The sequence below is a fragment of the Kitasatospora sp. NPDC089913 genome, assembly GCF_044748625.1.
GTDB lineage: Bacteria > Actinomycetota > Actinomycetes > Streptomycetales > Streptomycetaceae > Kitasatospora.
In genome coordinates this window covers 1-113,569 of sequence record NZ_JBIVGI010000014.1, presented here as the reverse complement: position 1 = coordinate 113,569, position 113,569 = coordinate 1, and the positions used below count along the sequence as shown (strand labels likewise).

General features: G+C 74.3%; 97 protein-coding genes and 1 pseudogene (1 of these 98 cut by a window edge). 58 read left to right on the top strand and 40 right to left on the bottom strand.

Going from position 1 to position 113,569, the window contains the following annotated elements:
• From ACIPYS_RS22135 to ACIPYS_RS22120, 4 genes are all read left to right on the top strand, one after another.
• Window positions 1–377 carry the 3' portion of a sensor histidine kinase gene (locus ACIPYS_RS22135; protein ID WP_400748507.1) on the top strand. Its footprint begins 1,114 nt before the window's first position, so 377 of the gene's 1,491 nt are visible here — the last part of the coding sequence; the start codon falls outside the window, past its left edge; the stop codon is at window positions 375–377.
• A gap of 91 nt (window positions 378–468) precedes the next feature.
• Window positions 469–948, top strand: a complete 480-nt coding sequence (locus ACIPYS_RS22130) for a GerMN domain-containing protein (protein ID WP_093858574.1) — start codon at window positions 469–471, stop codon at window positions 946–948.
• A 100-nt stretch (window positions 949–1,048) separates the two neighbouring features.
• Window positions 1,049–1,759: a TetR/AcrR family transcriptional regulator gene (locus tag ACIPYS_RS22125; protein ID WP_400748504.1), complete on the top strand. Its 711-nt coding sequence runs from the start codon at window positions 1,049–1,051 to the stop codon at window positions 1,757–1,759.
• A 241-nt stretch (window positions 1,760–2,000) separates the two neighbouring features.
• Window positions 2,001–3,101 (top strand): hypothetical protein, encoded by a 1,101-nt coding sequence (locus ACIPYS_RS22120; protein WP_400748501.1) that lies wholly within the window; start codon window positions 2,001–2,003, stop codon window positions 3,099–3,101.
• An 80-nt stretch (window positions 3,102–3,181) separates the two neighbouring features.
• Here ACIPYS_RS22120 and ACIPYS_RS22115 read toward each other — a convergent pair whose 3' ends face one another.
• Window positions 3,182–3,547 (bottom strand): iron chaperone, encoded by a 366-nt coding sequence (locus ACIPYS_RS22115; RefSeq protein ID WP_400748498.1) that lies wholly within the window; start codon window positions 3,545–3,547, stop codon window positions 3,182–3,184.
• Window positions 3,548–3,754: 207 nt separating this feature from the next.
• Between ACIPYS_RS22115 and ACIPYS_RS22110 the strand changes: the two genes are divergently transcribed.
• Window positions 3,755–4,537 (top strand): VOC family protein, encoded by a 783-nt coding sequence (locus ACIPYS_RS22110; protein WP_400748495.1) that lies wholly within the window; start codon window positions 3,755–3,757, stop codon window positions 4,535–4,537.
• A gap of 36 nt (window positions 4,538–4,573) precedes the next feature.
• On the opposite strand, the gene ACIPYS_RS22105 is transcribed toward ACIPYS_RS22110, so the two are convergent.
• On the bottom strand, window positions 4,574–7,450 hold the full coding sequence (locus ACIPYS_RS22105) for a hypothetical protein (RefSeq protein ID WP_400748492.1): 2,877 nt from the start codon (window positions 7,448–7,450) through the stop codon (window positions 4,574–4,576).
• A 237-nt stretch (window positions 7,451–7,687) separates the two neighbouring features.
• Here ACIPYS_RS22105 and ACIPYS_RS22100 point away from each other — a divergent pair, with 237 nt between their 5' ends.
• The 4 genes from ACIPYS_RS22100 to ACIPYS_RS22085 all read left to right on the top strand — a co-directional run bounded on the left by ACIPYS_RS22100 (window position 7,688) and on the right by ACIPYS_RS22085 (window position 9,988).
• Window positions 7,688–8,101: a VOC family protein gene (locus ACIPYS_RS22100; protein ID WP_093858580.1), complete on the top strand. Its 414-nt coding sequence runs from the start codon at window positions 7,688–7,690 to the stop codon at window positions 8,099–8,101.
• Window positions 8,102–8,171: 70 nt separating this feature from the next.
• Complete coding sequence (locus tag ACIPYS_RS22095; RefSeq protein WP_400748489.1) at window positions 8,172–8,834, top strand: hypothetical protein; 663 nt, start codon at window positions 8,172–8,174, stop codon at window positions 8,832–8,834.
• Between the two features lie 118 nt (window positions 8,835–8,952).
• Complete coding sequence (locus tag ACIPYS_RS22090) at window positions 8,953–9,420, top strand: MarR family winged helix-turn-helix transcriptional regulator (RefSeq protein WP_093858582.1); 468 nt, start codon at window positions 8,953–8,955, stop codon at window positions 9,418–9,420.
• A 55-nt stretch (window positions 9,421–9,475) separates the two neighbouring features.
• Complete coding sequence (locus ACIPYS_RS22085) at window positions 9,476–9,988, top strand: cupin domain-containing protein (RefSeq protein WP_400748486.1); 513 nt, start codon at window positions 9,476–9,478, stop codon at window positions 9,986–9,988.
• 35 nt (window positions 9,989–10,023) lie between these two features.
• Here ACIPYS_RS22085 and ACIPYS_RS22080 read toward each other — a convergent pair whose 3' ends face one another.
• A complete protein-coding gene (locus ACIPYS_RS22080; protein WP_400748483.1) occupies window positions 10,024–11,526 on the bottom strand; it encodes an FAD-dependent monooxygenase in 1,503 nt (500 codons plus the stop codon).
• A 111-nt stretch (window positions 11,527–11,637) separates the two neighbouring features.
• Here ACIPYS_RS22080 and ACIPYS_RS22075 point away from each other — a divergent pair, with 111 nt between their 5' ends.
• The 5 genes from ACIPYS_RS22075 to ACIPYS_RS22055 all read left to right on the top strand — a co-directional run bounded on the left by ACIPYS_RS22075 (window position 11,638) and on the right by ACIPYS_RS22055 (window position 17,431).
• The gene (locus tag ACIPYS_RS22075) at window positions 11,638–12,273 is read left to right on the top strand and encodes a TetR family transcriptional regulator (RefSeq protein WP_400748480.1); all 636 of its coding nucleotides are present in this window, start codon (window positions 11,638–11,640) and stop codon (window positions 12,271–12,273) included.
• Window positions 12,274–12,467: 194 nt separating this feature from the next.
• Complete coding sequence (locus ACIPYS_RS22070) at window positions 12,468–14,039, top strand: Re/Si-specific NAD(P)(+) transhydrogenase subunit alpha (protein WP_400748700.1); 1,572 nt, start codon at window positions 12,468–12,470, stop codon at window positions 14,037–14,039.
• A gap of 5 nt (window positions 14,040–14,044) precedes the next feature.
• Window positions 14,045–15,520, top strand: a complete 1,476-nt coding sequence (pntB, locus tag ACIPYS_RS22065; RefSeq protein WP_093858585.1) for a Re/Si-specific NAD(P)(+) transhydrogenase subunit beta — start codon at window positions 14,045–14,047, stop codon at window positions 15,518–15,520.
• Window positions 15,521–15,680: 160 nt separating this feature from the next.
• Complete coding sequence (locus tag ACIPYS_RS22060) at window positions 15,681–16,100, top strand: YciI family protein (RefSeq protein ID WP_093858586.1); 420 nt, start codon at window positions 15,681–15,683, stop codon at window positions 16,098–16,100.
• Window positions 16,073–17,431, top strand: a complete 1,359-nt coding sequence (locus ACIPYS_RS22055; protein ID WP_400748475.1) for an RNA polymerase sigma factor — start codon at window positions 16,073–16,075, stop codon at window positions 17,429–17,431. Before ACIPYS_RS22060 ends, ACIPYS_RS22055 begins: the two co-directional genes overlap by 28 nt.
• A gap of 36 nt (window positions 17,432–17,467) precedes the next feature.
• Here ACIPYS_RS22055 and ACIPYS_RS22050 read toward each other — a convergent pair whose 3' ends face one another.
• From ACIPYS_RS22050 to ACIPYS_RS22040, 3 genes are all read right to left on the bottom strand, one after another.
• Entirely contained in the window at window positions 17,468–18,166 is a 699-nt protein-coding gene (locus ACIPYS_RS22050; protein WP_159424747.1) for a DUF3152 domain-containing protein, read from the bottom strand.
• Window positions 18,167–18,497: 331 nt separating this feature from the next.
• The gene (locus tag ACIPYS_RS22045) at window positions 18,498–19,343 is read right to left on the bottom strand and encodes a DUF4097 family beta strand repeat-containing protein (RefSeq protein WP_093858589.1); all 846 of its coding nucleotides are present in this window, start codon (window positions 19,341–19,343) and stop codon (window positions 18,498–18,500) included.
• A gap of 353 nt (window positions 19,344–19,696) precedes the next feature.
• Window positions 19,697–20,440, bottom strand: coding sequence for a class I SAM-dependent methyltransferase (locus tag ACIPYS_RS22040; protein ID WP_400748470.1), 744 nt, complete (start codon window positions 20,438–20,440; stop codon window positions 19,697–19,699).
• 239 nt (window positions 20,441–20,679) lie between these two features.
• Between ACIPYS_RS22040 and ACIPYS_RS22035 the strand changes: the two genes are divergently transcribed.
• Complete coding sequence (locus ACIPYS_RS22035; RefSeq protein ID WP_400748467.1) at window positions 20,680–22,038, top strand: (5-formylfuran-3-yl)methyl phosphate synthase; 1,359 nt, start codon at window positions 20,680–20,682, stop codon at window positions 22,036–22,038.
• A gap of 129 nt (window positions 22,039–22,167) precedes the next feature.
• On the opposite strand, the gene ACIPYS_RS22030 is transcribed toward ACIPYS_RS22035, so the two are convergent.
• Window positions 22,168–23,085: a substrate-binding domain-containing protein gene (locus ACIPYS_RS22030; protein WP_400748464.1), complete on the bottom strand. Its 918-nt coding sequence runs from the start codon at window positions 23,083–23,085 to the stop codon at window positions 22,168–22,170.
• A 110-nt stretch (window positions 23,086–23,195) separates the two neighbouring features.
• Window positions 23,196–25,232, bottom strand: coding sequence for a hypothetical protein (locus tag ACIPYS_RS22025; protein WP_400748461.1), 2,037 nt, complete (start codon window positions 25,230–25,232; stop codon window positions 23,196–23,198).
• 679 nt (window positions 25,233–25,911) lie between these two features.
• On the opposite strand from ACIPYS_RS22025, the gene ACIPYS_RS22020 reads away from it, so the two are divergent.
• The 11 genes from ACIPYS_RS22020 (at window position 25,912) to ACIPYS_RS21970 (ending at window position 38,744) form a co-directional block, all read left to right on the top strand.
• Entirely contained in the window at window positions 25,912–27,087 is a 1,176-nt protein-coding gene (locus ACIPYS_RS22020) for a hydroxymethylcytosylglucuronate/cytosylglucuronate synthase (RefSeq protein ID WP_400748458.1), read from the top strand.
• 62 nt (window positions 27,088–27,149) lie between these two features.
• Window positions 27,150–28,151 carry a cytosylglucuronate decarboxylase gene (blsE, locus tag ACIPYS_RS22015; RefSeq protein WP_093858594.1) on the top strand — a complete coding sequence of 334 codons (1,002 nt, stop codon included), beginning with the start codon at window positions 27,150–27,152 and terminating at the stop codon, window positions 28,149–28,151.
• Window positions 28,139–29,050, top strand: a complete 912-nt coding sequence (gene blsF, locus ACIPYS_RS22010) for a CGA synthase-related protein (protein WP_231978250.1) — start codon at window positions 28,139–28,141, stop codon at window positions 29,048–29,050. Before blsE ends, blsF begins: the two co-directional genes overlap by 13 nt.
• A gap of 69 nt (window positions 29,051–29,119) precedes the next feature.
• Window positions 29,120–30,292, top strand: a complete 1,173-nt coding sequence (gene blsG, locus ACIPYS_RS22005; RefSeq protein WP_093858595.1) for an arginine 2,3-aminomutase — start codon at window positions 29,120–29,122, stop codon at window positions 30,290–30,292.
• Entirely contained in the window at window positions 30,289–31,467 is a 1,179-nt protein-coding gene (locus ACIPYS_RS22000) for a DegT/DnrJ/EryC1/StrS family aminotransferase (protein ID WP_093858596.1), read from the top strand. Before blsG ends, ACIPYS_RS22000 begins: the two co-directional genes overlap by 4 nt.
• On the top strand, window positions 31,464–32,738 hold the full coding sequence (locus tag ACIPYS_RS21995; protein ID WP_400748452.1) for an ATP-dependent carboxylate-amine ligase: 1,275 nt from the start codon (window positions 31,464–31,466) through the stop codon (window positions 32,736–32,738). The genes ACIPYS_RS22000 and ACIPYS_RS21995 overlap by 4 nt, the downstream gene beginning before the upstream one ends.
• Window positions 32,739–32,743: 5 nt before the next feature.
• A complete protein-coding gene (locus ACIPYS_RS21990; protein ID WP_400748449.1) occupies window positions 32,744–33,988 on the top strand; it encodes an MFS transporter in 1,245 nt (414 codons plus the stop codon).
• Between the two features lie 148 nt (window positions 33,989–34,136).
• The gene (locus tag ACIPYS_RS21985; RefSeq protein WP_400748446.1) at window positions 34,137–36,053 is read left to right on the top strand and encodes a hypothetical protein; all 1,917 of its coding nucleotides are present in this window, start codon (window positions 34,137–34,139) and stop codon (window positions 36,051–36,053) included.
• A gap of 39 nt (window positions 36,054–36,092) precedes the next feature.
• Window positions 36,093–36,731, top strand: coding sequence for a class I SAM-dependent methyltransferase (locus ACIPYS_RS21980; protein WP_400748443.1), 639 nt, complete (start codon window positions 36,093–36,095; stop codon window positions 36,729–36,731).
• A gap of 5 nt (window positions 36,732–36,736) precedes the next feature.
• The gene (locus tag ACIPYS_RS21975) at window positions 36,737–37,249 is read left to right on the top strand and encodes a nucleoside 2-deoxyribosyltransferase (protein WP_093858598.1); all 513 of its coding nucleotides are present in this window, start codon (window positions 36,737–36,739) and stop codon (window positions 37,247–37,249) included.
• A gap of 118 nt (window positions 37,250–37,367) precedes the next feature.
• Window positions 37,368–38,744: a M1 family metallopeptidase gene (locus tag ACIPYS_RS21970; RefSeq protein ID WP_400748438.1), complete on the top strand. Its 1,377-nt coding sequence runs from the start codon at window positions 37,368–37,370 to the stop codon at window positions 38,742–38,744.
• 101 nt (window positions 38,745–38,845) lie between these two features.
• Here ACIPYS_RS21970 and ACIPYS_RS21965 read toward each other — a convergent pair whose 3' ends face one another.
• Together ACIPYS_RS21965 and ACIPYS_RS21960 are read right to left on the bottom strand one after the other, a co-directional pair.
• Window positions 38,846–41,137, bottom strand: a complete 2,292-nt coding sequence (locus ACIPYS_RS21965) for a collagenase (protein ID WP_400748436.1) — start codon at window positions 41,135–41,137, stop codon at window positions 38,846–38,848.
• Between the two features lie 438 nt (window positions 41,138–41,575).
• On the bottom strand, window positions 41,576–42,427 hold the full coding sequence (locus ACIPYS_RS21960; protein WP_400748433.1) for a LysR substrate-binding domain-containing protein: 852 nt from the start codon (window positions 42,425–42,427) through the stop codon (window positions 41,576–41,578).
• 82 nt (window positions 42,428–42,509) lie between these two features.
• Here ACIPYS_RS21960 and ACIPYS_RS21955 point away from each other — a divergent pair, with 82 nt between their 5' ends.
• Together ACIPYS_RS21955 and ACIPYS_RS21950 are read left to right on the top strand one after the other, a co-directional pair.
• Complete coding sequence (locus tag ACIPYS_RS21955; RefSeq protein ID WP_400748430.1) at window positions 42,510–43,088, top strand: cupin domain-containing protein; 579 nt, start codon at window positions 42,510–42,512, stop codon at window positions 43,086–43,088.
• A gap of 78 nt (window positions 43,089–43,166) precedes the next feature.
• Window positions 43,167–43,634, top strand: coding sequence for a GNAT family N-acetyltransferase (locus tag ACIPYS_RS21950; protein ID WP_400748427.1), 468 nt, complete (start codon window positions 43,167–43,169; stop codon window positions 43,632–43,634).
• A 54-nt stretch (window positions 43,635–43,688) separates the two neighbouring features.
• Here the strand turns inward: ACIPYS_RS21950 and ACIPYS_RS21945 are convergent, their stop codons facing one another.
• The 7 genes from ACIPYS_RS21945 to ACIPYS_RS21915 all read right to left on the bottom strand — a co-directional run bounded on the left by ACIPYS_RS21945 (window position 43,689) and on the right by ACIPYS_RS21915 (window position 51,787).
• The gene (locus ACIPYS_RS21945; RefSeq protein ID WP_400748424.1) at window positions 43,689–44,681 is read right to left on the bottom strand and encodes an ROK family protein; all 993 of its coding nucleotides are present in this window, start codon (window positions 44,679–44,681) and stop codon (window positions 43,689–43,691) included.
• A gap of 95 nt (window positions 44,682–44,776) precedes the next feature.
• A complete protein-coding gene (locus ACIPYS_RS21940) occupies window positions 44,777–46,249 on the bottom strand; it encodes an APC family permease (protein ID WP_093858605.1) in 1,473 nt (490 codons plus the stop codon).
• Between the two features lie 333 nt (window positions 46,250–46,582).
• A complete protein-coding gene (locus ACIPYS_RS21935) occupies window positions 46,583–47,458 on the bottom strand; it encodes an NAD(P)H-binding protein (protein ID WP_093858606.1) in 876 nt (291 codons plus the stop codon).
• Complete coding sequence (locus ACIPYS_RS21930) at window positions 47,455–47,898, bottom strand: nuclear transport factor 2 family protein (RefSeq protein ID WP_400748419.1); 444 nt, start codon at window positions 47,896–47,898, stop codon at window positions 47,455–47,457. The genes ACIPYS_RS21935 and ACIPYS_RS21930 overlap by 4 nt, the downstream gene beginning before the upstream one ends.
• A gap of 277 nt (window positions 47,899–48,175) precedes the next feature.
• Window positions 48,176–48,511, bottom strand: a complete 336-nt coding sequence (locus ACIPYS_RS21925; protein WP_400748416.1) for a hypothetical protein — start codon at window positions 48,509–48,511, stop codon at window positions 48,176–48,178.
• A 259-nt stretch (window positions 48,512–48,770) separates the two neighbouring features.
• On the bottom strand, window positions 48,771–50,483 hold the full coding sequence (locus tag ACIPYS_RS21920) for a glycosyl hydrolase family 8 (protein WP_400748413.1): 1,713 nt from the start codon (window positions 50,481–50,483) through the stop codon (window positions 48,771–48,773).
• A gap of 320 nt (window positions 50,484–50,803) precedes the next feature.
• Window positions 50,804–51,787 carry an aldo/keto reductase gene (locus ACIPYS_RS21915; RefSeq protein WP_400748410.1) on the bottom strand — a complete coding sequence of 328 codons (984 nt, stop codon included), beginning with the start codon at window positions 51,785–51,787 and terminating at the stop codon, window positions 50,804–50,806.
• Between the two features lie 223 nt (window positions 51,788–52,010).
• On the opposite strand from ACIPYS_RS21915, the gene ACIPYS_RS21910 reads away from it, so the two are divergent.
• The 6 genes and pseudogenes from ACIPYS_RS21910 (at window position 52,011) to ACIPYS_RS21885 (ending at window position 57,724) form a co-directional block, all read left to right on the top strand.
• Complete coding sequence (locus ACIPYS_RS21910) at window positions 52,011–54,071, top strand: phosphocholine-specific phospholipase C (protein WP_400748407.1); 2,061 nt, start codon at window positions 52,011–52,013, stop codon at window positions 54,069–54,071.
• Between the two features lie 165 nt (window positions 54,072–54,236).
• On the top strand, window positions 54,237–55,010 hold the full coding sequence (locus ACIPYS_RS21905; protein ID WP_400748404.1) for a DUF2278 family protein: 774 nt from the start codon (window positions 54,237–54,239) through the stop codon (window positions 55,008–55,010).
• Window positions 55,011–55,027: 17 nt separating this feature from the next.
• Window positions 55,028–55,470 (top strand): annotated as a pseudogene (locus ACIPYS_RS21900) (peptidylprolyl isomerase).
• A 99-nt stretch (window positions 55,471–55,569) separates the two neighbouring features.
• Window positions 55,570–56,523, top strand: coding sequence for a hypothetical protein (locus tag ACIPYS_RS21895; protein ID WP_400748401.1), 954 nt, complete (start codon window positions 55,570–55,572; stop codon window positions 56,521–56,523).
• A 154-nt stretch (window positions 56,524–56,677) separates the two neighbouring features.
• The gene (locus ACIPYS_RS21890) at window positions 56,678–57,154 is read left to right on the top strand and encodes a molybdopterin-dependent oxidoreductase (protein WP_093858614.1); all 477 of its coding nucleotides are present in this window, start codon (window positions 56,678–56,680) and stop codon (window positions 57,152–57,154) included.
• 147 nt (window positions 57,155–57,301) lie between these two features.
• Entirely contained in the window at window positions 57,302–57,724 is a 423-nt protein-coding gene (locus ACIPYS_RS21885; RefSeq protein ID WP_093858615.1) for a molybdopterin-binding protein, read from the top strand.
• Window positions 57,725–57,829: 105 nt separating this feature from the next.
• On the opposite strand, the gene ACIPYS_RS21880 is transcribed toward ACIPYS_RS21885, so the two are convergent.
• Complete coding sequence (locus tag ACIPYS_RS21880; protein WP_093858617.1) at window positions 57,830–59,530, bottom strand: carbohydrate binding domain-containing protein; 1,701 nt, start codon at window positions 59,528–59,530, stop codon at window positions 57,830–57,832.
• 818 nt (window positions 59,531–60,348) lie between these two features.
• Between ACIPYS_RS21880 and ACIPYS_RS21875 the strand changes: the two genes are divergently transcribed.
• Window positions 60,349–62,373, top strand: coding sequence for an ABC transporter ATP-binding protein (locus ACIPYS_RS21875; RefSeq protein WP_400748396.1), 2,025 nt, complete (start codon window positions 60,349–60,351; stop codon window positions 62,371–62,373).
• 98 nt (window positions 62,374–62,471) lie between these two features.
• Here ACIPYS_RS21875 and ACIPYS_RS21870 read toward each other — a convergent pair whose 3' ends face one another.
• Window positions 62,472–63,071 carry a phosphoribosylanthranilate isomerase gene (locus ACIPYS_RS21870; RefSeq protein ID WP_400748393.1) on the bottom strand — a complete coding sequence of 200 codons (600 nt, stop codon included), beginning with the start codon at window positions 63,069–63,071 and terminating at the stop codon, window positions 62,472–62,474.
• 162 nt (window positions 63,072–63,233) lie between these two features.
• On the opposite strand from ACIPYS_RS21870, the gene ACIPYS_RS21865 reads away from it, so the two are divergent.
• The gene (locus ACIPYS_RS21865) at window positions 63,234–63,527 is read left to right on the top strand and encodes a hypothetical protein (protein WP_093858620.1); all 294 of its coding nucleotides are present in this window, start codon (window positions 63,234–63,236) and stop codon (window positions 63,525–63,527) included.
• Window positions 63,528–63,574: 47 nt separating this feature from the next.
• Here ACIPYS_RS21865 and ACIPYS_RS21860 read toward each other — a convergent pair whose 3' ends face one another.
• Window positions 63,575–64,282, bottom strand: coding sequence for a GNAT family N-acetyltransferase (locus tag ACIPYS_RS21860; protein WP_400748389.1), 708 nt, complete (start codon window positions 64,280–64,282; stop codon window positions 63,575–63,577).
• 142 nt (window positions 64,283–64,424) lie between these two features.
• Between ACIPYS_RS21860 and ACIPYS_RS21855 the strand changes: the two genes are divergently transcribed.
• On the top strand, window positions 64,425–64,928 hold the full coding sequence (locus tag ACIPYS_RS21855; RefSeq protein WP_093858622.1) for a metallophosphoesterase: 504 nt from the start codon (window positions 64,425–64,427) through the stop codon (window positions 64,926–64,928).
• A 58-nt stretch (window positions 64,929–64,986) separates the two neighbouring features.
• Here ACIPYS_RS21855 and ACIPYS_RS21850 read toward each other — a convergent pair whose 3' ends face one another.
• Complete coding sequence (locus ACIPYS_RS21850; protein WP_400748386.1) at window positions 64,987–65,934, bottom strand: helix-turn-helix transcriptional regulator; 948 nt, start codon at window positions 65,932–65,934, stop codon at window positions 64,987–64,989.
• A gap of 271 nt (window positions 65,935–66,205) precedes the next feature.
• Here ACIPYS_RS21850 and ACIPYS_RS21845 point away from each other — a divergent pair, with 271 nt between their 5' ends.
• Window positions 66,206–66,841 carry a hypothetical protein gene (locus ACIPYS_RS21845; RefSeq protein WP_400748383.1) on the top strand — a complete coding sequence of 212 codons (636 nt, stop codon included), beginning with the start codon at window positions 66,206–66,208 and terminating at the stop codon, window positions 66,839–66,841.
• Between the two features lie 139 nt (window positions 66,842–66,980).
• Here ACIPYS_RS21845 and ACIPYS_RS21840 read toward each other — a convergent pair whose 3' ends face one another.
• The 5 genes from ACIPYS_RS21840 to ACIPYS_RS21820 form a co-directional block, all read right to left on the bottom strand.
• The gene (locus ACIPYS_RS21840) at window positions 66,981–67,649 is read right to left on the bottom strand and encodes a hypothetical protein (RefSeq protein ID WP_400748380.1); all 669 of its coding nucleotides are present in this window, start codon (window positions 67,647–67,649) and stop codon (window positions 66,981–66,983) included.
• A 234-nt stretch (window positions 67,650–67,883) separates the two neighbouring features.
• Window positions 67,884–69,122, bottom strand: coding sequence for a Dyp-type peroxidase (locus ACIPYS_RS21835; RefSeq protein WP_400748377.1), 1,239 nt, complete (start codon window positions 69,120–69,122; stop codon window positions 67,884–67,886).
• Window positions 69,112–69,816, bottom strand: coding sequence for a molybdopterin-dependent oxidoreductase (locus tag ACIPYS_RS21830; RefSeq protein WP_400748374.1), 705 nt, complete (start codon window positions 69,814–69,816; stop codon window positions 69,112–69,114). Before ACIPYS_RS21830 ends, ACIPYS_RS21835 begins: the two co-directional genes overlap by 11 nt.
• 230 nt (window positions 69,817–70,046) lie before the next feature.
• Window positions 70,047–70,550: a hypothetical protein gene (locus ACIPYS_RS21825; RefSeq protein WP_093858626.1), complete on the bottom strand. Its 504-nt coding sequence runs from the start codon at window positions 70,548–70,550 to the stop codon at window positions 70,047–70,049.
• A 273-nt stretch (window positions 70,551–70,823) separates the two neighbouring features.
• Window positions 70,824–71,771: a GlxA family transcriptional regulator gene (locus tag ACIPYS_RS21820; RefSeq protein ID WP_400748370.1), complete on the bottom strand. Its 948-nt coding sequence runs from the start codon at window positions 71,769–71,771 to the stop codon at window positions 70,824–70,826.
• 70 nt (window positions 71,772–71,841) lie between these two features.
• Here ACIPYS_RS21820 and ACIPYS_RS21815 point away from each other — a divergent pair, with 70 nt between their 5' ends.
• The 6 genes from ACIPYS_RS21815 to ACIPYS_RS21790 all read left to right on the top strand — a co-directional run bounded on the left by ACIPYS_RS21815 (window position 71,842) and on the right by ACIPYS_RS21790 (window position 79,306).
• Window positions 71,842–72,477 (top strand): HD domain-containing protein, encoded by a 636-nt coding sequence (locus ACIPYS_RS21815; RefSeq protein ID WP_400748367.1) that lies wholly within the window; start codon window positions 71,842–71,844, stop codon window positions 72,475–72,477.
• Between the two features lie 154 nt (window positions 72,478–72,631).
• Window positions 72,632–73,582, top strand: a complete 951-nt coding sequence (locus ACIPYS_RS21810; protein ID WP_400748364.1) for a hypothetical protein — start codon at window positions 72,632–72,634, stop codon at window positions 73,580–73,582.
• A gap of 129 nt (window positions 73,583–73,711) precedes the next feature.
• Window positions 73,712–74,233, top strand: a complete 522-nt coding sequence (locus tag ACIPYS_RS21805; RefSeq protein ID WP_400748361.1) for a hypothetical protein — start codon at window positions 73,712–73,714, stop codon at window positions 74,231–74,233.
• Window positions 74,234–74,318: 85 nt separating this feature from the next.
• Entirely contained in the window at window positions 74,319–75,629 is a 1,311-nt protein-coding gene (locus ACIPYS_RS21800; protein ID WP_400748358.1) for an NAD(P)/FAD-dependent oxidoreductase, read from the top strand.
• A 178-nt stretch (window positions 75,630–75,807) separates the two neighbouring features.
• Window positions 75,808–77,832: a sigma-70 family RNA polymerase sigma factor gene (locus ACIPYS_RS21795; RefSeq protein ID WP_400748356.1), complete on the top strand. Its 2,025-nt coding sequence runs from the start codon at window positions 75,808–75,810 to the stop codon at window positions 77,830–77,832.
• Between the two features lie 160 nt (window positions 77,833–77,992).
• Window positions 77,993–79,306, top strand: coding sequence for a cryptochrome/photolyase family protein (locus tag ACIPYS_RS21790; protein WP_400748353.1), 1,314 nt, complete (start codon window positions 77,993–77,995; stop codon window positions 79,304–79,306).
• Window positions 79,307–79,451: 145 nt separating this feature from the next.
• Here ACIPYS_RS21790 and ACIPYS_RS21785 read toward each other — a convergent pair whose 3' ends face one another.
• Window positions 79,452–82,175, bottom strand: coding sequence for a helix-turn-helix transcriptional regulator (locus ACIPYS_RS21785; RefSeq protein ID WP_400748351.1), 2,724 nt, complete (start codon window positions 82,173–82,175; stop codon window positions 79,452–79,454).
• 143 nt (window positions 82,176–82,318) lie between these two features.
• On the opposite strand from ACIPYS_RS21785, the gene ACIPYS_RS21780 reads away from it, so the two are divergent.
• Both ACIPYS_RS21780 and ACIPYS_RS21775 read left to right on the top strand, forming a co-directional pair.
• Window positions 82,319–82,801, top strand: a complete 483-nt coding sequence (locus tag ACIPYS_RS21780; protein WP_093858634.1) for a GNAT family N-acetyltransferase — start codon at window positions 82,319–82,321, stop codon at window positions 82,799–82,801.
• Window positions 82,802–82,806: 5 nt separating this feature from the next.
• Complete coding sequence (locus ACIPYS_RS21775) at window positions 82,807–83,403, top strand: dihydrofolate reductase family protein (protein WP_400748696.1); 597 nt, start codon at window positions 82,807–82,809, stop codon at window positions 83,401–83,403.
• A 122-nt stretch (window positions 83,404–83,525) separates the two neighbouring features.
• Here the strand turns inward: ACIPYS_RS21775 and ACIPYS_RS21770 are convergent, their stop codons facing one another.
• Window positions 83,526–84,761 carry an RCC1 domain-containing protein gene (locus ACIPYS_RS21770; RefSeq protein ID WP_400748347.1) on the bottom strand — a complete coding sequence of 412 codons (1,236 nt, stop codon included), beginning with the start codon at window positions 84,759–84,761 and terminating at the stop codon, window positions 83,526–83,528.
• Between the two features lie 73 nt (window positions 84,762–84,834).
• A complete protein-coding gene (locus tag ACIPYS_RS21765; protein ID WP_400748344.1) occupies window positions 84,835–86,091 on the bottom strand; it encodes an RCC1 domain-containing protein in 1,257 nt (418 codons plus the stop codon).
• A gap of 360 nt (window positions 86,092–86,451) precedes the next feature.
• On the opposite strand from ACIPYS_RS21765, the gene ACIPYS_RS21760 reads away from it, so the two are divergent.
• Both ACIPYS_RS21760 and ACIPYS_RS21755 read left to right on the top strand, forming a co-directional pair.
• A complete protein-coding gene (locus tag ACIPYS_RS21760) occupies window positions 86,452–87,330 on the top strand; it encodes a hypothetical protein (protein ID WP_400748341.1) in 879 nt (292 codons plus the stop codon).
• On the top strand, window positions 87,330–88,685 hold the full coding sequence (locus ACIPYS_RS21755) for a hypothetical protein (RefSeq protein WP_400748339.1): 1,356 nt from the start codon (window positions 87,330–87,332) through the stop codon (window positions 88,683–88,685). Before ACIPYS_RS21760 ends, ACIPYS_RS21755 begins: the two co-directional genes overlap by 1 nt.
• Window positions 88,686–88,750: 65 nt before the next feature.
• On the opposite strand, the gene ACIPYS_RS21750 is transcribed toward ACIPYS_RS21755, so the two are convergent.
• The 3 genes from ACIPYS_RS21750 to ACIPYS_RS21740 form a co-directional block, all read right to left on the bottom strand.
• Window positions 88,751–89,659 carry a hypothetical protein gene (locus ACIPYS_RS21750; protein WP_400748336.1) on the bottom strand — a complete coding sequence of 303 codons (909 nt, stop codon included), beginning with the start codon at window positions 89,657–89,659 and terminating at the stop codon, window positions 88,751–88,753.
• 20 nt (window positions 89,660–89,679) lie between these two features.
• The gene (locus ACIPYS_RS21745; RefSeq protein ID WP_400748334.1) at window positions 89,680–90,684 is read right to left on the bottom strand and encodes a hypothetical protein; all 1,005 of its coding nucleotides are present in this window, start codon (window positions 90,682–90,684) and stop codon (window positions 89,680–89,682) included.
• A 241-nt stretch (window positions 90,685–90,925) separates the two neighbouring features.
• On the bottom strand, window positions 90,926–91,879 hold the full coding sequence (locus tag ACIPYS_RS21740) for an alpha/beta fold hydrolase (RefSeq protein WP_400748331.1): 954 nt from the start codon (window positions 91,877–91,879) through the stop codon (window positions 90,926–90,928).
• Window positions 91,880–92,080: 201 nt separating this feature from the next.
• Here ACIPYS_RS21740 and ACIPYS_RS21735 point away from each other — a divergent pair, with 201 nt between their 5' ends.
• Window positions 92,081–93,025 carry a DUF5996 family protein gene (locus tag ACIPYS_RS21735; protein ID WP_400748328.1) on the top strand — a complete coding sequence of 315 codons (945 nt, stop codon included), beginning with the start codon at window positions 92,081–92,083 and terminating at the stop codon, window positions 93,023–93,025.
• A gap of 76 nt (window positions 93,026–93,101) precedes the next feature.
• On the opposite strand, the gene ACIPYS_RS21730 is transcribed toward ACIPYS_RS21735, so the two are convergent.
• Complete coding sequence (locus ACIPYS_RS21730; RefSeq protein ID WP_400748325.1) at window positions 93,102–93,464, bottom strand: UBP-type zinc finger domain-containing protein; 363 nt, start codon at window positions 93,462–93,464, stop codon at window positions 93,102–93,104.
• A 171-nt stretch (window positions 93,465–93,635) separates the two neighbouring features.
• Between ACIPYS_RS21730 and ACIPYS_RS21725 the strand changes: the two genes are divergently transcribed.
• Window positions 93,636–94,496 carry an NAD(+)/NADH kinase gene (locus tag ACIPYS_RS21725; RefSeq protein WP_093858644.1) on the top strand — a complete coding sequence of 287 codons (861 nt, stop codon included), beginning with the start codon at window positions 93,636–93,638 and terminating at the stop codon, window positions 94,494–94,496.
• A gap of 80 nt (window positions 94,497–94,576) precedes the next feature.
• Window positions 94,577–95,158: an adenylate kinase gene (locus tag ACIPYS_RS21720; RefSeq protein ID WP_197698705.1), complete on the top strand. Its 582-nt coding sequence runs from the start codon at window positions 94,577–94,579 to the stop codon at window positions 95,156–95,158.
• Here the strand turns inward: ACIPYS_RS21720 and ACIPYS_RS21715 are convergent.
• On the bottom strand, window positions 95,131–96,108 hold the full coding sequence (locus ACIPYS_RS21715; protein ID WP_400748320.1) for a polysaccharide deacetylase family protein: 978 nt from the start codon (window positions 96,106–96,108) through the stop codon (window positions 95,131–95,133). The two genes, ACIPYS_RS21720 and ACIPYS_RS21715, sit on opposite strands and share 28 nt — an antisense overlap.
• A gap of 339 nt (window positions 96,109–96,447) precedes the next feature.
• Here ACIPYS_RS21715 and ACIPYS_RS21710 point away from each other — a divergent pair, with 339 nt between their 5' ends.
• Window positions 96,448–98,070: an alpha/beta hydrolase gene (locus ACIPYS_RS21710; protein ID WP_400748317.1), complete on the top strand. Its 1,623-nt coding sequence runs from the start codon at window positions 96,448–96,450 to the stop codon at window positions 98,068–98,070.
• Between the two features lie 55 nt (window positions 98,071–98,125).
• On the opposite strand, the gene ACIPYS_RS21705 is transcribed toward ACIPYS_RS21710, so the two are convergent.
• The 4 genes from ACIPYS_RS21705 to ACIPYS_RS21690 form a co-directional block, all read right to left on the bottom strand.
• Window positions 98,126–98,395: a hypothetical protein gene (locus tag ACIPYS_RS21705; protein WP_400748314.1), complete on the bottom strand. Its 270-nt coding sequence runs from the start codon at window positions 98,393–98,395 to the stop codon at window positions 98,126–98,128.
• Window positions 98,396–98,534: 139 nt separating this feature from the next.
• The gene (locus ACIPYS_RS21700) at window positions 98,535–100,541 is read right to left on the bottom strand and encodes a carbohydrate binding domain-containing protein (protein ID WP_400748311.1); all 2,007 of its coding nucleotides are present in this window, start codon (window positions 100,539–100,541) and stop codon (window positions 98,535–98,537) included.
• Between the two features lie 248 nt (window positions 100,542–100,789).
• A complete protein-coding gene (locus ACIPYS_RS21695) occupies window positions 100,790–101,857 on the bottom strand; it encodes a substrate-binding domain-containing protein (RefSeq protein ID WP_093858650.1) in 1,068 nt (355 codons plus the stop codon).
• Between the two features lie 157 nt (window positions 101,858–102,014).
• Window positions 102,015–103,829 carry a beta-galactosidase family protein gene (locus tag ACIPYS_RS21690; RefSeq protein ID WP_400748306.1) on the bottom strand — a complete coding sequence of 605 codons (1,815 nt, stop codon included), beginning with the start codon at window positions 103,827–103,829 and terminating at the stop codon, window positions 102,015–102,017.
• 222 nt (window positions 103,830–104,051) lie between these two features.
• Between ACIPYS_RS21690 and ACIPYS_RS21685 the strand changes: the two genes are divergently transcribed.
• Together ACIPYS_RS21685 and ACIPYS_RS21680 are read left to right on the top strand one after the other, a co-directional pair.
• Entirely contained in the window at window positions 104,052–105,140 is a 1,089-nt protein-coding gene (locus ACIPYS_RS21685) for a substrate-binding domain-containing protein (protein ID WP_400748303.1), read from the top strand.
• A 73-nt stretch (window positions 105,141–105,213) separates the two neighbouring features.
• The gene (locus ACIPYS_RS21680; protein WP_197698782.1) at window positions 105,214–105,846 is read left to right on the top strand and encodes a hypothetical protein; all 633 of its coding nucleotides are present in this window, start codon (window positions 105,214–105,216) and stop codon (window positions 105,844–105,846) included.
• A 141-nt stretch (window positions 105,847–105,987) separates the two neighbouring features.
• Here the strand turns inward: ACIPYS_RS21680 and ACIPYS_RS21675 are convergent, their stop codons facing one another.
• Window positions 105,988–106,776, bottom strand: a complete 789-nt coding sequence (locus ACIPYS_RS21675) for a sugar phosphate isomerase/epimerase family protein (protein WP_400748300.1) — start codon at window positions 106,774–106,776, stop codon at window positions 105,988–105,990.
• A 7-nt stretch (window positions 106,777–106,783) separates the two neighbouring features.
• Window positions 106,784–108,847: a DUF2264 domain-containing protein gene (locus ACIPYS_RS21670; protein WP_400748297.1), complete on the bottom strand. Its 2,064-nt coding sequence runs from the start codon at window positions 108,845–108,847 to the stop codon at window positions 106,784–106,786.
• 343 nt (window positions 108,848–109,190) lie between these two features.
• Between ACIPYS_RS21670 and ACIPYS_RS21665 the strand changes: the two genes are divergently transcribed.
• Genes ACIPYS_RS21665 through ACIPYS_RS21650 form a run of 4 tightly spaced genes read left to right on the top strand, consistent with a single transcriptional unit; the run spans window position 109,191 to window position 113,435 of the window.
• On the top strand, window positions 109,191–110,546 hold the full coding sequence (locus ACIPYS_RS21665; RefSeq protein ID WP_400748293.1) for an ABC transporter substrate-binding protein: 1,356 nt from the start codon (window positions 109,191–109,193) through the stop codon (window positions 110,544–110,546).
• Window positions 110,543–111,508, top strand: a complete 966-nt coding sequence (locus ACIPYS_RS21660) for a carbohydrate ABC transporter permease (protein WP_400748289.1) — start codon at window positions 110,543–110,545, stop codon at window positions 111,506–111,508. The genes ACIPYS_RS21665 and ACIPYS_RS21660 overlap by 4 nt, the downstream gene beginning before the upstream one ends.
• Complete coding sequence (locus ACIPYS_RS21655; protein WP_400748286.1) at window positions 111,505–112,353, top strand: carbohydrate ABC transporter permease; 849 nt, start codon at window positions 111,505–111,507, stop codon at window positions 112,351–112,353. Before ACIPYS_RS21660 ends, ACIPYS_RS21655 begins: the two co-directional genes overlap by 4 nt.
• A 35-nt stretch (window positions 112,354–112,388) precedes the next feature.
• Entirely contained in the window at window positions 112,389–113,435 is a 1,047-nt protein-coding gene (locus tag ACIPYS_RS21650; RefSeq protein ID WP_400748283.1) for a hydroxyacid dehydrogenase, read from the top strand.
• Window positions 113,436–113,569: the final 134 nt, after the last annotated feature.

Below are 113,569 nucleotides of genomic sequence, written 5' to 3'. Positions count from 1 at the left end.
ACCTGCCGTCCGCCCTGCCGGTGCGCCTCGACCCGCGCCGCTTCGACGTCGTCGTCGCCAACCTGGTCGGCAACGCCCTGCGGCACGGCCGGCCGCCGGTCCGGCTGGCCCTGCGGGAGGCCGACGGCGACCTCGTGCTGACCGTGACCGACCACGGGCCCGGCGTCCCGGCCGCCGAACTGCCGCACCTGTTCGACCGCTTCTACAAGGCCGACCGGGCCCGCCGGCGCTCGGAGGGGAGCGGGCTCGGCCTGGCCATCGCGCAGGAGAACGCCCGGCTGCACGGCGGACTGATCGAGGCCGCCGACGCGCCCGGCGGGGGCGCGGTGTTCACCCTCGTCCTGCCGCTCGGCAACGACCGGGAGGAGCAGCGATGAGCGTCGCCGAGGAACGGCGGGGAGGGACCGGGAGGAGCAGCGGTGAGCGTCATGGAAGAGCAACGACGAGCGTCACGGAGGAACAGCAGTGGTGAACGTCCCCCTTCGCACCGCCGCGGCGGCCGCCCTGCTGCTGGCGGTCGCGGGCTGCTCCGTCACCGGCACCGGGGCCGTCCGCAGCGGGCTGCCGGCGACCGGTGTCCAGCCCGGCACCCGCCTGTACTTCCCGGGACCGGAGGGGCTGCGGCCGGTCGTCCGCGCCGACAGCCCGCGCGAGGACCTGCAACAGACCCTCGACACCCTGCTCGCCGGGCCGGACCCGGCGGAGCAGCGCGCCGGCCTCTACACCGCCCTCCCCGCCGGCGGCCGGGTCGAGGCCGTCGGCAGCCCCGGCACCGTCACCCTGCGGCTGTCCTGGTCGACCGCCGCTCTGACCACCACCGCCGTCCAGCAGCTGGTCTGCACGGCCGAGGACGCGCCCACCGCCGGGCCTCCGCCCCAGGTCGCCGTCCTCAGCAGCGACGCCCCCGGGCCGGTCCGCCAGCAGTGCGACCTGCACCGCACGGACTGACCCGCGGAGGAGTCCCGGGGGCCGCCGACCACGGGGCCCGCCGGCCGAGAGGCTGCCCGGATCCCTCCCTATGTCAATGAAGTTGTCATATCCTGCCGCCATGACCGAACGCGTGGTTCCCGAGCCCGAGCGGAAGCGCCGCCGGCCCACCAAACAGGGCGTCGTCCTGTCCGCCGAGCTGATCGTCGACACCGCGCTGCGGCTGATCGGTCTGCACGGCGCCGAGGCACTCACCGTCCGGCGGCTCGGGGCCGCGCTCGGCGCCGACCCCAGCGCGGTGTACCGCTACTTCCACAGCACCGACGACCTGCTGATCGCCATCGCGGACGAACTCATCGGCCGCGCCCAGCACGGCTGGCGGCCCACCGGCGACTGGCGGGCCGACCTGCGCGCCATCGGCCTGCGCATCCACGCCGCCTACCAGGCCCACCCCCAGGCCGCCCTGCTCGCCGCCCACCGCACCACCGGCCGGGCCAACGAGATCACCGCCGTCGAGAACATCCTCGGCATACTGCGCGACGCCGGTTTCCCGGACCCGGAGGCCGTCCGCGTCTACCACGCCTTCGTCGACCAGAGCCTCGGCTTCGCCGCCCTCGACGCCGCCGCCCTCGCCCTGCCCTCGAGCGCTCTGAGCGCCGACTACCAGGTCTGGCAGAGCTCCTACGCGCGCCTCGACGCCACCACCCACCCCCACATCGCGGCCACCGCGCACCTGCTGGCGGCCGACATGAACCGCAGCGCGTACCCGCAGGCGCTCGACCTGCTGCTGGAGGCCGCCGAGGCCCGGCTGCGGGCACCGCGCGAGGCGTGAGCGTGAGGCGTGAGCGCGAGGCGTGAGCGTGAGCAGCGCGCCGGGTCCGGGGCGAGGTGGCCGCTGGAAGGCCGGTGGAAGAACATTCGCCGTCACCGCGGGCGGGCCCGCCCCGGCTGACCTGCGGCGCGGTGGGGCGGCGGGCCCGCGGGCCGGCGGGGCGGAGGCTTCCGGCGGCCGGGCGGGCGTCCGAGGATACGGCGGGATCCCGACGGACCACGCCTGAAGGGCAGTTCACGCCATGCTTCGCCACGTCCCCCGCCTCGGTGCCCGGCTCGCCCCGGCCCTCGCCCTCGCCTCCGCGCTCGTCCTCTCCGCCGGCGGCCCCGCCCTCGCCGACCCGGCGACCCTGCCCAACGCCCAGGACCTCGTCGGCGTCGGCGCGCAGGCGACCGAGAGCCTGCTGAGCCGGTTCGCCACCGACTACAACGCCGCCCTGACCGCCGGCGGCGACACCACCTCGCCCCGGCTGTCCGGCTGGGACTCCACCCCGGCGGCCCCGATCGTCCCCAAGTACGGGTCGGTGACGATCTGGCGCCCGTTCAGCACGGACGCCGGCCTGATGGCCATCGACATGTACACCTCGTCCAGCATCGACTACGCCCGCGCGGCCCGGCCGCCCCGGCCCACGGACCCGGCCTACCTGAACTTCGTCGCGATGGCCAAGGACGCCGTCAGCTGGGCCTCCCCCGCCGGCGGGAACGCCCCGGCCACCCTGACGCCCGCCCAGCTCGTCGGCATCTACGCCTGCCAGATCACCAACTGGCGCCAGATCAGCCCCGCCCTGCCGGACGCCGTCATCCGCCCCTATGTGAGCGGCAACGTCACGGTGGACCGCTACGGCGTGCACGGGTCCGGGCTGGACTCCACCTCGTACTTCCTGGAGAAGATCGACTACGCCCGGGCGATCGGCCAGGACCAGGTGACCGACCACTCCTGCGTCGGCGTCGTCGCCCGGGAGAACCAGGGCACCGACACCGTCCTCCAGGACCCGAACGCCCTCGTGCCGTACTCGGTCGGCCGCTACGTCGGCCAGGCGTACGGCGGCCACACCTCCCCCGGCGACGAGCCGGGGCCGCTCACGCCGCGCGCGATCAACGGCGTCGCCTCCGTCAACACCACGGCGCATTCCATCAACGCGGCGTTCGCGGTGCTCCCGTTCGGCCGGATCCTCTCCAATGTCGTCCGGCAGAGCGAGTGGACCGCGCAGAACGCCCGGGGCGCCGCGCTGCGGAACGTCTTCGGCCCGGCCGGATGGATCTGCGCGCACACCACGACCACCGTCCGTGACCAGGGCTTCCAGCCGCTGCCGGGTTCCGTGTGCGGGACCGTCATCCACTGACCGTTCGCGGGGCGTCCGACGCCCGGTGCCCGGCCCACCGTCCGTCAGCGGCCCGGGCACCGGGCGACAGGCACCGGGCGTCAGGCGACCGTGCCCGGACGTGCCGCCGTGGCACGCAGCAGGTCCCCCAGCAGGACGAGGTCCACCGCCTGCGGCTTCCGGAAGCGCAGGCAGCCCTTGCCCATGTCCTGGGCGGCCAGACGTCCGGCGAAGGCGTCCCGCACGTCGGGGCGCATCAGGTAGAAGGAGATGTACTGCTTCTGGCTGGCGAACGCGACCTCGGCGACCCCGTCCCGCTCGTACGCGGGCATGCCGTAGGCCATCACCTCGGTGAAGTCCGCCAGCTCGCGGCGGCACAGCCTGCGGAGCTCGGTCAGCACCTCGCGACGGTCCTCGGGCACCTCGGCCAGGTAGCTTTCGACGTCCTTCGCGGTACTTCGCACCATTCCAGGAGGCTATGCCGGTGCGCCGGCTCCGGGCAAGGCCGGGGGCCCGGGCCCCCGGGCGGCCCGCGCCCCGGCGGACCGGAGCGAACGATCGGGGCGGACCGTGGCCACCGGCCGGGGCGACCGATCGGGGCGGCGTGTCGAACGCCCGATCGCCGCTCCCGGCGAGAGGGTGACCGGCGGGGGATCCCACGAGGAGGAGCGAGAATGCCCGAAGTCACCACGCCGTACGCGACCGGCACCCCGTGCTGGGTCGACCTGATGGCCAAGGACCAGCAGGCCGCCCTGGACTTCTACCGTGACCTGCTCGGCTGGCAGGGCAAGCCCGGCCCGGCGGAGTTCGGCGGCTACGCGGTCTGCGAGCTCAACGGCAGGGCGGTGGCCGGCATCGGCCCGACGATGAGCCCCGAGGGCATGCCGGAGCCGCCGACCGTCTGGACCAGCTACCTGGCCAGCACCGACGCCCAGGCCACCCAGGACGCGATCGTCGCGGCCGGCGGCACCCTGCTCGCCCCGGTGATGGACGTCGGCAACCTCGGCCGGATGCTGGTGGCGGCGGACCCGCAGGGCGCGGTGTTCGGCGTCTGGCAGCCGGGCGAGTTCTTCGGCGCCAAGGTCGTCAACGAGGCCGGCGCGCTGACCTGGAACGAGCTGCACACCAGCGACGTGCCGGCCGCCACCGCCTTCTACGGCGCGGCGTTCGGCATCGAGATCGAACCGCTGGACGGGGCCGACTCCTACTGGGAGCTGCGGGTCGGCGGCCGCGCCGTCGGCGGCGTGACCCTGCTCGCCAACGACCCGCCCGGCACCCCGGCGCACTGGCTGACCTACTTCGCGGTGGACGACGTGGACTCCACGGTGGACGCCCTGGTCAGGAGCGGCGGTACGGTGCTGGCCCCGCCGTTCGACATGATGGCCGGGCGGATGACGGTGGTGGCCGACCCGCAGGGGGCCCCGTTCGCGATGATCACGCCGCAGCCGCTGGCGTAGGCCGGGTCACCGGCGGTGGCCCCGGAGCTGCCGGGGTCACCGCCGGTCGCCCGCCCGGAGTTCGGTGGCGATCTGCCGTCGGCCGGAGACGGCCGCCTCCAGCACCACCGCGGTGCAGACGAGCAGCGCCACGGCGGCCGTCGGCAGCAGCACCGGCAGGACGCGGGGCACCGGCCGTTCCGCCACCGGCGCGCCCACCAGCAGCGACAGGTCGAAAGCAGGTCCGAGCAGGGCGACGGCCCCCGCCGCGACCACCGCGCCGCCGGCCACCGCGGCCAGTGTCTGCGGCACGGTCTCCGCGACGATCAGCGCCAGCCCCTCCCGGGGGCGGAGCCCCATGGTGCGCAGCCGGGCGAGGACCGCCGCGCGGTCGGGCGAAGCCCGCAGGACGGTCAGCAGGACGGCGAGCAGGGCGAAGGCGACGGCGGCGACGGCCGCGGACCGGAAGAGCCGGGCGGTGGAGTGCTGGAGCGGGTCCGCGGCCAGGTCGGCGGCCGTCTCGCGGGCGGTGCGCACGAGGTAACCGTCGGGGATGCCGCCGGGTTCCCTGCTCACCTCCCGGGCCTCCTCGCGCAGGAGCCCGGCCAGGCCCGACGTGTCGGCCAGGCCCCGGGTCGCGAAGAGCGGGCGCAGCCGGGCGCCGTCGATGTCGCCGACGGCGAACCAGTTGTCGGGCCGGGCGAGTTCGGGCAGGCGGGCGGCGGCGGCGCCGACCGGCACGACGACGAACTCCCGGACGGCCTCGGGGAGGGCCGGGGTGGCGTTCACGGTGCCGACGACGGTGGCGAGCAGTTCGCCACCGGGTGTCCGCAGCCGCTGCGGGCCGGGACCGAGTTGTGCGGCGAGGCCGGCGCTGACCAGGGCGGGCACCGGCGGGTCCGGCCGAGCGGCGGTGGACGACGCGGCGCCGGACCGGACGGCGGGGTCGGCCGGGACCGCGGCGCCGGCCGGGACCGCGGCATCGGACAGGACGGCCGGGTCGAACGGGCCGGCCCCGACGGTGCGGGAGATCTCCGCGTAGGCCCGGGGCTCGGCGGCGACGAGGGTGACCTGTACCGCGAGCCGGCCGACCCCGAGCAGGTAGGTCTGCCGCTCGATCCGGACACCGGTCGCGGCGCGGACCCCGGGGAGCGCGTCGGCGGCCGCGACGAACGCCTCGGGAAGCGGCGCGTCCTGCGGGACCAGCACCGCGGCATCGCCGCCGACCGCCGTACGGGCCGCGCGCAGCCGGGCACCGTCGACGGTGTCGAGGAGGGTGGCGCCGAAGCCCGCGGTGGTGACGGCGAGCAGCAGAGCGAGCGCCGGCAGCACGGCCGGGCGGTGGCGACCATCCGGGTCGCGGGCGCTGCGGGCGAGGCCGAGGAAGGCGATCGGGCCTCGGCCGCGCCGGGCGAGGGCGGCGAGCCGGCCGACGACGGGCGGCTGGATCCTCGCGAGCAGCAGACCACCGCTGAGCGCGACCAGCAGCGGTGCGGTGACCAGCAGGGGGTCCGGCCCGTCGGCCGGCGGGGCCGCGCCCCGGCGGCGGACCTCGGCGACGGCCGCACCGGTGACGGCGAGGACGAGGAGTTCGCCGACCGCCCGGCGGCGCCCGGGCCCCCGGGCACCGTCGGTCGGGCCGCCGGTGCCACGGGGGCGGGCGAGCAGGACGGCGGCACGGACCGGGAGGGCGAGGACGGCGAGCAGCGTCCCGGCCACCGCGGCGAGGACGGCGGCGGTCCAACGGGGAGTGGGCAGCAGGACGAGGGCGAGGGCGGTGGCGGCCCCGCCGGCCGGCAGGACGGTCACCGCGCTCTCGCCCAGCAGGCGCAGCAGGATCGCCGCGCGCGAGCCGCCGCGGTCCCGGAGCAGCCGGAGTTCGGCGGTCCGCCGGTCGGCGGCGAGGGCCGCGGCCAGGCAGAGCACCACGCAGGCGACGCCCGCGACTCCGGCGGGGCCGATCGCGGCGAGCGGGGCGGTGGCCCGGTGGCGGGCGGTGGCCTCGGCGAGGACCTCGGGCAGCAGGGTGGTCGCGGTGAGGTCGGGCCGTCCGGTCACCTCGGCGGCCAGGACGGCACCGGGACCGGCCAGGTAGGAGCCGACGCCGGAGCGCAGGGCGGCGAGCCGGTCGGCACGCAGGGCGCGCGGGTCGACCGGCAGCCGCCAGAAGTCCTCGCCGCCCCCGCCCCAGGCGAGCAGGGCCGGGCGGCTGTCGGCGGCGGCGAATCCGGCCGTCTCCCAGCGGACACCGCCGCCGTCGAGGGTCTTCAGGCAGGCGCGTTCGGGGCAGGGCAGCTCCTGCCAGTAGCGGTCGTGGGGCTCGTCGGCGCGGTAGAGGCCGACGATCCTGGCCCGGGCGGCGGGTCCGCTGTCGACGGTGTCGCCGACCCGGAGGCCGATGGTGTCGGCGGCCCGCCGGCTGACGGCGATCGGCAGCGGTTCGCCGGGGGCGGCGGGTCCGGGCCAGGCGCCGTCGGTCAGGGTCGCGTGCGCGGCGAGGCCTTGGAGGTGGAGCAGGTGGAGTTGCGGGGCCGTGCCGCCGGGGCGGTCGTAGCCGTCGTTGAGCATGGGCCGGTCTGTGAGGGCGCGGGTGCCGTGGTGCTCGCCGTCGCGGGTGAGCGGGAGGTCCCGGGCGATCTGCCCGACCAGCCGGTCGCGGGCCGCGTCGAGCTCTGCGGCGGGGGTGTCGGGGCGCGATCGGGCGGTGAGGTGGAGGCTGGTGGCCCGGACACCGCGGTCCTGGACGAAGGTGGCCAGCGCGCTGTTCGCGCCCCGGTCGGCGGCCCGGGGCAGCGCGGCCAGGGTGAGGACGGTGACGAAGGCGAGGACGGCGGTGAGCAGGGCTGCCGTACGCGCCGAGCGCAGCCGGGTGCGCACCCAGGGCGCGGGCCGGTGCTCGTTCCGGCGGCGACCGCGCTCGCGGTGCGTCAGCATGCTGCCCCTCCCCCGGCGGGCACCCCGGAGCGCCCGGCCCACCGGTCACCGGCCCTTGATCACCGAATAGCGGACGATGCTGCCAGACCCGTCCGCGGAAGGGAAGGTCCGTTCGGGCAGAGCGGCGGCCCGGGCGACGGACGACGGGGGCGCGTTCCGCCGGGCGGCGGCGCGGCCCGGCGTTCCCTAGGCTGAGAAACGGTCTTCCACTCCGATGTCAGCAGGAAGGGATCAGCCATGCCGACCATCCTCAACCCCTACATCACCTACAACGGCGACGCCCGGCAGGCCCTGGAGTTCTACCAGCAGGTCTTCGGCGGCGAGCTGGACCTCAACACCTACGGCGACTTCGGCGCCGGGGAGGGCGACGCCGCCGACCGGATCATGCACGGCATGCTGAGGACCGGCGGCGGCCTCGTCCTGATGGCCGCCGACAACCCGCCCGGCACGGACCACACACCGGGCGGCGACATCTCGGTGAGCCTCAGCGGCGAGGACGACGCGGAGCTGCGCGGCTACTGGCAGAAGCTGTCGGACGGCGGCACGGTGACCGTCCCCATGGAGAAGCAGATGTGGGGCGACGTCTTCGGGATGTGCACGGACCGCTTCGGCATCACCTGGCTGGTCAACATCAACCAGCCGCGTTCCTGAGCCGCCCGCGCCCCGGCGGCAGCCCACCCCGTGAGGGCCGCCGTCAGTGCCCCGTGGCACAGTTCCGCCCATGAACATCACCACCACCTCCCACAGTTGGGACGAGGCCGTGGCGCTCTTCGAGCGGCGCGGCCTGCCCGTCGGCTCCTACGAGAACCTCTACGAGGAGGAGTACGACGTCCACGCCGGCGACCTCGCGGTCGAGGGCAACCTCGACCTCGACGCCACCGAGCCGGACGGCACCGGCTACATCATCGACGGCGACCTGACGGTCGACGGCGCGGTGATCAACACCGACGACGGCTGCCCGGCGCTGGTCGTCCTCGGCGACCTTCGGGCCGCCGCCGTCTACCTGGAGGGCGACGCCAAGCTGATCGTCCGCGGGGACGTCCACGTCGGGGCCTTCGTCGGCCACATGACCGACAAGCTCGTGATGATCCACGGGGACCTCAGGACCCGGGTCACCGTACTGTCCTCCGAGTTCGAGCCGGACCTCGTCGGCGGTGAACTGTTCGGCCCGGTGCTCCGCCCGTCCTACTTCGCGCCCTTCCCCGAGGCCGTGCCCGTCGCCCCGGAGACGGTGCTGGTCCCCGAACTGCTGCTGACCGGGGCCGACACCGACCCGGACGAGTGGCGGGGCTTCGACACCCCGGGTGTCCACGGCGGCCGGCTGCTGGAGCGCATCGAGGCCGGTCTGCCGGTGACCCTGGCCGAGCAGACCACCAGGGGCTGACGGCCGACCCGCCGGGGGCCTCCCCTCCTTGCCTTCAACCGCACTTGAAGTCCTACGGTTCCCGTACGACCCGCACCGTGTGCGGGCCGCACGCCCGAGACATCAGGAGGGGACCCCCGTGTCGACCCAGCAGATCTCCGACGCCGAACTCGCCGGCCAGCCCGCCGCCTACTGGACCGGTGTCGCCTACGAGGCACTGATCGCGTTCACCCGGGCCCGGCAGGCCGAGAAGGGCCACACCCAGCCGCAGTTCTGGCTGCTGCGCAACCTGTCGAGGAACGACATCTCGCCCGACGGGGCGGGCATGACCGTGCCCGAGCTCCGGGCCGCCATGGCCTCCTACCTCCGACCCGAGGACGACCTGACGGCGGAGGCCGCGGTACTGGTGGAGCGCGGTTGGCTGACCCGGGACGCCGACCACCGGCTGTGGCTCACCGAGGCGGGCGAGCGGGCCCGGGTCGACCTCGCCCGCAACGCCCCGGCGATCCGCGCCGCCCTCCACGCGGGCATCGACGACGCGGACTACGTCACGGCACTGAAGGTGCTCCGGCAGCTGATCCGCAACGCGGGCGGGACCGTCGACTGACGGGCCCGGAGGGCGGGACGGGTCGGGGCGGCCGTGCGGTGGGAGGATGTCCGGCATGACGGACTCGGACACACCGGACACACCGAACACATCGGCCGCCCCGGATTCGCCGACCGCGTCGGACACAGCGAACGCGTCGGGCACAGCGAACGCGTCCGGTGCTTCGGACCCGGCCAACAGCTCGCCCGGCCAGGACGGCACGCCCGGACCGGACGCGTCCGGCGACGGCGCGACGGTGGAGGCACTGCTGCGGGAGGCCGGCACCGACGCCGCCGGGGCGCTCTGGCGGCTCACCGGCACCGAGCGCCAACTGGACGCCAACGTGGTGCGGTTGCGCCCCGGGGCCGCCGTCGCCGCCCACGTCGAACCCGACCTGGACGTGCTGGTGCTCGGCCTCGCCGGGCGGGGCACTCTGCGCTGCGCGGGCGTCGAGCACACGCTGGAGCCGGGCGCGCTGCGGCTGCTGCCGCGCGGCGCCGAGCGGGCGGTGGCGGCGGGAGTGGAGGGCGTCGCCTACCTGACGGTGCACCGCCGCCGCCCGGGCCTCACCGTCCGCCCCCGCGCCTGACCGCGCCGTCGGCGCCGACGGCGCGGCGGCCATGATCACCCGGCGGCGCCGAGCCTCGCCAGGAAGGCGTGCACCGGGCCGGCGTCGGCGGCCGGGGTGACCAGCGCGACGTGGTTGTCCGGCCGGACCAGGACGAGGGCCTCGCCGGTCACCCCGTAGGCCCGGCGGACCTCGCCGTCCCGGTCCTCGACCCGCACCGGCCGGACGTGGCCGGGCAGTCCGGCGAGCTCGGGACGGGCTCCCGCACCGAGACCGAGCAGGGTGAAGTCGTCGCCGGCGAACCGCTCGAAGAGCCGGCCCGGAGCGCCGTCCGGGCCCGCGCAGGGGCCGTCGGGCGCCCGGTCACCGGCCCGGAGCAGCGCTTCCGGACCGCCGTCGACCGGGGCGCCTGCGGCGAGGCCGCTCCACCGGTAGCCGAGGGACAGTCCGGTGAGGTCGCCGACCCCGCCGGCCTCGACCCCGATGCCGGGCGTGCCGATCCCCTCCACCACGGCCGCCATCCCGGCACTGGTGACGTCAAGGGTCCACGCCGCGATCGGCAGCCGCTCCTCCTGGTAGGTGTCCAGCAGGGCGGGCCCGGCGATTCCGCGCACCACGTACCCGAGCTTCCAGGCGAGGTTCCAGGCGTCCTGGATGCCGGTGTTCATGCCGAGTCCGCCCGCCGTGGGGTGGACGTGGGCACAGTCGCCGGCCAGCAGGACCCGGCCCTCGCGGTAGCGCTCGGCCATCCGGACGTTGACCCGCCAGGTGGACAGCCAGGTGGCGTTGCCGAGCCGGAGGTCGTCGCGGCCGGTGTGCTCGGCCGCGAGCCGCCGGAAGCTCTCCAGTGACGGCGGCACCGTCGTGCCGTCGGCGGCGGTCTCCGGGCTGGCCTGGAGCTGCCAGCGGGAGCTGCCCTCGAAGGGACAGAGCATGAAGACGCCCTTCGGCCCGAACCACTGGTGCCAGGCATCCGGCTCCAGGCCCTCGACCTCGACGTCGCCGCAGACCATCAACGGCTCCGGGTCGCCGTCGCCCACGAAGGGGATGCCCAGCAGTTTGCGCACCGTCGAGCGGCCGCCGTCGCAGGCGACCAGGTAGTCGGCGGCGATCCGGCGGCCGTCCGCGAGCACGGCCTCCGCCCCGTCGGCGTCCTGCCGGACGTCCACCAGTTCGGCGCCGAGTTCGACCTCCGCCCCGAGCGCGGCGAGCCGCTCGCGCAACAGCGCCTCCAGCTGCGGCTGCCGCAGCCAGCGGCCGGCCGGGTAGGGGGTGGTGGCGCTGGGCCGGGCGCCGGCGAACGGCTCGGTCTCGTTGACGAAGTCGCCCTCGAAGTACTTGCGGAACGGCAGGTGGGTGCGGCCCACCGCGGCCAGTTCCCCGGCGAGGCCCAGGTCCGCGAGGATCTCCAGGCTGCGGGGGTTGAGCGTCTTGCCGCGGGAGCCGGTGGCATGGGCGGCGGCCCGCTCCAGGACCCGTACCGCCACGCCCTGCCGGGCCAGCCCGCAGGCCAGCGTCAGTCCGGTCGGCCCCGCTCCCACGATCACCACGTTCGTCATGTGTGTGTCCGTCCCTTCCGGTCGTCGGTGACTCGTTGACAGCTCCATGGAACAGCAACTCGGTAACAAATACAACCGGGTAACGAATTTATCCGGGTTATGATCCTTGCCATGAACCCGAGCGAACCAGAACCGGGTCTGCGGACCCTCAAGAAGCAGCGCACCCGGCAGACCCTCGCCGATGTCGCCATCGCCCTCTTCCTCGAGCGGGGCTTCGCCCAGGTCTCGGTCGCCGAGATCGCCGCAGCCGCCGAGGTCTCCAAGCCCACCCTGTTCCGGTACTTCGCCACCAAGGAGGAACTGGTCCTGCACCGCTTCGCCGACCACCTCGGCGAAGCCGGCCGGGTGGTGCGCGACCGCGCCGCCGGCCTCACCCCGCTGGACGCCCTGGAACGCCACCACCTCGCCGGACTGGCCGCGCACGACCCCCAGACCGGACTGACCGACGACCCCGAGGTGCTCGCCTTCCTCCGGCTCGTCCACGAGACCCCGGAGCTCTCCGCCCAGCTCCTGGACTACGTCGACGCCGACGCGGACGCGCTCGCGGAGGCGCTGGACCCGGCGGGCGGCATCACCGCCCGGCTGTTCGCCGCCCAGTACGTGGCCGTCCGCCAGGTGCTCGCCCGCACCGCCTGGGCCCGGCTGGCCGACGGGCAGGACATCACCGAGGCGGCCCCGCAGGCCGCCGCCGAGACCGCCGCCGCCTTCGCCCTGCTGCGCGACGGCGCCCGCGCCCAGGGGTTCTGACCCCGGCCCGCCACTCCCTGGAGTCCCGTGCGGCGCAGCGCACCCGCCGCCCGGTGAATCGGTGAAGCACGTCACGGCCTCGCCCCGGTGCCCCGGCGGGTCCGGGCGGGTAGGTTCCTGCCTCCAAGGGGAGCGACGCTCCCCGGACGCGGATCCCGCCGTCATTGGCTCCTCCCAGGAGAGAGGCACGAATGATGTCTGCACAGGACGCCACGCACCACCCCCCGCGGCGCATCGGTGTGGTCGCCGAGTCGGCCGCCGGGGAGACCCGGGTCGCCGCGACACCGTCCACGGTGCGGGGGATCCTCGCCCTCGGCTACGAGGTCGTGGTCGAGTCCGGGGCCGGTACCGCCTCCGGGTTCACCGACGAGGCCTACACCGCCGCCGGCGCGGGCGTCGGGGACGCCTGGGCGGCCGACGTCGTACTGAAGGTCAACGCGCCGTCGACCGCCGAGGTCGCCCGGCTGCGCGACGGCGCGACCCTGATCGGCCTGCTCGCCCCGGCGCAGCGGCCCGATCTGCTGGAGACGCTGTCCGCGCGCCCGGTCACCGCGCTCGCCCTGGACGCGGTGCCCCGGATCTCCCGGGCGCAGTCGATGGACGTGCTCAGCTCGATGGCCAACATCGCCGGCTACCGGGCGGTGATCGAGGCGGCGCACGTGTTCGGCCGCTTCTTCACCGGCCAGGTGACGGCCGCGGGCAAGGTCCCGCCGGCGAAGGTCCTGGTGGCCGGGGCCGGTGTGGCCGGGCTCGCCGCGATCGGCGCCGCCTCCAGCCTGGGCGCGATCGTCCGGGCGACCGACCCCCGGCCGGAGGTCGCCGACCAGGTGAAGTCCCTCGGCGGGGAGTACCTGCCGGTGCAGGCCGCGCAGGAGGCGAGCACCGACGGCTACGCGAAGGCCACCTCGGCCGACTACGACCGGGCGGCGGCCGCGCTGTACCACGAGCAGGCCCGGGACGTGGACATCGTCATCACCACGGCGCTGATCCCCGGCCGGGCGGCCCCCCGGCTGCTCACCGCCGAGGACGTGGCGGCGATGCGGCCGGGCAGCGTCGTCGTCGACATGGCCGCCGCGCAGGGCGGCAACGTCGAGGGCACGGTCGCGGGCCGGACGGTGGTCACCGACAACGGCGTCACGCTGATCGGCTACACCGACCTCGCGGCCAGGCTGCCCGCCCAGGCCTCGCAGCTGTTCGGCACCAACCTGGTCAACCTGTTGAAGCTGCTGACCCCGGGCAAGGACGGGCAGTTGGCGCTGGACTTCGAGGACGTGGTCCAGCGGGCGGTGACCGTGGTCCGGGCGGGCGAGGTCACCTGGCCGCCACCGCCGGTCGCGGTGTCGGCCGCACCCGCGCCGGCCGCGGCGCCCGCGGCACCCGCGGTCGTGGAACCGGCGCGGCCGCGGCTCGCCCCGGCGGCCCGGTTCGGACTGATCGGCGCCGGGATGCTCGCACTGTTCCTGCTGATCGCTTTCGCCCCGACCCAACTGGCCCAGAACTTCACGGTGTTCGCACTCGCCGTGGTGATCGGTTACTACGTGATCGGCAAGGTCCACCACGCCCTGCACACCCCGTTGATGTCGGTCACCAACGCGATCTCCGGGATCGTGGTGATCGGCGCCCTGCTCCAGATCGGGCACGGGAGCACGACGGTCACCGTGCTCTCCTTCGTGGCGATCCTGCTGACGAGCGTGAACATCTTCGGCGGCTTCGCCGTCACCCGCCGCATGCTGAGCATGTTCTCCTCGTCCCCGGAAAGGCGCTGAGCCCGATGACGTCCACGACGGCGGCCCACGCCGCGGATCTCGTCGCCGCCCTGTTGTTCATCCTCAGCCTGGCCGGGCTGTCCCAGCACCGAACCTCCCGCGCCGGGGTCGTCTACGGCATCGCCGGGATGGCGCTCGCCCTGGTGGCCACCGTGGTGGTGGCGTCCAGGAGCATCGGTGCCGGGGCGGTCGCCCTGATCGTCCTGGCGATGGTGCTGGGCGGAGCCGCCGGGCTGTGGCGGGCCCGGCAGGTCGAGATGACACAGATGCCGGAGCTCATCGCCGTGCTGCACAGCTTCGTCGGCCTCGCCGCGGTGCTGGTCGGCTGGAACAGCTACCTCGAGGTGGAAGCGCACGGCGCGGCGCAGACCGCCGTCTCCGGGGACCTGCTGGGCATCCACCACGCCGAGGTGTTCATCGGCATCTTCATCGGGGCGGTCACCTTCACCGGGTCGATCGTGGCGTTCCTCAAGCTGTCCGCCCGGATCGCCTCCCGGCCGCTGGTGCTGCCCGGCAAGAACGCGCTCAACATCGGCGCGCTCGGGGCCTTCGTCGGCCTGACGGTCTGGTTCACCGTCAGCCCGGGCCTGGGCGCGGTGATCGCGGTCACCGTGCTCGCGCTCGCGCTGGGCTGGCACCTGGTCGCCTCGATCGGCGGCGGCGACATGCCCGTCGTCGTCTCCATGCTCAACAGCTACTCCGGCTGGGCCGCGGCGGCGGCCGGCTTCCTGCTCGACAACAACCTGCTGATCGTCACCGGCGCGCTGGTGGGCTCCTCCGGCGCCTACCTCTCCTACATCATGTGCCGGGCGATGAACCGTTCCTTCCTCTCGGTGATCGCGGGCGGCTTCGGCATCGAGGCCGCCGCGGGCGGGGCCGAGGAGCAGGGCGAGCACCGGGAGGTCAGGGCCGAGGAGGCTGCGCGGCAGCTCGCGCAGGCCAAGTCGGTGGTCATCACGCCCGGCTACGGCATGGCGGTGGCGCAGGCGCAGCACCCGGTGGCGGAGCTCACCCGGCGGCTGCGCGAGCGGGGGGTCGAGGTCCGCTTCGGCGTCCATCCGGTCGCCGGACGGCTGCCCGGGCACATGAACGTGCTGCTGGCGGAGGCGAAGGTGCCGTACGACATCGTGCTGGAGATGGACGAGATCAACGACGACCTCGCCGCGACCACCGTCGTCCTGGTCATCGGCGCCAACGACACCGTCAACCCGGCGGCCATGGACGATCCGGCCAGTCCGATCGCGGGCATGCCGGTGCTGCGGGTGTGGGAGGCGGAGCAGGTGATCGTGTTCAAGCGGTCGATGGCGTCCGGCTACGCCGGGGTGCAGAACCCGCTGTTCTTCCGCGAGAACAGCGCGATGCTGTTCGGCGACGCCAAGCAGAGCGTGGAGGACATCCTCCGGGCGCTGGACGCCGAGGACTCCGGCGGTGCGGCCCCGGCCGTCCGGCCGGTGCCGCCGGTGGACCGGGCGGGCGTGTAGCGGGGGCATCGCGACGCACGCGGGCCCCGGGAGGCACGCCGGGGGGCGTCCGGAGAGAATTTCGCTCCGGACGCCCCCGTCGTGTCGATCCCGCGCCCTCCCGTTCGACCTGGGGTAGAGAGGGTCGGACAGCGACTCCCCCGTACCGAGGAGAAGAGCAATGGCGAAGTACATGTTGATCATGCGTGGCAGCGACGAGACGCGCGAGAAGATGATGGACACGCCCTTCGAGGAGATCCTCGACATCATGGGCCGCTACAACGACGAGCTGATCCGGGCCGGGGTGCTGGTCGCCGCCGAGGGGCTCGACGACGCGTCGACGGGCGTGGTGGTCGACTTCACCGGGGAGGCACCGATTGTCACCGACGGGCCCTACGGTGAGACCAAGGAACTGTTCGGCGGCTTCTACATCCTCGACGTGGCTTCGCAGGACGAGGCGGTCGCCTGGGCGAAGCGGCTGCCGTCCCTCCCGGGGATGAAGATCGAGATCCGGCGGGTGCCGGGCATCGACGAGTTCCCGCAGGACAACAAGTGGATCATCCAGGAGCGGGAATGGCGCGAGCGGACCGGCCAGCTCTGAGCACCGGACCGACCGACGGCGGCGGGTCCGCCGGGCACCTCGACGGCCCGCCGGGCGCCGCGGCCGCCCGGCGGGCCGTCGAGGCCGTGTGGCGGATCGAGTCGGCGCGGATCGTCGGCGCCCTCACCCGCTTCACCGGCGATTTCGACCTCGCCGAGGACGTCGCCCAGGAGGCCGTCGCCGAGGCGCTCGTGGCCTGGGCGCGCGACGGCGAGCCGGCCAACCCGGTCGGCTGGCTGCTCGCCACCGGCCGGCGCCGCGCCATCGACCGGTTCCGCCGCCGCTCCGCCCTCGACGAGCGCTACGCCGCCCTCGGCGGCCGGCTCACCGAGGGCGGAGCGAGCTCCGGCGCCGAGCCCGTCCCCGGCAACCCGGACGACCTGCTGTGGGACCCGGACCTGATCGAGGACGACGTCCTCGCACTGATGTTCGTCGCCTGCCACCCCGTGTTGTCGCCCGAGGCCCGCGCGGCGCTGACCCTGCGGGTGGTCGCCGGGCTCTCCAGCGAGGAGATCGCCCGCGCCCTGCTGGTGCCGGTGCCCACCGTGCAGGCCCGGATCACCCGGGCCAAGAAGACCGTCGCCGCCGCCGGCGTCCCCTTCGCGGTACCCCCGCCGGAGCAGCGGCGCGAGCGCCTCGGCGGGGTGCTGAGCGTGCTCTACGTGCTCTTCACCGAGGGCTCGACGGCGACCAGCGGCGACCGGCTGCTGCGCACCGACCTCGCCTACGAGGCGATCCGGCTGGCCCGCACCCTGGCCGCGCTGCTGCCCGGGGAACCGGAGGTGTCCGGTCTGCTCGCCCTGTTCGAGCTGACCGCCGCCCGCTTCCCGGCGCGCACCGGGCCCGACGGCGAGCCGGTCCTCCTGGAGGACCAGGACCGCCGCCGGTGGGACCGCTCCGCCGTCCGCCGCGGGCTGGCCGCGCTCGACCGGGCGACCGCCACCGGCCACGGCCTGGGCCCCTACGGCCTCCAGGCGGCGATCGCCTCCTGCCACGCCGGGGCCCCGTCGGTCGCGGAGACGGACTGGCCGCGGATCGTGCTGCTCTACGAGGCGCTCGGCCGGATCGCGCCCTCCCCCGTGGTCGACCTCAACCGGGCGGTCGCCGTCGCCATGGCAGCCGGACCGGCGGAAGCCCTGGAGATCGTCGACGGACTGGCCGCGTCCGGGCGGCTGTCCGGCTCCCACCTGCTGCCGGGCGTGCGCGGCGAGCTGCTCACCCGGCTCGGCCGCACCGCCGAGGCCCGGTCGGAGCTGGAGCTCGCCGCCCGGATGTGCCGCAACACCCGCGAGCGGTCGGTGCTGCTGCGCAAGGCGGCGGCCCTGGGCTGACCGGGCCGGGGCGGTGGCCGGTGGCCTTCCCCGTCCTCAGGGAACGGGCGTCGCGGTGGAGGCCACCACCGGCGGGCCGGTGATCAGGGTGCCGTCCTCGGCGTACGGCGTGCCGTTCGGCACACAGCCGTGAAGTCCCTTGATCTGCTGCATCATCACCGGCGCCGGCGCGCCCTGGCCCGGGCAGTCGACATGCCCCTGGCCGAGGATGTGGCCGACCTCGTGGTTGACGGCGAGGGCGTGGTACAGCTCGGGCTTGCCGGTGTAGAACTCCGACAGCTCCTGCCAGCGCTTGAGGTTGATGACGACCTGCTTGCCCGCGGCGCAGTTCACCCAGCCGCCCGTGTCCAGGCCGTACTGTCCGCAGATCCGGTCGGTCGACTTGGGGGTCGCCAGGTACACGGTGAAGTCCACCGGGTCGGCGTCCACCCGCTGGAAGGAGCGCTCGCCGCCGGCGACCCAGCCGCGCCGGGTGTCCCCGAGCACGGCGTCCACCTCGGCGGCGAACTGGGCGGGGGTGACCTTCAGTCCGTTCTCGGCCCGCACCTTGTACCGGTACAGGTGCTCCCCGGTGCCGACCCGCTCGGTGCCGCCGGGCGCCGTGGTGAAGGCCAGCGGTTTCGGCGCGGCCTCCGCCCACGGACGCCACCACCAGGTGCCGGCCGCCACGGCGGCGACGACCACCAGGGCGATCGCCCCGTACTTCGCCCGCCCTGCGGGCAGCCGGGCCGTCACCCGTGCTCCCGGGTGACGGCCCCGCGTATGGAGCCCCGGAGGGCCGGGGCCGGGGCCGTGCGTGCGGCCGTCGGCGCGGCCGAACGGCGGTGTGCCGGTCGGCGGGCAATCAACAAATCGGTCATACCGAGAGAGACGATCAGAAACCCGTTCACGGTTCACCTTATCGTGAGCATGATCTCTTCCATTCGCCTCGGTGTTCGCCAGGGTGCGCGTCCGGGCGTGCGCCGTCGTGCTTGCCACCGGCGTCCGCCACCGGGCCGACGCCGGGCAGGCGGCGGACGGGCGGCGCGCAGGCCGCGGGCAGGCCGCGGGCAGGCGGCAGACGGGATCAGGGCTTGGCGCGCAGGACGTCGATGTTGCCGTACCGGGTGCGGGCGCGGACCTCGACGGTGTCCTCGGACTTCCCCGGGGCGTCGGCGGCGGAGAGCATGTTGCGGACCTGACCCGAGGTCGATCCGAGGTCCAGCCAGGCCGCCGTGCCCTCCCGGATGCCGACCTCGATGGCGCCGTAGGAGGTCTCCAGCTGCACACTGCCCCGGGCCACCTCACCGATGCGCAGGGTGCCGTGGGCGGTGGTGGCGGCGACCGAGCCGCCGGCCCGCCGGACCTCGATGTCGCCGTTGGCCCCGCTCACCCGCAGATCGCCGTTGGCGAGGTCGACGGTCGTGCTGCCGTGCGTGTTCTTCAGTACGGCGGGGCCGTCGATCCGGCCGATCCGCACACTGCCGGAGCTGGTGGTGACCTCCGCCCCGCCCTCGATCCGGTCGACGGTGACCGAGCCGTGCGCGGCGGCCAGCCGCAGCGGGCCGGTGGTGTCGAAGCGGACGTCCCCGGAGGAGGTCTTCACCTCGGTCTCCCCCAGCCGCCCCTCCCCCAGCACCTGGGCCCAGGCACCGCCCACCTCGATCCGCGAGTCCGCGGGCAGCTCGACCGTGACGTCCACGGTGCCGACGCGGCCGACGAGGTAACGCGGCCTGGGCGTCCGGACGGTGAGCACCCCGGCGGCGTAGCCGACCTCGGTCTGCCCGGCGGACCGCACGTCCAGGTCCTTCCCCGGATCGCGCGGGCGCACCTCGACGACGGTGTCCGGGCGGTCGACGGCGATGAAGTGGATGGATCCGGCCTCGATGTGCGCGGTGACGGCGATCGGGTCGGGAGTGTCGAACGAAGGCATGGTGATCCCGTCCTCGGAAGGGTCTGGTGGAGGTACGGCAGCCGGTGCCACCGGTCGACGGTGCTACCGGTCGACCGGCCCGACCTCGCGGCCCGGGCGCCCGGCATGCGCACCGAGCTCCATGACGCCATGATGGCACCATAATGACGCCAATCGCAAGCCCTTGATGCGCCCGCATGACACCCACATGGCACAGCCCCGGTGACAGCGACCCCCGACCCGGGCGCGTACGGCGACCTCGGAGCCGGGGGCACTCCGACACGAGCGGGAGCGGACGTCACGGCACCACCCTCCGAACAGCACCGCAGCGCTGGCGCCAGTCCGGCACCGGATGGCACCAGACTCGGCACAGCTCAGGCGCCGCCAGCCGCCCCCTCGTCCGCACCCACCAGCAGCCACCGCGCCGGCAGCTCGATCCGGGCACCGGCCGCCGTGAACTCCGTGGTGGCCAGCGGCAGGTCGCCGGAGCCCAGGACCGTCAGCCCGGCCGCACCGAACAGGTCCACGAAGGCCCCGTCGGCCACCTCGGCGGGGGCCAGCCCGTGGTCGAACACCGGGCGCAGTTTCGGCGGCGGCCCCGCCGGCCCAGCGGCCAGGTCCGCCAGGACCCGCTTGGCCGCTTCGGCCAGCTCGACCACGAACGCCCGGCCGCGCCGCCCGGCCAGCACCGCGACGGCCTCGGCGACCGGCCCCCGGTCGGCCGGATCGCTCTGGTGGATCACCCCGCGCAGATAGAGGTTGACGTCGCCGAGACGCTCGTGGAGCGCCCGGACCGCCTCCGCGTCGGTCGCGTCCAGCCGGGCGTACTCGGCCGCGCCGGCGGGGTCGTTCCGCCGGGCCAGCTCCACGGCGGCCTGCGACAGGTCGACCCCGAGGACCCTGCCGAACCGTCCGGCCAGGAAGCGCGTCTGCGTCCCGCTGCCGCAGCCCAGGTCGACCAGCGGCAGGTCCGGGTCGACCAGCTCCGGCCGGAACAGCGCGAGGTGGCGCTCAGCCACCAGGGCCGCCTCCGCATCCCAGATCACCGCCCCGGGCTCGGCCGGCGCATCCCGCCAGAACCCCTCCCAGGCACCCAGGTACCGACTCGTCACAGTCACGACGGAGACCTCCAAGCGTCACTCGCAGTGGCCGCAATGTATCCGCCGACCGTCGCCCCCGGTGGCCGCACCGGCACGGGAAGGCCGAGGGGCCCGGCAACACTCACCCGCTGGAGTGAGGCCGCATCATACGAGGTTGACCGGTCCGACGGACGGACTTCACCGCAGCACGATGGCGTGGGCACGCCAGCGCGGTAGCGTCGCCGCCGACCGTGATCGACTCGGAGGGGTGGACCGACGTGCACAGCACAGTGAAGGCGGACCGGCGGCTGCTGGTCAGCGTGTTCGGACCGCAGGAGGCCCGGGAGGCCGTGCTCGGGGGAGCCCGGATCATCGACAGCGAGGACCCGCGCAGCGCCCTCGGCACCATCAAGCCGCGCCGGATCATGGACATCGCGGACGCCGTGCTCGCGGCCCGCCGCGACCTGCCGGTGCAGTTGAGCACCAACATCGGCGAGGACCAGTTGCTCCACCGGCGGGCGGCCAACGGCCTCGCCGTCGCCAAGTCCCGCTACGAGACGGTCGGCAAGGCAGCCCAGGCGGCCCTCGGCGTCGCCGTGTCGATGGGCACGCTGGTCCACCCCTCCCCGATCGTGAAGGTCGGCCTCGACGGCATGGACTTCGACCGGCTCGGCGAGGTGCTGGGCGAGATCACCGCGACCCTGCGCCGGACCGACGGGCTGCGGCGGACCAGGGTGATGTCCGTACTCTTCGCCCAGGACCTCGACCTGTGGGACACGCGCAAGACCCTGCCGCAGGTCCGCCGCGCCCTGGTCGGCCTGCGCGAGTACGACCCGGCCGCACCGGACACCCCCGACGCCTTCGACCTGGCCGGCCTCGCCGACGCCCTGCTCGGCGACGACGGGCTCCCGCTCTTCCCGGACGCCCCCGGTCACCGCCCCACCGAGGCCGTGCTCAAGGCCGCCGGAGCCCTCCCGACCGCCGCGCGCGGCACCCACGTCACGGTCAACGAGCCCTTCGCGCACACCGAGCACGGCCTGACCCGGCAGCGCCGCACCGACCGCGAGGCGATCCGCGCCATGGTCGAGGCGACCGCGGCGGCCGGTGCGGACGCGATCATGATCGACACCAGCATTCTGCTCAAGGTCGCCCGGATCGGCCTGATCTCCACGGCCGGCAGCGAGGAGGTCGTCGACCTCGACGCCCACGACACCGACGCCCACGGCCTGCCCCGGACCGGCATCCTCACCCTCGACGAGATCCGCTTCTTCGTCGACCTGTGCCACGCCCGCGGCCTGGAGGCCAACCTGGCCGGCTCGGTGCAGAGCCACCAGGCGCAGCAGATCTGGCGGCTGGTCCCCGAGCTGGACCAGTTGTCGGCGCGCGGCGGGGTGGTCGCCCCGTCCCGCGACCCGCTGCGCGGCACCGGAGCGGACACCCGGCACGAGCGGGTCGTGCGGGGCGCGCTGGTGGCCGGCCTCGTCCCGCCGGAGCAAGGCGGGTACCTGGTGGTTCCCGAACACATGGCGCGCTCGCCGAAGTTCCGGCCGGACCTGGACGCCCTGCTGGCCAGGCACCCCGACCTCGTGGTCCGGTTCGCCGGGCCCGACGGCTTGCCGGACGGCACCGCGGACTGAGCCGGACGGCACCGCGGACCGAGCCGGGCGGTCCTGCGGACCGGTCTGCGGGACCGGTTCCGCCGGTGTTCCGGCCGGACCGCGTGACCGGAGGGGCAGCGCGCCGTCGACCCTCCGGTCACCGCGGGGTCAGGTGTTGGTGATGCTGCCGCAGTTGGCGATCGGGACGAAGCCGTAGGCGACGATCACGGCGGGGTGGGCGCAGATCCAGCCCTGCGGTCCGAAGACACTCCGCAGCGCGACGCCGTGGGCGTCGGCGCCCGTGTACTCGGCGGAGCGGAAGATGTGCCACAGCAGCCGGCCGTACGGCGTGGCGAGGAACGGCGCGTTGATGTTCTGCGCGGCGTCGACGGGCGCGATCGTGTTGATGCTGCGCAGGGTCAGCGGGCCGGGAGACTCCACCGCCGTACCGTGCCCCCGGTGGACCTGGTCGATGCAGACGCCGACCGAGTACGGGAACACCGCGTCGATGTCGTCGAGCACCGGGTCGGTGCCCCGGTCGTTGCGCGGCCCGGAGGTCACGCAGGCGCCGGGGGCGATCGCCGTACCGCCGCCGAGGGCCTTCAGGAAGGCGACCCGGGTGTCCGAGGTGGACTGCGGCAGGTACGGCTTGACGGTGGCGTTGGCGAGAGAGGGGTCGATCTGCAGCCAGTTGGTGACGGTGCATTCGTAGACGGCCTTGAGCTGGGCGGTGGTGAGGTTGGCCGGTGCGTGGCCGCCCGCCTCGGCCGACCAGGTGACGGCGTCCTTGGCGAACGGTACGAAGGAGTACGGCTTGGGGTCGCCGGGCGCCACGGTGCGCGAGGAGCGGGCGAAGTCCAGCGTGCTGACCGTGGTGCTGATCAGCGCGGTGAAGCCCGGCCCGGAGCCGTCGGGCCGGTTGATCGGCACGGCACCGGCCTTGGGGGTGATCGGATTGGTGCCGGTCGCGTCCCAGCTGTAGAGGCGCGGCAGGCCGGGCGCGACGGCCCGTCCTCGCTCGCGGGCCCGGCCGCGAACAACACCCTGGTCACGAAAACTCGTTCTGGCCGCAGCGGAGTTGAGCACCGTTGACCTGCCCGCCCCGCCCGAGCGGGCCGCCGCGGGCGCGCCGGGAATTCTTCCCCCGGTCACCCGGCGGCGACCGGTCGGCCGACCGCCGCCGGGTGACCGACGAGTCAGGCGAGCTTCTGGCAGAGCAGCGCGTACGGCCGCGCCGCCCAGAGCTGCCACCAGGGCTGGCCGTAGGCCACACCGGCGACGAACTCGTCGTCCGCGCACTGGCCCTTGGTGAAGCCGTACGCGAAGTCGCCGCCGCCCGCGACCGCCGGGCGGTTGTCGCCGGCGTCGAACCACAGGGTGCGGCTCGCCGTACCGAGCGGGGCCGCGGACCGGGCGCAGAGCACGCCGAGCGTCCGCCCGTTGCGGCTGTAGCCGTTGACGAAGGAGCCGGCCGGGCACTGCGCCTTGGCGTAGCCCGGCGCCCAGTCGGTGGTCACGTACGTGCCGCCGTGGTCGACGAGGTAGCCGTGGTCCGCGCTCCAGAGGTTCGCGCGGGTGACGTCGGCGCACAGGCCGTTGTCACTGCCGTGGGCGAGGCCCAGCAGCCGGGTGCCGTCGGGGCAGGAGGCCTTGAGGGCCGACGGGTCCCAGTCCGGCCGGGTGCGCAGGAAGGCGGACTGGTTGTCGTCGATCAGACCCGCGCTGAGCGTGGTCCAGTTCACCAGCGGCGCCGGGGACTGCCCGGCGCTCCAGGACGTGATCGGCCACTCCCGGTGGAAGGCCAGGAACGGCAGGTCCTGCTCGAGCACCGGAGTGCCGAGGATCACCAGCCGGGCCATCAGCGCCCCGTTGATGTCGAGTCCGCCGTAGAGCCCGATCGTTCCGTTGACCACCGGCTCGGGGTGGGTGGCGTCCAGGAGCACCGAACCGTTCACCGCCACCCGCAGGTACGGCTCGATCGACGCCTTCACGCCGACCGTGTCGTAGAGGGCGACGGAGGCCTCGGCGAGCAGCCCGGCCTTGGCCGTGGCGGAGCCCCGGAGGTCGAGGCGCAGCGGGGAGACGGTGGAGGTGCCGGGGTCGGTGGTGGTGGTCCAGCCCGGACCCTTGACGTAGTCGGAGTGGACGCCCCAGGTGCCGTCGTACGCCTGCTCCGCGTCGAGGGTGACGGTGCCGTCGGCGCTGATGTCCGCGTAGAGGGTGAAGGCCAGGTTGATCACCACGGGCAGGACGCCGACCATGACCACCGGGCTGGCGCTGTACGAGGCCAGGGCGATCCGGACCGGGCCGGTGCTGCCGGCGAGGGCGGCGCTGACGTGCCAGTCGGCGTGGGCGCCCAGGGTGAAGCCGATCCGGGCCTGCTGCGGGTCGATCGCGCCGAGGCCGCCCCGGTAGGAGAAGTCGACGGCCGGGTGGAGTTCGACCGAGCCGGAGAGCCTGGCCGAGGAGCCGCCCGGCAGCGGGACGGTGGCGTCGGCGCTCAGGCCGAGGCCGCCGGACACCGTGCCGCTGCCGGAGGTCGGGCCGAGGTCGCCGGTGACCTGGAGGCCGCTGATCCACGGCTTGACCTCGAAGGCGGCGGGGCTTATCGCGCTGTGCAGGTCGGCGCTGGTCGCGCCGAGCAGTTCGGGGAGGGTCGCCGGGCGGGTGGTGACGGCCACCGTGCCGTCGGCGGCCGGCTGGACGCCGGTGACGGCGACCAGCGCGCCGTGCGGGGCGGCCGGGGTGGGCGGACTGTCGATCAGCCGGCCCGGCTGGACGGCGGCCGCGACGGCCGCGGACTGCGTCCCGGCGGAGGCGGCCTCGGCGGCTTCCGTTCCGGCCGGGGCGAGCACGGCGGCGCCGGCCTTCGGGTCGTAGGAGGAGAGCGCGAGCGCCGGGGCCCCGGTGGTGGTGGCGGGCGCGCTGCCCTGCGCCGGCCGTACCACGGTGGCCTCGGAGGTGCTGCCGTCGGCCGGGGGTGCCAGTGTCGTGGGCACTCCTGGGGCGGCGGAGGCTTCGGGGGCCCCGGTGGTGGTGGCGGCCGCGGTGGTCGTGGCGACGGTCGCGGTGGTGGCGGGCGCGGTCGCGGTGGTGGTCGCGGTGGTGGTCGCGGTGGTCGTGGCGGGCGCCGGGCCGGCTGCGGTGGCCGAGGTCGCGCCCAGGATGGTGCCGCAGAGGAGGAGCACGGTCGTTGTCGCGGCGGCTGACAGGGTCAGCTTGCGCACGGTCACGTGGAGGGTCCCTTCGTGTCAACGGTGCGGTGATGGTGCCGACTTGTGATCGGCCGGGTCGCCGGTGGCTCCGGCAGCCGGGAAGCTAGCAGTCGGCGGAGGGCGTCTCCTGGTGCTATGTGACGTTTCACGGGTCGCGATCATCAAGATGTCATGTCCCCGCCGCTGAAGCTTTGCCCCGTACTCGCCACCCCGGGAGGCCGGGGGCGGCGAGCCGTCATGGCCGTCCGGTCGTCCCGGCCGCCCGACGGCGCGAAGTCCATACAGCGCGCCCCTTTACTGAACTCGCGCGCCCCGAGGGCGACAAGCGGCCCGCCGGGGGCGCGCGGGAGCGCGGCACAGGACTCCCGCACCCCTCGTGCGACCACCCGCGGACGTGGACGCGCCCGCCCGGGGACGGCGAACCCGCGGCCCGCGACTCCCTCCGGGCGAGCCCGCGGGACACGCGTCCGAGGCGGTACCGGAGGGACGCCAACGGCCTTACGTCAACACGGTGATGACGAACTTCACCTGCCGGGGTGGAGTAACGGGCGAATCCGTCAGTAAGCCAACCATCCTGTCCTGTCGGGGTGCTAAGACTACGAAGCATGCGCGACAGGGCGCGGCGGTCGACCGGGACGGGCCGGCACGGGAGGAGGCGGGGCGGATGCGGGTGAACGGAGCAAGCCGGACGGTTGCCGTGGCCGGGGTGGATTTCGGCTGGGGCAGCTCGGGGAAGCTGAGTGCCGTACTGGCCGCCCTGCGGGCCCGCGGCGGCGAGCGGTCCAGATTCGTCGGACTGGCCTCGGGGCTGGGTCGGCCGGTGCTGGCGGGATCGCCCGTCGAGCGCTGGTTCGACCTGCCGGACGCGGAGCCGGAGCGGGAGCGGGAGCTCGCGCGGATCGTCCGGGAGCAGCGGGTCGGAGCGGCGCTGGTGGTACTGGACGGCGGGCTCGCCCGGGCCCTCGGCGACTGCGGGGTGCCGGTGGTCTTCGTGGACAGCCTGCCGTTCCTCTGGACCGAGGGGGACCGCGCCGAACTCCCCCTGGACGCCGAGGTCTACTGCGCGCAGCGGTGCGTCGACCTGCCGCCGGAGTGCACCGGGGTACTGGCCGACGTGCGGCGGCTGCGCTGGGTGGACGCGGTGATCGCCGGTGGCGGGGCCGGCCGGCGCGCCGCCCCCGGGCCGCGTCCGCGCCGGGCGCTGGTCACCCTGGGCGGGCTGCGCGCGCCCCAGCTCGAGGACTGGGCGAGCTATCCGCAGCTGGTGCTGCCCGCCGCGCTGGAGGCGCTGGCCGCGTCCGGGGTCGAGGAGGTGCACATCGCCGGCAACCTCCCGGCCTGGCTGGCCGGGCAGTTGGTGGACTCCTGTCCGGTGCCGGCGGCCACCACGGTCGGCGCGCTCGCCCACGAGGACTTCCTCCACCGCCTCGCCGAGTGCGACGTGCTGCTCGCCTCCCCCGGACTGACCACGCTGCTGGAGGCCGGCCGGCTCGCGGTGCCCACGGTCTGCCTGCCGCCGCAGAACCTCAGCCAGATCTTCAACGGCCGGTTCCACGAGCGGGCGGTGGGCGGCGGGTCACGCGTGGTCTGGCCGAAGGACGTGTTCGCCGAGGACGAGGCGCTGGCCCTGCGGGCCGGCGGCGAGGGCAGCGCGCTCGACCTCATCTACGGCGGCATCGCCCGGGCCGCCCGGCAGCATCGGCGCGCCACCTCCGCCGCGCTGCGGGGCCAGGTCGTCGAGGCGCTGCGCCGGGTGGAGCGGGAGCCCGGTACCGACTGGGGCGCGCTGACGGCCGAGGTCGGCACCGGGGGTGCGGCCCAGGTCGCCGACGCGCTGGTCGAAGTCCTGGGGGCCACCGGCCCCGCCCACTGATCCGTCCGGCCTCTCCGACCTGTCCGACCTGTCCGACCAGCACCTTCGACGAAAGGGTCCGGGTGTCCGCCACCACGCCAACGCGCGCTCGCTATCTGTTCATCCGCATCCTCGAAGCCTGCAACGCCGACTGCTTCATGTGCGACTTCGCGCTCTCCCGCGACACCTTCCGCTTCTCCCGCTCCGACTTCGCCGAGCTGCTGCCCCGGGCCAGGGCCGCCGGGGTCGGGTACGTCCGCTTCACCGGCGGCGAACCGCTGATGCACCCGGACGTGGTGGAACTGGTGCGCGCCGGTGCCGGGGCGGGCATGCGGATGTCGCTGATCACCAACGGCTCGATGCTGCCGAAGCTGGTGAAGGACCTCGCGGCGGCCGGGCTGGCCCAGGTGATCGTCAGCCTGGACGGCGCCTCGGCGGCCACCCACGACACCTACCGCCGCTCCCCCGGGATGTTCGACGCCGGGCTGCGGGGCCTGCGGCTGGCCGGAGAGCTGGGGGTGCTGCCGCGGGTCAACACCGTCGTCGGGCCGCACAACTACACCGAGATGCCGGAGCTCCGGCGGGTGCTGACGGAGGCCGGGGTGCGGCAGTGGGAGCTGTCCGCGCTCAAGCTGGACCGCTCGATCCGCTACCCCGACCCGGACCACGTGCGGGAGGTCTGCGACCCGCTCTACACCGCCGGTCCGCAGAGCGGGCTCGTCCCGATGGGCAAGCGCTTCTACGGCGACACCCCGGAGGAGCAGTGGCGCTACTTCGAGGAGTCCACCCCGCCCCGGGCCTCGCTGCCGCTCTGCCACGTCACGGACGACGTGATCTACATCGACGGCCGGCGCGGCCGGATGCACGCCTGCAGCTGCATCCCGCACCGGGAGGACGCCGACGGCCCCGGGGGCGCGCCGATCCGGGAGAACGGCGTACTGCTGCTGGACACCCCGGCCTTCCGGGAGCACGTGGACCACTTCCGCGAGCACGGACCCCGGGTGTGCAGCGGCTGCTCGACCACCGCGGCCGGCTACAGCGACGACGTGGCCCGGCTCGGAGAGGTGGCACCGTGGCGGTACTGACGACCGCTCCGGCGGTGCCGACCGCCGGCCCGACGGTGCTGCTCGCCTGCCGGGAGCAGCAATTGGACTCCGTGCTCGCGCTGCGCCGGGTGGCCGCCCATCTCGGCGACCTGCCCCGGTCGACCGACAACGGGCACGCGCTGCCGGACCAGGCCCTGCCCGGCGCCGCGCTGGTCTGCGACGAGGAGGCGACGACCGCGCGCCTCGCCCGGCTCGGGGTGCCGGTGCTGCACCTGCGCTCCGCCCCCGGTGCCCCCCTCGCCCCGCTCCCCGCGGACCGGATGCTCACCCGCGCCCAGTGGCCCGGCTGGCTGGAGCAGCCGGCCGGGGAGCGGTCGACCGGACTGCTGGCACCGGCCCGGCTGAGCCGCCGGCGGGAGCGGCAGGGCACCCTGCTGCTGCTCTCGTTCTGGGACGTCCCACCGGCCGAGGCCGAGGCCTTCGCCACCGGACCGCTGCCCGCGCTGGTCCGGGAGGCCGTCCGCCGCACCGGCTCCTGCGCCGTGGTCGGGGACACCGGGCTCGACCCGGTCCGCGCGGCCACCGCCGGCCTGCCCGGGGTGACGGTCGACGCGGCGGCCGGGGCCGACGCCGACGAACTGCACGCCCGCGCCGAACTCCTGCTCGCCTCGCCGACCTGGGCGGCCGTCGCACTGGCGCAGGCCCGGCGCGCTCCGCTCGCCTTCCTGCCCGCGCTCGGCAGCGCCCAGCGGGACCTCGCCGAGCGGGTCACCCGGCTCGTACCGGTTCCCGGGGCCGCCGACCCCGCCGATCCCGCGCTCTGGCAGCCGCCCTCGGCCGAGGAGCAGTGGGGCGCCGTCGGCCCCGGGCTCGACGATCTCCGCGGCGCGCAGGGCGTGGCCCGCACCGTCCGCCAACTCCTGCTCGCGCCGCCGTAGCCGACCACCCAGCCGCGGTCGCCGCGCCCACCGCCGTCGGCCGACGTCCCCCCTCGTACGGAGCACGCCATGTCCCACGCCGCCCCCACCGACCGCGAAGACACCACCGGACCTCCCCCGGCCAGGCCCGCCCCGGAGCCGGCCGAGTGGGACGACTGGCGCTGGCACATGCGCAAGCGCGTCAACACCGTCCAGAAGGCCCGGGACTGGATCAACCTCACCGAGGGCGAGGAGCGGGCCATCGCCGGCGTGGCCGGCCGCTACCGCTGGAGCATCACCCCCTACTACGCCTCGCTGATGGACCCCGACGACCCGCTCTGCCCGGTCCGCCAGCAGGCCGTGCCCGCCGCCGAGGAGCTGCTGGAGTTCCCCGGCGCCGAGGTGGACCCGGTCGGGGACACCCTCTACCGGCGAACCAACCGGGTGGTGCACAAGTACCCGGACCGGGTGATCCTGCTCGTCACCGAGGCCTGCCCGGTCTACTGCCGGCACTGCACCCGCAAGTTCCACACCACCGATCTCCAGGGCAGCTACTTCCGCGACGACGAGGGCGGCGCCTACGACGAGGACCTCCGCTACATCGCCGAGCACCCGGAGATCCGGGACGTGCTGCTCACCGGCGGCGACCCGCTCTCCTACCAGGACGGCCGGCTGGAGGAGATCGTCGCCGGCCTGCGCGCCATCCCGAGCGTGGAGATCATCCGGATCGGCTCGCGCTTCCCGGTGCTGCTGCCGCAGCGGATCACCGAGGAGCTCTGCACGATGCTCTCCCGCTACCACCCGGTCTGGCTGAACACCCACTTCAACCACCCCAAGGAGATCACCCCGGAGTCGGCCGCCGCCGTGGACCGGCTGCTGCGCCACGGGATCCCGGTCGGCAACCAGACCGTGCTGCTGCGCGGGATCAACGACGACGTCGCGACCATGCGCAGGCTGATGACCGAACTGCTGCGCATCAGGGTCCGCCCGTACTACCTGTACCACTGCGACAACGTCACCGGTGTCGCGCACTTCATGACCTCCGTCGAGAAGGGCTGGGAGATCATGGAGGGCCTCCAGGGCCACATCACCGGGTTCGGCGTCCCGCAGTACGTCCTCACCACGAAGATCGGCAAGATCCCGGTCTCCCGCCCCTCCTTCACCGAGACGCCCGACGGCGGCCTGCTGCTGCACAACTTCCGCGGTCAGCAGCTGCTCGTCGACGCCACGACGCACCCGATCACGGAGACGGACGCCCGATGACCCTCCACCAGCGGCAAGGCCAGCGTTTCCTCCCCTACGGCGCCAACTACCTCGACTGGTCCGACATGGCGGAGCTCAAGGAGGTGATCGACCACCAGGTGCTGTTCCGCTACCAGACCGAGCAGGAGAGCATGGCCTCCCGGCTGGAGCGCCGGGTGGGCGAGCGGCTCGGCGTCGCCCACACGCTGGCCGTGCACAACTGCACGGAGGCACTGCGGCTCGCCCTGATCTCCACCCGCCCCTCGATCGGCGACCCGGTGTACATCCCGGCCGTCACCTTCGTCGCGGTGGCCGGTGCGGTGCTGTCCTGCGGGCTGATCCCGGTACTGGTCGACGCCGACGAGTCGCTCGCGCTGGACCGGACCCTGCTGCCGCCGGACGCCCAGCGGGTGATCGTGGCCCACATGGAGGGCTCGGTGGCCACCCTGCCGGAGGGTGTGCCCTACCTGATCGAGGACTGCGCGCAGACCCTCGGCGGCCGGTTCCCGGACGGCCGGGAGGTCGGCACGGCGGGCTACGCCGGGGTGTTCAGCTTCCACCACAACAAGGTGCTCACCTCCGGGGAGGGCGGCCTCGTCGTCACGGGCGACGAGCGGGCCGGGGCCACCATGCGCTGCTACCACGACCACGGTTCGGCGCGGGTGCCCGGCCACTACCCGACCTGGGACCAGGACGCCCACTACGGCGAGAACTTCGTCACCAGCGAGGAGGTCGCCGCCGTCCAGTGCCAGCAGTTCCGGCACCTGGACGAGGTGCTGGCCGGGCTGGAGCGGATGTACGCGCTCGCCCTGTCCGAGCTGCCCGGCCGCACGGACATCCGGCCGCTGCCGCGCGCCCGCGGCGACGTCAAGGTGAGCATGCGCCTGCGCTGCGAGTCCCGGGAGCTGCGGGACGCCGCCGTGGCCGCCCTCACCGCCGAGGGCATCGCGCACTGGACGCTCGGCAAGTACCTGCTGCCCGAGCACCCGGTCCTCACCGGACGCCGCTCCCTGTACGCCGACGGTTTCCCCTGGAACCACGCCCCCGAGGGGCCGCTCCGGCTCAGCCGGGACGGCTTCGCCCGCACCCGCGACCTGCTGGACCGCACCCTGTGCCTGCCGCTCTCCCCCGAGCTCCCGGAGGCCGAGCAGGCGGCCGCGGTCAAGGCGGTCCGCCGCGTCCTGGAGACGGTGTGAGCGGCGCCGGCCCGGTACTGCTCATGGTGGACGACCGGCCGTCCACCTTCACCCGGTACGCGGCCCGCACACTCCCCGAGCACCTCGTGCTGCTGCGCTTCGAGGAGCTGCGCGCCGACCTCTCCGAGGACCATCTGCGCCGGACCGCCCACCTGCCCGCCTTCTGGGTGCGGGCCGGGGAGCCGCTGGAGCGGGAGGCGGAGCGCTACCGGTCCTGGGCCGGGGCCGAACTCCCCGTCGCGCCGAAGCGGTTCTGCAATCCCTCCGAGCCTCGGCAGGCGCTCGCCCAGCGCTTCGCCGCACTCGCCGGGCTGCCGCACCTGACCGAGCAGCAGGTGGCCTGGGTGCGGGACAAGGCCGCGATGAAGCAACGCTTCCGCGAACTCGGCCTGCGCACCGCCGCGTTCACCCGGGTCCGGGAGGCGGCCGCGATCACGGCCTTCGCCGCCGAGCACGGCTGGCCGCTGGTGCTGAAGCCGGTGGACTCCTTCGCGTGCGTGGACACCCACCGGCTGGACGGCCCCGAGGCGCTGTCCGGCCTCGACCTCGGCGCCCGGGACTGGATGGTGGAGGAGTTCCTCGGCGGCACCGAGTGGGAGGTGTGCGCGGTCGTGCACCGGGGCGAGGTGCTGGACGCCTGGCCGAGCGCGATGCCCTGCCGTCCGCTGGACATCGTCGACGGGGCGATGAACGCCAACATCAGCGTGGGCACCGACGAGGCGCCGCCGGTGGACCTGCGGGCGCTGCTGCAGACCGTCGTCGCCGGCATGGACATCGACCACGGCTACGCGCACATGGAGTTCTTCCTCGTCGACGGCGAGCTGTACGCCGGCGAGATCGGGCTGCGGCTGGCCGGCTGCGAGATCCCGGCCAACCACGGGCACGCGTACGGCTTCGACGTCTTCGGGGCCACCCTGGACGTCTACCGGGGGCTCGCACCGGATCTGAGCTATCGTCAGAGACGCTGCGCGGGCGACCTGTTGCTGCCGCTGCCCGGCTCCGGGACGGTCCACCGGATCACCCCGGCGGAGGACCTGCTGCGTGTCCCCGGGGTGGTCGAGGCCGTTCTCAAGGTCGGGGTCGGCGACACCGTCTCCGCCCGACGCGCCTCGCACAACGCCTCCGGGTACGTCCACGTGGTCGGGGCCTCGATCGAGGAGGTGGAGCGGCGGATGCGCGAGGTGCTCGGCGCCTTCGTGATCGACCTGGCCCCGTCGGCCGATCCGGTCCCCGTGACCGGTCCGGCCCCCGGCCGGGAAGGAGCCCGTTGAACCAGGTGAGCACCTCCGCCCCGGCCCGGGACACCCTGGTCCACCGCTTCGGCACGCTGCTGCGCCGCCCGCACGTGCCCGCGGTGGCGGGCTGGAGCCTGGTCTGCCGGCTCCCGGTCTACCTGATGTCGCTGGCCACCGTCCTGGTGGTCCGCGAGCAGGGCGGCAGCTTCGCCCAGGCGGGCCTGACCAGCGCGCTCTACACCGCCGGGATGGCGGTCGGCGGGCCGCTGGTGGCCAGGCGACTGGACCGCGACGGCCGGCGGCCCGTGCTGCTCGCCACCGGGCTGTGCTACCCGGCGGCGCTCGCCGCGCTGGCCTGGACCACCCGGCCCGGCTCCTGGGGACAGCTGGCCGCCGCCACCGCCGCCGGGATCGCCCTGCCGCCGGCCAACGCCTGCATGCGCTCGCTCTGGGCCCGACTGCCGCTGGCCGACACCGAACGGGACACCGCCTATCTCTGGGAGGCGATCCTCACCGAAGTCCTGGTGATCGGGGCGCCGCTGATGCTGGCCGCCCTGATGCTGGCCGGCTCGGCCGCACTGGCCGTCACCGCCGTGGCCGCGCTCGGCGGCGCCGGTGCGCTGGGGCTGGCCCTGGTCCGGCTCCCGCCGGGGACGGACCCGGACCGGGGCACCGAGCGGCGCGACCTGCTCGGCCCGCTGCGCAACCCGCCGATGCTGGCGCTCACCGCCGTCATGGCGGCCAGCGCCGTGCCGATCGGACTGCTCACCCTCGGCATCCCCGCCTTCGTGGCGGCGCACGGCTCCCCCGGCGGCACCGGCCTCGTCTACGCCTGCTGGGGCGTCGGCAGCGCACTGGGCGCGGTCTGGCTCGGGCGCTCGCAGTCCGACGTCCCGGCGGCGGTGCGCTTCCCGCGGCTGGTCCTGGCCTACGCGCTGGGGACGGGCCTGGCGCTGGCGGCCACCTCGCAGCCGTTGCTCGCCCTCGCCCTGGCCGTCGGCGGCGCTCCGATCGCGCTGGTGTCGGCCGTCGAGATGACCCTGGTCGGCGCGGTGGCACCGAACGGCTCGCTGGCGGAGGCCTTCACCTGGGCCTCGCTGGCCACCGTGCTCGGCGACGCGGTCGGTCAGCAGGCCGGCGGGCTGCTGGTGGAACCGCTAGGCGCACGCGGGGTGTTCGCCGTCGCCTTCGCCGTCGCGCTGGGCGCCGCCGTCCTGGCCTTCGCCGTCCGCCCGCTGCTCGACCGGGGCACCGCGTCCGCGACGGCCGCGGGGTGCGCCGTATGACCGGCCACCGCACACCCACCGCCGCACCCGCACCCACAACCGCACCCGCACCCGCACTCGCCTCCGCTCCAGGGGCGGCGCGGGCCCCGGTGCCACCCGCTGCCCCGTGCCACCCACCACTCCCCTCCCGCCCACGAGGTCACCGACGATGAAGCCCGAAGGCCCGCTGTTCCGGCCCGTCAAGCTCACCCAGTTCCCCTCGGCCGTCAAAGAGTTCCTGGCTTCGACGGACGTCCCCACAGCCGCTCCCGAGGACGCCTCCCCGGAATCCTCCGAGGGCACCACCCCGGGCACCACCCGCGGACCCGCCGCGGGCACCGTCGGGGTGCCGGTCCCGGTCGACGGCCGCACGGACCTGACGCAGAGCCTCGACCTCGCCGAGCAGCTGTACGACACCCTCCACCGCCCCCGGCCGCTCGACCTCGGCATCGTCCTCGGCGCCGACCGGCTGCCGGACGGCCTCGCCGAGCTGGCCGGTCCGCTCGCCACCGAGTGGCTGCCCGAGGAGCGGCTGGCCGACACCGCCGCCTTCCTCCGCGACCGCCCCGGCAGCCTGCTGCTGATCGGCTGCTACGAACAGCTCACCCTCGACCCGGTGCGCTCCCTGCTGTTCGCCACCTACCGCAGCCGCACCCACGCCCTGACCCTGCTGAGCGGGCGCGACGCCGCCTCGCTCGCCTGGAACGTCGCCAAGCAGTACGCCCGGCCGACCGCCGCGATCGGGGCGGTCGGGCTGTTCACCGACACCGACCGGCCGCCGCACCTGCCCGGCGTCCAGGTCCACGACGACCGCGACTTCGAGCGGGTCGACATCCAGACCGCGATCCTCGGCACCCACTGGCGCAAGGTCGCGTTCCAGGGCCACGGCAAGGACGACAGCGTCAACCTGGGCGAGTTCACCATCTGCGGCCTCAGCCCGGCCGCCGAGCCCCGGCCGGGGCTGCTCGGCCCGCGCTGCTCCTACGGACTGCCCTGCTACAAGCCCGAGGACAAGCTCGTCCCGCTGCACCGGGTACCGGCCGTCGAGGTGGTCCTCAGTGCCTGCAACAGCGGCCCGCTGGCCGACCTCGCCCTGTACGACCCGAAGTACCAGCTGCTGCTCAACGCGCTGGACGGCCCGGCGCGCACCGTGGTCGCCGCCGTCTCGGTGCACGACTCCGACCGGCCCGAGAACGTCGCCTGGATGCGCGCGGCCCTCACCGGTGGCGACACCGTGGACACCCTCAACGCCAGCCTGGCCGGTTCGCACCCGTACCCGGCCTTCCTGCGGTTCGGCCTGCCGGACGCGACCGCGCCCGCGCCCGAACCGGCCGACCACCGGCCCGACCCCCTGCTGCTCACCGTCGGCCGCCGGCTGAACGCCCTGCTCGGTTCCGAACTCCTGCCGCACAACCACGCCCTGCGCCCCCGGCTGACCAAGCTCGCCCGGAAGGTGGACCTCTGGGTGGCCCGGCCCACCCACCTCGCCGACCAGTCCGCCGCCGAGATCGGCGCCTCGCTCACCGCCGACCTGCAGTCGCTCGACCACGTGCTGGCCGGGCAGGTCGCGGCGGACCCCGAGGACGAGCTGATGAACTACCCGGCGCATTTCGGCGACCGCAGTTCGCTGGACCCCGAGGTGCGCGAGGTGACCTGCCACTGCGGGCGCCCGGCCCAGGAGTTCACCCGGCGCGGCCTGCTCCCGCAGATCCTCGACACCGTCTGCGCGGTCTGCATGCGCTGCGGGGACGTCACCTTCCGGCTGCCGGAGGCGCCCTCACTGCTCGCCCACAGCGCCGACGAGGTCCCGCAGGGCGGCGTCCTGGAGGTGCGCGCAGAACTCACCGCCGCCCGCACCGGCCCCGTCCGACTCGGCCTGTTCGTCCCCAGCTACCTGCGCGCGGACGCCACGGTCGAACCCGAGCACGCCAAGGTCCGCGCCGTCGGCGGCCGGCCGACGGACGTCGCGTTCCGGGTCCGCTTCGACCCCGCCACCGCCCCGCAGGCCTACTACTTCACCGTGTTCGCCGTCCAGGACCTCGCCGTCTCCACCGCCCGGCGCCACTTCGGCGTCCTGCCCGGCTGACCCGCCACCCCGCCCGCACACCCCGAGGACACCACTGCCATGACCAGTACCCCCACCAGCACCGAGCCCGGCGCGAAGCCCGACATCCAGCTCATCGAGCAGAACGGCGAGGTGACCCTCAGCATCGGCGGAGAGCAGGCCATGCAGGCCTGGGAGCGCGACCTGATGTGGGCGAGCGCCGACCTGCTCTGCGAGTACGGCCAGGACTTCTACGAGGTCGGGCTCGGCCTCGGGCTGTCCGCCCTGCGGATCGCCCGGAACCCGGCCACCCGCCAGCACACCGTGCTGGAGATCTTCGACGAGGTCGAGGACCTCTTCCGCGCGAAGCACCCCCAGGTGCCCGAGAACCTCACCGTCGAACGCGGGGACTTCTTCCGGCGGATCTTCGAGCTGCCCTCGGAGAGCATCGACGGGATGTTCTTCGACCCGGCCCTGGACATGGAGGTGTGGACCGACGCCGAGCTGTGGGCCCGCACCATGCCCGAGGTGGTCCGGGTGCTGCGCCCGGGCGGGGTCTTCATCCCCTTCTTCAGCACCAAGCCCGAGCTGCGCTGGCAGTACACCCCGCACTTCCGCTCGATCCGGGTCGAGCGCCACCCCTACACCGCGTACGACACCACCGAGTACACCCACGGCACCAGCGGTGACGCCTACATCCAGTGCTTCCTCAAGGACTGAGCGCCATGACCACCGACCTCACCGCCCACCTCGCCGACCTGCCCCGGACCTTGTTCCTGGCCGGGCCGTTCATCCAGTTGCTCGACCCGGAGACCGGGGAGATGCCGCCGGGCGCCCGGGAGCCCTTCGATCTGCTGATCAAGCACTTCGAGTCGCAGGGCGTCGCCGTCCACAACGCCCACCGCCGGGAGGCCTGGGGCGCCGAACTGATGCGTCCCGAGCAGTGCACCGCACTCGACCAGGAGGAGATCCGCAAGGCGGAGCTCTTCCTCGCGCTGCCCGGTTCCCCGGCCTCCCCCGGCACCCACATCGAGATCGGCTGGGCCAGCGCCTTCGGCAAGCCGATCGTGCTGCTGCTGGAACGCGGCCGGGAGTACACCTTCCTGGTCCAGGGGCTGCACACGGTGGCGGAGGTGGAGGAAGTGGTCTACACCGACCTCGCCGCCTCGCTGCCCGCCGTCGACCGCGCCGTCCAGCGGGTCCTGGCGCGCCACCGCGGCACGTCCCGGCCTGCCTGACCTGCCTGACCTGCCTGCTCCACCCGCTCCACCCCACCCGACACCACCCGACCCACCTGCCCGCCCCGGCTGCCACCGGCGCCGGGACCGCCGCCACCGACAGGAGCCACCACGTCCGATGCGACGCCGCCACGGCTCGCCCGCCCCGAACGCCGTCCTCGCGGTCGCCGCCGTGCTCGCCGTGCTCCTGTCGGTGGTGGCCGCGGCCCCGCCGGGCCGCCACCTCTCCGGGTCCCACCGGCACGGCGACGGGCCACGAACCCCCGCCGCCGTCACCCACACCGTGACGCTGCACAGCGACGCAACCGGTGCGGCCTGGCGAGGCCGTCAGCGGGTGGGCTTCACCCAGGTCGCGCCCGAACCGCTGTCCGCCGTGTACCTGCGGCTCTGGGGCAACGCCCGCGGCGGGTGCGCGGCGCCCGCCGTCCGGCTGACGGGCATCACCGGCACCTCCAGCGCGGACTGCACCACGCTCAGGGTCCCGCTCCCCCGGCCGCTGCGCCAGGGCGAGTCCGGCACCCTCGACTTCGAGCTGTCCGTCGACGTCCCTGAGGGCCTCGACCGCTTCGGGCGCGACGGCGCGTACACCGTCCTCGGCAACGCCCTGCCCACGCTCGCCGTGCTGGACGGCGACGGCTGGCACCTCGACCCGTACACCCGCAACGGTGAGTCCTTCTACTCCCTCGCGGCCGACTACTCCGTCACCCTGGACCACCCCTCCGGCCTGCTGGTCCCCGCCACCGGCAGCGCCACGGACGCGCCCGGCGGACCGGGCCGGACCGTCACCACCGTCACCGCCCGTCGGGTCCGCGACTTCGCCTGGGCCGCCGGTCCGTTCACCCGGCTCGCGGGCCGGTCGGCGGACGGCGTGCGGATCGGGGTGTTCGCGACCCCCGACGTCACCGCCGAGGAGGCCGGCCGGATGCTGGAACTCGCGCGCGGCGCGGTCGACGCGCACTCCGCCCGCTTCGGCGCCTACCCGTACGGCGAGCTGACCGTCGTCCTCGACAACGCCTTCTGGTTCAGCGGCATGGAGTACCCGGGCTTCGTCCTCGACCGGGTCAAGCCCTTCGCGCTGGTCCACGAGCTGGCGCACCAGTGGTGGTACGGCATCGTCGGCGACGACCAGTACCGCGCGCCCTGGCTGGACGAGTCCTTCAGCGAGTACGCCGCCGACCTCGTCCTGGGCGGGGGCGACGAGGACTGCTCGGCACCTGCCCGCTGGGAGTCCGAGGACGAGCGGCTGACCTCGCCCATGAACCACTGGGACGCGCACCCCGACCGGTACGAGGCGGTCGTCTACGACCACGGCTCCTGCGCCCTCCACGAGCTGGGCCGACTGCTCGGCGCGGACACCATGGCCGTCCTGCTGCGCGACTACGCCCGGGCCCACTGGTACGGCGTCTCGACCACCGCGGCGTTCAAGGCCGCCGCCCAGGCGGTCGCCCCGGTGGACCTCGCCCCGTTCTGGCGGGAGCACCGGATCGACGGCTGAGGCCCCGGGCCGGGCGCGCACGGCGCCCGGCCCGGGGACCAGGAGCGGGACCAGAAGCAGGATCAGGAGCAGCGGTCAGGAACAGCGGTCAGGAGCGGGGATCAGAACTCACTGGTGACGCTCACCCCACTGAAGCCCTGCTGGGCGTAGAGGCTGAAGAAGACGTAACCGGCCTGCGGGTTGGTGACGGTGAGGGTCTCGGCGTTGTCCGGGCCCGCCGACCGGGTGACGTACGAGTTGGTGTAGGCCCAGCCGTACGGGTTGTAGTAGAGCTCGCCGTTGCCGGTGCCGCCACTGCTCGTGACCCGGACCTGGCGGGTGCCCGCCGGCACCCAGAGGTAGAAGTGCGCGTAGTTGCCGGTGGTCGCCGACAGGTTGCTCCGGGCGCAGTTGCTGTCGAGCCTGCGGATGTCACCGCCCGCGCACTCGGTCAGCCTCGGGAAGCTCGGGGTGTTCCTGCATTCGCCGGCCGCGCAGGAGTTCAGCCAGGCGTCGAAGTCGGCGTCGTACCGGGTGCCGATGGTCGTCTTGAGGAGGGTGCGGGAGCCGGCCCAGTCGCCCTTGCGGTACAGGGCGAGGAGGCTGTCCACGTCGGGCCGGTGGCGCTCCAGCATGTAGCGGACGGCGAGGTAGCCCCAGCGGTAGGTGCGGTCCTCGTTCTCGTAGTGGCTGTCGAAGAGCGTGCTCAGCCGGTAGGTGTGCTTGGCGGCCGCCTCGATCGCCAGGGTGTTCACGACCTCGAGGTAGGAGTCGGCGACGACCTCGGCGAGGCCCTCGGTCCACCAGGCGACGGGGGTGGGGTCGGCCGCCTCGAAGCTGCCGTGCATGTCGAACCGGGCGTCGAGGTAGTGGGTGTACTCGTGGTTGAGGTTCCAGATCGAGAAGCCCGGCTCGCCCCAGGTCTTCTCGTAGGCGACGAACCGGGCCTTGTTGCCGGCCTTGGCCGGGCTGCCCTCCAGGTACATGCCGCCGTTGTCGGTGGAGTTTCCGAACATGACCGTGGAGAGCAGCTTGTACTCGGCAGAGCTGTCGAACACGACGACGTCGATGGTGCTGTTGAGGTCGTCCGCGACCGGGCCGTCGTCCCGCACCACGGCGTGGAAGAAGGCGTCCTGGCCGTTGAGGCCGGTGCAGGTGCCGTCCAGCTGCTCCGGGGCCATGGACTCGGCGAGGATGCGGATGCTCGGGCTGCACTGCTCGACGTGGGTCAGGTACTCGGCCTGGAACCGCTCGGCGTCCTGGCAGGTGCCGTAGGAGGCGCAGTTCGCCTGGTCGTAGTTGCGCACGCCGACCGCGGCCGTCGCGCGCTGGTTCCGGGTGGGGCCGGTGACCGAGAACTTCGCGGTGAGCGCCTGAAGGAGCGGACGCACCCGCGGGCGGAACTCGGGGTAGAACATGAACCGGCTCAGCTCGTTGACGGCGTTGGAGAGCACGCCGTCGTAGGCGCCGCCGGCGTGGACGAGGGCCCGATCGGCGAAGGCCGCCACCAGGTCGATCAGCGCCGGGTCCTTCTGGATCTCCTCGCGGAACTTCGGGTCCTCGCTCCGGATGCCCCGGTACAGCACCAGGAAGGCCGGATTGAGCGCCCACATCAGGTTGTCCTTGTCCCACGCGCTGCTGGTGTAGGCGGTGAGCAGGCGCTTGGCGATCGGCAGGTAGGTGACGGGCTCGCGGGTGACGTCGGCCAGCACGCCCGCGTTCGCCAGCGGGCCGGCGTTCTCGGCGGTGGTGTCCAGCGCGTGGGAGTTGTCGAAGAAGGCCCGCACGCCGGGGAGGATCGCCTTCGGGACCTCGCTGCTGTACTCGCCGACCACGAGACGGTTGTCCCACTGCACGGCGTAACCGGCCTGCAGGTAGTACATCAGTTGCTGGATCGAGCCGCTGTTGTCGCCCCGGTAGGCGACGGCGGCCTCGTTGACGGCGGCGGCCACCGTGAGCATCTGGGACTCGCGGAACGCGGCGGCCGCGTAGCGGGGCTCGATCCTGAACAGACTGTCGACGCAGGCCATGTCCACGGACTTGATGAGCCTGATCAGCTCCGCGCCCGTCCGCCCGAAGTCGGTCGGGTTGCAGGCCACGGCCTCGCCGGACGCCTCACCGGCGGCCGCGCCCCGGCCGGACCGCTCGGCCGCCGCCGACTGCTGGACGCGCCAGGGGGCGAAGTCGTTGCGGGGCTCGAGGTCGGCCGACCCGAGGTCCCCGCTGTGCGCGGCGGGCACCGCGGCGGGGTCGCCGGACCGCACGGTCCGCTCGACGCCGGGCGGCGGGAGCTCGTCGGAGGGGGCCGTGCGTGCTCCAGCGGCGTCGCCGCCGGCCGGCGGTACCGCGACGGGGGACGCGGCGACGGGTGCGGCCTGCCCGAGCGGGGCGAACAGACCGACTGTCAGGACCATGGAGAGCACTAGCGTCAGGAGTCTTGCCAACTGCCGAAGGTGCGACAGACGTGCGGTTCTCACGTGGGGGCCTCCGGGCCTTGGGTCGGTCGCGTTGGGGACGCGACCGGTGGGGGTGAGGACCAAAGGACGACGGTGGTCGATGGGACTCCGTCGATACCGGTGGGGAGCGGTGATTAGTACAATGGCACATGTCACATCACCTTTGAAAGCCCTTTACCGCCCGCCCGTTCGACCAGGAACGTTCCGCATCGGCGACATGACGATCCGTCACTGACCTTCCGACACAACGGAATTCAACGCTCCGGAAGTCCGGTCCGGTCGATCGTCCGTCGGCCCGACAGCTCGACGACTTAACAGCCCGATCAGCCCGATCAGCCCGATCGGTCTGATCGGTCCGATCGTCCCCAATGGCCCGAACGGCCCGATGATGGACAGTCAGGCCCCGTACACGGCCACCGCCGTGCGCACGAAGCCGCGGACCAGCGGATTCGGGTCCCCCGCGTTCCAGGCCGTCACCACCCGGCTCGGCGGCATGTCGGTCACCGCCACGACGGCCAGTCCGGCGGGCGGCTCGTGCCCGAGCGGCGCCATCCCGACCGTGCCGTTCCAGAGCACCGCCTGCCGGCACTCCTGGACGGCGCGCACGACCGGACCCTGCCGTCGGGCGCCGCCGTTCCAGTACGCCTGCCAGCGCGGGTCCGTCCCCTCCGGGAACTGGAACCACCGCCGCCCGGCCAGGTCGGCCAGCCGCAGCCTGGTACGGCCGGCGAGCGGATCGTCGGCGCGCAGCACCGCGCCCACCGGGTCCGCCCGCAGCTCCCGGACACACAGCCCGGTCTCGTCGAACGGGCCGCGGGTCAGCGCGACGTCGACCAGGCCGGCCCGCAGCCCGCAGGTCGGGTCGGTCAGATCGGTCTCCCGGACGCGGATCTCCACGTCGGGGCGCCGGTCGCGGTAGGCAGCAGCCAGCCGCGCGACCCCGAGGTCGGCGCTGTCACCCAGGAGGCCGACGGTCAGGGTGGCCGGTCCGGCCGCCGCTGCGACCCGCGCCCGGGCCAGCTCGGTGCGGTCCAGCAGCTCGCGCGCCTCGGCCAGCAGCGTCTCCCCGGCCGGGGTGAGTGTCGTACCGGTGGCCGAGCGGTTCAGCAGAACGGCGCCGAGCTCGGCCTCCAGCTGCCGGATCGCCCGGCTCAGCGGGGGCTGGCTCATGTGCAGACGGGCGGCGGCCCGGCCGAAGTGGAGTTCCTCGGCGACGGCGACGAAGTACCGCAGGGTCCGCAGCTCCATACCGGCAACGATACCCGTGCGGTATCGGCCGCCACGGAACGGGTCTTGGACGGGCGCAGCGCCCGGACGGTGCAATCGATCCATGACCGAAGTACCGAACGCCGGCGCACCCGCCACGGACCCTGACGACCCCGCCGCCCCCGTACTCCCCGCCGCGCCCACCGCCCCCGCCGCGCCCTCAGTCCCCGCCGCGCCCACCGTGTCCGTGGTCGGCCCGGGCGAGGGCGAGACCGTCCTGCTCGGCACCACCCGAATGCGGATCCTGGAGGACGGCACCACCACCGGACATCGCCTGGGCATCGCCGAGTCCGTGATCGCCCCGCACACACCCGGCCCGCCCCAGCACCGCCACGCCGGGCACGACGAGGGCTTCTACGTCGTCTCCGGCTCGGTGCGGTTCACCGTCGGGAGCGAGGAGCACGACGCGGTCGCGGGAACCCTGGTCGTCGTCCCGCCGGGCGCACCGCACACCTTCGCCAACGTCGGCGACGAACCGGCCGTCATGCTCAGCACCTTCACCCCCGACCCGTACGTCCGGTACTTCCGCGAGCTGCGGGACCTCCACGCCGGCGCCGAGGCCGTGACACCCGAGGCGCAGCTCGGGCTGATGCGCCGCTACGCAACCGAACCCGCCGCGGCTCCCGCCCCCGGGCCGTCCTGAACCGGGGCCGTCCTCCCCGGGCCGTCCTCCCCGGGCCGTCCTGACCGGTGCCCGAGGGGGTACTGCCAGGATGCTCCCATGGACATCCACACACCCGGCGGGATCCTGGTGCGCACCGCCGCGCCTTCGGACTGGTCCGCGATCGCGGGCATCGACACGATCGCGGCGGCGGGCGACCAGGGCCGGCGCGCGGCCGTCCGGCGATGGTGCGAGGAGGGGCTCGTCCTGGTGGCCGAGGACCGGTCGGGGCCGCTGGGGTACGGCGTGGTGGAGCACACCTTCTTCGAGCAGGGATTCGTGACCATGCTGATGGTCGCGGACGGCGCCCGCCGACGCGGCGTCGGTTCGCTCCTGCTCCGCGCCGCGGGGGCGGCCTGCACCGCGCCCAAGCTGTTCACCTCGACGAACGTCTCGAACCTGCCGATGCAGCGGCTGCTCGGGCGCGAGCGGTGGCGCGCGGTCGGGTTGCTGCACGGGTTGGACGACAGTGATCCCGAGCTCTTCTTCCTCTGCCCACCGGAGCGGGTCGGAGCCGGCGGCAGCTGACCGGCCGCACGGGGTCCGGCCGCCGTCGGCCCAACCGCCCCGCCCGGACCGGCTTCAGCAGCCGGCGGGGACGCGCCGGTGGTCGAGGGCCAGGGTGATCGCCCCGTGCAGGGAGGCGTCGGCGGTGAACCGCGCCGGGAGGACGGCCGGCGGGAACGGCACGGCGCGGTCCAGGTGCTCGGTGAGGGCGGGCAGGATCACCGCTCCGGCGGCCATCATGCCGCCGCCGACCACGACCCGTTCCGGGTCCAGCAGCACCGCGATGTTGGCGACGGCTGTCGCGAGCGTGTCGAGCGCCTCCCGGGCGATCCGCCCGGCCACCGGGTCGGCGCTGGTGAACAGGCGGTCGGCGGTGAGCTCCTCGCCCAGTTCCGCGGCGCTGCGTTCGCCGAGGGCCTTGCCACCGACCAGTTCCTCCAGTGGCGCGCGCCCGTCCGCGACGGCGGCGACGGGCACCCCGCCCGACCGGCCGGGGTCCAGGTAGGCGATCTCGCCGGCCGCCTGGTGCGCGCCGTCGAGCACCCGGCCGCCGACGGTGAGCGCGGCGGCGACGCCGGTGCCGAGGCTGAGGTAGACGCCGGGGTCGGCGCCGCGCAGGGCGCCCCGGCGCAGTTCGGCGAGGGCTCCGGCGCGGACGTCGTTGGCCACCGCGACGCTGTCCACGCCGAGTTCGAGCGCCAGGCGCTCGGCGAGGGCGAGGCTCTCCCAGCCGGGCAGGTTCGGCGTGAGCAGGATCCGGTCCGGCCGGATGACGCCCGGGCTGACCGCGGCGTGGGCGACCACCGGCAGACCGAGCGCGGTCCGGGCGTGCCCGGCGAGTTCGCGGACCGCCGCACCGGCGCGGGCCAGGACCTGGTCGGGCCCCTGCTCGGGACGGGTGGCGAACCTGATCCGCCGCAGCGGGGTGCCGTCGGAGTCGGCGAGGGCGACCTCGGTCTTGGTGCCGCCGAAGTCGATGCCGATGACGGCGCCGGCGCCGACGGGGCGAGGGCGCGAACGGGGGTGCGGGCGCGGATGCGGACGGGTGTCGGCGGTGTCGGCGGTCAAGGAGTGGTCCTCGGATGGTGGCCGGGCGGCGGGCGGGCGGCGGTGCGGCGCCACCCACCCGCCGGCCGGCGGTCGGGGGTGGAACGGGTCGGTGGTCACCCGACCGGAGCGGCCTCGGCCCCGGCGTTCTGGGCGTCCAGGAACTCCTCGCGGATCTCCTTGGGGCCGAACGGCCAGGCGCCCTCGACCTTGGACCAGATCAGGTAGGCGACGCAGCCGAGGCCGACCCAGGCCAGCGACCACTCGATCGGGTGGACACCCGGGTTGGCCTTGTCCGCGTAGCCGTAGATGACCGTCCAGCCGATGGCGGCGACGACGGCCGGCAACGGGTAGAGCAGCATCCTGTAGGGGCGGGCGAGGTCGGGCTGCCGCTTGCGGAGCACGACCACGGCGGCGATCTGGGCGAGCGCCTGGACGATCACCATGACACTGGTGAGCAGGGTGATCAGCACGGTGAGCGGCGGGTGCTCGGCGACGTTCCCGATGTGCCGGGCGAACAGGAAACCGCCGGCGGTGATCGCGCCCATCGACAGCAGCCCGACGACCGGGAACTCGTGCTTGGGATGGAGCTTGCCGAAGGCGCGGAAGAACATCCCGTCGCGGGCCGCGTCGTAGGGCACGCGCGAGCCGCCGAGCAGACCGGCGCAGACGGAGGCGAAGGCGGTGATCAGGATGAGGACCGTCACGGTGTCGGCGGCGCCCTTGCCCCAGGTCTGTTCCAGCACCGCGGAGGCGACCGATCTGGAGGCGACGTTCTCCGGGTCGAGCATGTCCTGCCAGTGGATCACGCCGAGGACGCCGATCTGCATCAGCAGGTAGACGCCCATGATGGCGATGATCGAGACGATGATGGCGCGCGGCATGACCCGGCCGGGGTTCTTGATCTCGGCACCGAGGTACGAGGCGGTGTTGTAGCCGAGGTAGTCGTAGATCCCGATGGTCAGACCGGCGGCGAAGCCGATCCAGAACTGGCCGTGGGTCAGCTCGATCGCGTGGGCGGGCCAGGTGAAGGCCATCGAGGGGTGGAAGTCGGTGAAGGAGGCGAGGATCACCGCGCCGACCGAGACGATCATCACGCCCCAGAGCGCGACCGTGAGCTTGCCGATGTTCTCGACCTTGCGCCACAGCAGGAGCACGACCAGGGCGAGGACGGCCACGCCGACGATGTCGCCCTGCGCGGTGGTCATGCCCGGCCACAGGTAGGCGAGGTACTGCACCAGACCCTGGACGCCGGTGGACATGATCAGCGGGATGAAGAGCATCGCCGTCCAGACGAACAGGAACGGCATCAGCCGCCCGGTCCGGTACTGGAAGGCCTCGCGCAGGTAGACGTAGGTGCCGCCGGCCCCGGGCAGCGAGGCGCCGAGCTCGGCCCAGACCAGACCGTCGGCGAGGGCGAGCAGCGCGCCGGCGATCCAGCCGACGACGGCCTGCGGACCGCCGAAGGCGCCGACCATCAGCGGGATGGTGACGAACGGGCCGATCCCGCACATCTGGCTCATGTTGATCGTGGTGGCCTGGAAGAGGCCGATTCTTCGGGTGAAGCCTGCGGACACGGATGGCTCCATGAAGTGGGGGACGGAGCGGAGGAGGAGGCGACGCGGGCATTAAGTTAAGGAACATTACTTTCAGCGTCAAGGGCTTGCTCCACCCGTCGATGTCACGATCCGGCCACCTCCGCCCGCCGGTGCCCCGTCCCGTCCGACCTCGGCACCCGTCGGCGGGCTGGAGAACCCTCACCGCGGTGTGCGGCCGCCCTCCCGCACCGCGCAGGGGACCAGCAGAGCCGTCGCCACCCCGGCGACCGGCGGGACCTGCCCGGCCCCGCCGGCCCCGTCCTCGGCGGGACGTCCGTCACGGAGGACCGGTTGACCCTCAGTCGTAGACACTGTGACGAACCGTCAGCCCCGGTGACTGCCCTGCGGAGCGGCGCCCCGGGGCCGCAACTCCCTCGCGGCCACCTCCCGGAAGCCGTGCGGAGGTCGGCCGGTGAGGCGCAGGACGGTGTCGGTGGTGCGGTCCTCCGCCCCGGCGGCGATGGCACCGTCGAGATCGGCCAGCATCGCGGCGAAGCGGGCGGGCATCCCCCTGGTCAGCTCGGCGGCCAGTTCCGCGCGGCCGAGCCGCCGGTGGACGACGGGGCGGCCGAGGAACTCGGCGGCGATCCGGGCGATGTCGTCGTAGCCGAGAGCCTCCGGGCCGGTCAGTACCAGGTCGGTGTCGGGTGCCCGGTCGGCGGTGAGGGCGTGCGCGGCGACGGCGGCGATGTCCGCGGCGTCCACGAAGCCGACCCGGCCGCTCCCGGTCGCCGTGCGGACGACGCCCTCCTCGCGGATGCTGCGGGCATGCGGGTGCGCGCCGGTGAAATTCTGCAGGAACCAGGAGGGGCGCAGCACGGCCCACTCCTCGAACAGTCCGGGCAGCTCGGCGTGCACGGCACCCACCGCCGGGCCGCCCTCCGGCACCGCCGAGGAGCTGAGCAGGACGGCGCGGCGCACGCCTGCGGCGACGGCCAGCCGGAGGAAGGGCAGCATGACGGGCAGCGGCTCGGGCTCGCCGACCGGGGGGACGAGGTAGAGCCGGTCGTGGTCGCCGAGGGCGGCGTCGAAGGTGGTGGGGTCGTACCAGTCGAAGCGCACCGCCGTGGCTCCGGGCAGCGGGGCGGCGCGGCGGCTCGCGGCGCCGACACGGTGTCCGGCGGCGACCAGCGCGGCGACGGTCCGGCTCCCGGTGGTCCCGGTGGCGCCGACGACCAGGGTGGACGGGGTGACGGTCATCGGGTGCTCCCCGGGGCGAAGTCGACGCCGGCCTCCAGCACGGCGAGCGGGTTCCAGTAGTCGCGGTAGGAGGTGAACCGGCCGTCCCGGACGGTCACCACGGCGATGTAGCGCATGTCGAAGGGCGCGCCCGTCCCGACCAGGAGGCCGACGCCGCGCATCTCCACGACCACGGTCTGCGGGTCGTCCGTCCGGCGGATCCTCAGCTCGGGGAAGTCGCGCAGGTCGATGTGGTCGGTGTAGCCCGCCATGTAGGCGGCGACGGCGGGCCGGCCGTCGAGCCGGGTCGGCCGTCCGGGCGGGGCGAAGGGGAACTCCATGACGCCGTCCTCGGCCCACAGGCCGACCCAGCCGGCGATGTCCTTGTCGAGCAGCAGGCGCAGGCTGTGGCGGTACAGCTCCTCCGGCGTCGTCCCGGCGGTTTCGGGCACGGCTGTCACGGGTGTCTCCCTCCGATTGAATGCGGACCAGCGGTCCGCTTCACCGGGGACGATACGGACCGCCGGTCCGGATCGCAAACCGGGACCGGGCGGGGCACCCGGCGCGGCCCCGGGAACGCGAAAAGGCGGCTGCCGGAGGGCAGCCGCCTTCACCGGCCGGGCCGGGAGCAGGTGGAGCGAGCGGAACAGGCGGAGCGGGTGGAACAGGCGGAGCAGATGGAACACAGGCGGAACAGGCGGAACGGCGGCACGGGGCCGGGCGGCCCGGAGGAGCCGGTCAGCCGCCGTTGCGGCCGTTGACCAGCACGCGGTCACCGAGGTGCTCGGTGTGGTAGCCGACATCGGCCAGCAGCGCGGCGACCCGGAGCGTCTCCTGGAAGTTCCGCGAGCGGACGGCGGCGCCGCCGCGCGGAGGCGTCGCACCGCCGCCGACACCGCCGGAGGCGTCGGAGGCACTGGAGGGCCAGGCCGCCTGCCAGGAGACGACCACGCCGTGGGCGACGTCGGAGACCGTGGCGCCGCCGGTCCCGCGCACCTTGTCGGCGAGCGGCAGCCCCGCCGCGCGCAGCGTGGCGGTGACGGAACCGAGAAGGTTGCGATGATCAGGCAGCATGCAAACCAGTCTAAATACCAAACGCGAGGTGAACTTCCCGTAAAGGCGCGAGTTCGGCCTCAAGGGTGACCGCGCGATCGGCCGGGCGGGGGAGATCACCGTCGACCCCACCGCCGCGGCCGACGCCGGCCGGGCCCGCGCGGGCCGCCCGCGCGAGGCCGGGGCGGGGTGCCGGCCGGCCTCGCGAGCGCCATGGCCGGGCCGGGCTCCAGGGGACCCGGCCCGGCCTGCGGGACGGCTCAGCGAGCGCCGTCGGCCGCTACGGCAGCCACTGGTTGCCGGTGACGGCGATCATCACCTGGAGCTGGATGCTGGAGCCGTAGTAGCTGCCCTGGTCCAGCGGGACCGAGTTCATCTTGGTCCAGAGCGCGTCCAGCCAGGCCTGGCTCCCGGTGTCGGTGGCCGCGGCCACCGCGAACGGTGCGATGAACGCCACCGAGGAGCCGGACTCGGCGACCGTGCCGTTCAGCTTGTAGCCCTGGGCGATCCGGTCCGGGTCGCCGCCGGTCGCCTGCTTGATCCAGGAGTTCATCTTCCGGACCGCGGCGAGGGACTTCGGGTCGCCGGTGGTCAGGCCGTCCACACCCAGCCGCCAGGGGTCGCGGCAGGCGTTCCAGGAGTAGGCGCCGTCCAGCGGGCTCTCCAGGACCTGACCGGCCGCGGGCTTCGGGTTGCCGGTGTTGGTCGACACCGCGAAGTCGGGGAGCAGGCCGGTGGTGGGGGCGAAGTTGGTCTGCAGGTGGGTGACGAGGTTCTGGTGGGCGGTCAGGATGCCGTCCCAGGCGCTGTCACCGGTGGCCTTCCGGAAGGCCTTGAAGTGGCCGCTGAGCCAGTCCGAGCTGCGGCTCATGGTGTTGTAGTTGCCGTCCGACCAGTCGCCGAGGTTCATCAGCTTGGTGCCGGGGACGACCTCGCTCGCCTTGATGGCGTTGATCCGCTTCACCGCGAGCTGCTTGTAGTTGTAGCCGCCGGTGGTGCTGCCCCACTGCTTGTCGGCGAGCAGCAGCGCGTAGGCGATCTCCAGGTCCCCGTCGGTCGCGGAGTCGCTGCCGTTGACGCTCTTGCAGCCGGCGTCCTGCTCGGCCGCGTGCAGGTCGGGGTTGTTGACGGACGGGTGGTCGAGGACGAACTTCAGCACCCGGTCGAAGGTGGCGCGGGCGTCCGGGTCGGCCCCGGCCATGGTCGCCAGGATGGTGAGGCCGTAGCCCTGGCCCTCCGCGACGTACGGGTGGTCCGCGTCGACCGAGGCGATGGCCGACCAGCCGTTGCCGCACTTGGCGGTGACGAAGGCGGACTTCCACTTCTTGTAGTAGTCCACCACCTTGGCGTCGTTGGCGGCGCGGTCGCCGGAGACCGTGATGGTGCCCGCCGCGTACGGGAAGGAGTGGGTGCCGAACGGGACGGCCGCACCGCCGCCGGGCGGGGTCGTCGTGGTGGTGGGGGTGGGCGTGGTCGGCGTGGGCGTCGGGGTCGGGGTCCCGGCGCCGCCGTAGACCTCCACCTCGTACAGCGAGTAGCCGTACGAGGTGGCGCGCTTGGTGCCGTAGACCCGCAGGTAGCGGCCGGTGCCGGAGACGGTGAGGGTGTCGGTCCCGCCGTCGCCGGCGGTGGTGCTGTAGAGCTGGCGCCAGGTCGACCCGTCGTCGGACAGCTCGACGCGGTAGGCCTTGGCGTAGGCACCCTCCCACTTCAGGACGACCTGGCCGACGGACGTGCCGGCGCCGAGGTCGATCCGGATCCACTGGTTGTCGACGCCCTCGGCGCTCGCCCAGCGGGTGGTGCCGGAGCCGTCGACGGCCTTGCCGCCCTCCAGGCCGGAGGCCTCGGTGGAGGAGACGGTCACGGCCTTGCCGAGGGCGAGGTTGGGGCTGGCGGCGGTCGCGGACGAGAGTCCGGTCAGGCCGGTGATCAGGCCCCCGGTGAGGGCGGCCGCCGCGAGGACGGCCCAACTTCTCTTTTTGGTAAAGGACATGGCGGGACTATGTGGGGCCGCGGATGATCGAGTCAATAACCTTGTTAGTAAAGTTTCCTATCGAAGTCGCGAGCCACCCCGGCCCCGGCCGACCAGCCCGGGGAAGCCGTCGATGGGCCCCTTGACAGCGTCGGCACCGCTTCGGGAGCATGGCGGGACGAGTTAGGAAAGATCCCTTACTTGATCTCGCCCCCCACGCCCCCGCGACCCCGCCCGGAGGCGGCGGCCGGGGCGCCCCGGTTGATCCGACGGGGAGGGAAACGCCCGGCGACCCGGATGTGGACCGGGCGGCCGGGCGGGGGGCGTTCACCAGCAGGTGGTCACCAGCGGGCGTGGACCTGGGGGCGGAGACGGGTGTCGTAGAGCTCGCGGACGGCGGCGAGGGTGGCGGGCGGGAGCGGCTCCAGGTCGGCGGCGGCCGCGTTGGCGCGGGCCTGCTCCGGGCTCCGGGCACCCGGGATGACGGTGGTGACGCCCGGCTGCTGGAGGATCCAGCGCAGCGCCGTCTGCGCCGGCGTCGCGCCGACCGGGGCGAGCTCGGAGAACGCGGCCGCCGCCTCGACACCGGTCGCGTAGTCGACCCCGGAGAAGGTCTCACCCTGGTCGAAGGCCTCGCCGTGCCGGTTGTAGGTGCGGTGGTCGTCGGCGGCGAACCGGGTCTGCGCGGTGTACCGGCCGGAGAGCAGGCCGGAGGCCAGCGGCACCCGGGCCAGGATGCCCACCCCGGCGGCGGCCGCCGCCGGGAGCACCTGCTCCAGCGGCTTCAGCCGGAAGGCGTTGAGGATGATCTGGACACTGGCGACCCCGGGGCGGGCGATCGCGGTCAGCGCCTCCGCACAGGTCTCCACGCTCACGCCGTAGGCGGCGATCCGCTGCTCCGCGAACAGGGTGTCGAGCGCGTCGTACACCTCGTCGGCGGAGTAGACCGGCGTGGGCGGGCAGTGCAGCTGCACCAGGTCGAGCCGGTCCACACCCAGGTTCGATCGCGAACGGTCGGCCCAGGAGCGGAAGTTGTCGAGCGTGTAGTGCTCCGGGCGCTGCTCCGCCCGGCGGCCGAACTTGGTGGCGACGAACACCTCCGCGTCCGGACGGTCCTTCAGGTAGCGGCCGATCAGCTGCTCGCTGCGGCCGTCACCGTAGACGTCGGCGGTGTCGAAGAGGGTGACGCCGGCCTCGACCGAGGCGTCCAGCACCGCCAGGGCGTCCTCCTCCCGGACGTCGCCCCAGTCGGCACCGAGCTGCCAGGTACCGAGTCCTACCACCGAGACGGGCCGGCCGGTGCGGCCCAAAACGCGCTGTTCCATGTACCGACCCTCTCACAGCCCCCACCGGTCCGCCGTGCACCCACCATCGGGTGCGGCGCGGCCCGGCCGACCCGGCGGCGCCCCAGGATGTCCATACAAGTCGAGGCGTTCTTCTGACGTACAGCAACCGGACACCGGCGGTCGGCCCGGACGTACCCCGTACCCGCTGTCCTCTTCAGGCACCGTTCCTCCACCCCCCATCACAGGCAGAGGTCTCCCACCCATGGCTGAGCCGACTCGGCGCCGTTTCCTCCAACTTGCGGGCGCCACCGCCGCGTTCTCGTCGCTGTCGCAGAGCATCGCGCGGGCCGCCGCGATCGCCCCGGCCGGCGCCACCGGCACTCTCCAGGACGTCGAGCACATCGTCGTGCTGATGCAGGAGAACCGTTCGTTCGACCACTACTTCGGCGCGATGAAGGGCGTGCGCGGCTTCGGCGACCCGCGGCCGGTCACCCTGCCGAGCGGCAAGCCGGTCTGGTACCAGAAGGACAGCGGAAGCAAGGAGATCCTGCCGTTCCGCCCCCAGGTCAACAACCTGGGCATGCAGTTCGTCCAGGACCTCAACCACGACTGGGCCGGCGGCCACAAGGCCTTCAACAACGGCAAGTACGACCAGTGGGTGCCCGCCAAGACGGCCACCACGATGGCCTATCTGACCCGCCAGGACATCCCGTTCCACTACGCGCTCGCCGACGCGTTCACCCTCTGCGACGCCTACCACTGCTCGTTCATCGGCTCCACCGACCCGAACCGCTACTACATGTGGACGGGCCACACCGGCAACGACGGCACCGGCGGCGGCCCGGTGCTCGGCAACCAGGAGGCCGGGTACGGCTGGACCACCTACCCCGAGCGGCTGGAGAAGGCCGGCGTGTCCTGGAAGATCTACCAGGACATCGGCGACGGCCTGGACGCCGCCGGGTCCTGGGGCTGGATCAGCGACCCCTACCGCGGCAACTACGGCGACAACTCGCTGCTGTACTTCAACAACTACCGCAACGCCAAGCCCGGCAGCCCGCTGTACGACAAGGCCCGCACCGGCACCAACGCCAAGGCGGGCGACGGCCTGTTCGACCAGCTGCGCCGCGACGTGCAGGGCGGCACGCTCCCGAAGATCTCCTGGATCGCCGCCCCCGAGGCATTCACCGAGCACCCCAACTGGCCCGCCAACTACGGCGCCTGGTACATCTCCCAGGTCCTGGACGCGCTGACCTCCAACCCCGACGTGTGGGCCCGGACGGCGCTGTTCATCACCTACGACGAGAACGACGGCTTCTTCGACCACGTGGTGCCGCCGTTCCCGCCCTCCTCCGCCTCCCAGGGGCTGTCGACCGTCGCCACCGGCGCCGACTACTACGGCGGCGGCATCGGCTACGGCGCCGGCGCCTACGGCCTCGGCCAGCGGGTGCCGATGCTGGTCGTCTCGCCCTGGAGCACCGGCGGCTACACCTGCTCGGAGACCTTCGACCACACCTCGATCATCCGCTTCATGGAGCGCCGCTTCGGGGTGCTGGAGCCCAACATCTCGCCCTGGCGCCGCGCGATCTGCGGCGACCTGACCACCGCCTTCGACTTCACCGCCGCCGACCCGGCGCCCGCGGTCCTGCCGTCCACCACCGGCTACCGCCCGCAGGACGGCAACCGGCACCCGGACTACGTGCCCGCCCCGCCCGCCGTCGGCACCATGCCGAAGCAGGAGGCCGGCGCCAAGCCCACCCGTCCGCTCAAGTACGCGCCCTACGTGGACGGTTCGGCCGACATCTCGACCGGCAAGTACCGCCTGACCTTCAGCGGCGGCGCGGCCGCGGGCGCGCAGTTCCTGGTCACCTCGCCCAACCGCACCGACGGCCCGTGGACCTACACGGCGGAGGCGGGCAAGAACATCTCCGACGCCTGGAACACCACCTACTCCAAGGGCGTCACGGACCTCACCGTGCACGGCCCCAACGGCTTCCTGCGCCGCTTCCGCAACCCCGGCAAGACCGCCGGGCCCGAGGTCACCGCGCGCCACAACCCGACCACCGGCAACCTCGACCTCACCTTCACCAACCCCGCCGGCGCCGACGCCGTCCTCACCGTCGCCAACGCCTACGGCGGCGCCCCGCAGACCGTCACCGTCCGCCGCGGCGCGACCGTCGGGTACACCGTCGACCTGCGCGGCTGCCGCAACTGGTACGACGTCACCGTCACCTCCTCCGTGACGGCCGACTTCGTCCGCCGCCTCGCCGGCCACGTCGAGACCGGCGCCCCCGGCCTCTCCGACCCGGGCCTGCTCACCTACTGAGCCCCACCCGCAGAGCCCGACGCCTCACCTGACGAGCCCGGCCCGACCCCGTGGCCCGACCCGGGCGCCCCGCACTCCGGTGCGCCCGGGCCGGGCCGTTCCCGCGCCCGGCACCGCCCGGCCGCGCCTCGCCGTGCGCGCGCCCCGGCCGTGCGAACCTGGGCCATGCCCCTTCCCCTGTACGGCGTGGCCGTCGGCACCTTCCAGGACTTCTCCCGCGACCCCTCGCACGACTTCGGCCAGTGGTACCACGGCCATCTGACCCTGTCGACGCCCGCCGGCGCCTTCGAGGCCGCCCTCGACGTCGACGCGCCCGGCAGCGTCGGCGTCTCCTACCGGCTGGTCGACGGTCTGTACCGCTCCGACCTGGGAGCGCTCCGGCAGTTGGCCCCCGACTTCCACCCGCTCGACCCGTCGCCCGCCTCCGGTGCGCTCGACTACGCCCGGAGCCCACTGCTCCGCGACCCCGACTGGCTGCGCACCCTCCGGGGACTGGTGCTGCGGGTGGTCGCCCTGCTGCAGAAGCAGCCCGTGGGCGCGCCCGCGTTCGGCCCGACCGTGGTCGACCGGCTGGTGGCGCTGCTCCACCGACTGCCGAGGCGTCCCGTCGCCGTGCACCCCTGGGTGGCCAGCGACGGCGACAACGCGCTCGACGTGCTGGAGCCGCTGGTCCGCTCCGCCGACCGGATCTACGTCTTCGGCCAGCGCTTCACCACCGGCCGCGGCGTCCACGATGTGCACCTCAACCAGGGCGACCCGTTGGGCAGTCAGTGGTACGACACCGACGGCGTGTGGCAGGACGGCGCCGTGGTCTGCGAGTTCGCGGACGGGCGGGTGGTCGTCTGGCAGATCAGGTTCAACACCCAGAGCCTGGACACCGACGCCGCCGGGCACCCGGTCCGACGTCCGTCCGTCCTTGGGACCGGGCGGCACCAGTAGGACTCGGCAAGGGACTTGTGACGGCGGAACAGCTGTACGCGACGCCGAGGACCAACCAGGGTGACATCGAGATCCGGCTGTTCCCGGAGCACGCCCCCAAGACCGTCGAGAACTTCGTGGAACTCGCCACCGGCGAACGGGACTGGACCGACCCCGGGACCGGACAGCGGAGCACCGAGCCGCTGTCCGACGGCACGGTCCTCCACCGGGTCGTCGAGCGCTTCATGAGCCCTACCTGCTCGCGACGGCCAACGCCGGCCCGGGCACCAACGGCTCCCGGTCCTTCGTCACCGTCGGAGCGACCGCCCGGCTCACCGGCAAGCACACCGTCTTCTGCGAGGTGACCACCGACGCCGGCCGCAGGGTCGCCGACGCGATCGCCACCTCGGAGACCGACCCCCGCACGGACCGGCCGGTGCAGGACGTCGTGATCGAGAAGGTCGTCGTCGAGACCCGCTGACCGGCTCCCGCCCCTGCGGTCCCACCCGTACCGCGCGCCCGAAACCTGCGTGTGGGAGGATCCCGCCCGGATGATCGACATCGGGGGCGGTGGGGACACGTGCTGGTCTGGGTGGCGCGGGTGAGCGCGGTGGGAGCGTGGGCGGTCCTGGCCGTCGCGATCGGGTGGGGTTTCGGCCTCGGCGGCGGGACCCGCCAGCCGCTCACCACGCTCGACACCCTCGCCCGGATCGGCATAGCCCTGCTCTGGCTGCGGGTGGCTGCGCTGTGGGCGGCCAAGGCCGTCCGGATGTGGACCCGGCGCAAGCACCGCCGGGTCTCCCTGTCCAAGGACGCCCGCCCGCTGCGGTCCCGGGTGCCACTGACCTTCGACGCTGCGCCCTGGGTCTGGGTCCGCGTGGCCGCTGTCCTCCTGCTGCTGCCGTTCGCGGCCGCGCTCCCGGCCGCCCTGAGCGCGATGGACGGCGGCGAGGACGTGCGCGCGATCAAGAACGCGGGCGCGGTGCTGTCCACCGCGACGGTGGTCGGGGTGACGGACGCCGAGGCGGTCGAGGACTCCGACGGCGTGGTGACGCACTACGACTCCGATCTGGAGCTCGCCCTCCCCGACGGCAGCCGGATCACGGCCCGGGGCGCCGACACCGCCGAGGAGCCCCGGACCGACGACCGGGTGCAGGTCCTGTGGGCCCCGTCGGCGCCCGAGCTGGGCCCCCTGGTGCGCACCACGGACCTCTCGCCGCACGTCGACACCGGCACCACGATCGGCGGCATGCGCCTCTTCCTGCTGCTGTTCTTCGGCCTGTTCTTCGTCTGCTTCGTGCTGCCGCTGTCCGTCGCGGCGGAGGCGGACCAGTTGCACGACCTGGCCTGGCGCCCGCTCGCCCAGACCGCCGTCCCCGTCCTCGCCACCTTCCTCTTCCTGTGGATCCGCCCGCTGCTCACCGGCGTCGGCATCGGCGGGCCCGAGTCGATCCTGCCCGCCGTCTACGGCGGCTTCGCGATCCCGTTGCTCTTCCTCTACATCGGCCTGGCCCTTCGGGCGCTGCTCGACTGACCCGCCCGGGCTTTCACACTGGCGGCATCCACCAGGGGGAAGCAGCACCTTGGCTCGCATCTGCCGACCCAAACGCATGATTGCCCGGGTATTTGCCGAGCGATACGGGTATCTCTTCGCCCGAGCCGCGCCGAGCGGAACCGAAGGGAGCCCTGTGAGCAGACCTCTCGCACCCGCCGCACCGACCGTGCCCGCCGCACCGGCCGTCGTGCGGTTCCACGGCCGACTGGACCAGCCGCTCGAACTGACGGTCGCCCAGCTGCGGGCCCGGCGGACCCACCGGGTCGAGGTGAGCTACGACTGCCTGCGCGAGGGCGAGCAGAACCACTCCTTCGAAGGGCCGAAACTGTGGGACGTGGTCCGTGAGGCCCAACCGCAGGTCGACCTCCGCGGCCGCAAGCAGCGCCTGCGCCACCTGCTGACCGTCACCGGGGCGGACGGTCACTTCGCGGTCCTGTCCTGGGCCGAGATCGACCCGGACTTCGGCGGCCAGCAGATCCTTCTCGCCACCAGCGTCGACGGCGCCCCGCTGGACTCCACCGGCCCGCAGCTGGTGGTTCCCGCCGACCACTGCGGGGCGCGCTACATCAGCGCCGTCACCGAGATCTGGGTCGGCGCCGCCGGGCGGTGACCGGCCCCGGGCGCTTCTGCCAGGTGATCACCAAGGCCGGCCTGGCAGCTGCGACCGGGCTCGCACAGCGGCGGCGAATTCGCTCTAGGCTCGGGCATACCCGCAGGTGAAAGCCCTGCTCCCAGCAATAGTACGAGGTCTGCCGCCATGAGCCTGAGCATCCGCAACCAGATCCCCGGTACCGTCACCTCCGTCACCACGGGCGAGGCGATGGCCACCGTGAAGGCCCGGCTGGACGGCGGTCAGGAGGTCACCGCGGCCGTCACCGTCGACGCCGTCAAGGACCTCGGACTCGCCGAGGGCAGCGCGGTCCACGCGATGGTGAAGTCGACCGACGTCTCGCTGGCGACCGGGCCGGTCACCGGGCTGAGCATCCGCAACCGGATCCCCGGCACGGTCACCGGGATCACCGCCGGCGCCGCCATGGCCACCGTGAACGTCACCGTCGAGGGCGGAAGCGTCCTCACCGCGGCCGTCACCCGGGACGCCGTGAACGATCTGGGCCTGGCCACCGGCTCCGCCGTGGTCGCGCTGATCAAGGCCACCGAGCTGTCCCTCGCCACCGTCTGATCCGGACGACGGCGGGGCCCCGGGAGCATCAGGTGCTCCCGGGGCCCTTGCCGTTGCCGGTGCGCCGGCGGCGTGTCGATACGCCGACGGCGTGTCAGCGGTGCGTCAACGGCCCTGGAGGGACTTCGCGTTGTCGCCGAAGCTCCAGCCCTTCGAGCCGTCCCAGTTGATCGACCAGGTCATCAGCCCCTTCAGCGCGCCGCCGAAGGCTCCCCACGACTGGCTCACCAGGCCGGGCGCCATGTAGCCGCCGCCCGCACCGGGCTGGGCCGGCAGACCGGGCACCTGCTTGTCGTAGGGCACCTTGATCGTGGTGCCCTGGATGGTCAGGCCGTTGTTCAGGCACTCGGTCTGCTTGGTGAAGCCCTGGACGGTGCCGGCCTGGTAGGAGTCGCCGGAGCAGCCGTACATGCTGCCGTTGTAGTACTGCATGTTCAGCCACCACAGGCGGCCGTTGTCCACGTACTTCTTGATGATCGGCAGGTAGGCGCCCCAGATCGAGCCGTAGGTGACGCTGCCGCCGGTGACGTACGCGGTCTCGGGGGCCATCGTCAGACCGAAGCCCGCGGGCATCTGGGCGAGCACGCCGTCGATGATGCGGATCAGGTTGGACTGGGAGGCGGACAGCGTGCCGATGCTGCCGCTGCCGGAGAGGCCGGTCTCGATGTCGATGTCGATGCCGTCGAAGTTGTACTTCTTCAGGATCGGGACGACGGTCGCGACGAACTTGTCCGCGACGGTGCTGGAGCCGAGGTCGATGCCCGCGGCGGCGCCGCCGATCGACATCAGCAGCGTCGCGCCGGCCGCCTTGGCCTGGCACATCTCGGCGGGGGTGGACACCTTGACGCCGGCGTCCATGCCGTCCTGCCACAGGACGGTGCCGTCGGAGAGGATCACCGGGAAGGCGGCGTTGATGACGTTGTAGCCGTGCGCGGCGATCCGGCTGTCGGTGATCGGGACCCAGCCCATGCCCGGGTGCACGCCGTTGGAGGCGCCGTCCCAGTTCTCCCAGTAGCCCTGGAGGACCTTGCCCGCGGGGCGGGGCTTGGTGGGGCAGGTGTCACCGGTCGGCGGCGTGGTCGGCGGCGTCGTGGGAGGCGTCGTCGGCGGGGTGGTGGGCGGAGTGGTGGGCGGAGTGGTCGGCGGCGTCGTGGGAGGCGTCGTCGGCGGAGTGGTCGGCGGCGTCGTGGGAGGCGTGGTGGTGCCGCCGGGGCCGCTGAGCACCACGTCGTCCGCGAGGTACGCGGGCTGTCCGTACCAGCCGTGCAGGAAGACCGTCACCGAGGTGGTGCTCGGACCGGTGCTGAAACCGACGCTGAGCTGGCTGTAGGAGGCGCTGCTCGGCGTCCAGGTGGACTGGGCACCGCTCAGGCCCGTACCCGTGGCGCCCAGGTAGATGTAGCTGCCCTGGACGTAGGCGCTCAGCGTGTACTGCGAGTTGGGCTGCACGCTGACGGTCTGGGTGCACTGGGCGCTGTCCGAGCCGGCCGGCGTGGCCTTGAGCGCGGAGGAGCCGGAGTGCACCGGACTGCCGACGGCCGCGCCCGAGCCGCCGGAACACGTCCAGTCGGAGAGGCCGTTCTCGAAGCCGGGGTTGGCCAGCAGGTTGGGGACCGCCGCCCCGGCGGTGACATTGCCGGCCACGACGAGGCCGGCACCGATCACGGCGGCGGCGCTGATCAGCGCGAGGGAGCGGTTCACCGCGCCCGATCCGGTCCGGGCACCGCCGGTCCGGTACGTCCGGGCTGCGCGTTCCAGGGTGACCCGGGGCTGCGGATCCGGAGTGCGCGACCTTCGACGGAACATGCTGTGCTCCCTTCCCGCCGAGCGCCAGGGACGAAACCGACGCGTGGGGGCGTGACGCCCGGCTCTGGGTGAGGTGGGGGGACATGTGGGGCTGTGCCGGTCCGGATCGTAGGAGGGGCGGCCGGACACGTCAATAGGTCTGGACCAATTGCGAGGGTCTGGACCAATTAGGAAGGCGGTCGGGACGCCCCCGGAGCCGGGTGCTCCGCCGGGGCCGCCCCCGGAGCCGGACTCCCGGTGGGACGACCGGGAGTTGGCCGGACCGGCGGCCGCCACGAGCACGAGGACCGACGCCCCGTCAGGCCTGCCGGGCGCGCCGGGGCGGCAAACCGCCCCGGCGTCCGACCATCCGAACGAGTGAATCCGGCGACGGCCGCCCCGGCTCGCGGACGGCCGCCCGACACGCCGTCCGCCCCCGGCGCGGGGCGGCCCCGAGCACAGCGGCAGTGCTCGAAAAGTCCCTGTTCGACCCGGGCTCGCCCGGAGGGCGATCCGCTTGAACGCCGCACTCGAACAGCACCATCATCGGACCCCACCCCGACCGCACCGGACTCACCAACTCGTCTTTCTGGCAGACGAGTTGTGCTGCTCCGCCATGGCCGGACCAGGTACTCCCGCCCGTCCGCGCACCGCTCCGCGACTGGAGGCCCCGTGGCCTGTCACCCCACCCCGGCGATCCACCTCCCGCTCGTCCCCGCTCCCCCGACCGTCCCGCCGGCCCTGCCCCCGACTCCTCCGCCCGTCCAGCCCGTCCAGCCCGTCCCGCCGGCCGTCACCGCGCCGTCCGCCGCCCGCGCACCGCGGACGGGGGCGAACGCTTGAGCGCCACGACGGCCCCGGCCGGGACCTCCGACGAAGAACTGCAGTGGCTCGCCGACGGGCGCCGCGTCGAGGCGATCGAGGCGATCAGCGTCAGCGCGATGGCCCGCCGGCTGCCCGCGCTCGTCGTCCGCGCCTTCCGCCTCGGCTGGCGCATCGACCGCGCCTCCGTCGCCCTGCTCCTCACCTGCCAGGCGGTGTCCGCCGTCCTCGGCGCGGCCGGCCTGTTCGCGACCACCGGGACGATCTCCGCCCTGTTCGGCCCCGGCCAGGTCGGCACCAAACTCGCCCACGCCGCACCGTCGATCCTCGTGATCGCGGCCGCCGCCGGTGCCCGGTCCCTGCTGGGCATCACCGTCCAGTCCATCACCATCCACCTGTCGCCGCGCATCTCCCGGGAGGCGGAGGCCTCGGTGCTGCGCGCCACCGTCGCGGCCGAGCTGACCGCCTACGACCACGCCGGCTACAACGACGAGCTGGAGGCCGCCGACCGGGGCGCCGAGGTCTGCGTGGACATCGTCGGCGAGGCGCAGAACCTGCTCGCCGCGCTCGCCTCCCTGCTCGGCGCGGCCGGCGTGCTGACGGTGCTCCACCCCGCGCTGCTCCCCCTGCTGGTCCTGGCGGCGCTGCCGCAGGGGATCGCGTCGGTGCACGCCGCCCGGGTGCAGTTCCTGGCCAACCGGGCCGCGATCGCCGACCGCCGGATCATGGCCAACCTGCGCTGGTACATCCATCTCAAGGGCAACGCCGACCAGGTCCGCTCCGACACCATGGGCGAGTTCCTGCTCAGCAAGTACGACGAGGTCGGACGGCGGCTCGACGCCGGCTCGCGACAGGCGGCGCGGCGCAGCGCCCGGGTGTCGGTGGTCGGCGCCGCGGCCACCGGGCTCGGAACGGCCCTGGTCTGGGCGGCGATGCTGTGGCTGGTCAGCACCGGCCGGATGAGCCTGCCGCGCGGCGGCGCCGCGGTGTTCGCGCTGGCCGCCGTCGGCACCAGCCTGCGCGGCATCGTCGGCTACGGCGCCGATCTGTTCCGCACCGGCATGTACCTGGACGACTGGTCGAACTTCCTCGACACCGCCGGCGGCCACCGGCCCGAGCGCGGCACCGGAACACCCGGGGCACCGGAGCGGATCGCGGTGGAGGACCTCAGCTACGGCTACCCCGCCGCCGACCGCAAGGCACTGGACGGGGTGAGCCTGCACGTCGAGCGCGGGGAGATCCTCGCCCTGGTCGGCGAGAACGGCTCCGGCAAGACCACTCTCTCCAAGCTCCTGGCCGGTCTCTACCTGCCCGATGCCGGAGCGGTTCGGTGGGACGGGCGCGACACCCGCGAACTGGACCCGCACGCCCTGTGGCGCCAGGTCGCCGTGGTCCCGCAGGGCTACGCGCGCTGGCCGATGACCTGCCGCGAGAACATCACGCTGGGCCAGCCCACGGCCGAGGGCGACGCGGCGGTGCTGCGGGCCGCCGACGCCTCCGGGGCCTCCGACGTCGTCGCCAAGCTCCGCCGGGGCCTGTCCACCCTGCTGGCGGTGGAGTGGATGGGCGGCGAGGAGCTGTCCGGCGGGCAGTGGCAGCGGCTGGCCATCGCGCGGGCCTTCCACCGCGAGGCGGGGCTGCTCGTCCTGGACGAGCCGACCGCCGCGCTCGACCCGCGCGCCGAGCACCGGATCTTCCAGAACCTGCGGGCCGTCGCCAGGGAGCGCGCGGTCGTCCTGGTCACCCACCGCCTCACCAACGTGGCCGTCGCCGACCGGATCGTGGTGCTGGAGAACGGCCGGGTGCTGCAGGAGGGCACCTTCGCCGAGCTGGTCGCCGACGGTGCCGGGCGGTTCAGGGAGTTGTGGGACCTGCAGAACGAACGCACCGGCCTGCCGGCCCAGCGGACCCGGGCACCCGGGGATTCCCGGGAGGCCGGGCAGTCCGGGAAGGCCGGGCAGTCCAGGGAGTCCGGGGAGCCGCAGCAGGCCGGGGCGAGCGAGGAGCCCGGGGTAAGCGAGGAGCCCGGGCAGTCCGGATGACGGCGTGGCCGGGCCGGGACGGCGGAACCCGCCGCCCCGGCCCGGGCGCTCGCGCACACCGGGCGGGCCCGCCCGGTGTCGGGGCCGGCCCGCGGGGTTCAGCGGGACTTGGCGGCGCGGAGGAACTCGGCGATCAGGTCCGGGTCCTTGACCCCCCGCCGGACCTCGACCCCGCTGGAGACGTCCACGCCCCACGGGTTCGCGGCCGCGATGGCGGCACGGACGTTCGCCGGGCCGAGACCGCCCGCCAGCAGCCACTTCCCGGCCGGCGGGCGGGCGCCGAGCTCGGCCCAGTCCCACGGTTCCCCGGCGCCCGGCACCGGCGCGTCGAGCAGCAGCAGGTCCTCACCGAAGTCCCCGCAGTCCGCCCCGGCCGCGCTCGCCGCCGAGGTGGCCCGGACCAACGGCAGTCCCAGGTCGGACAGCTCCGCGAAAGCACCCGCCGGGTGGTTTCCGTGCAACTGCACCGCGCGGACGCCGGCGGCGCGCACCGCCGCGCGCACGTACTCCGCCGGCTCCTCCCGGAACACCGCCACCGTCAGCACCTCTTCGGGTACCGCCGCCACCAACTCCCGCACCAGCCCGGGCTCCACCCGGCGCGGGCTCTCGGTCAGCACGAAGCCCAGCGCGTCGGCACCGGCCGCGAGGGCCGCGGCCACATCCACAGCGGTGCTCAGACCGCAGATCTTCACGAACATGTTCCCGGGGACTCCCTACTGGACGGCACCGCCAGCGTAGTACCGGTGCCGGGACCGGCGCCCGCACCCCCGGCCCCGGGGGTCCGGCGGCCGTCGTCCGGCCGGTTGGTCCGGATGCCACGTGCGGGTGCGGCCCGGGGGCCCGACGGGAACGGTGGGGGGATGGACACCGTTGTCGTACTGGAATCTGACGCACCGACCGATGCCCGGGTCCCGGGGCCCGGCCTCACCCCGACCGGCTCCGAGGGCCCGGTGCGCCGCGCGCACGCCGCGCCCGCGGAGGCCTCCGGCGTCTGCGGTCCCCGCACCCTGTGCGGGCTGGACACCTCCGAGATGACCCTCGCCCCGCACCGGTCCGGCCTGGACCGGTCCGACTGGCACACCTGCGGTGTGTGCCGGACCAATGAGGAGGGCGCCGGGGCCGAGCGCCACCCGGCCAGCAGTTCCGCCGTCTGACACCCCACCCCACCGGAAGATCTTCTGCACCCGCCGGTGAGACGCCGTCACTTCGGCGGGTGAGAACCGAAAGATTTCCTGTCCTCGGTCACAACCTCTTCGATCACAGCCTCTTCGATCACACCCTCCTCAACCATGCCCTCCTCGACCATGCCCGACTGAACCGCGCCCGCCCCGACCGCACCTGACCCGACCACGGCCGCCCGGACCGCGCCCTCCTGGACCGCACGCTCCCTGCGGCCCAGCCGCCAGACCAGCTCCTCCCCGGTGCCGGCCGAGCGGCGGCGGTCCTCGGTGAAACCCAGCCTCGCCGCGACCGCGCCGCTCGCGCGATTGGCCGGGTCGTGGGAGATCTCGACCTGCTCCACCCCCGGGAACCGGAAGGCCTCGGCGACCAGGGCGCCCGCCGCCCGGGTCGCCACACCGCGCCCGGTGGCCGCCGGGTGGAGCCAGTAGCCGATCTCCATCACCCCGCCCGGGCCGCCCTCCCGCCGGAACAACTGGCAGGCGCCGACTATCGCTCCCCCCAGCACCACCGCGAAGGTGAAGTCCCGGCCCGCCTCCCAGGCCTCCTCGCGCCGCGCCAGGAACTCGGCGGTCCGGTCCGGGTCGTGCTCGTCGACCCATGTCATCCACGGTCTGAGGTGCGCCCGCGCCGCGTCGATGACCTCGAACAGCTCCGCACGGTCCCCCTCGGGGTCGAAACGGCGCAGGGTCAGGTCGTCCAGCTCGATCACTCGCGGCGGCATCTCCATGGGCGAAGGATCACCCCGATCGCCGCCGGGGGCAAGGGACCCGGTTCGGGGGCCGGGTGGGCCCACCGGGCACGGGACGCCGACCGGGTGGTTCCCGGGGCGACCCCGGAGCCCCGGGCGCGCTCCGGTCGTTCCCACCGTGATGCGACTCCTGCTGACCTCCGACACCCATCTCCCGACCCGCGCCCGGGCGCTGCCGGCGCCGCTGCTCGACGCCCTCGACGAGGCCGACGTCGTCTTCCACGCCGGGGACTGGGTCGACACCGCCACCCTCGACCTGTTCCGGTCCCGGTCCGAGCGGCTGGTCGCCGTGCACGGGAACAACGACGGGGCGGCGCTCCGGGAGCAACTGCCCGGGATCGCCCGGGTCCGGCTCCAGGGCCTCCGCTTCGCGGTGGTGCACGAGACCGGCCCCGCCCGGGACCGGGAGCGGCGGTGCGAGGAGAGGTTCCCCGACACCGATGTGCTCGTCTTCGGGCACAGCCACATCCCCTGGGACAGCCTCGCGCCGGGCGGCCTGCGGCTGCTCAACCCGGGCTCGCCGACCGACCGGCGCAGCCAGCCCTTCGCCACCTACCTCACGGCCCGGCTGGACGACGGGCGGCTCACCGAGGTGCGGCTGCACCGCCTGCCGCCCCGCCGCTGAGCCGCCGCCGAGCCGATGGCACCGACGGCGCGGACGGCGCACCGCCGTCCGCGGACGCTCACGCGGGCAGGTGCAGGGTGGTGCCCGGAGCGGTCCGGTAGGCGTCGCGGTAGTGCGCGGCGAAGCGTCCGGGGTGGGCGAAGCCCCAGCGCATCGCGATCTCGGTCACCGTGGTGCTCCGGGGATCCGCGGCGAGCAGCTCGCGGTGCGCGGCGTCCAGCCGGACCCGCCGCAGGAAGGCCAGCGGGGTGGTGTCCAGATGCCGGCGGAAGGCGTACTGGAGGGCCCTCGGGGTGACGTACGCGGCGGCGGCGATCTGCGCGAGGCCGATGTCCCGGTCGGCGTTGGCCTCGATGAAGGCGACCGCCCGGCGCACGGTGCCGGGAGTGGCGTCGGCGCCGTCGGCCGGGCGGCCGGTGTCGCGGGTGCTGTTGGGCAGGGCGGCGAGGGTGACGGCCGCCAGGTGCCTGGCCGCGGTGCCGACCAGCAGCTCGCTCTCGCACGCCGCCGGATCGTCGAGGACGTGGTCACGGACGTAGGCGATGGTGGCCGCGAGTCGGCGGTTCGCGGCCCCGTCGACCGGCCGGCCCGCGGTCAGCCGCGGCGGGCGCGCTCCGGGACCCGTGGGGGCGACGGCCTCCAGCAACGCGGTGTCGAACAGGGCGATGGTGTAGCGGGCGGCCCGGACCTCGCCCCGGTAGGGCCGGTCCGGTGGGGCGAGGAGGAAGGTCTCGCCGGGCCCGAACACCTCCTCGCGGCCGTCGGTGAGGTCGGCGAGGGTGCCGCCGTGCATGCTGATCAGGCAAACCCGGCCCAGGTCGGCCGCGTCGTAGGCCATGGTGTAACCGAAGTCGAGCCGGTCCATCGCCACCTGACCGGCAGCGCGGCGGCTGATCCGTACCCGGGCGTCCTGGACGGGCCCGCCGATCTTCATCGGCGTGTACGCGGACGACAGGAACTCCTCCGTCTCGCCCACGTTCGCGCTCTCGAACGACAACAACTCCACCCGCACCACCACCGGTCGTCCCGTGCTCTCCCCGAGCCTACCCGGGTGCCACCGTACGGGCACCGCACGCCCGATGGGCGGGGGAGCCGGTTCGTTCCCGGGCCGTGCCCGCTCGGGGAGCTTCGTTCCCGGGGCTGTGCGCGGAGCCGTCGGCACCGCACCGTTGGGAGGGCACGGCTCCCCTGCTCCGCGTCCGCCCGCTCCCCGCGGTCCACCCTCCCCTCCCCTCCCCTCCCCTCCCCTCCCCGGCGTTCCCGACGAGAGGTACGACATGCTCCCGCACACCACCTACCGCCCCCCGCCGGCCGAGGCGGGTATGTGCGCGCAGATCGCGCACCTCACCGCGGAGGCCGATCGCCAGCTGAGCGAGGGCCTGTGGGACCCGGCCGAGGAGGACGCGGCGCTGGCCCGCAAGACCGCCAGCGGACTCGCGGAGGCCGTCGGCGCGGCGGGAACGCAGGAGCGGCTGCCGGTCATCGACCGGCTGGAGCGGCTGCGCGAGGCCCTCGCCGTGCTCGCCATCGGCCTTGCCCGCATCCACGGCCCGCTCGCCTGGTACCTGGCCCAGGCCGCCACCGCGCTCTCCCCCGTCCTGCGCTGGCGCGCGCTGCCCGCCGACCGGCTGTCGTCCTTCGGCACCGTCGTCCCCTCCCCCGCCGAACTCGCCGACGCCGAGGAGGCCGTGCGCCGGCTGGAGACCGCGCTCGCCCGTGCGGCCGGCGGCGGGACCGGTGCCGACGGCACAGCGGACGCCAGCACCACGGCGGGCTTCATTGCCACGGACGACTCCAGCACCACGGCCGACTCCGGTGTCACCGCGGGCTCCAGCACCACCGCGGGCTCCGGTGCGACGGCGAGCAGCACGGCCGTCCGCGTCGGCGCGGGCGCGCTCCGGTCCGGAGACTGACAGCCCCGGGTGCCCGGCCTCCGGCCCGGCGGGCGCGCCGGGGCGGAGCCAGGACCGGGCGGGCGGGCCCGACGGACCTCCGCTTCAGGCACGGTGACGGTCAATCAGTCACCGGCCCGACCGTCGGGCGCGCCGCGGCTCAGCCCGTCGCGCCCGGCAGCGCGGGCAGACCCGCCAGATCCGGCTTGGGCAGGGCGGTGCCGCCGAGCACGGTCGCGGCGACCAGGTTGACGGTGTCCTTGACGACCTGCTCGGCCGGGGCCGCGGGCACCGCGGCCGGGGCGGGCGCCGGGAGGACGGTGGTGCCCACGGCCGGGGTCGTGGCGGGGGCGGCCGGGGCCGCCAGCTGGTCCACCGACTTCCTCAGGTTCGCGGCGGCCGTCGCCACCAGGTCGTTGGGGGCGGCCTGCGCCCGGACCGCCGGAACCCCGGCGGGCGGTTCGGCCGGGGCGCCGACCGGCGGAGTGACGGGCAGCCCGGGGGCCGCGACCGGGGCCGCCGGGGCGGCCGCGGGCAGCGCGGCCTGCAGCTTGTCGATCGCCGCGCCGACCGCGGTCCGCAGCCGGGTCGCGTCCGCCTCCGGCACCGTGCCGTCCGGCGACTTCGCGGCCAGCGCGACCAGTTCGGTGGCCGGCTGCGTCACCCCGGCGAGCGCGCCAAGGACCCCGGCCTGCTGGGCCGCGGCGTCGAGGCCGGGCGCGGCGGCGGGCCGGGCCATGCCCGGAGCGCCCGTCAGCAGGGTCAGCCCGAGGGCGGCGGGCACGGCGAGGGCGGCGAGACGGGCGACACGGGTCTGGGCACTGCGCATGGAAAGGCTCCGATCGGAGACGAGGTCCGGGTCACGGACCGTGGGGTCTGACATCTCCACCGAGCCCCGGACCGCCCGGCCGCGCAACTCCGTACGCCCCGAGAGGTCGGTGACACGCCATCACGCCGCGCCGCGACACCCGGTACGACCTGCGAAGACGTCCTTCACCCTTTCGGTCCCGCCCCGAATGACGGTCCCTCGGCCGGGGCCCCACCCGAACGGGCCGCCGGACGGTCAGGGTGCGAACAGCGCCCGCCCCACCCAGTCCCCCGGTTCCGCTCCGCCGGGCACCGCGAACACGGCCGACGACTCGTGCACCACGTACCGCGACAGCGCGTCGGTCCGGGCGAGGTGTCGTTGCACGGGCACGAAGGCGCTCCGGGGGTCGTTCTGCCAGGCGACGAAGAGCGTCCCGGCGTCGGGGGCACCGTCCGGGCGCAGACCGTCGAAGTACGACCAGCTGCGGCGCAGCATGGTCGCACCGCCGTTGGAGGCGGGCGCCGCGAGCCGGATGTGGGCGTTGGCCGCGATCACCGGCACGCCGTCGGGGCGGGCGGCGTCGAGGTCGGCCGGGGTGTGCTCGGTGCCGCCGGTGAGCGGAGCGCCGTCCGCGACCCGGCGGCCGACGGCCTGTTCCCGGTGCTCCGGCGGGAGCCCCTCCCAGTGGTCCAGCAGCATCCGGATGCGCCGGACGACCGCGTACGAGCCGCCCACGAGCCAGGCCGGCGTGCCCGGTCCGGAGAGGAGGATCCGGGACCGCTGCGCCGGGTCGGCCGGGTCCGGGTTCCCGGTCCCGTCGGGCTGGCCCATCAGGTTGCGCGGGGTCGCGGAGCCCGGTCCGCCGGTGAAGCCCGCCATCAGCCACCGGGTGCCGGCGGTGCCCCGGGCCAGTCGCCGGACGGTCCGCAGGGCCTGGACCACGACGAGCGGGTCGTCGGCGGCGATCTGGACGAAGAGGTCCCCGCCGCCGCGGGCCGGGTCCAGCTCGTCCCCGGGGAAGGCGGGCAGCGGTGCGAGCGCCGGGGGGCGGTCGGCGGTCAGGCCGAGCCGGTCGAACAGAGTGCTCCCGAAGCCGAAGGTGACCGTGAGCGAGGCGGGATCGCCGGCCGGTGCGGCGTCGCCCGGGTCGGGCCGCCCCCTGCTCAGGCGCTCGGCGGCGGCGCTCCAGGCGCGCAGCAGGTCGGCCGTCCGAGGGCGGTCGGCGCCCGGGAGCAGGTCGAGGGCGATCAGTCGGGCATTGGACTGACGTGGCGTCAGGATTCCTGCTTGGTACGGCCCGTGGAAGGGTACCGCACTCCCGTCGCCCGGCCGGACCGCCGGTGCCGGCGGGCCGGGGGCGCCGCCGCCCGGAGCCAGGGCCAGCACCCCGCCGCCCGCGAGCGCCGCGAGTCCTCCTGCCCCCAGCAGCGCCCGCCGCCCCACCGCCCGCGCGGCGGTGCCGTCCACCGGCCGGGCGCCGGGCTCAGCGGCCACCGTCGACCACCTGGTCCACGGTGCCCACCCAGAGCCGGTCGAGTTCGGAGACGTAGCGCCCGCCCTTGGTGTCCTGCGGGACCACCAGGCTCGGCCCGGCGTTGTCGTCGAGGGGTACGCCGTCCTGCGAGACGGCCACCAGCACCTGCGACTTGGCGAACCCCGGGTCGAGCTCGGCCCAGCCGAACACCGCGCGGTAGTCGCCGCCCCCGGTCGCCGCCACCACGCCGCGCAGGGCGCCGTTCTTCTTGCTCGTGTCGAAACGGGGCGCGGCCGCGCTGAGCACGGTGTGCAGCGGCACGCCGTCGAAGCTGTGCGTCTGCTGTCCCTTCGCGCTGGTGTAGGTGACGGTGACGGAGGCCAGCGGCATTCTGCGCAGGTCGGCCAGGGTGAGGGTGTAGGGCTTGTCCACCTCTCCCGAGACCCGCACCTCGCCCGGCTTCAGCGGCACGGCCGGGGCGGACGACGCGGCGCCGGTGCCGGTACTCGTGACGCTGCCGGTACTCGTGCCGGTGCCCGTGCTCGTGCCGGTGCCCGTGCTCGTGACCGTTCCGGCGGGCGCGCCGGTGACCGTCGGCGTGCCCGACGAGGCCGCGCAGCCGGTGGCGCACAGGGCGAGGACGAGAGCCGGGCCGAGCAGGACTCGGCGGGCGGGGCGGGCGGGACGTGTGGCGCGGGCGGAGCGGTGGATCACGGGGTTCGGGTTCCTTCCGGACGTGCGCGGCCGCCGGCGCCAGGAGGGACGAGTCCCGCAAGCCGCCGGTGTCCTCGACGGATCGACCCCCGTATTTCACCAACGCCGCCCGGCGGGAACGACTGGAGCGGCACACCGGCCGGAGCCGTCCGGACTGGACGATCGCCCAGGTCGCACGTGCGGGGCGGCCCCGTCCCGGAGGAACGGGGCCGCCCCCGGCCCGGACGGTGTCAGCTGCAGTGCGAGAACATGTCCGCGGTGCTGTAACTGCCGTTGGAGAAGTTCCATGTCGGCGTCTCGCCGGAGCACGAGTGCCCGTAGGCCGTGAAGTTCCAGTTGCCCTTGTAGAGGCGGGTGTTGGAAACCCCGGTCACCGCAATGAAACCGGCATCGAACCAGTACGTGCCGGCGTTCGCGACCGGCCGGTTGCTGTTCACCGAGTAGTTCGAGCTGGACTTCACGGTGACCTGGCCGTTGCTCCAGTTGTTGACGTAGTTGGTGTTCCACAGATTGACCTCGGTGTAGGCACCGCGGCAGTCCCAGCCGAGATAGAACTTACCGATCGTCTGCGAGCCCACCGAGATGTTCTGGATCGGGCCCAGCACCTGGCCGCCGGCGGGACAACTCGCCGCCGCGGCCTGGGCGGAACCGGCTCCGACCATGACGGACGAGAGCCCGGCCACGACCATCACGGCCGCCGCCGAGGCCGCGCGCGCACGGGTACCGATTCGCATGATTTCCCCCTGGAAAGTCGTCGGGGCGGCTCGTGCCCCCCGTTGGCGCGGCCCACTCTTCCACCGCCATTACGCATGGTCCAGACCTGGCTACGGAAAGTCTCGGCAAAGAGCGGCACGCGGACACTCCGGGCACAGCACCGCCAACCGGAGAATCCGCCCTTCGGCGGGACCGGGAGAAAACGGCCGGACCCGTCGGCGGAATTGCGCCGATTTCCGGCCTCCGAAATCCGGAATTCGACCCGGCCGTTTCCTCCGGCCCGCCGTCGGGCGTTATGACCGGAAGGTGGCCCGGTACTCCGCCGGGGAGGTGCCGAGGTGGCGGTGGAAGGTCGCGCGGAAGGCCGCGGGACTGCCCAGGCCGCTGAGGCGGGCGACCTGTTCGACCGGGGTCGGGGTCGTCTCCAGGAGTTCGCGGGCCAGGTCGAGGCGGGCGGCGGTCAGCCAGGCCATCGGGGAGCTGTCCGTCTCCTGCTGGAAGCGACGGATGAACGTCCGGCGGGACATGTGCGCGCGCCGGGCGAGTTCGTCGACGCTCTGCCGCAGCGCGAGGTTGCCGAGCATCCAGGCACGGATCCCCGCGAGTTCGTCCCCGCGCGCGTCCGGCCGGAGACGTTCGACGAACTGGGCCTGGCCGCCCGGGCGTTGGGGCGGCGCGACGAGTGCCCGGGCGCGGGCGTTGGCGGCGGCGGCCCCGTGGTCGCGCCGGACGATGTGCAGACAGAGGTCGACCCCGGCGGTGACTCCGGCGGAGGTGAGGACGTCGCCGTCGTCGACGAAGAGCAGGTTCGGCCGGACGTCGATCCGCGGGTAGCGGCGCTGCAGCGCGGCGGCGTCCCGCCAGTGGGTGGTCGCGGGGCGGCCGTCCAGCAGCCCGGCCGCCGCCAGGGTGAACGCCCCGGTGCAGATCGACACCAGCCGCGCCCCGCGCGCGCTCGCCGAGCGGAGCGCCGCCAGCGCCGTGCCGGGAAGCGGCGCCTCCGCGTCCTGGTAGCCCGGGACGACGACGGTGTCGGCGTCCCGCAGCGCCTCCAGTCCGGCCGAGGTGACGAGGCCGACCCCGTCGCCCAGGACCGGTCCGGCCGACGGATCGGTACAGACGGTGACGCGGTAGCGCGGGTCCGAACCGAAGACCTGCACCGGAATGCCGAGATCGAGCAGCATCACCCCGGGCAGGGTCAGCACCGCGATCCGGTGCGGCTCCGGCGGCGGTTCGATCATGGCACGATCCTAGCGCTGATCGGCACCCGTGCCACTGTGGCGGCCCGGTCCGGCTCCATAACCTGCGGACATGGACTCCTTCTCGCTCGACCTGCCGACCGGCCCGCTGGCCGAGGCCGTGCTCGCCACCGCGCGGGCCTCCGAGAGCCCCGCGCTGGTCAACCACAGCGTGCGCAGCTTCCTGTTCGCCGAGCTCATCGCCGCCCGTCTGGGCTGTCTGGACGACGCCGCCCACGACCGCGACCTGCTGTTCGCCGCGACCGTCCTGCACGACCTGGGTGCCGGCGAACTCGCCAAGGGGGAAGCCCGGTTCGAGGTGGAGGGCGCCGACCTGGCGGCCGAACTGCTGCGCCGCCACGACGTCCCCGAGAAGGACGTCGACCGGGTGTGGGAGGCGATCGCCCTGCACACCTCCCCCGGCATCGCCGAGCGCCGCGGCCTGCTCTGCCACCTCACCCGCGAGGGCGTCGGCGCGGACTTCGGGCGCAACGCGGACCTCGTCGCCGCCTGGGCGCCGCGGATCCACGCCGCCCACCCCCGTCTGGACATGGTCCGCACCCTCGTCGACGCGATCGTGGAACGCGCCGCCCGGTCCGAGGCCGCCGCACCCCGCTACTCCCTCGGCGGCGAGCTGCTCCGCGAACGACGCACCGACGGCGTGACCTCCCTGGAGCGCGCCGCCGCGTCCTGCCCCTGGGGCGAGTAGGGCGCACTCCTCCGCCGCGACGGAGGTCGCGGGCGCGGAGATTTCGGTTATCGCGCGCGCCCGCGGCGGTCTCCTGGTCGGGTGCCGGGTCCGGCCCCCCTGGCTCCGGACCCGACAGCCGCCGAACCGTGCCCGCCCCGGGAGAGATCCGCCGATGACCGCTCAGCCCGACCGACCGACCGCCCGCCCGTCCCTCACCGGACCACTCGCGCATCCGCTCGCCCGCCGCTGGCTGCTCGCGTCCTGCGTGCCCGTGCTGCTCGTGCTCGGGATGGCGCTGACCGTCCCGCCGGCGCCCTCGGCCGCCGGCACGGGGACACCCGGCCCGGCCGACATGGCGGGGATGCCGGGCATGGCAGGGACGGCGGGGCTGTCGGGTGACTCCCCGGACCTCGCGGCCGCAGGCCTCGCCGCCGAGCGCAACGGCTACCGACTGGACCTCGCGGACCCCGGGCCGACGACCGGGCGGCCGACGGACCTCCGGTTCACCGTCGCCGGTCCGGACGGCTCCCCCGTCACCGACTTCGCCGTCCACCAGACCAAGAGGCTGCACTTCTACGCGATCCGCAGCGACCTCACCGGCTTCCAGCACCTCCACCCGGACCTGGCCGAGGACGGCACCTGGACCGCCGGCCTCGCCGCCCTCGCCCCGGGCAACTGGCGGCTGTACGCCGACTTCGTCCCGAACACCGGCCCGCACGCCGCCGAACTGGTGCTCAGCCGGACCGTGACGGTGCCGGGCGAGGCCGCCCCGGTGCCGTTGCCCGCACCGGGCGCCACCGCCACCGCCGACGGCTACACCGTTGCGCTGACCGCGCGCCCGGCGGCCGGGGCGCACCGGCTGACCGCCGTCGTCAGCCGGGACGGCCGCCCGGTCCGCGACCTCCAGCCCTACCTGGACGCCTACGCCCACCTCAGCGCCTTCCACGAGGGCGATCTCGCGATGGCCCACCTCCACCCGGCGGGCACCGTGGACGGCGACCACGGCGGGCCCGAGCTGACCTTCCAGGCCCTGTTCCCCGAGCCGGGCAACTGGCGGGTCTTCCTCCAGTTCCAGACGTCGGGGCAGTTGCACACCGCCGCGCTCACCCTGCACGTCGACTGACGGCGGCCCCGATCGGCCGTTCCGGCGAATGCGGTCACCGGAGCGGTGACCGACCGCTCCGCCCGGTGATCCGTCAACCGGTGGCGCACACCCCGTGCCCACCGAACGGCGAGCGCCCGGGAGCCCGGTATGACCATCGACCGCAGGAACGCGCTCCGCCTCACCTCACTGGCGGTGGCCGGAGCGGGGACCGCCACCGCGCCGGCCGTAGCCGCCCGCGCCGCGGGCCCCCGGGCCGGCAGCGGCCGGCCGACGGCGCGGCAGCTCGTCCTCACGGGGAAGCGCACGGCCGCCGACATCCCGGACGTGCTCGTACCCGGCACGCCCTACTTCGTCCACTACGAGCTTCGGGACGCGGACGGCGAGCCGGCCGGCACCGAGAGTGCGCAGTGCACCCCGGTGACCGTGGGGCCGGACGGGGCGTTCGTGCTCGCCTCGCTGGTCCTGCTCCTCGCCGACGGCATGCTCACCGCCTCGACCGCCTTCGCACGGCCACTGCCCGCCCTGACCGAGGTCCTGGTCGCTCCGCGCCGCTGGTCCCACCTGTTCGCGGTCACCGGGGGGACCGGCGCCTACGACGCCGCCACCGGGTCCGTCACGATCGAACACCTCTCCCGCGAGGACGACGTCCTCACCGTCGACCTCGACTGATGCCCGGCCGCCCGCCCCCGGCCCATCCGGCCGTCGCCGTGCTCCGAACCGTCCCCGACCACCGGACCGCACAGGAGGACGAACGATGACGCACCGCACGGAGCAGGACCCGACCGCACCGGCGCTGCCGGAGTCGGCCGAGGTGATCGTGGTCGGAGCCGGCCCGGCCGGACTGGCCTGCGCGCTGGACCTGACCGCGGCGGGGCACGAGGCGCTGGTCCTGGAGGCCGCCGAGGACGTGGGCGGGCGGATGCGCACCGACGTGGTGCGGGGATTCCGCCTCGACCGGGGCTTCCAGGTGTTCAACACGGCGTACCCGCAGGTCCGGCGCCGCCTCGACCTCGCCGCGCTGCGGCTGCACCCGTTCACGCCCGGCATGCTGCTCGCCGACGGCCGACGGTCGCGCCTTCTGCTGGACCCGACCCGCCGCCCGGACCGGGCCCTGGACCTGCTGAGCGGCCGGGTACTGCCCCCGCGCGACCTGGCGGCGCTCGGGCTGCTGGGGCTGTGCGACGCGGCCCTGCCCGCCGCCCTGCTGAAGCGGTTCCCGGAGACCAGCACCGCGCGGGCACTGCGGCGGGCCGGCGTCTCGCGGCGCACCGTCGAGGGCGTGCTGCGGCCGTTCCTGGCCGGGGTGTTCCTGGAGGACCGGCTGGAGACGTCGAGCCGGATGTTCCACCTGGTGTGGCGCAGCATGCTGCGCGGGAGCCTGTGCCTGCCGCAGCAGGGCATCGGGGCCGTGCCCCGGCAGCTCGCGGCCGGGCTGCCGCCGGGGCAGCTGGTCTGCGGCGCGCCGGTGGAGCGGCTGACGGCGGAGGGTGTGGTGCTCGCCGACGGAGCGCGGGTGCGGGCGCGGACGGTGGTGGTGGCGACCGGGGCCGGCGCGGCCGCCCGGCTGCTGCCGGGTCTGGAGGTACCCGCCGCGCGGGCGGTCACGACCTTCTACCACGCGGCACCGGTGAGTCCGCTGGACGGACCGACGCTGGTCGTGGACACCGACGGGCCGGTGCTGAACACGGTCGTGCTGTCCGAGGTGGTCCCGGGCTGCTCCCCCGACGGGCGGGCGCTGGTGTCGACGTCGGTGCCGGGCACGGCGGCCGACGAGGGCGCGGTCCGGCGGCGGGCGGGCGCGTTGTACGGCGCGGACGTGTCCGGCTGGGAGCCGCTCGCCGCGTACCGGATCGCCGAGGCGCTGCCGGCCGGGCCGGCGCCGCTCCCGCTCAGCCGGACGACACGCTTCGCGCCGGGCCGCTACGTGTGCGGGGACCACCGGGCGACGGCCTCGGTGCAGGGGGCGCTGGCCTCGGGGGCCCGGGCGGCCCGCGAGGTGGCGGCGGACCTGGCGGGCGGCCCGCGGAGCCGACCGCGCGGGGCGGCCACGCCCGAGCCCGTCTGAGCCCGGCCGAGCCCGTCTGAGCCCGTCTGAGCCCGGCCGAGCCTGCCCGAGCCCGTCCGAGCCTTCCCGAGTCCGTTCGAGTCCGTCCGGACCCGTCCGAGCCCCTGAGCCCCTTCCGAAAGCGATGCACAAACGATGCGAGTGGGCCCGGCGGGGCCGATCGCTGCACGGTGGACGGGTGAGTCCGCGAACGCAGGTGTGCGAGGACGCCCCCGGCCCCGGGCCGGGCGGGGCGGCAACCGGGGAACTGCGCCGTCTTCTCGCGCTCTCGGCGCGGGGCGACGAGGCGGCCTTCGAGCTGCTGTTCCGCGCGGTGGCCGGGCCCGTGTACGGGACGGCGCTGCGCACCCTGCGTTGTCCGGCGCACGCCGAGGAGGTCGCCCAGGAGGTGCTGCTGGAGGTGTGGCGCACCGCGGCGGCCTACCGGCCCGAGCGCGGCACGGTGCTCGCATGGGTCCTGACCATCGCCCACCACCGCGCCGTGGACCGCGTCCGCTCGGCGCGCGCGGCGGCCGACCGGGAGCGGCGCCTCGCCCTCCCGGAACCGGCCGCGGGGTGCGAACCGCCGGAGGAGCAGGCGGTGCGCGCGCTGGACCGGGTGCGGGTGCGCGCCGCGCTCGCGGGGCTGAGCGCGGCGCAGCGCGAGGCCGTGGTCCTGGCCTACTACGGCGGGTACTCGCAGCGGGAGATCGCGCACCGGTTGGAGGTGCCGCTCGGCACGGTCAAGACCCGGGTCCGCGACGGCCTGCGGCACCTGCGGGACGCCTTCGGCCCGGGCGCCGGGCCCGGCCAGGACCCCGGCGCCGTCGCGGGCCGCGTCGCCGACCGCCGCCCCGCCGTCCTTCCCTCGGCCCGCCCCGGCGCCCGTCCCTCCGCCCGTCCCTCCGCCCGTCGCGACGCCACGAGCACGGCGGCGGCAGCACCGGGCCGGGCCGCCGCGATCGTAGAATCGCCGACCGGCCGCAAGATCGGCGCCGAGTGCACCGGCGCCCGGACCGTCCGCTCCGCGGGAGGACAGCATGGCGCCCCACCGACCGCTCGCCCCGGGCGACCCACCCCCGGCCGCGCCCGCGCCGCGCCCCGGCCGCCCCGGGAGGGAGCCACCGGCGACCGCCGTCCCGGCGCGCCGCGCGGACCGCACCGGGCGGAGGTCCTGGGCGTGGTGACGCCGCGAGCCCCGCACGAGGACACCGGGGCCGACGACGAGCCCGGTCTGCCCACCGGCGGGGTCGCCCGGCGCCTGGGGGTGTCACCGACGACCGTCCGTTCCTGGGAGCGGCGCTACGGCATCGGCCCCGCCGACCGCCGGGCCGGGCACCACCGCCGCTGGAGCCCGCAGGACATCGCCGTCCTGGAGGCGATGTGCCGGCTGACGGCCAGGGGCGTGCCGCCGGGCGAGGCCGCCCGCGCCGCCCTGGCCCGGCGCGGGGCCGGGGACACCGGTCCCGCCGACGACACCGGCACCGACGACACCAGCACCGGGGACTCCGGTCCCGACGGCACCGGCCCCCAGGACACCAGGGCCGGCCGTGCCCCCGGCGGCAGCCGGACGCTGCGGGTCGGGACGGTGAGCCCCGAGTGCCGCGGCCTGGCCCGCGCCGCGGTGCGGATGGACGCGCCGGAGGTCACCGGGATCCTGCGCGGGGCCGTCGAACGGCTCGGCGTGGTCGACGCCTGGACCGAGGTGATGATGCCCGCCCTTCAGGCCGTGGGGCGCAAGTGGGCGGTCGACGGCGAGCAGTACGTCGAGGTCGAGCACCTGCTGTCCTGGCACGTCTCCAGCGTGCTGCGCGGGGTGGCGGTACAGGCCGTCCGGGTCCGGCCGGTGCGGCCGGTGCTGCTGGCGGCGACGCCGGGCGAGCAGCACACCCTGCCGCTGGAGGCCACGGCGGCGGCGCTGACCGAACGCGCCCTCCCGTTCCGGATGCTGGGCGCGGCCGTCCCGCCCCGCGCGCTGCTCGACGCCGTCCACCGGCTGGGGCCGGGCGCCGTGATGATCTGGTCCCAGGACCGGCAGACCGCCGACCTCGCGCTGGTGCGCCAGGTGAGCGCCGGGGTGCGGGGCCCGCGCGGCTCCCGGGGCCGGGCGACGGTGGTCGCGGCCGGTCCGGGCTGGGGCCGGACCGGGGCCCCGGCCGAGGCCGCGACGCCCCGCACCCTCGCCGGCGCCGTCGACCTGTTGGAGGAGGCGATCACGGCCTGACGCCCGCTCAGGACGGCGGCAGCCGAGGGCACGGCACCGGGAGCCCGGTACCGGGGGCCTGCGCCGGAGCCCCGCACCGAAGGCCGACGCCGAGAGCCCGCACCGAAAGCCCGCACCCAAAGCCCGGAACCCCGACCGCACCACCTGCGAGGCACCACCCGTGACCGTATCGATCGCCCTGTTCACCCAGGACCTGCGCCTGCACGACAACCCCGTGCTGCACGCCGCGCGCACCTCGGCCGATCAGGTCGTCCCGTTGTTCGTCTCCGACCCCGCCGTCGAGGCCGCCGGCTTCGCCGCGCCCAACCGGCAGGCCTTCCTGGCCGACTGCCTCGCCGATCTGGACGTCTCGCTGCGCGCGATCGGGTCCCGGCTGACCGTGCGCCGGGGCGAGGCCCCCGAGCAGACGGCGCGGGTCGCCGCCGAGACCGGCGCCGCCACGGTGCACGTCGCCGCCGGGGTGACCGCCTTCGCCCAGCGTCGCGAGGAGCACCTGCGCAAGCTCCTCGGCGACCGGCTGCACGTCCACGACGCCTCCGTCACCGTGCTCCCGCCGGGCCGGGTCACCCCGGCCGGACGCGACCACTACGCGGTCTTCACCCCCTACCACCGCGCCTGGCAGGCGGCCCCCCGCCGCACCGTCCTCAACGCCCCCAGGGCGCTCGCCACCCCGGACGGCGTCCGCAGCGACACGCTGCTCGTGGACGGCGCGACCTCCCCGGGCCTGCTGCCCGGCGGCGAGAGCGCGGCCCGGGCCCGCTGGCGCCGGTGGGACATCGACGCCTACGCCGACATCCACGACGACCTGGCGGCGGACGACACCTCCCGGCTCTCCCCCTACCTGCACTTCGGCTGCCTCTCCCCCACCGAACTCGTCACCCGCGCCCTGCGGCACGACGGTCCCGGCGCGCAGGCGTTCGTCCGGCAGCTGGTCTGGCGGGACTTCCACCACCAGGTGCTGGCCGCCCGCCCCGACGCGGCGCGGCGCGACTACCGCGACCGGGACGACCGCTGGCACCACGATGAGGCCGAGGCCGAGGCGTGGCGGCAGGGCCGCACCGGCTACCCGATCGTCGACGCCGGGATGCGCCAGCTCGCCCACGAGGGCTGGATGCACAACCGTGCCCGGCTGCTGACCGCGAGCTTCCTGGCCAAGAACCTCTACCTGGACTGGCGGGTCGGCGCCGCCCACTTCCTCTCCCTGCTGGTCGACGGCGACGTGGCCAACAACCAGCTCAACTGGCAGTGGGTGGCCGGCACCGGCACCGACACCCGGCCCAACCGGGTGCTCAACCCGCTGCGCCAGGCCGACCGCTACGACCCCGACGGCGCCTACGTGCGGCGTTGGGTCCCCGAACTCGCCCATCTGCCGGGCCCCTCCGTCCACCGGCCCTGGCTGTTCGGCGCCGACTACCCGGCACCGATCCTCGACCCCGAGGCCCTGAACGCCCGCTTCCAGCACGGGCGTCCCTGACGGCGTCGGCCCGGAAGCCCGGCCGACCGGCCGACCGGCCGACCGGGGCGACGGCGGGCCCGGAGCCCGACAACGGGGCAACGGCGGGGCGACGTCGGCCCGGGAGCCCGACCGCGGGCCGACCGCGGGCCGACCGCGGACCGGCTCAGCCGGCCAGGGCCGCCGCCAGCTGGTCGCGGGAGGCCACGCCGAGTTTGGGGAAGGCCCGGTAGAGGTGGTGCCCGACCGTGCGCGGGCTGAGGAACAGCTGCGCGGCGATCTCGCGGTTGCTCCGGCCCGCCGCGGCCAGCCGTACCACCTCGCGCTCCTGCGGGGTGAGCCGCCCGAGCGGGACACCGGTGGCACTGGTGGCGTCGATCACCTCACCGGTGCCCCGGAGTTCGGCCCGGGCGCGCTCCGCCCAGGGCCGGGCCCCGGCCTTCTCGAAGGCCTCCAGGGCCTGCCGCAGGACCCGCCGCGCGTCGGAGCGGCGCCGCCGCCGGCGCAGCCACTCGCCGTGGAGCAGCTGGGTCCGGGCCAGCTCCAGGCCTCCGCCGGCGCGCTCGCCGTGGGCGGCCGCGGCGAGGAACTCCTCCTCGGCGGACTCGTCGTCGGCGGTGAGGGCCCGGCAGCGGGCGGCCACGGCGAGGGCGGCCGGGCTGCCGCACTGTTCGGCCCAGCGCCCGAGCCGCTCGGCGGCCCCGGGCCTGGCCGTGCCCGCGCGGGCCGCGGCCTCGACCAGTTCGGGCAGCACGAGGGCGTGCAGCACCGGCGGTCCGTCCGGGTACCGGTCGGCCGCGTCCAGGTGCGCGAGGGCCGCCGCCGCGTCCCCGGCGCCGAGGTCGGCGAGGGCGAGGGCACGCCGGGCCTGAACGGCGGCGGTGCCGAGGTCGTGCTCGCGGGCGTGGTCGAGGGCGGCGCCGGCCAGCTCCCGGCAGCGCGGTTCGTCGCCCTCGACGGCCGCGCAGGTGGCGAGCGTGGCCCGGAGGTAGCAGGCGCGGTGGTCCAGGCCGGCGTACCCGGCGATGGTCAGTCCCTCCTCGGCGGCGCGGGCGGCGGGCCGCAGCTCGCCCCGGGCGAGGTGCGTCTCGGCGAGCAGGTGCAGACAGGTGGCCTGCCAGCCGAGCAGGCCGTGGGAGCGGCAGTGGGCGAGCAGCAGTTCGGCGAGTTCGCGGGCCGTCCCGTACTCGGCCAGCGTGTGCACGGCGTCGGCGGCCAGGAAGCGTTCGCTGAAGAGGGTGCCGGCGTCGCGCGCCACCGCCCCGAACCGCTCCGCCGCCACCGGCTCGCCGCCGTACACGGCCGCCAGGGCGCCCAGGGTGGCGGGGTGGTCCGCGGGCGCGGCCGCCACCCGGGCCCGGATCCGCTCGAGCAGGCCCGGATCGCCCGCCGACCGGGCGGCGTGGAAGGCCTCGGTGAGGATCGTCGGTCCGGCGTCCCCGGTCGCGAGCAGCACCTCGACCGCACGCGCGGCCGAGCCCTCGTTGAGTTCCAGCGCGGCGCGCACCCGGGCCAGTTCGGCGTTCCCCGCCGCGCCGTCGTCGTCCTCCCCGCCGCGCCGCAGCAGCACGGCGACGCGCTGGAACTGGCCGGCGTCCGCGGCGGCCTGGGCCGCGGCGACCAGTCGGCGGCGGCGGTCGGCCGGGTCGGGGCTGAGCTGGGCCGCCCGCTCGTGGGCCGCCGAGGCGCTCGCCGACCCCTGGCGGCCGCCGGCCCGCTCGGCGGCGGCGTCGAGCTCCCGGGCCACCGCCTCGTCCGGGCCGGTGCTGGCGGCAGCCCGGTGCCAGGCCCGGCGGTCGGCGTGTTCGGCGCCGGTCAGGGCCTCGGCCAGGGCGAGGTGGGCGGCGATCCGGCGGGCCAGGGTGGCGCCCCGGTAGGCGGCGGCCCGCACCAGCGGGTGGCGGAACGTCAGCGCGGTCCCGTCGAGGCGGATCAGCCCGGCGGTCTCGGCCGGTTCGAGCGCGGCCGCCGAGACCCCGGCGGCGGTCAGCACCACGCCCAGGTCGCCGATGTCGTCGGCGGCGGCGACGAGCAGCGCCGCCCCGGTGGGTTCCGGCAGCAGCCCCAGGCGGGCGCCGAACGCGGCCGTCACCCGGCTGGCCGGGGTCGCGTCCGCCGGGGCCGCGGGCAGCGGGCCGAGCAGCCCGGTCCGCTGCTCCTCGCTGAGCGCCCGGGGCAGTTCGATCAGGGCCAGCGGGTTGCCGCGGGCCTCGGCCGCGACCCGTTCCCGTACGTGCGGGGGCAGGTCCGGGCCCGCGTGTTCGGCCAGCAGCGCGGCGACCGCCTCCCGGTCCAGGGCGTCGAGGCGCAGTTCCGGCAGACCGAGCGGGACCGGCTCGCGGACCGCGAAGACCATCACGACCCCCTCGGAGTCCAGCCGCCGGGCGGCGAAGGCCAGGGCGTCCAGGGAGGCCCGGTCCACCCACTGGGCGTCGTCGACGAGGCAGAGCAGCGGGCTCTCGCCCGCGTACTCGGAGAGCAGCGTCAGCACACCGAGGCCGGTCAGGAACCGGTCCTGGCCGGTGGGCGCGGCCAGTCCGAACGCCGCCCGCAGCGCCTCGGCCTGGGGCGCCGGCAGCAGACCGAGCCGGTCCAGGGCGGGGCGCAGCAGCTGGTGCAGGGCGGCGAAGGGGAGTTCGGTCTCGGCCTCGATGCCCGTGGTCCGCAGCACCCGGGCCGGGGCCCGGCCGTTCGCGCCCGCCGCACCGGCCGCCCGGCCCCGAGCGCCGTCCGAGGAGGCACCGGTGGCCTCGGCCGCGAGGTGCTCCAGCAGCGCCGTCTTGCCGATACCGGCCTCGCCGTGGACGACCAGGGCACCGCTGGCACCCTCCGCCGCCCGCCGGAGCAGACTTCTGAGCTGGCCTTCTTCCGCGGCCCGACCGTAGAGCATCCGGGGAGTCTAACCGGACGGGTGTACGACCCGGGACCTCGCATTGGGTCGTGGTGACCGATTCACCGGTAGGGACGCCTCGCCTACCGTCGTACCTGTTCGACCCGGCCCCACGGGGACAATCGCCGCGACACGGAGCAAAAATGACGTTCAGTATCGAGACGGCGCGGCTGCGGCTGCGCCCGTACACCACCGAGGAAGCCGGGCGGGTGGCGGCCGGCGACCGGCCGGTCAGCGGCTGGAGCCCCGGTTTCCCCCGGGAGGACGACCGGGCGGTGGCGCGGATGTTCCTCGCGGCGCCGCGGACCGAGCCGCTGTTCGAGCCGCAGCTGATCGAGCTGCTGAGCAACGACCAGGTGATCGGCGGGATCGGCTTCTTCGGCCCGCCGGACGCGGACGGGGCGGTCGGGCTGGGCTACGGCGTCGCGCCCGAGGTCGAGGGCCGGGGCTACGCCACCGAGGCGCTGCTGGCCCTGCTGCGGCGGGGGTTCGCCGAGGGCGGCGTCCGGCGGGCGCTGGCCGACACCACCCACGACAACACCGCCTCGCAGCGGGTGCTGGAGAAGGCCGGGCTGCGGAGGACCTCCTCCGACGACAGCCTGCACTACTACGCTCTTGAAGGATGATCACCTTGCGCAAGCTGACCTACTTCGTGGCCACCACCCTGGACGGGTTCATCGCCGGTCCCGACGGGGGCGACCCGACCGGGCCGGACGGGTTCTTCACCGTCACCCCCGACTACCTGGAGCACTTGATCGCCCATTACCCGGAGACGCTGCCGGGCCCGGCCCGCGAGGCCCTGGGCATCACGGCGACGGGCACCCGCTTCGACACCGTGCTGGAGGGGCGCCGCTCCTACCAGATCGGTCTGGACGCCGGTGTCGCCGACGCCTATCCGCACCTGCGGCACCTGGTCTTCTCCCGCACCCTCACCGAGGCGCCGGCCCCGGCCGTCGAGCTGGTGTCCACCGACCCGGTGGCCCGGGTCCGGGAGCTCAAGGCCGAGGAGGGCGGCGGGATCTGGCTGGTGGGCGGCGCGGAGCTGGCCGGCGCCCTCTACCCGGAGATCGACGAGCTGGTGCTCAAGGTCAACCCGGTCACCGTCGGGGCGGGCGTACCGGTGTTCGCCGGCAAGGCCGGGGTGAGCCCCCGGACCTTCGCCCTCACCGACCACACGGTGCTGCCCGGCGGCACCGTCTTCCTCACCTACGCGAGGGCCGCGGCCTGACCGGCCGGAGCGCGGGGCGGCGGACCTCGAAGGGTCCGCCGCCCCGCGGCCGGGGCTCGTCGGCTCGGAACACAGCGCCGCCGGACCTCGAGCGGGGATGTCGAAGTCGCCGTTGAGGGAGCTCAGTTGGCGAGGCTGAAGTCCCCGCCGACGGGCGCGGCGATCTTGTCGACGCCGGTCAGCGCGGTGAGCGAGAGGACCGGGGTGCTGCTGTCGGTGGTGGTGCCGTTGGCGAGCTGGCCGGAGCCGTTGGCCCCCCAGGAGCGGACGGTGTTGTCCCCGAGCAGGGCGATCGTGTGCTCCCGGCCGCCGCCCACCAGCTGCACGCCCTTGATGTCGGGGACGGGCACGGGCGTGATCCGGTAGTCCGTGGTGCCGTCGCCGATCTGGCCGGAGGTGTTCTGTCCCCAGGCCTTGAGGCGGTTGTCGCTGTCGGTCACGGCGAGGCTGTGGTTGCAGCCGGCCGCGATCTGGGAGACGCCGCCGAGCCAGATGCCCTGGGTGTCCACCGGGGTGTAGCGGCTGATGGTGCTGTTGTCGCCGAGCTGGCCGGTGGCGTTGTAGCCCCAGGCCTTCACGGCGTTGCCGCTGGTGGGTTTGCCCGGACCGCTCGGCGGTCCGACCAGGGCGAGGTTGTGGTTGCAGCCGGCGGCGATCCGGGTGACGCCGGTCAGGTTGGTCACCGGGGAGGGCACGTTGCGACTGGCGGAAGTCCCGTCGCCCAGCTGCCCGTTGATGTTGTATCCCCAGGCCCAGACGGTGCCGTCCTCGCGCAGCGCGATGCTGTGGTTGAGGCCGCCCGCGATCGCGATCACCTTGTTCAGTCCCTCGACCCGGACCGGGACGCTGCTGTCCGCGTTGGTGCCGTTGCCCAGCTGGCCGTAGTTGTTCTTCCCCCAGGCCACCACGGTCTGGTCGGCGAGCAGGGCGAGGCTGTGGGCGCCGCCGGCGGCGATGTCGGTGGCGTTGGAGAGGTTGACCACCTGGCCGGGGGCGTTGTGGCCGAACACCGAGCCGTCACCGAGCTGGCCGGAGTTGTTGGAGCCCCAGGACTGCACGGTGCGGTCCGTCAGCAGCGCCAGCCCGTGGCCGTTGGTGGGCCCCGCGCCACCGGCGGCGATCTTGACCACCTCGGCGCTGGTCAGCCCGAGCACGGTGGTGGCGGTGGTGCGGAAGTCGGTCCAGGTGCCGTCGCCGAGCTGGCCGGACCGGTTGTTGCCCCAGGACTTGAGGCGCTTCTCCTGGGCGTGGGCGCTGCCGACGGGCACGGCGGCCAGACCGAGCGCTGTCAGCGCGGCCACGGACGCGGCGACGGCCGGGCGCAGCCTGCCTCGCGGCGCGGTACGGGAGTTCGTCATGTGTTGCCTTTCTGTTGACGGGACGGGCGTCGGCGTCGGGGCGGGCGGCACCGGGACCGACGGGCTTCGCGGGTCAGCGCGCCAGGCTGAAGCTGCCGTTGGACGGCGCCGCGACCATGGAGACGCTGCCGGACTTGGCCAGCACCTGCACCGGGTTGTTGCGCTGGGTGGTGGTGCCGTCGCCGAGCTGGCCCTTGTCGTTGAGGCCCCAGGCCTGGACGGTGCCGTCGGAGAGCACCGCGAGGTTGTGGGCGGCGCCGGCGGCGATGCCGGTCACGCCGGTGACACCGGGGATCGGCACGCTGGTGTTGCGCTGGGTGGTGGTGCCGTCGCCGACCTGGCCGTTGGTGTTCAGGCCCCAGCCGCGCAGGGTGCGGTCCTGGAGCAGGGCGAGGCTGTGCGAGGCGCCGCCGGCGAGCTCGGTGACGTTCTTGAGCTCCAGGACGCCGACCGGGTAAGGCTTGTTCACCACGGTGTCGTCACCGAGCTGGCCCTTGTCGTTGAGGCCCCAGGCCATCACGGTGCCGTCCGCCAGCAGTGCGAGCGCGTGCGAGGCACCGGCGGTGATGCCCTTCACGGTGGTCAGCTCGGGCACCGCGACCGCGGTGGTGCGGGTGGCCGGGGTGGGAGCGGGAACGGCGGCGGTGGAGCTGGCCGGCCTGGCGGTGACGCCGAGCTGACCCTTGTCGTTGTTGCCCCAGGTCTTCACCGTGCCGTCCTTCAGCAGGGCCATGCTGAAGGTGTCGCCGGCCGCGATCGCCTTGACGTCCTCCAGTCCGGCCACCGTCACCGGGAGGTTGGCGTTGGTCGTGGTGCCGTCGCCCAGCTGGCTCTTGTCGTTGAGGCCCCAGGCCCTGACGGTGCCGTCCTTCAGCAGGGCCAGCGCGTGCGAGCCGCCCGCGGCGACCGCCTGCACCCCGCCCAGTCCGGCGACCAGGCTCGGCACCGCCCACTCGTCGGTGGCGCTGGTGGCGCCGTTGCCGAGCTGGCCCTTGTCGTTCTTGCCCCAGGACTCCACGGTGCCGTTGGCGAGCAGGGCCAGGCCGAAGCCGGACCCGGCGGAGCCACCGGTGCCGCCGGCGGCGACGGAGGTCAGTTCGGCGCCGGACAGGCCGACGACGGAGGTCGGGGTGAGCCGCTGGGTCTTGGTGCCGTCACCCAGCTGGCCGCTGGCGTTCAGCCCCCAGGACCGCAGCCGCAGGTCGTACGCGGAGGCGGCGGAGGTGGGCAGCGCGACGGAACCCAGCAGGGTCAGGCTCGCGACCACCGCGGGCACGGCGGTCGCGGCGGTCACGGGCAGGCGGCGGAGCTTGCGGTGCAGCGGGCGCATCTCTTCCTCACGTTCGGGGGACGGGGCGGCGGCGGATCCGCGGGCGCGGACAGCACGGGCCGGGCCGTGCGGCAGCCTGGCCGCACGGCCGAAGAACGATGATCGGATCAGTGGAATGACTGCCCCATGATCAGAACGGTCGTGCGGTTCCGAACGGCATTCCACCTTGTTGGCCCAGCCCGATCGTTCGTCGTCGCCCTAACGGGCCGTCAGCGGTTGCGCGGTGTAGTTGCCACCCGAAGCATGGCGCCTGGACCCACGAATGATCATCTGCTCCCCCGAACGGCAACCCGCCGTCCGATCAACCGACTTCCCCGGGAGGGACCCGTGCCACGCAGACACCGAGCCAGACTCCTCGTCGTGACCGTCAGTGGCGCGCTGGCCCTGACCACACCCGCCCCCGCAGGGGCGGAGGACATCCAGCCGGCGGTGGTGGTGAACGGGACGTTCTCCTCGCCGACGGTTCCCTCCGGCCAGACCTGGGTGACGAGCGTGGACGGCTGGACCGGCGGCGGCATCGGCTCCGCCACCCGCGCGGCACACCCGCGAGGCTTCCAGGCCGCGCACCTCTCCAGCACGGACTCGACCACTCCGCTCAGCACCCGGGTGCGCGGCGTCGGCGCAGGCGCCACAGTGACCCTCAGCTGGGACGACAGTCCTGACAGCTGTGTCGCCCAGGGCGTCGCCAAGCGGCGCTACACGGTGACGGTCGCGGGTGCGGCCAACACCGCGGGCGACTTCGCCACCAACGATCCCATCGGCAAGGCGAACTGGTTCCTCGGCCGGACCTACTCCTTCACCGCCGCCGAGGACACCCCTCGCATCACCTTCACTTTCCTCGACACCGTGCAGCCCAGCTGCCAGCCGCTGATCACCAATGTCGCGGCCAAGCAGACCGCCCCTCCACTGACGGCACAGCAGGGCGGGGCGTCGAGCGACCCCTGCTCGGGTGACGCCAAGGACAACGCCCAGTGCAAGGACCTCGCCGCCGACAAGGAGAAGATCGAGAAGTGCCCGGCCACCGACCGGAACTGCTTGGCCGGCGTGGCCGGTGAGGGCAAGACGGAGAAGGACGGCATCGCCAAGGAGACCCAGGCCGTGGACGACTTCGGCAAGGTACCGCGCGACCAGAATCCCAACGACGCCGCCTCCCAGCTGTGCGCCCTGCCCAACGCGCTGACCTCGGACGTCAAGCCCGGCGACGCGGTCGTCCCGCCGAGCGACTGGTGGTTCTGCTGATGGCGCGCCGGCCCCTGGTCCTGGCCACCGCGACGGCAGCGGGTCTCGTCCTCCTCGCCGCCCCGGCCACCCCGTCCGCCCGCGCCGCCGACACCGTGGACGTCCAGGTGCCCAACGGCACCTTCGCCCAGCCCGTCGCCCCCGACAACGGCACCGCCGCCGGACACACCGACTGGTCCCCCGACACCACCGGCGTGGTCTTCGGCAAGTCCCTCGCCCAGCACCCGCGCGGCTACCAGGCCGCCGCGCTGAACTGGAACGGCGCCGCGCTGACGATGCGCACCCGGCTGTGGGGGGTCAAGGCCGGTTCGGGCGTCACCCTGACCTGGGACGACAGCCCGGGTGTCGACCGCCGCTGCACACCCGAGCAGCTGAAGGACGGCCAGACCTACAACGTCTCGCTGATCACCACCGGGCCCGCCCCCGATCCCGTCGTCACCACCAAGGGCACCGACACCGTCGGCACCGCCAACTGGACCAGCGGCCGGGTCTTCGAGTTCACCGCCACCGAGGACAACCCGATGGTGTCCTTCGACTCGGCCGAGCAACGGAACTCGCTCTCCTGCGGCCCGCTGATCACCAACGTGGCCGCCAGGCAGACCCCCGCACCGGTCGACCAGAAGATCCGCAAGGAGCAGCTGCCCGGCCCCAAGGCCTACCGGGGCAACGACCCGCTGGAGCCGGGCGTCGCGGTGGACGACTGCGAGGGCTCGCCCACCAACTGCGTGTTCACCGCCGACAACCGGTACTCCTACCAGTACTACGGGCAGACCCGGATCGTCGGCGAGGTCTACATCAACTGCACCCGCAACGCCGTGGTGGACGACCGGCGGATGGAGAACACCGAGCCCTCGTACGACAACCTCACCCAGTACTACGCGCTCAAGGGCACGCCGCTCGTCCCCAGCCGCTCCGACATCGCCCAGAGCCGCCCCAACCTGGCCGCCCAGGCCGCCGCCGGGTTCAGTACCGCGGGCGGCAACTCCGCGGCCGTGAACACCAACAACCCGCTGACCTGGGCACGGACCACCACCAAGCAGCTCAACCCGACCATCCAGCCGGGCGAGATGAGCTGGATCGAGGTGCAGCCGGCCCGCGAACGCGTGGTGGGCAGCTTCACCAACGCCCGCAACAAGTACCGGCTGGACGCCGTCTTCGACGTGCCCTCGGCCTCCCTGCCGGACCGCTACTACCAGCGTTCCGGCCCGCTCACCGAGACCGAGCTGCAGCGCTGCGGCGCCACCCGGCCGACCGCCGGCACCCCGGACAACGGGGCCGGGACGGACAAGCGGCTGCTCACCCTGGACGCTCCGCCCGCCGGGGTGCCCACCCGGTCGGTGCTGCTGACGCCCTGACCTCGACTCGTACGTCGGCCGCCCTCCCCAGGAACCGGGGAGGGCGGCCGACGTGGTGGCGTTGCTCAGTCCAGCGGGGCCCAGGCTCCCCCGGTCGTCAGCCGGTACCGCCCGGTGGGCCGCACGCCGTCCGTGCGCGGCGCCGCCTCCACCGGACCGTCGTCCGACGGGCCGGCGAGCGACCGCCCCGGCGGGCGCAGCGTCAGGCAGATGTCCCTGGCACTGAAGGTCTGCGCCACGACGGTGCTCACGTTCACCGAGGACGGGCTGTCGACGACGATGTTCTTGATCAGCTTGCCGATGCCGCCGACCGTCAACTCGCCCACCGTGCGCGTCATCGCGTTCGCCATGCCGAACTGGAGCTCGTCGCCGGCCTTCACGGTGAACTTGACCTGGGTGGTCTCCGTGCTGGTGCGCTTCCACTCGTGCGAGTAGGTCGCCTTGAACGCGAGCTCGAACGAGGCCTTCGCGCTGAGCTTCAACTGCCCGGCCGCGGTGGCGGTACCGGACACCGCCACCGTGGGACCGTTCGAGATCTCCGAGTTGGGACCCTTGTCGCTGGGCGCGGTGATGTCCGTGTGGGTGATCTCGGTCTTGTTGCTGCCGCTGACGCTGCCGGACACGTCGGTCGTGTTGTCGATCGTGCCCTCCAGTGCCGCCCGGCCGGAGATCTCGCCCGCGATGTTGTCGGTGGTGCTCGACTCCAGTACGACGGTCCGGTAGATGTCGATCGGCCGGTCGGTGCAGTTGATCGCGGAGTTGCCGACCGAGACGACGGCGGAGGTCAGCTCGCGGGTGAGCCCGGGAATGATCCGGAACGAGCAGTCGTAGTCCTGCCCGCAGCGGCGGGCCAGCGCGGGCGCGTCCTCCTCCGGGGCCGGAGCCGGGTCGGCCGCGACGGCGGTGCCGATGCCCGGTGCCAGCACGGTCAGCGCGAGCGGCAGCACCGTCAGGACCATCGCTCCACGGGCCACCGGGCCTCCCCGGCGCCGCCTCACCGCGGGCTCCAGGTGCCCCGCGCGGTCCGGACGAACACCGCGTCCGGTGCCCTTCGCGCGCCCTCGGCACGTTCCGGCGGCAGTTCGACCAGGCCCGGCGCCGCCGCGGCCCGGCCGGGGGGCCGCAGCGACAGGCACTTGTCCGGCACCGAGAAGGTCTGGGCGACCACCGAGCTGACGTTGACGCTCGACGGGCTGTCCACCGTGATGTCCTTGATCAGCTTCCCGGTGTTGTTCACCTTCAGCTCGCCCGACGCCCGCGACATCGCGTTCACCACCCCGAACTGGATCTCGTCGCCGTTGCTCACGGTGAACACCACCCTGGTCGACTCGGTGGTCACCGCCTGCCACTGCCGCGAGAACGTGGCCTGGAACGCGGACTCGAAGGTCGCCTTGGCCCCGAGGTGCAACGCGTTCGAGCCGGACACCGTCCCGGTCACCTCGGTGGTGTTCTTCACGTCGTCCTTGGTGGTCGGGCCCTTGTCCTTGTTCGGGCCGTTCTGGGTGGTGCCGGTCACGAACCCCGGTGTGAGCGTGCCCGACCCGGACACGGTGACGGTGGTGTCCACCCCGCCCTCCAGCGCGGCCTTCCCGGAGATCTGACCGCCGATGTTGTCCGTGCTGCTGGTGACGAAGGTGACGGTGCGGTCGATCTCCATCAGGTCGCCGGTGCAGTTGATCGCCGCGTTCCCGATCGACAGCACCCCGCTCACGAACTCGCGCGGGGCCCGGTCGTACATCCGGAAGCTGCATCCCTCCCCCCGGTCGCACAGTCCCGCGACCTCCTGGGCCGAGGCCAGCGGCACCTCCCCGTCCAGGGCCCGCGCCACCGGGAACGGCGGCGGAGCTGCCGCCGCGGCGGCGCCCGGCGCCCCGAGCGGCACCAGCACCGCTATCGCGGCCGCCCCGGGGAGCACGACGGCGAACCGGCCGACGCGCCGCCGCGCGGGCGGGTGTGCGGGCTGTGCGGGCTGTGCGGGCGGGCATGCGGAAGCAACCACGGGCACTCTCCTCATCCGTGAAACGTCATCCGTGAACGGGGGCCGCCGGGACGCACACCGGCCCGCCCGGTCCCCCCATCCTCGGCGAGGGTCACGTCGTGGGCGAACCGTCACCCGCCGCCCCTGCGCCGTTCGGCCGCCACGCCGCGGGACTGCCCCGAGGACGCCCGCCGGGGCGGGCCCGCGCCCCCGGGAGAACCTGCCGCCTCCGGCACCGGACCGGCCGGGACGACCGCCTTGCTCAGGCCGGGCGGGTCGGGCGGGCCGGGTCGTCCCGGTTCGCGGTGTGCGCGAGGAGGGCCGGGACAACGGTGTCCCAGGTGTGCTCGGGGAAGACCTCGTGGCCGGTGCCGGGCAGGGCGAGGAACCGGGCGCCGGGGATCTCGGCGGCCAGGGCGCGGCCGTGCTCCGGCGGGAACAGCGGGTCCTCCTCGCCGTGCAGCACCAGGGTCGGTGCGGTGATCCCACCGAGCCGCGCACGCCACGGGGTACCGGCGTCGAGCAGGTAGGGGTTGGTGGACTGGGCCGCGATGTCGCGCGCGTGGGCGACGACCCGGGCGGCCAGGCGCCGCACGCCGTCCTCGTCGAACGGACGCGAGGCGGCGGCGAACGGGCGCTCGCCCTCGACGAGGGACTCGATGAGGGCGGCTTCGGCGGCGACCTCCCCGGCGGCCCGGGAGTCCTGCTCGGCCTGCGCGTCCTGCTCTACCTGCGCGAAGAAGGCGGCGAGCCGGTCCGACACGGGCGGCAGGTCCGGCTGTTCCTCCCCCGGGATGCCGGGTGTGCCGGAGGCGAGGGCGAGGGTGGCCACCCGGTCGGGGTGACCCAGTGCCAGGAGCTGGCCGACCGCGGCGCCCTGGGACATGCCGAGCACATGGGCGCGCCCCGGCCCGAGCGCGTCGATCACGGCTGCGGCGTCCTCCGCCAGGTCGGGCAGCGCGTACGGCGGCGCGCCCACCGGGAACGTCGTCGAGGCACCCGCGTCCCGGCCGTCGTAGCGCACGACGCACCGGCCGCCCGCGACCAGCCGGCGGACGAACCCGTCCGGCCAGTTGAGGCGACAGTGCCCCGCACCGTGGATCAGCAGGATCGCGGGATCGGCGGGATCGCCGTGCAGTTCGGCGGCCAGCTCCGCACCGTCGACCGCGACCTCGATGCCGGCCCCGACCTCGGCCCTGCTCCGGTTGTCCGCCATCGTGCTCCGCTCCGTCCGGGATGTCGTCACGTGTGAGCACGACTGTACGGAGGTCCTACGACAAACCCGGCCCGGCGCCCGACAGGCCCACCCGATCCGCCCCGTCCACCCGGTTAGCCTGGTCCACCCCGTCCACCCGTCTGCGTGTCCGGGCCGGCGTGGTCATGATGGAAGTGCGGCCGACCGGCAGGAGGACACCCGATGGAGCTCTTTCCAGCGCTGCCGCTCGACGAGTGGCGGGAGACGAAGGAGACGCTGCACCGCTTCACCCAGGTGGTCGGCAAGATCCGGCTCGCGGCGAGCGTACGGCGCAACCACTGGTGGAACGTGCCCCTCCATCTCACCGGGCGCGGGCTCACCACCCGGCCGACGGGACTGGTCGACGGCAACCCGGTCTTCACCGTCGACCTCGACCTCGTCGACCACCGGCTGGTCGTCACCGTGGCGGACGGCAGGACGGCGTCCTTCCCGCTGCCCGGCCACTCCGTCGCCTCGTTCCACCGGCAGACCCTGGAGACGCTGGCGGCGCTGGGCATCCGGGTGGAGCTGCCGTTCCCCCGGCCCTACCGGCTGCCCGACACGGACCGGCCGTTCGCCGAGGACGTCGAGCACGCGACGTACGATCCGGTCCTGGCGAACCGGGCCTGGCAGGTGCTCGGCCAGGTCGCGCTGGTGCTGGAGGAGTTCTCGGCGCGCTTCTCGGGCAAGGCCAGCCCCGTCCACTTCTTCTGGCACTCCTTCGACCTGGCCCACACCCGCTTCTCCGGCCGCGCCCTCCACCGGCCGAGGCCGGCGGACCCGGTGACCCGTGAGGCGTACTCCCGGGAGCTGATCAGCTTCGGCTTCTGGTTCGGGGACGCCGACCTGGGCGAACCGGCCTTCTACTGCTACACCGCCCCCGAGCCGGAGCACCTGGCCGAGGATCCGCTGACACCCGCCGCCGCCCGGTGGATCGCGGCCGGCGGCAGCCATCTGGCCGTCCTCGGCTACGCGGAGGCCCGGACGGAGGCCGATCCCAGGGCGGCCGTCCTCGGCTTCTACGAGGCCGCGTACCGGGCCGGTGCCGCCAGGGCCGGCTGGGACGTCGACGGGCTGGCCTGCCCGGGCGGCATCACGGACCCCGGACCGCCCGCTCCGCAGCCCTGAACCGGGCCGACAGCTGCCCGGGCGGATCAGGACAGGTAGCGGATCGGGGCGGGTAGCGGATCGGGGCGGGTCCGGGTCAGTGCAGGTGCGACTGCCAGTCGGCCGGGACCTTGCCCAGCGGACCGGGGGTCGGCTGGGCGAGCGGGTGCGCCGCCGGGGCCGCGAGCTCCGGCCCCTCGTAGTACTGCTCGGTCTCGATGTTCCAGAACCACGCCTCCCCCGGCTCGAAGCTGGTCAGGAACGGGTGACCCGCCTCCCTCGCGTGCCGGGTGCCGTGCTGCGAGGGCGAGGAGTCGCAGCAGCCGATGTGGCCGCACGCCGCGCACCGCCGCAGGTGCAGCCACCACCCCGGCCCGTCCCCCGCCAGGCACTCCACGCAGCCGTCCCCGCTCGGCGGCACGGACGGGTCGATCCCCCGGTCCTGCTGGTCGTCGTCCATCGGACTTGCCTCCTGATCGGGTCCGGAGCCGTCGGACGTCCTCGTCCGACTACCAACCATCCGACTCCGGCGCGGCTTCCGCGACCGGCGGCGCCCGGGCTTGAAGCACCCGCGCCGGTGTGCGTGACTGGAGGGAGCAGCGTTCCCCCGGCCGACATCGAGGTGACCCGGATGGGATTCGTCGGCACGGTGGGCCTGGTCCTCCATCCCGAGCGCACCAGCGCCCCCACCGTGGAGACCGTGGTCCGCTGGAGCCGGGCCCGGGGCACCAAGGTCCTCGGGCTGGCGGCGGAGGTGTCCCGGATCGGCTGCGAGGCCATCCCGGTGGGGGCCGAGGAGATGGCGGCGAGCGCCGATCTGCTGATCAGCCTCGGCGGGGACGGCACGATGCTGCGCACCATGCGGCTCGCGGCCGGGGGCCACGCGCCGGTCCTCGGTGTCAACGTCGGGCGGCTGGGCTTCCTGGCCGAGGTCGACATCCCGGAGCTCCCCGCCGCGCTGGACGCCGTCGACGCCCACCGCTTCACCGTCGAGGTGCGCTCCGGGGTGCACGCGCGCTTCGGGACGGTCGAGGAGACTGCGCTCAACGACGTCGTGCTGCTGCGCAGCCCGGGGCACCGGTCCGCGGCGGTCGCCGTGCGGGTCCAGGGCCAGCCCTTCGTGGCGTACACCGCCGACGCGATCGTCACCGCCACACCGACCGGCTCCACCGCGTACAGCTTCTCCGCGGGCGGCCCGATCGTCTCCCCCAACGCGGAGGGGCTGCTGATCACCCCGGTGGCGCCGCACGCCGCGTTCAACCGCTCGGTCTTCCTCTCCAGCGGTGAGCGGCTCGACCTGGAGGTCCTGCCGCACAGCGGGGACCTCGCCGTCGAGGCGGACGGTCGCCTGGTCGGCCGGGTCACGCCGGGCGACGTCGTCGAGGTGACCATGCTGCCCGCCGCCGCCCGCGTCGTCCGGCTCGGCCGCACCACCTTCTACCAGCGGGCCCAGCGCAAACTCCGTCTCACCGGCTCGGCCGAACCCGGCTGACCCCGGCCGAACCCGGCGGCGTCCCGGCCGACCCCCGGCCGGCCCCCGGCGGCGCCCCGGCGTCCCCTAGGGTGGTGACCGTGGAACGCGTGCTCATTGCCGGGATCTCGGGGGCGGGGAAGACGACGACGGCGGCCCGGCTGGCCGCGCTGCTCGACCTGCCCCGCTACGAGCTGGACGCGCTGCACCACGGCCCGGGTTGGACCCCGCGCGCCGAGTTCCGGTCCGAGGTCGAGGCCTTCGCGGCGACCGGGCGCTGGGTCACCGAGGACCAGTACACCGGCAAGCTGGGGGACCTGCTGCGGGCCCGCGCCGACACCTGCGTCTGGCTCGACCTGCCCCGACGCACCGTCATGCAGCGCGTCCTGCGCCGCTCGGCGGCCCGTGCGCTCACCCGCCGCGAACTGTGGAACGGCAACCGCGAGGGCTTCCGCGACTGGCTGGACCCGGAGCACCCGATCCGCTGGGCCTGGGCCCGCCACGCCGCGCACCGGCGGCGGACCCTGGAACGGCTGGCCGCCCACCCCGGCCTGACCGTGGTCCACCTGACCTCCGCACGGGCCGCCCGGGCCTGGCTCCGGACGGTGGCCCGGCCGGCCGGGAGCCCGGGCCGACCGGCCGCGCCCGGTACCGGTCAGCCGGGCGGCGCGGTGAAGCGGTAGCCGGAGTCGATCAGCAGCGGCAGGAAGGTCCTGAGCGCCGCGACCGTCTGCGAGCGGTCTCCGCCGCCGTCGTGGGTGAGCACGATCGCGCCCGGCCGCAGTTCCTTCTCCAGCCGCTTGGTGATCACGTCCGTCCCCGGCGTCGCCCAGTCCTGCGGGTCCACGGACCAGGCCATCGGCCGCATCCCCAGCTCGGCGCCCACCTTCAGCACCGTCGGCGACCAGCCGCCGCCCGGGGCGCGGAACCAGGTCGGCGCCCTGCCGGTGAGCCGCCCGAGCAGCTCGGAGGTGCGGCCGAGTTCGTCGCGCACCTTCGCGGCGGAGAGGCCGCTCAGGTCGGGGTGGCTCCAGGAGTGGTTCGCGATGTGGTGGCCGCGTGCGGCGACCTCCCGGACCAGGTCGGGGTGCGCGGCCGCGTTCTCGCCGATGAGGAAGAAGGAGGCCCGGATCCCGTACTGGTCGAGCAGTGCCAGGACGGCCGGGGTGTACCGCGGGTCGGGGCCGTCGTCGACGGTGATCGCGACCACCTTCCGCGCGGCGTCGAGCTCGTAGACCGGCCGGCTCTCGGCCGCGGTCACCACCCGCGGCGAGGGCGCGGCCGTGCCCGCGGCGGAGGCGGCGCCGCTCGGCGCGGGGGCGGACGCGGATGCGGACGTGGGCGCCGGCGCGGACGTGGGCGCGGACGCGGACGTGGGCGCGGACGCGGACGTGGGCGCGGACGCGGTCGGGGCGGGGTTCACCGTGGCGGAGGGGACCGAGGACGGGACCGGGGACGGGACCGGGGACGGGACCGGGGACGGCGAGGCGCCGGGTGCGGGTACGGCCTCCGGTCCGGCGGAGGGCGCGCCCTCCGCGGCGGCGGCCGCTTCCTCGCCGCGCAGCGGCCCCCGGAAGTTCCCGTGGCACCCGCCCACCCCGAGGAGCGACAGCCCGGCCCCGAACATGAGCATTCTTCGCGAGACAATCTGACGATCGGATGGCATGACCGATGCCTCCCCGCTCCCCCGGCCCCGTGCTCCGAGCACCACCACTACGGGTGCACGACACCGCTCCGGCAGCCCAATCCACGCCCCACCGGGAATCTCAACGTCGTCACTCCCCGTGATCATCGCTGCTACGCCGCAGGGAGCAGCGGAGTTCAGCCGATCGGGGGGCCGGGCGGCGACCTCGGGGGGACGCTCCCCGAAGAGGCCCGCCGTAGCGTGACGACAGCCGCCCCTCACGTCGGGCGGCGATCTTCACCGGGCGGGCCCGCGCGGCCTGCCCTCGTGCGTTCGGAGCACCCTCCCTTGAACCACTCCGCGTCACGCCGCGCCGCCCTCGCGCTGGTCCTGTCCGCCGCGGTCGTCGCCCCCCTGGCCGCCTGCGGCCCGGACCGGACGACCACGAAGGCGGCACCACCCGCCACCTCCGCGCCCGCGACCGCTTCCCCCTCCGCGTCGGTCACCCCGGTCGCACCGGCAGAACCGGCCGACCGCCCGGAACTCGCCGCCTTCTACCGGCAGCAACCGGCCTGGAAAGCGTGCGGAGAACTCCAGTGCGCCACCCTGACGGTGCCGATGGACTACCGGCAGCCGGGGGACGGCAGAACCTTCACGCTTCCGCTGGTCCGGTCGGCCGCCACCGACCCGGCCGGACGGATCGGCTCCCTGGTGTTCAACCCCGGTGGCCCCGGCGGATCCGGCGTCGCCCACCTCAAGGAGGGCGGGGCCGCCTCGTTCGGCGACCGCGTCCGCGCCCGGTTCGACCTCGTCGGCTTCGACCCGCGCGGGGTCGCGGGCAGCAAACCCGCCGTGGACTGCGGGAGTCACGAACAGAGCGCCGAGCCCTCCCCCGCCGGACCGGCCCGCAACGCTGTGGTGCCCACCACCGAGGCCGAACGTCAGGAACTGCTCACCGGGGCCGACCGGTCCGCCGCCGCCTGCGCGGCCCGCAGCGCCGGGATCCTCCCCCATGTCGGCACACCGGACGCCGCCCGCGACCTGGACGTACTGCGGGCCGCGCTGGGCGACCCGAAGCTGAGCTACCTCGGCTGGTCCTACGGGACGTACCTGGGCACCGTGTACGGCGAACTCTTCCCGCAGCGGGCCCGGGCGCTGGTGCTGGACGGCGCCGTCGACCCGGCCCAGGACTGGACGGAGCGGGTCCTCCGCTCGGGCGCCGCCTTCCGCCGGGCCGTCGACGACTACGCCGAGGGCTGCGCCGCCGTGGTCGGCCGGGCCTGCCCCGCCGACTCCCCGGAGGGCATCCGCAGACTGGTCGCCGACCTGTACGAGTCGACCGCCCGCAAGCCGCTGAAGGTCGACGGCAGCACCGCGCGCGTGGACCAGAACCTGTTGCACAACGCCCTCACCAAGGCGATGTACACACCCGAGAGCCAGTGGAAGCCGCTCTCCGAGGCGCTGCGCCGCGCGCACCGCGGGAACGGCACGGCCCTCGCCGAGCTGGCCGGTGGGGAGGCGGGCGGCAGCGGTGACGAGGGCACCGGCGCGCCGGTCCCGGACAACTCCGACGCCATGCTGTCGGCCGTGAACTGCCTGGACGTCCCGCACCCCGCCGACCCGCAGGCCTACTGGAACCTCCTCGACCGCGCCCGGCAGGAGTCCGGAGTCTTCGGCGCCGCCACCGCCCTCGCCGAACTCGACTGCCGCACCTGGCCGAAGGGCGGGACCGTTCCGCACCGGGTCACGGCGGCGGGCCTGCCCCCCGTCCTGGTCGTCGGCACCACCGGCGATCCGGCTACGCCGTACGAGGACGCACAGAGCCTGGCCGCCCAGCTGCCGGGCGGGATGCTGCTCACTCTCAGGGGCCCCGGCCACACCGCGTACGGGCGCGGCAACGCCTGCGTCGACAGTGCCGTGGACAACTACCTGACCGCCCTGACCCCGGTGCGGCCCGGCACGACCTGCTGACAGCGGGGTTGTCGTGGCCGCCCGGAGTCCGGATGTGCGCCCGGGCCGGCGGACCTCAGGTGCGGAGCGAGCGGTCGCAGTACGGGCACACCCTGGTGCTCCACTCCGGCGGGTACCACGGTGCGTCGGCGCCGGGTGCCCGGTAGGGGTCCCGGCGCATCCGGCCGGTCGCCATGCCGCACAAGGTCGTGTCTCCGGGCTCCCCGTCCGCCCCCGGGCCGGGCCGGGCCGCGTGCACCGTGCGGACCCTCTCGACGTACTCGGTACTCGCACCGACCGCCGTGGTACGGACGAGTTCCGGTTCGAGCAGGACGAGGATGCTCACCACCTCACTCTGGCCGCGACCCCCGGTGGCCGCACGTCGACCGCGGCCGGGGTCCGCGAGGCCCCGGCCGAACGAGTGAGGGCGGGCCCGGCGCCGGACCCCGGGAGTGGGCCGGCGCCGGGAGGGTCGGGCGGGTTCGTCAGTTCTCGACGAGGGTGAGGTCGTCGCACCAGCCGTAGCCGGTGCCGGCGCGGGCGTAGCAGTAGATCCTGGCGGTCGTGGTGGTCGGGCCGGTGGTGAAGGTGGTGGTGCCCCGGGCGAACGCGGTGCCGGTGAAGAGCGTGCGGGCGGAGGAACCGGCCGCGTCGTACTGCTTAGCGCCGAGCGAGAGTTCGGTGCCGCTCGCGGAGACCTTGCCCCAGCCGCCGAGGGTGTAGGTGGTGCCGGGCTTCACCCGGACGACCTGTTCGGCGGCGGCCTGGGCCGGGCCGACCCTCACCGCGCGGCTGCCACTGTGCTTGGTGGCGGTGTCGAGGGTGACGCCGCCGTAGCTGGTCCAGGGGTTGAGGTCGGCGCTCTCGAAGCCGGGGTTGCGGACCGCGTCGAGCGGGGCGCAGGTGCTGTCGTCGAACGCGGACGCCTGGTGGAAGCCGCGGTCGGGACGGCACACCCGTGGGAGCGGGTTGCCGAAGTAGTCCACCCCGCCCGGGCTCGGGACGGTGGTGCCGGTGGCGCGGACCGGCGAGCCCTCGCTCAGCCTGTAGTCCGCCGGGGCGCCGCCGCCCGCGTTGACGAACTGCGGGTCGTAGGTCGTCTTCTCCGGGTCGGCGGGCTCGTTGGCCGGGTGGTTGCCGTAGAAGGTGTTGGCCTCCCAGGTGAACTCGGCCTGGTGGTAGGTGCCCTGGTTGTCCAGACCGTCGAAGCCGCCGCTGCCGAGGTTGTGGAAGACGTTGTTGGTGAAGCGGGCGTGGGTGGTGCCGAAGCCGTCCTGGACGATGTCCGCGGTGGAGCCGGCCGGCAGGTGGACGGTGTTCTGGTAGAGGTCGGCGCTGTCCTCGCCGGAGCTGGCCAGCCAGCGGTCCTTGTCGTGGTGGCTGAGGTTGTACCGGACGACGGTGCCGGTGCTGCTGGAGCCGGCGCCGCAGGCCCCGCAGAACAGCATGAAGCCGCCCTCGTTGTCGTGGCTGTGGTTGAACTGGAAGACCGCCCGGTTGTTGCCATAGTCCGAGTCGAAGGCCATGCCGTCGCCGTTGTCCGGGAGCCGGCGCACGTGGTGGACCTCGTTGTACTGGATCAGGCTGTCGTCGGAGTTGATGGTCCAGATGCCCGCGTTGGAACCCATCGGCCGCATCGCGAGGTCGTAGGCGGTGTTGTGCTCCACCAGGCCGTGGTCGGCGGCGCGCAGCACGATGCCGTCGCCGCCGGTGTTGCTGATGGTGTTGCCGCGGAAGACCAGACGGGTGCTGGCGCGCCAGTTCTTCTTGGTCCCGCAGTCGTCACCGGTGCCGTACTGGGGGCGGCACATCCAGGTGGAGCGGTTGGTCAGACCCTCCCGGTCGACGTTGTCGATGCGGGAGCCCTGGACCAGGACGTCGTCGAAGTTGGTGGGGGTGGTGGTGCCGGAGACCCGGAACTGGATGCCGTTGGACCACTTGGTGGCGTCGCCGTTGACGTCGTGGACGTAGACGTCGTCGACCACGTAGTGGGTGCCGACGCCGTCGGGCAGGTCGGCGATCTCGACCAGCAGCCCGTTGCGCTCGCGCTTGGTGGCGGCGGTGTCCTTGAAGGTGAGCTCCAGGTCGCGGATCTCCCACTGCTCGACGTTGTAGAGGTGGAGGGCGGCCTTCTCGGTGGAGGAGGCGCTGCCGGCGACGACCGGGCGGGACGTCCCGGTCCCGTAGGCGGCCAGCGTGACGGGCGCCGCGGCGCTGCCGGATCCCTGCGGCTTCAGGGTGCCGGTGCAGGTCGTGCCGCGCTTGAGCAGCAGCCGGTCACCCGGGCCGAAGACGTGGGCGTTGGCCGTGGCCAGGCTGTTCCACGGAGCGGCCTGGCTGCCGTCGCCGTTCGACGGGGCCGAGCAGTCGAGGTACCGGGTGGTGCCGCCCTCGGCGGCGGCCGCCGGTGCGGGCCCGGACACCGGGAGCAGGAACAGCGAGGCGGCCGCGGCGAGGACGGCCGCACGTCTCGGTGTGGCGGTCAGGTGCATGGGGGACTCCCGAGGTGGGGGAGGGAGGAGGGAGGGTGGGCGCCCGCCCGCACCATAGGACGACCACCTGACCGGGTCAAGGCATGAAGGTCCATTCGATCGATGATCGGTCGAAAAACCTGTCAATTGACCATTCGATCTGTATGAGTGAGGCCCCCGCTGACTCCAGCTCGCCCCTGCCCGCCCTGACCGCCCCGCCCGCCCCTGCGCGCTCCCGGCAGCTCCTGCCGGCCCGGTCGGAGACCCCGTCAGTTCGCCCGGGCGGCGCCGCAGGACTCGCGGACCGTCAGCCTCGGCAGCAGCAGCAGCCGGTGCACGGGCAGCGCGTCGTCCCCGCCGAGCCGGCGCAGGAGCAGCGCCACGGCCTCCGCCCCGACCGCCCGCTTCGGCGGCGCGACCGCCGTCAGCGGCGGGGCGCCGAGCTCCGCGAGCACGTCGTCGTAGCTGACCACCGCCAGGTCGCCGGGCACCTGGAGGCCGCGGGCGCGCAGCAGCGGCAGCAGCTGGATCGCGTCCTGGTCGTTGTGGACCAGGACCGCCCGGACGCCGCGCGCGTGGGCCTCGGCCAGGGCGTCCGCCACGTCCTCCGCGTCCGCCACCGGGCGCACGATGTCGATGACGGGCTCCGCCGGCAGGCCGAGCAGCGCGCAGCTCTCGGCGTAGCCGGCCCGGATCTCGTGCGCCGTCCAGGTGTCCCGGCGGGCGACCAGCGCGACCGAGCCGTGGCCGAGGGCGGCGAGGTGCCGCACCGCGAGGAGCACGCCGTGGCGGTGGTCGGAGGCGACCGAGTCGAGCGCCTCGGCCGCGCTCCCCGGGGCCGGCCGGCGTTCCACCAGGACGGCCGGGACGGGGAGGTCCTCGACCCACTCCCGGCCGTCGGGGCCGTCGGCGGGAGTCCAGTTGGGCGCGAGCAGCAGCCCCTGGGCGCCCGAGCCGAGCAACTGCTCGACCTGGACGCGGTCGGCGCTCGCCTCGTAGGAGGAGATCCCGAGCACCAGGCTCGCGCCGGCCCGGGCGGCGGCGGCCCGGGCCCCGGCGATGACCTCGTCGAAGTACTGGCCCACCGCCGGAACGAGCAGTCCGATCGAGGGCCCGTCGCCGCGCGCGGGGGCGTCGCCGCCGGTGGCGGCGGCCGCGGAGGACACCGAGCCGTGCGAGCGGCGGAGCAGACCGGCCTCGGCGAGCGCCGCGACGTCGCGGCGGACGGTGACCGCGGGGATGTCCAGCCGCTCGGCGAGTTCGGTGATCCGGACCGATCCGAGGCTCCGCACCGCGTCGAGGATGCGTGTGCGGCGGTCGTCGGCCGAGATCGACATGTCACTCCCTGCGGTTCGCCCTGCGGTTCGCTCCGGTCGGTGCCAGGTGATCTGCCCAACGCGGACAGGAATCTACCATTCGATCGGGATCCGATCCGTGGACCGACCGGCCGCCGCCCGCAGGCCCGCCGGGGCCCGCCGGACGGCGGGCGCGCCGTCAGCCGGTGGGCGCCTCCGGCGGGGCCGTCGGCCCGAGGTCGGGGCGGTTCCGGAGCTCGATCCGGGTCCCGGGCCGGTGGAGTTCGAGCACGACCACCTCGTTGACGCCCGCCCGCCAGAGCGGCGCGGGGGCGTAGAGGGTGCGCTGCGGGCCGCGCTCCCAGTGGCGTCCGAGGGCGAAGCCGTTGAGCCAGACCATGCCCTTGGTGAAGCCCGGGAGCTCGAGGAACCCGTCGGCCGGGGCGTCGACGGTGAACAGGGCGCGGTGGAAGCCCGGCCCCTCCTCGGTGCTCGCCGGGCCGAAGCGCAGGACGGTCAGGTCGTCGAGCGGGAGCGGGCGGACCTCCCATCCGAACTGGAACTGCCGGTCGACCCGGACCCCGCCGGTGATGCCCTTGCGGTCGTGGAGCAGCGGCCCGTAGTTGATCCGCCCCATGTTCTCCACCAGCAGGTCGAGCACCGCCCCGCCGGCCGGCACCGTGACCGGCAGCGCCTCGTCCGGGCGGTCGCGTTCGAGCACGCCGATCGGGACGCCGTCGAGGAACGCCTGGGCGCGGTCGGCGAGTCCGTCGATCCGGAGTTCCCCGTGGCCGAGGGGGCCGCGCAGCCGGGTGCGGTAGTGGATCAGGCCGAGGTTCTGGCCGAAGCTCTCCATCGGCCCGGGCTCGGGACTGTGGTGGACGGTGGCGAGGGCGTCCAGGGAGTCCACGAGGCCGGCGCTCGCGGTGACCGGGGCGCTCTGCGGGGCGAGCCGGGCGGGCAGCGGCGGCGGCTGGTGCGGGTTGAGGCCGAGGTGGCGCCCGATCACCTCGCGGAACAGGTGGAACTTGCGCGTGAGTTCGCCCGCCTCGCCCACCGGGGCGTCGTAGTCGTAGCTGGTGGTGTCCGGCTGGTAGGCGGTCCCGTCGTGGTTGGCACCGTTCCACCAGCCGAAGTTGGTGCCGCCGTGGCCCATGTAGATGTTGACGGAGGCGCCGGCGGCGAGCATCCGGTCGAGGACGTCGGCGGACTCCTCGGGGTCGCGGAGGTGGTGCGGGGTCCCCCAGTGGTCGAACCAACCGGTCCAGTACTCCATGCAGACGAGGGGGCCGACCGGCTGGTGGCGGCGCAGGCAGTCCAGCGACTCCTCGGGGCGGGAGCCGAAGGTGCCGGTGGTCAGCAGACCGGGCAGGCGCCCGCCGAGCTGGAAGCCGTCCTCGGCGCCGTCGGCGGTGAAGAGCAGGCAGTCGACACCGCGCCGGACCAGGCCGTCCCGGAGGTGTTCCAGGTAGGCGGTGTCGTTGCCGTAGCTCCCGTACTCGTTCTCCACCGCCACCGCGACGACCGGTCCGCCGGCGGAGGCGAGCAGCGGGAGCAGGACCGGCACGAGTATGTCGAACCAGGCGTCGACGGCGGCGAGGTAGGGGCCGTCGACGCGGCGGAGCCGGAGCGCGGGGTCGGCCAGCAGCCAGGCCGGGAGGCCGCCGAACTCCCACTCGGCGCAGATGTACGGGCCGGGCCGGACGATCACGTCGAGCCCGAGGCCGCCGGCGGTGCGGACGAAGGCGGCGAGGTCGCGGTCGCCGGTGAAGTCGCCGGTGCCCGGTGCGGGCTGGTGGAAGTTCCAGGCGACATAGGTCTCGACGGTGTTGACGCCCATGGCACGCAGGCGCAGCAGGCGGTCGGACCAGAGTTCCGGGCGGATCCGGAAGTAGTGGACCGCGGCGGAGACGATCCGGTGGGGGCGTCCGGCCCGCAGGAAGGTGTCTCCGTCGAGGGTCAGCGCGGGGTGGGTGGCCCGGTCGGCCATGGGTGCCTCCGTCGATGCGGGCATGGGCGAGATCGACGATCGATCGCCGGTCCGTACCTTATGAGCAGAATGATCGGGCGGTCAATCGATCGATATGAACCTCGTCTATTGATCGAATTTCGATCGAACGATAACCTTTGATCCGCTTCGCAGACGGAGCGAGCAGCCCGGCGGCACTGCACGACAGCAGCGCGGCACACGGCACAGCACAGGGCGAACAAGCGCGCACAGAGGGAGTGGATGGCCATGTCCAGGGAGGAGCGGCGCCGGCTGATCGTCACGGCGGTCGGTGATCTCGGCGGCCAGGTACGGCTCAAGGACCTCGCCGACCGCCTGGGCATTCCCGCCGTCACCGTACGGCGCGACATCGCCGCACTGGCGGAGGCCGGCCGACTGGTCCGCTCGCACGGGTTCGTCTCGCTCGACCACCCCGGCCCCGAGCGGGCGCCGGACCACGACGGCGGCCCGGGCGCCGGACGCACCGTCGGCCTGCTGGTCCCCTCGGTCGGCTCGTACTTCGACGAGGTGATCGCCGGTGCCCGCGCCGCCGCCGCCGAGGCAGGCGCCCGGCTGGTCCTCGGCATCGCGCCCTACCGGGCCGGCGACGACCCGGTCCAGGTCGAACGGCTGCTGGAGTCCGGGGCCCAGGGCCTGCTGCTCGCCCCGAACCTGCTCCCCGGCCGGCACTCCCCCGCCTGCGACTGGCTCGACGGCCTGCCGGTCCCGGCGGTCCTGCTGGAACGGCGCTCCCCCACCCCGGACGGTCCCGGCTCCCGGCTGGACACCGTCGGCTCGGACCACCGCCACGGCGTCCTGCGCGCGCTGCGCCACTTCGCCGACCTGGGCCACGACAGCGTTCTGCTGGCCGCCCGCGGCGACTCCTGGACGGCGGAGGAGGTGCGGACCGGCTACCACGAGGGCACCCGGCTGCTCGGCCTGCCGCAGCTCCCGGTACTGGACACCTCCACCGCCGAGGGGACGCAGACCGACGCCGCCCCGCTCGCCGACCGGATCGCCGAAGCCGTCGCGACCGGCACCCGGGCGGTCCTCGTCCACAACGACCAGGACGCGATCCGGCTGCCGCCGCTGCTGCGCGCCCGCGGGCTGCGGGTGCCCGAGGACGTGGCACTGATCGCCTACGACGACGTGTTCGCGGCCCTCGCCGCTCCCCCGCTGACCGCCGTCGCCCCGCCCAAGCGGGCGGTGGGCGGGGCGGCCTTCGACCTGCTGCTGCGCCGGCTCACGGGCGGCTCCGACCTCCCGGTCCACCGCGTGGCCCTCCTCCCCACCCTCCGTACCCGCACCTCCTGCGGAGCCCTGGCCGCGACTCCGTAGGAGCGGGACGCCCGGCGGCGTAATCGGGAGGCGATCCGGGCAGGACTGCGGAACACTCCCCCAGGTGATCGCGATGCAGCCTGTCCTGGAGATCAACACCCCCGAGGGCTTCGACCTGTGGCCTGTCGCCGGAGTCGAGCCGTTCGCCTTCCTGCCCCTGAACGGCGAGCTCTCACCCGCCGAGGTCGGGACGGCGATGACGCACATCATCGGCTGCAACGACATCGACCCCGACGGTGACCGGCCGCCGCGGCCGACCGACCCGCTCGCATCCTTGCTGCACGGACTGCTGACCTTCGACGACCTCTACGCGGCCGGCGGCCTGCGAGTCACCGACCACCGCACGGGGGTCGTCTTCCTGCCCAGTTGCTGCGACGGACTGGAGGACTGGCGCGACTGGCAGGCTTTCGTCGACGGCGGCAACCTGCTCGGGTTCGGCCACGAGCCCGTGTCCCCGATCGCAGAACGTCTCGGCGACACCGTCCGGCTCACCGTCAACGCCGAGCAGAGCGGCAGCCCGGTGATCGAGCTGCCCGTCACCGAACTCCGCCACCTGCTCGCCGGCGTCGAGCGCGACCTGACCGGCTTCCTCGCCTTGGCGACCGCCTGGGCCCGTCAGCGGATGCCCGAACACGCTGATCCGGTCGCCGCCGCCCTTGCCCGCCTTCTCGACCTGCCCGCGTCGGCGGTGCCGCCCGAGCCGTAGGACGACCGACGGCCTCGGCCGACGGGTGCGCGTGCGGCCCAGGAGCAGGAGCAGGAGCAGGAGCAGGAGGCTGTGCGAACGACACCGTTCCGACGGGGTCGAACCCACCGGCGCCGACACCCCGTGGCCCTGGCCCACCGCTCAACGGCCGATCAGCTCCGCCAGATACCTGCGGCCCGCGCCGAGCTGGGGCGCGAGCGGCGCGGCGCGGGGGTGCCAGGGGGCCTCGTACTCCCAGGCGATCCAGCCGTCCCAGGGCAGCAGCCGCAGGCAGTCCGCGATCGGCAGCACGCCCCCGCCGAGGGCGACCGGCGTGAGGTCGTCCGCCGAGGCGACGTCCTTGACCTGCGCGTAGCCGAGGTGGCGGCCGAGGAGCCGATGGGTCTCGGCCGGGTTCTCCCCCGCGAGCCAGGTGTGCAGGAGGTCCCAGAGCGCGCCGACGGCGGGGTGGCCGACCTGGTCGAGCAGGGCCGCGAGCGCGCCGGCCGACCGGTGCGAGTCGTGCGTCTCGACCAGGATCCGCACGCCCAGCGACCGGGCGTGGTCGGCCACCTCCAGCAGTCGGCGGACCGCCCTGGCGTCGGCGGCGGCGCCGGCGCCGGCGCCGGGACCGCCGTGCGGGAACACCCGCAGCCGGTGGCAGCCCAGGTCGGCGGCGAGCCGCAGGTGCGCGAGCAGATCCGCGACCACCGGTTCGTCCGGTCCCGGCGCGGCCACGCCGATGTAGGAGGCGAGGGCGACCGGGACCAGCCCGGCCCGGCCGAGGGTACGGGCCGCGGCCCTGCGCTGCGGCGCGCTCAGCTTGAGCCGGACCGGCTGGTCGGAGGCGCAGCGCAGTTCGAGGCCGTGCCAGCCGTGGTCGGCGGCCAGCCCGACGACCCGGTCGAGGGGGGTGCCGGGCAGGCCGAGGGTGGAGAGGGCGAGGGGCATGGCGGTCCTAACCGCGGTGGCTGACGGAGACGGGGGCCGAGACCGAGACGATGCCTGGTCCGATGCCGATCCGGTGGGTGGTGCCGTCCGGCCAGGTCAGGCTCAGCTGCCGGGTGCCGTCGGCCCTGCCCCCCGCCCCGGCCCCGGTCGCCTCCAGCCGTACTCGGAGCGGGGGCAGGACGGCGGTGCCGGTGAGGCGCGCCGCGCAGGCGAACAGGGCGCCGCCGGCGTCGGGGGCGTCGTCGCCGAGAAGTCCTCCGCCGACAAGTCCTTCGCCGACATCGCCGACTCCGTTCCCGACTCCCTTCCCGACTCCGTTCCCGACTCCGTCGAGGACGCCGTCGAGCACCGGCACGGCCGCCTCGGGGCCGAAGGCGGTGCCGCCCGGGACGGTGAGGAGCGCGGCCCCGGTGAAGCCGTGCAGCCCGGTGAGTTCGCTGACGAGGCGTCCGCCGTCGGCCGAGGCGCGGGCGCCCGGCTGCGGTGCGGTCCCGGGGCCCGGCCCGGCGGTCCGGCCGGCGACGGCCCAACCGGTCTGGCGGACGCCGGTGCCGGGGGCCGCGCCGGCGACCAGGTGGACCCGTGCCTCGTCGGCGCCGTGCACCAGGGTGACGGTGGTGACCGTCACTCCGGCGAGTTCCGCACCGCGGACCCGGGGGCGGCTGAGGGAGGCCGCCCAGTCCGGGCCGCAGCCGACGGGCTCGATCCGGCCGCGCTCGCTCGCCGCACCGTCGGTCAGCAGGGCGAAGTGGTTGTCCGCAGGGCCGTCGTGGGTGGGACCGGTTGCGGTGGAGTGGGCGAGGCGGGCGTAGTGCGGGTCGTCGGGCCGGACGTGGTCGACCGGCTGGTCGTCGCTGCCGTGGTTGTGCAGCCGGACCAGGCCGTCGGCCGCCGTCGACTGGACCAGCCAGTTCGGCCCGGCCAGGGTCCGTACGGTGTCGCGCTCCTCCGCCGGGGCGGGCTGCTCGGGGCAGGTCCAGACCGGGTGGTCGGGCGGGAGCAGCAGGCCGAGGAAGCCGCTGCCGGCCCAGTACGGCGAGGCCGGGCCGGAGTACGGCTGGACGAGTCGTGGTTCCGGTCCGTACCAGCCGAGGGTGAGCAGGCCGCGGTCGTCGATCGCACCGCGGTCGACGAAGTGGCGCAGCGCGCCGGAGGCGATCCGGCGGGTGGTGCCGGGCGCGAGCGGGGTGTGTCCGGTGAGGGCGCCGGCCCAGAGCGGCGCGGTGGCGGCGAAGCGGTAGGTGAGGGAGCGGCCCTGGTGGACGGGGGCACCGTCGCCGCCGAACAGGTGGGCCTGGTCGGCGAGGTGGGCCGCGAGCCGGGAGCCGTACTCGTCCAGCAGGGCGCGGTCGGCGGCGAGGTGGGCGTGCAGGACGGGGTAGAGGTGCAGGGCCCAGCCGTTGTAGTGGTCGAAGGCGCGGGGACGGCCGTCGGTGTACCAGCCGTCGCCGAGGTGGAATCGTTCGATCCGCTCCAGGCCGCGCCGTACGGCGGCGTCGGCGGCGCGCTCCTCGATGCCGGCCTCGGCGAGGAAGCCGCCGACCGAGAGCGGGAACAGCCACCAGTTGTTGTCGTTGGGGGTGCGGTGCAGGGCGTCGGCCAGCCAGCGGCCGACACGGTCGCGGACCGGGGCGTCGAGGCGGTCCCAGAGCCAGGGCCGGGTGAGCCGGAGGGCGAAGGCGATCGAGGCGGCCTCGACCATGGCCTGGCCCCGGTCGGTGATCAGGGGCCAGGACTCCGGGTCGCCGTCGGTGAGTCCGCGTTCGGCGGTGGGGGTGCGGGTGCCGGTGTCGAGTCCGCGCGCGTAGGCGTCCAGCAGGCCGTGCGGGTCTTCGCCGTCGGCGCCGGCGATCCGCAGGGCAGCGGGCAGGAAGGTGCGGGCGTAGCCCTCGAGGCCGTCGGAGCGGCGCCCGGACCAGCTGGGGCCGGTCCCGGGGAGGTCGATCAGGGCCCGGCCGGGGCTGGCGTAGGGGCGGACGGCGGTGAGCAGTCCGTCGGCCACGGCCTCCCAGTGCGCCCGGGTCCAGCCGGTGCGGGGGCTGAGGTGTCGGTCCTCCGGGGGCAGTGGCATCAGCTGGTGTCCTTCGTCGGGCGGCCGGGAGCGGGTGGGATCCCTGGCCGGAATCTAGGAATCGACCGATCATTCGTCAAGACTCACGGATCAAATGAACTGGTTGATCGGATTGTGACCTTGCCGCCGCGGACCCCTCGCGATCATCATCGGCGCAGGTCGGAGACGCCGGATGGGCCGATCCGACCGATTCGTCCATTCGATCGGATCAGATCATTCGATCTACATCCCTTGACTCCGATCGGCAAGCTGCTCAGGATGGCTGCCAGCCGCCCCCACCCTCCACGAGTCCGTGACTGGCCGACCCACCGGACCGTGACTTCCCCCTCCGAGGAGCCGTGCCATGCGCTCGTCCGCGTTCCCCCGCCGCAGAGCCCTTCGTGCCACCGCCGCCGCCACCGCCGTCGCGCTCTCCGTAACCCTCCTGGCCGCCTGCGGCAGCAGTGGCGGCGGGTCGACCTCCAGCGCCTCCGCCGAGGACGGCAAGCCCGTCGACCTCCTCTTCTGGGGCTGGGCCAAGGGCACCAAGGAGGTCGTCGAGGCCTTCAACGCGAGCCACCCGAACATCCGGATCACCTTCGAGGAGATCCCGGCCGGCAACGCCGGCGGCTACGCGAAGCTCTCCAACGCCGTCAAGGCCGGCAATGCCCCCGACGTGTTCAACGTCGAGTACCCGCAGCTGCCGGACTTCGTCAGCCAGGGCGCCGTCCAGGACATCTCCAAGCTCGTCGGCCAGGACCTCAAGGCCAAGTACCTGCCGCAGGCCGCCGAGCTGACCTCGCTCGGCGGCCGCACCTGGGCGCTGCCGCTGGACGCCGCACCGCAGGCCTTCTACTACCGCAAGGACCTCTTCGAGAAGGCCGGCATCACCGTCCCCAAGACCTGGGACGAGTTCCGCACCGCCGCCCAGAAGCTCAAGGCCGCCCAGCCGGACACCCGGATCGCCACCTTCTTCCCCGACGACCCCACCACCTTCGAGGCGATGGCCTGGCAGAACGGGGCCCGCTGGTTCAGCACCTCCGGCGAGGCCTGGAAGACCGACCTGACCGGGCCCGAGACCAAGAAGGTCTCCGCCTACTGGCAGCAGCTCGTCGACGAGGACCTGGTCCGCGTCCAGCCCTCGTTCAGCCAGCAGTGGACCGCCTCCCTGCAGAAGGGCGAGACCGCCGGATACCTCGGCGCCTCCTGGGGCGGCGGTGTGCTGAAGTCCAACCTCGCCACCACCCCCGACGCCGCCGGCAAGTGGGCGGTCGCCGCCATGCCCAGCTGGGACGGCACCCCTGCCAGCGGCATGCTCGGCGGCACCACCTTCGCCGTCTCCAAGGACAGCAAGAAGGCCAAGGCCGCCGTGGAGTTCGCCGCCTGGGCGACCACCACCCCCGAGGGCATCAAGGCCCGGATCGCCTCCGGCACCTCCTCCACCTACCCCGCCGCCACCGAACTCGTGCCCACCGCCGCGAAGGCCTTCAACAGCGACTTCTACGGCGGCCAGGACCTCTACGGCCTCTACGCGCACGCCGCCGACTCGATCAAGTCCGGCTGGACCTGGGGCCCCGTGATGGGGCTCACCAACGGCACCGTCAAGGACGCCTTCGGCAAGGTCGCGGGCAGGACCGGCACCATCGACGACGCGCTCGCCGCCGCCCAGCAGGCCACCCTCGCCGAGCTCAAGAACCGCGGGCTGAAGGTCGCCCAGTGACGACCCGCGCCACCGGCAACACGAGCGCCGCCCGCACCGGAGCCACCCCCCGCGCCGCCGCCCCCCGGCGGCGCGGGCGGTACGGGGCGCCGGCCGTCCTGCTCGCCCCGTTCCTCCTCCTGTTCACCGCCTGCACGCTCGTCCCGATCGGCTACGCGGTCAAGCTCAGCCTGTTCACCGAGCACCGCTCCGGCCTCGGCTTCGGCGGCACCGAGACCGTCTTCACCGGCCTCGGCAACTACACCCGGGCCCTGGGCGACGAGGCCTTCCGCGACGGCTTCCTCACCATCGCCCAGTACTGCCTGCTCTACATCCCGCTGATGACCGCCCTGGCGCTCGTCCTCGCCCTGCTGCTGGACTCCGCGCTGGTCCGCGCCAAGCAGTTCTTCCAGCTGGCCCTGTTCATCCCGCACGCCGTGCCCGGCATCATCGCCGCGCTGATCTGGATGTACCTGTACACCCCCGGGATCAGCCCCGTGCTGGACGCCTTCGAGGCGCTCGGCACCCAGCCCGACCCGCTCGGCCACCCGCTGCCGGCCGTCGTCAACATGGCCCTGTGGCAGTGGAGCGGCTACAACATGGTCATCTTCTACGCCGCGCTCCAGGCCATCCCCCGCGAGGTGCTGGAGGCCGCCGTCATCGACGGCGCCGGCCCGCTGCGGACGGCGCTCGCCATCAAGATCCCGCTGATCCGGCCCTCCCTCGCCATGGTCGGGCTGTTCACCGTCATCGGCTCCCTCCAGCTCTTCACCGAGCCGATGATCCTGCACAACACCGCACCCGGTGTGACCTCCACCTGGACCCCCAACATGTATGCCTACACCGCCGCCTTCGAGCGCGGCGACTACGGCCTGGCAGCCGCCTCCTCGGTGCTGCTCGCCGTCGTCGCCGCCGGGCTCTCCTTCGCCGTCACCCGGGCCACCCGGTCCCGGTCCGAGCGCGTACGGGAGGCCCGCGCATGAGCACCCGACGTCCGTGGACGCTGTCGAAGGGCGCCGTCAACGGCGTGCTCGTCCTGGCCACCGCCTACACCCTGCTGCCGCTCGGCTGGCTGCTCACCGCCGCCGCCAAGACCACGGCCGACCTGCTCGGCGGCCGCTCCCTGACCGCCGCCAACCTCAACCTCGGGCAGAACCTGAGCGACCTCGCGAGCGCCGGGGACGGCATCTACTTCCGCTGGTACCTCAACTCCCTGCTCTACGCCGGGATCGGCTCGGTGCTCTGCGCCCTGGTGTGCGTGGGCGCCGGCTACGCGTTCCACGTCTTCTCCTTCCCCGGCAAGGAGACGCTGTTCGGCCTGGTCCTGCTCGGTGTGCTGGTGCCCACCACCGCGCTCGCCCTGCCGATGTACCTGCTCGCCTCCGAACTCGGGCTCGTCAACACCTTCTGGGCCGTCTTCCTGCCCTCCCTGGTCAACCCCTTCGGCGTCTACCTCGCCCGGGTCTTCTGCGCCGGCTACATCCCCGGCGAGGTCCTGGAGGCCGCCCGCACCGACGGCGCCGGCGAACTGCGCACCTTCTGGTCGATCGGCCTGCGGATGGTGATGCCCGGCTTCGTCACCGTGCTGCTGTTCCAGTTCACCGCGATCTGGAACAACTTCTTCCTGCCGCTGGTGATGCTCTCCGACAACCGCCTCTTCCCGGTCAGCCTCGGCCTGTTCACCTGGAACGCCCAGACCAGGGCCTTCCCCGAGTACTACCCGCTGGTCGTCACCGGCGCGCTGCTGGCCGTCGTCCCGCTCGTCCTCGCCTTCGTCCTGCTCCAGCGGCACTGGAAGGCCGGTCTCACCGCGGGGGCCGTCAAGTGACCGTCCCCCACCCCGCCGCCGCCCCGGAGAAGCCCATGACCGATCCCCGACCGGCCGACCCGGCACCCCCGGCCCGCCGCCCCCGCGCCGTGCTCGCCATGCACCGCGACCTCACCGGCCGGCTGTTCGACACCGACACCCTGGCCCGCCTCACCGAGCTCGCCGAGCTCGACCCCGCGCTGGTGCTCGACGACTTCGGTACCGAGGAGGCCAGGGCCGCCCTCGCCGGGGCCGAGGTCATCGTCTCCAGCTGGGGCTGCCCGGCGATCGACGGCGGCGTCCTCGCCGCCGCCCCGCGGCTGCGCGCCGTCATCCACGCGGCGGGGTCCGTCAAGCACCACATCACCGACGCCTGCTGGGAACGCGGCCTGCGGGTCACCTCCGCCGCCTGGGCCAACGCCCTGCCGGTCGCCGAGTACACCGTCGCCGCCGTCCTGCTCGCCAACAAGCGGTTCCTGCAGATCCGCGAGGACTACCGCGACCGCCGCGGCACCCCGCACGACTGGCAGCGCGGCTACCCCGACGCGGGCAACTACCGGCGCACCGTCGGCATCGTCGGCGCCTCCCGGATCGGCCGCCGGGTGCTCGAACTGCTGCGCCCGCACGACCTCGACCTGCTGCTCCACGACCCGTACGTGGACGAGGCGGAGGCCGCCGGGCTCGGCGCGCGCCTGGTCGGGCTGGACGAACTCTGCGCCGCCTCCGACACGGTCAGCGTGCACGCCCCCGAACTCCCGGAGACCCGTCACCTGATCGACGGCCGCCGGCTCGCCCTGATGCGCGACGGTGCCACCCTGATCAACACCTCCCGCGGCTCCCTCCTCGACCAGGACGCCCTGGTCCGAGAGCTGGTCTCCGGGCGCCTCGACGCCGTGCTCGACGTCACCGTGCCCGAGGTGCTGCCCGCCGATTCCCCGCTCTACGACCTGCCCAATGTGGTGCTCACTCCCCACATCGCCGGCTCCCTGGGCCGCGAACTGCACCGGATGGCCGCCGCGGCCGCCGACGAACTGGCCCGCTACGCGGCCGGGCAGCCGTTCGCCCACCCCGTCCTCGCCGAGGACGCCCACCGCACCGCGTGACCCCGCACCCACCGCACCGTACGACCCCGCGTGGCCCCCGGCCCCCGCCCGCCCCCCCCCCCGGCCGGGGGCCCCCCCCCACCTCCGCCGTCCTACCGCCCCGCGAGGGCGTGGACGAAGCGGCCGGCGTCGAT

What these genes read in the sequence shown, in the direction of transcription:
- ACIPYS_RS22125 (WP_400748504.1), top strand. Translation starts at nt 1,049, where the DNA reads ATGACCGAACGCGTGGTTCCCGAGCCCGAGCGGAAGCGCCGCCGGCCC.
- ACIPYS_RS22120 (WP_400748501.1), top strand. Translation starts at nt 2,001, where the DNA reads ATGCTTCGCCACGTCCCCCGCCTCGGTGCCCGGCTCGCCCCGGCCCTC.
- ACIPYS_RS22115 (WP_400748498.1), bottom strand. Translation starts at nt 3,547, where the DNA reads ATGGTGCGAAGTACCGCGAAGGACGTCGAAAGCTACCTGGCCGAGGTG.
- ACIPYS_RS22110 (WP_400748495.1), top strand. Translation starts at nt 3,755, where the DNA reads ATGCCCGAAGTCACCACGCCGTACGCGACCGGCACCCCGTGCTGGGTC.
- ACIPYS_RS22105 (WP_400748492.1), bottom strand. Translation starts at nt 7,450, where the DNA reads ATGCTGACGCACCGCGAGCGCGGTCGCCGCCGGAACGAGCACCGGCCC.
- ACIPYS_RS22100 (WP_093858580.1), top strand. Translation starts at nt 7,688, where the DNA reads ATGCCGACCATCCTCAACCCCTACATCACCTACAACGGCGACGCCCGG.
- ACIPYS_RS22095 (WP_400748489.1), top strand. Translation starts at nt 8,172, where the DNA reads ATGAACATCACCACCACCTCCCACAGTTGGGACGAGGCCGTGGCGCTC.
- ACIPYS_RS22085 (WP_400748486.1), top strand. Translation starts at nt 9,476, where the DNA reads ATGACGGACTCGGACACACCGGACACACCGAACACATCGGCCGCCCCG.
- ACIPYS_RS22080 (WP_400748483.1), bottom strand. Translation starts at nt 11,526, where the DNA reads ATGACGAACGTGGTGATCGTGGGAGCGGGGCCGACCGGACTGACGCTG.
- ACIPYS_RS22075 (WP_400748480.1), top strand. Translation starts at nt 11,638, where the DNA reads ATGAACCCGAGCGAACCAGAACCGGGTCTGCGGACCCTCAAGAAGCAG.
- ACIPYS_RS22070 (WP_400748700.1), top strand. Translation starts at nt 12,468, where the DNA reads ATGTCTGCACAGGACGCCACGCACCACCCCCCGCGGCGCATCGGTGTG.
- pntB (WP_093858585.1), top strand. Translation starts at nt 14,045, where the DNA reads ATGACGTCCACGACGGCGGCCCACGCCGCGGATCTCGTCGCCGCCCTG.
- ACIPYS_RS22060 (WP_093858586.1), top strand. Translation starts at nt 15,681, where the DNA reads ATGGCGAAGTACATGTTGATCATGCGTGGCAGCGACGAGACGCGCGAG.
- ACIPYS_RS22055 (WP_400748475.1), top strand. Translation starts at nt 16,073, where the DNA reads ATGGCGCGAGCGGACCGGCCAGCTCTGAGCACCGGACCGACCGACGGC.
- ACIPYS_RS22045 (WP_093858589.1), bottom strand. Translation starts at nt 19,343, where the DNA reads ATGCCTTCGTTCGACACTCCCGACCCGATCGCCGTCACCGCGCACATC.
- blsG (WP_093858595.1), top strand. Translation starts at nt 29,120, where the DNA reads ATGTCCCACGCCGCCCCCACCGACCGCGAAGACACCACCGGACCTCCC.
- ACIPYS_RS22000 (WP_093858596.1), top strand. Translation starts at nt 30,289, where the DNA reads ATGACCCTCCACCAGCGGCAAGGCCAGCGTTTCCTCCCCTACGGCGCC.
- ACIPYS_RS21985 (WP_400748446.1), top strand. Translation starts at nt 34,137, where the DNA reads ATGAAGCCCGAAGGCCCGCTGTTCCGGCCCGTCAAGCTCACCCAGTTC.
- ACIPYS_RS21980 (WP_400748443.1), top strand. Translation starts at nt 36,093, where the DNA reads ATGACCAGTACCCCCACCAGCACCGAGCCCGGCGCGAAGCCCGACATC.
- ACIPYS_RS21975 (WP_093858598.1), top strand. Translation starts at nt 36,737, where the DNA reads ATGACCACCGACCTCACCGCCCACCTCGCCGACCTGCCCCGGACCTTG.
- ACIPYS_RS21970 (WP_400748438.1), top strand. Translation starts at nt 37,368, where the DNA reads ATGCGACGCCGCCACGGCTCGCCCGCCCCGAACGCCGTCCTCGCGGTC.
- ACIPYS_RS21965 (WP_400748436.1), bottom strand. Translation starts at nt 41,137, where the DNA reads ATGGTCCTGACAGTCGGTCTGTTCGCCCCGCTCGGGCAGGCCGCACCC.
- ACIPYS_RS21960 (WP_400748433.1), bottom strand. Translation starts at nt 42,427, where the DNA reads ATGGAGCTGCGGACCCTGCGGTACTTCGTCGCCGTCGCCGAGGAACTC.
- ACIPYS_RS21955 (WP_400748430.1), top strand. Translation starts at nt 42,510, where the DNA reads ATGACCGAAGTACCGAACGCCGGCGCACCCGCCACGGACCCTGACGAC.
- ACIPYS_RS21950 (WP_400748427.1), top strand. Translation starts at nt 43,167, where the DNA reads ATGGACATCCACACACCCGGCGGGATCCTGGTGCGCACCGCCGCGCCT.
- ACIPYS_RS21940 (WP_093858605.1), bottom strand. Translation starts at nt 46,249, where the DNA reads ATGGAGCCATCCGTGTCCGCAGGCTTCACCCGAAGAATCGGCCTCTTC.
- ACIPYS_RS21935 (WP_093858606.1), bottom strand. Translation starts at nt 47,458, where the DNA reads ATGACCGTCACCCCGTCCACCCTGGTCGTCGGCGCCACCGGGACCACC.
- ACIPYS_RS21925 (WP_400748416.1), bottom strand. Translation starts at nt 48,511, where the DNA reads ATGCTGCCTGATCATCGCAACCTTCTCGGTTCCGTCACCGCCACGCTG.
- ACIPYS_RS21920 (WP_400748413.1), bottom strand. Translation starts at nt 50,483, where the DNA reads ATGTCCTTTACCAAAAAGAGAAGTTGGGCCGTCCTCGCGGCGGCCGCC.
- ACIPYS_RS21915 (WP_400748410.1), bottom strand. Translation starts at nt 51,787, where the DNA reads ATGGAACAGCGCGTTTTGGGCCGCACCGGCCGGCCCGTCTCGGTGGTA.
- ACIPYS_RS21910 (WP_400748407.1), top strand. Translation starts at nt 52,011, where the DNA reads ATGGCTGAGCCGACTCGGCGCCGTTTCCTCCAACTTGCGGGCGCCACC.
- ACIPYS_RS21905 (WP_400748404.1), top strand. Translation starts at nt 54,237, where the DNA reads ATGCCCCTTCCCCTGTACGGCGTGGCCGTCGGCACCTTCCAGGACTTC.
- ACIPYS_RS21885 (WP_093858615.1), top strand. Translation starts at nt 57,302, where the DNA reads ATGAGCCTGAGCATCCGCAACCAGATCCCCGGTACCGTCACCTCCGTC.
- ACIPYS_RS21880 (WP_093858617.1), bottom strand. Translation starts at nt 59,530, where the DNA reads ATGTTCCGTCGAAGGTCGCGCACTCCGGATCCGCAGCCCCGGGTCACC.
- ACIPYS_RS21870 (WP_400748393.1), bottom strand. Translation starts at nt 63,071, where the DNA reads ATGTTCGTGAAGATCTGCGGTCTGAGCACCGCTGTGGATGTGGCCGCG.
- ACIPYS_RS21865 (WP_093858620.1), top strand. Translation starts at nt 63,234, where the DNA reads ATGGACACCGTTGTCGTACTGGAATCTGACGCACCGACCGATGCCCGG.
- ACIPYS_RS21860 (WP_400748389.1), bottom strand. Translation starts at nt 64,282, where the DNA reads ATGGAGATGCCGCCGCGAGTGATCGAGCTGGACGACCTGACCCTGCGC.
- ACIPYS_RS21855 (WP_093858622.1), top strand. Translation starts at nt 64,425, where the DNA reads ATGCGACTCCTGCTGACCTCCGACACCCATCTCCCGACCCGCGCCCGG.
- ACIPYS_RS21845 (WP_400748383.1), top strand. Translation starts at nt 66,206, where the DNA reads ATGCTCCCGCACACCACCTACCGCCCCCCGCCGGCCGAGGCGGGTATG.
- ACIPYS_RS21840 (WP_400748380.1), bottom strand. Translation starts at nt 67,649, where the DNA reads ATGCGCAGTGCCCAGACCCGTGTCGCCCGTCTCGCCGCCCTCGCCGTG.
- ACIPYS_RS21825 (WP_093858626.1), bottom strand. Translation starts at nt 70,550, where the DNA reads ATGCGAATCGGTACCCGTGCGCGCGCGGCCTCGGCGGCGGCCGTGATG.
- ACIPYS_RS21820 (WP_400748370.1), bottom strand. Translation starts at nt 71,771, where the DNA reads ATGATCGAACCGCCGCCGGAGCCGCACCGGATCGCGGTGCTGACCCTG.
- ACIPYS_RS21815 (WP_400748367.1), top strand. Translation starts at nt 71,842, where the DNA reads ATGGACTCCTTCTCGCTCGACCTGCCGACCGGCCCGCTGGCCGAGGCC.
- ACIPYS_RS21810 (WP_400748364.1), top strand. Translation starts at nt 72,632, where the DNA reads ATGACCGCTCAGCCCGACCGACCGACCGCCCGCCCGTCCCTCACCGGA.
- ACIPYS_RS21805 (WP_400748361.1), top strand. Translation starts at nt 73,712, where the DNA reads ATGACCATCGACCGCAGGAACGCGCTCCGCCTCACCTCACTGGCGGTG.
- ACIPYS_RS21800 (WP_400748358.1), top strand. Translation starts at nt 74,319, where the DNA reads ATGACGCACCGCACGGAGCAGGACCCGACCGCACCGGCGCTGCCGGAG.
- ACIPYS_RS21785 (WP_400748351.1), bottom strand. Translation starts at nt 82,175, where the DNA reads ATGCTCTACGGTCGGGCCGCGGAAGAAGGCCAGCTCAGAAGTCTGCTC.
- ACIPYS_RS21780 (WP_093858634.1), top strand. Translation starts at nt 82,319, where the DNA reads ATGACGTTCAGTATCGAGACGGCGCGGCTGCGGCTGCGCCCGTACACC.
- ACIPYS_RS21770 (WP_400748347.1), bottom strand. Translation starts at nt 84,761, where the DNA reads ATGACGAACTCCCGTACCGCGCCGCGAGGCAGGCTGCGCCCGGCCGTC.
- ACIPYS_RS21765 (WP_400748344.1), bottom strand. Translation starts at nt 86,091, where the DNA reads ATGCGCCCGCTGCACCGCAAGCTCCGCCGCCTGCCCGTGACCGCCGCG.
- ACIPYS_RS21755 (WP_400748339.1), top strand. Translation starts at nt 87,330, where the DNA reads ATGGCGCGCCGGCCCCTGGTCCTGGCCACCGCGACGGCAGCGGGTCTC.
- ACIPYS_RS21740 (WP_400748331.1), bottom strand. Translation starts at nt 91,879, where the DNA reads ATGGCGGACAACCGGAGCAGGGCCGAGGTCGGGGCCGGCATCGAGGTC.
- ACIPYS_RS21735 (WP_400748328.1), top strand. Translation starts at nt 92,081, where the DNA reads ATGGAGCTCTTTCCAGCGCTGCCGCTCGACGAGTGGCGGGAGACGAAG.
- ACIPYS_RS21730 (WP_400748325.1), bottom strand. Translation starts at nt 93,464, where the DNA reads ATGGACGACGACCAGCAGGACCGGGGGATCGACCCGTCCGTGCCGCCG.
- ACIPYS_RS21725 (WP_093858644.1), top strand. Translation starts at nt 93,636, where the DNA reads ATGGGATTCGTCGGCACGGTGGGCCTGGTCCTCCATCCCGAGCGCACC.
- ACIPYS_RS21715 (WP_400748320.1), bottom strand. Translation starts at nt 96,108, where the DNA reads ATGCTCATGTTCGGGGCCGGGCTGTCGCTCCTCGGGGTGGGCGGGTGC.
- ACIPYS_RS21700 (WP_400748311.1), bottom strand. Translation starts at nt 100,541, where the DNA reads ATGCACCTGACCGCCACACCGAGACGTGCGGCCGTCCTCGCCGCGGCC.
- ACIPYS_RS21695 (WP_093858650.1), bottom strand. Translation starts at nt 101,857, where the DNA reads ATGTCGATCTCGGCCGACGACCGCCGCACACGCATCCTCGACGCGGTG.
- ACIPYS_RS21690 (WP_400748306.1), bottom strand. Translation starts at nt 103,829, where the DNA reads ATGCCCGCATCGACGGAGGCACCCATGGCCGACCGGGCCACCCACCCC.
- ACIPYS_RS21685 (WP_400748303.1), top strand. Translation starts at nt 104,052, where the DNA reads ATGTCCAGGGAGGAGCGGCGCCGGCTGATCGTCACGGCGGTCGGTGAT.
- ACIPYS_RS21680 (WP_197698782.1), top strand. Translation starts at nt 105,214, where the DNA reads ATGCAGCCTGTCCTGGAGATCAACACCCCCGAGGGCTTCGACCTGTGG.
- ACIPYS_RS21675 (WP_400748300.1), bottom strand. Translation starts at nt 106,776, where the DNA reads ATGCCCCTCGCCCTCTCCACCCTCGGCCTGCCCGGCACCCCCCTCGAC.
- ACIPYS_RS21670 (WP_400748297.1), bottom strand. Translation starts at nt 108,847, where the DNA reads ATGCCACTGCCCCCGGAGGACCGACACCTCAGCCCCCGCACCGGCTGG.
- ACIPYS_RS21665 (WP_400748293.1), top strand. Translation starts at nt 109,191, where the DNA reads ATGCGCTCGTCCGCGTTCCCCCGCCGCAGAGCCCTTCGTGCCACCGCC.
- ACIPYS_RS21655 (WP_400748286.1), top strand. Translation starts at nt 111,505, where the DNA reads ATGAGCACCCGACGTCCGTGGACGCTGTCGAAGGGCGCCGTCAACGGC.
- ACIPYS_RS21650 (WP_400748283.1), top strand. Translation starts at nt 112,389, where the DNA reads ATGACCGATCCCCGACCGGCCGACCCGGCACCCCCGGCCCGCCGCCCC.